Source organism: Caulobacter endophyticus, from assembly GCF_003116815.1.
GTDB lineage: Bacteria > Pseudomonadota > Alphaproteobacteria > Caulobacterales > Caulobacteraceae > Caulobacter > Caulobacter endophyticus.
In genome coordinates this window covers 56,827-167,961 of sequence record NZ_QDKQ01000011.1, presented here as the reverse complement: position 1 = coordinate 167,961, position 111,135 = coordinate 56,827, and the positions used below count along the sequence as shown (strand labels likewise).

110 protein-coding genes (2 of these 110 cut by a window edge) are annotated in these 111,135 nt (G+C 69.2%); 51 read left to right on the top strand and 59 right to left on the bottom strand.

Features of this window, described 5'->3' with window-relative positions:
- From DDF67_RS01815 to DDF67_RS01800, 4 genes are all read left to right on the top strand, one after another.
- Window positions 1-155: the end of a hypothetical protein gene (locus tag DDF67_RS01815; RefSeq protein WP_058347690.1), read on the top strand. Its footprint begins 238 nt before the window's first position; 155 of the gene's 393 nt are visible here — the last part of the coding sequence; the start codon falls outside the window, past its left edge; the stop codon is at window positions 153-155.
- Window positions 155-2,593 (top strand): phenylalanine--tRNA ligase subunit beta, encoded by a 2,439-nt coding sequence (pheT, locus tag DDF67_RS01810; protein ID WP_109099257.1) that lies wholly within the window; start codon window positions 155-157, stop codon window positions 2,591-2,593. The genes DDF67_RS01815 and pheT overlap by 1 nt, the downstream gene beginning before the upstream one ends.
- Before the next feature lie 87 nt (window positions 2,594-2,680).
- Entirely contained in the window at window positions 2,681-2,953 is a 273-nt protein-coding gene (locus tag DDF67_RS01805) for a GNAT family N-acetyltransferase (protein WP_109099256.1), read from the top strand.
- Window positions 2,954-3,126: 173 nt separating this feature from the next.
- Window positions 3,127-4,005: a 3-hydroxybutyryl-CoA dehydrogenase gene (locus tag DDF67_RS01800; protein ID WP_109099255.1), complete on the top strand. Its 879-nt coding sequence runs from the start codon at window positions 3,127-3,129 to the stop codon at window positions 4,003-4,005.
- On the opposite strand, the gene DDF67_RS01795 is transcribed toward DDF67_RS01800, so the two are convergent.
- The 4 genes from DDF67_RS01795 to DDF67_RS01780 are packed head-to-tail and all read right to left on the bottom strand — an operon-like array spanning window position 4,002 to window position 6,891.
- A complete protein-coding gene (locus tag DDF67_RS01795) occupies window positions 4,002-4,394 on the bottom strand; it encodes a type II toxin-antitoxin system VapC family toxin (protein ID WP_109099254.1) in 393 nt (130 codons plus the stop codon). The genes DDF67_RS01800 and DDF67_RS01795 overlap by 4 nt on opposite strands.
- A complete protein-coding gene (locus DDF67_RS01790; RefSeq protein ID WP_109099253.1) occupies window positions 4,391-4,663 on the bottom strand; it encodes a hypothetical protein in 273 nt (90 codons plus the stop codon). Before DDF67_RS01790 ends, DDF67_RS01795 begins: the two co-directional genes overlap by 4 nt.
- Window positions 4,664-4,699: 36 nt before the next feature.
- On the bottom strand, window positions 4,700-6,583 hold the full coding sequence (feoB, locus tag DDF67_RS01785) for a ferrous iron transport protein B (protein WP_199229118.1): 1,884 nt from the start codon (window positions 6,581-6,583) through the stop codon (window positions 4,700-4,702).
- Complete coding sequence (locus tag DDF67_RS01780) at window positions 6,580-6,891, bottom strand: FeoA family protein (protein ID WP_109099251.1); 312 nt, start codon at window positions 6,889-6,891, stop codon at window positions 6,580-6,582. Before DDF67_RS01780 ends, feoB begins: the two co-directional genes overlap by 4 nt.
- A 200-nt stretch (window positions 6,892-7,091) precedes the next feature.
- On the opposite strand from DDF67_RS01780, the gene tipF reads away from it, so the two are divergent.
- The 3 genes from tipF to DDF67_RS01765 all read left to right on the top strand — a co-directional run bounded on the left by tipF (window position 7,092) and on the right by DDF67_RS01765 (window position 9,898).
- Window positions 7,092-8,357: a flagella assembly cyclic-di-GMP phosphodiesterase TipF gene (tipF, locus tag DDF67_RS01775; protein WP_109099250.1), complete on the top strand. Its 1,266-nt coding sequence runs from the start codon at window positions 7,092-7,094 to the stop codon at window positions 8,355-8,357.
- A 135-nt stretch (window positions 8,358-8,492) separates the two neighbouring features.
- The gene (locus DDF67_RS01770) at window positions 8,493-9,215 is read left to right on the top strand and encodes a methylated-DNA--[protein]-cysteine S-methyltransferase (RefSeq protein WP_109099249.1); all 723 of its coding nucleotides are present in this window, start codon (window positions 8,493-8,495) and stop codon (window positions 9,213-9,215) included.
- Window positions 9,212-9,898 (top strand): 2OG-Fe(II) oxygenase, encoded by a 687-nt coding sequence (locus DDF67_RS01765; RefSeq protein WP_109099248.1) that lies wholly within the window; start codon window positions 9,212-9,214, stop codon window positions 9,896-9,898. The genes DDF67_RS01770 and DDF67_RS01765 overlap by 4 nt, the downstream gene beginning before the upstream one ends.
- Window positions 9,899-9,960: 62 nt before the next feature.
- Here DDF67_RS01765 and DDF67_RS01760 read toward each other — a convergent pair whose 3' ends face one another.
- Window positions 9,961-11,040, bottom strand: coding sequence for a YadA-like family protein (locus tag DDF67_RS01760; protein ID WP_109099247.1), 1,080 nt, complete (start codon window positions 11,038-11,040; stop codon window positions 9,961-9,963).
- Window positions 11,041-11,333: 293 nt separating this feature from the next.
- Between DDF67_RS01760 and DDF67_RS01755 the strand changes: the two genes are divergently transcribed.
- From DDF67_RS01755 to DDF67_RS01745, 3 genes are all read left to right on the top strand, one after another.
- Complete coding sequence (locus DDF67_RS01755; protein WP_109099246.1) at window positions 11,334-12,194, top strand: TIGR01459 family HAD-type hydrolase; 861 nt, start codon at window positions 11,334-11,336, stop codon at window positions 12,192-12,194.
- 62 nt (window positions 12,195-12,256) lie between these two features.
- Complete coding sequence (locus tag DDF67_RS01750) at window positions 12,257-12,676, top strand: MaoC family dehydratase (RefSeq protein WP_109099245.1); 420 nt, start codon at window positions 12,257-12,259, stop codon at window positions 12,674-12,676.
- A gap of 14 nt (window positions 12,677-12,690) precedes the next feature.
- Window positions 12,691-13,632 carry a bifunctional riboflavin kinase/FAD synthetase gene (locus tag DDF67_RS01745; RefSeq protein WP_109099276.1) on the top strand — a complete coding sequence of 314 codons (942 nt, stop codon included), beginning with the start codon at window positions 12,691-12,693 and terminating at the stop codon, window positions 13,630-13,632.
- Between the two features lies 1 nt (window position 13,633).
- On the opposite strand, the gene DDF67_RS01740 is transcribed toward DDF67_RS01745, so the two are convergent.
- Both DDF67_RS01740 and DDF67_RS01735 read right to left on the bottom strand, forming a co-directional pair.
- Entirely contained in the window at window positions 13,634-14,827 is a 1,194-nt protein-coding gene (locus tag DDF67_RS01740) for an FG-GAP-like repeat-containing protein (protein ID WP_109099244.1), read from the bottom strand.
- A 105-nt stretch (window positions 14,828-14,932) separates the two neighbouring features.
- Complete coding sequence (locus tag DDF67_RS01735; RefSeq protein WP_109099243.1) at window positions 14,933-16,237, bottom strand: acyl-CoA dehydrogenase family protein; 1,305 nt, start codon at window positions 16,235-16,237, stop codon at window positions 14,933-14,935.
- A 167-nt stretch (window positions 16,238-16,404) separates the two neighbouring features.
- On the opposite strand from DDF67_RS01735, the gene DDF67_RS01730 reads away from it, so the two are divergent.
- From DDF67_RS01730 to DDF67_RS01720, 3 genes are all read left to right on the top strand, one after another.
- Window positions 16,405-16,995 carry a GNAT family N-acetyltransferase gene (locus tag DDF67_RS01730; RefSeq protein ID WP_109099242.1) on the top strand — a complete coding sequence of 197 codons (591 nt, stop codon included), beginning with the start codon at window positions 16,405-16,407 and terminating at the stop codon, window positions 16,993-16,995.
- 156 nt (window positions 16,996-17,151) lie between these two features.
- On the top strand, window positions 17,152-18,417 hold the full coding sequence (locus DDF67_RS01725) for a hypothetical protein (protein ID WP_109099241.1): 1,266 nt from the start codon (window positions 17,152-17,154) through the stop codon (window positions 18,415-18,417).
- 83 nt (window positions 18,418-18,500) lie between these two features.
- Window positions 18,501-19,697: a hypothetical protein gene (locus tag DDF67_RS01720; protein WP_109099240.1), complete on the top strand. Its 1,197-nt coding sequence runs from the start codon at window positions 18,501-18,503 to the stop codon at window positions 19,695-19,697.
- An 11-nt stretch (window positions 19,698-19,708) separates the two neighbouring features.
- On the opposite strand, the gene DDF67_RS01715 is transcribed toward DDF67_RS01720, so the two are convergent.
- Together DDF67_RS01715 and mutL are read right to left on the bottom strand one after the other, a co-directional pair.
- Entirely contained in the window at window positions 19,709-20,110 is a 402-nt protein-coding gene (locus DDF67_RS01715; RefSeq protein WP_109099239.1) for a VOC family protein, read from the bottom strand.
- 249 nt (window positions 20,111-20,359) lie between these two features.
- A complete protein-coding gene (gene mutL / locus DDF67_RS01710) occupies window positions 20,360-22,303 on the bottom strand; it encodes a DNA mismatch repair endonuclease MutL (protein ID WP_109099238.1) in 1,944 nt (647 codons plus the stop codon).
- Between the two features lie 145 nt (window positions 22,304-22,448).
- Here mutL and DDF67_RS01705 point away from each other — a divergent pair, with 145 nt between their 5' ends.
- Window positions 22,449-23,447 carry a TraB/GumN family protein gene (locus DDF67_RS01705; protein WP_233247500.1) on the top strand — a complete coding sequence of 333 codons (999 nt, stop codon included), beginning with the start codon at window positions 22,449-22,451 and terminating at the stop codon, window positions 23,445-23,447.
- 27 nt (window positions 23,448-23,474) lie between these two features.
- A complete protein-coding gene (locus tag DDF67_RS01700) occupies window positions 23,475-24,440 on the top strand; it encodes a TraB/GumN family protein (protein WP_109099237.1) in 966 nt (321 codons plus the stop codon).
- Window positions 24,441-24,452: 12 nt separating this feature from the next.
- Here the strand turns inward: DDF67_RS01700 and DDF67_RS01695 are convergent, their stop codons facing one another.
- Window positions 24,453-25,535 carry a S1C family serine protease gene (locus tag DDF67_RS01695; RefSeq protein WP_109099236.1) on the bottom strand — a complete coding sequence of 361 codons (1,083 nt, stop codon included), beginning with the start codon at window positions 25,533-25,535 and terminating at the stop codon, window positions 24,453-24,455.
- Window positions 25,536-25,614: 79 nt separating this feature from the next.
- Window positions 25,615-26,652, bottom strand: a complete 1,038-nt coding sequence (locus tag DDF67_RS01690; protein ID WP_109099235.1) for a hypothetical protein — start codon at window positions 26,650-26,652, stop codon at window positions 25,615-25,617.
- Between the two features lie 302 nt (window positions 26,653-26,954).
- On the opposite strand from DDF67_RS01690, the gene DDF67_RS01685 reads away from it, so the two are divergent.
- Window positions 26,955-27,482, top strand: coding sequence for a methylated-DNA--[protein]-cysteine S-methyltransferase (locus tag DDF67_RS01685; protein ID WP_199229114.1), 528 nt, complete (start codon window positions 26,955-26,957; stop codon window positions 27,480-27,482).
- Here DDF67_RS01685 and DDF67_RS01680 read toward each other — a convergent pair.
- The 3 genes from DDF67_RS01680 to DDF67_RS01670 form a co-directional block, all read right to left on the bottom strand.
- Entirely contained in the window at window positions 27,450-28,208 is a 759-nt protein-coding gene (locus DDF67_RS01680) for a TlpA disulfide reductase family protein (RefSeq protein WP_146197928.1), read from the bottom strand. The two genes, DDF67_RS01685 and DDF67_RS01680, sit on opposite strands and share 33 nt — an antisense overlap.
- Before the next feature lie 66 nt (window positions 28,209-28,274).
- A complete protein-coding gene (locus tag DDF67_RS01675) occupies window positions 28,275-28,712 on the bottom strand; it encodes a DUF4345 family protein (protein ID WP_109099233.1) in 438 nt (145 codons plus the stop codon).
- A gap of 16 nt (window positions 28,713-28,728) precedes the next feature.
- A complete protein-coding gene (locus DDF67_RS01670) occupies window positions 28,729-29,112 on the bottom strand; it encodes a VOC family protein (protein ID WP_109099232.1) in 384 nt (127 codons plus the stop codon).
- Window positions 29,113-29,314: 202 nt separating this feature from the next.
- Between DDF67_RS01670 and groES the strand changes: the two genes are divergently transcribed.
- The 5 genes from groES to DDF67_RS01645 all read left to right on the top strand — a co-directional run bounded on the left by groES (window position 29,315) and on the right by DDF67_RS01645 (window position 32,990).
- Window positions 29,315-29,605: a co-chaperone GroES gene (gene groES / locus DDF67_RS01665; protein ID WP_058347663.1), complete on the top strand. Its 291-nt coding sequence runs from the start codon at window positions 29,315-29,317 to the stop codon at window positions 29,603-29,605.
- Between the two features lie 63 nt (window positions 29,606-29,668).
- On the top strand, window positions 29,669-31,312 hold the full coding sequence (gene groL / locus DDF67_RS01660; protein ID WP_109099231.1) for a chaperonin GroEL: 1,644 nt from the start codon (window positions 29,669-29,671) through the stop codon (window positions 31,310-31,312).
- A gap of 171 nt (window positions 31,313-31,483) precedes the next feature.
- Window positions 31,484-31,795: a hypothetical protein gene (locus tag DDF67_RS01655; protein WP_109099230.1), complete on the top strand. Its 312-nt coding sequence runs from the start codon at window positions 31,484-31,486 to the stop codon at window positions 31,793-31,795.
- Between the two features lie 229 nt (window positions 31,796-32,024).
- Window positions 32,025-32,708, top strand: coding sequence for a Fe2+-dependent dioxygenase (locus DDF67_RS01650; protein WP_109099229.1), 684 nt, complete (start codon window positions 32,025-32,027; stop codon window positions 32,706-32,708).
- Between the two features lie 84 nt (window positions 32,709-32,792).
- Window positions 32,793-32,990 carry a hypothetical protein gene (locus DDF67_RS01645; RefSeq protein WP_199229113.1) on the top strand — a complete coding sequence of 66 codons (198 nt, stop codon included), beginning with the start codon at window positions 32,793-32,795 and terminating at the stop codon, window positions 32,988-32,990.
- A 9-nt stretch (window positions 32,991-32,999) separates the two neighbouring features.
- Here the strand turns inward: DDF67_RS01645 and DDF67_RS01640 are convergent, their stop codons facing one another.
- From DDF67_RS01640 to DDF67_RS25225, 4 genes are all read right to left on the bottom strand, one after another.
- Window positions 33,000-34,529 carry a tryptophan halogenase family protein gene (locus DDF67_RS01640; RefSeq protein ID WP_109099227.1) on the bottom strand — a complete coding sequence of 510 codons (1,530 nt, stop codon included), beginning with the start codon at window positions 34,527-34,529 and terminating at the stop codon, window positions 33,000-33,002.
- 43 nt (window positions 34,530-34,572) lie between these two features.
- Entirely contained in the window at window positions 34,573-36,111 is a 1,539-nt protein-coding gene (locus DDF67_RS01635; protein ID WP_109099226.1) for a tryptophan halogenase family protein, read from the bottom strand.
- Window positions 36,112-36,239: 128 nt separating this feature from the next.
- Window positions 36,240-39,383, bottom strand: coding sequence for a TonB-dependent receptor (locus DDF67_RS01630; protein ID WP_109099225.1), 3,144 nt, complete (start codon window positions 39,381-39,383; stop codon window positions 36,240-36,242).
- A gap of 252 nt (window positions 39,384-39,635) precedes the next feature.
- Window positions 39,636-40,049 (bottom strand): hypothetical protein, encoded by a 414-nt coding sequence (locus DDF67_RS25225; RefSeq protein ID WP_146197927.1) that lies wholly within the window; start codon window positions 40,047-40,049, stop codon window positions 39,636-39,638.
- A 2-nt stretch (window positions 40,050-40,051) separates the two neighbouring features.
- Here DDF67_RS25225 and DDF67_RS01625 point away from each other — a divergent pair, with 2 nt between their 5' ends.
- The 4 genes from DDF67_RS01625 (at window position 40,052) to DDF67_RS01610 (ending at window position 44,789) form a co-directional block, all read left to right on the top strand.
- Window positions 40,052-41,104 carry a LacI family DNA-binding transcriptional regulator gene (locus DDF67_RS01625; protein WP_109099224.1) on the top strand — a complete coding sequence of 351 codons (1,053 nt, stop codon included), beginning with the start codon at window positions 40,052-40,054 and terminating at the stop codon, window positions 41,102-41,104.
- A gap of 57 nt (window positions 41,105-41,161) precedes the next feature.
- A complete protein-coding gene (locus tag DDF67_RS01620; RefSeq protein WP_109099223.1) occupies window positions 41,162-43,429 on the top strand; it encodes a beta-glucosidase family protein in 2,268 nt (755 codons plus the stop codon).
- 191 nt (window positions 43,430-43,620) lie between these two features.
- Window positions 43,621-44,364 (top strand): hypothetical protein, encoded by a 744-nt coding sequence (locus DDF67_RS01615; RefSeq protein WP_109099222.1) that lies wholly within the window; start codon window positions 43,621-43,623, stop codon window positions 44,362-44,364.
- Between the two features lie 29 nt (window positions 44,365-44,393).
- Complete coding sequence (locus tag DDF67_RS01610) at window positions 44,394-44,789, top strand: OsmC family protein (protein WP_109099221.1); 396 nt, start codon at window positions 44,394-44,396, stop codon at window positions 44,787-44,789.
- 206 nt (window positions 44,790-44,995) lie between these two features.
- Here the strand turns inward: DDF67_RS01610 and DDF67_RS01605 are convergent, their stop codons facing one another.
- The 3 genes from DDF67_RS01605 to petA are packed head-to-tail and all read right to left on the bottom strand — an operon-like array spanning window position 44,996 to window position 47,726.
- Window positions 44,996-45,850 carry a cytochrome c1 gene (locus DDF67_RS01605; protein WP_109099220.1) on the bottom strand — a complete coding sequence of 285 codons (855 nt, stop codon included), beginning with the start codon at window positions 45,848-45,850 and terminating at the stop codon, window positions 44,996-44,998.
- A 5-nt stretch (window positions 45,851-45,855) separates the two neighbouring features.
- A complete protein-coding gene (locus tag DDF67_RS01600; RefSeq protein ID WP_109099219.1) occupies window positions 45,856-47,175 on the bottom strand; it encodes a cytochrome b in 1,320 nt (439 codons plus the stop codon).
- Between the two features lie 5 nt (window positions 47,176-47,180).
- On the bottom strand, window positions 47,181-47,726 hold the full coding sequence (gene petA, locus DDF67_RS01595; protein WP_109099218.1) for a ubiquinol-cytochrome c reductase iron-sulfur subunit: 546 nt from the start codon (window positions 47,724-47,726) through the stop codon (window positions 47,181-47,183).
- Between the two features lie 203 nt (window positions 47,727-47,929).
- Between petA and DDF67_RS01590 the strand changes: the two genes are divergently transcribed.
- Window positions 47,930-48,406: a tRNA (cytidine(34)-2'-O)-methyltransferase gene (locus tag DDF67_RS01590; protein WP_109099217.1), complete on the top strand. Its 477-nt coding sequence runs from the start codon at window positions 47,930-47,932 to the stop codon at window positions 48,404-48,406.
- A 120-nt stretch (window positions 48,407-48,526) separates the two neighbouring features.
- Here DDF67_RS01590 and DDF67_RS01585 read toward each other — a convergent pair whose 3' ends face one another.
- From DDF67_RS01585 to prmC, 8 genes are all read right to left on the bottom strand, one after another.
- Window positions 48,527-49,075, bottom strand: coding sequence for an OmpA family protein (locus DDF67_RS01585; RefSeq protein ID WP_233247499.1), 549 nt, complete (start codon window positions 49,073-49,075; stop codon window positions 48,527-48,529).
- 460 nt (window positions 49,076-49,535) lie between these two features.
- Window positions 49,536-52,121 (bottom strand): ATP-dependent chaperone ClpB, encoded by a 2,586-nt coding sequence (gene clpB, locus DDF67_RS01580; protein WP_109099215.1) that lies wholly within the window; start codon window positions 52,119-52,121, stop codon window positions 49,536-49,538.
- Window positions 52,122-52,307: 186 nt separating this feature from the next.
- Window positions 52,308-53,057 carry a M48 family metallopeptidase gene (locus DDF67_RS01575; protein WP_109099214.1) on the bottom strand — a complete coding sequence of 250 codons (750 nt, stop codon included), beginning with the start codon at window positions 53,055-53,057 and terminating at the stop codon, window positions 52,308-52,310.
- A gap of 202 nt (window positions 53,058-53,259) precedes the next feature.
- Window positions 53,260-53,853, bottom strand: coding sequence for a DUF4893 domain-containing protein (locus DDF67_RS01570; protein WP_109099213.1), 594 nt, complete (start codon window positions 53,851-53,853; stop codon window positions 53,260-53,262).
- A 62-nt stretch (window positions 53,854-53,915) separates the two neighbouring features.
- The gene (locus tag DDF67_RS01565; protein ID WP_109099212.1) at window positions 53,916-54,254 is read right to left on the bottom strand and encodes a response regulator; all 339 of its coding nucleotides are present in this window, start codon (window positions 54,252-54,254) and stop codon (window positions 53,916-53,918) included.
- On the bottom strand, window positions 54,254-55,285 hold the full coding sequence (locus DDF67_RS01560; protein ID WP_109099211.1) for a sensor histidine kinase: 1,032 nt from the start codon (window positions 55,283-55,285) through the stop codon (window positions 54,254-54,256). The genes DDF67_RS01565 and DDF67_RS01560 overlap by 1 nt, the downstream gene beginning before the upstream one ends.
- 74 nt (window positions 55,286-55,359) lie before the next feature.
- Window positions 55,360-56,475, bottom strand: coding sequence for a DUF4167 domain-containing protein (locus DDF67_RS01555; protein ID WP_109099210.1), 1,116 nt, complete (start codon window positions 56,473-56,475; stop codon window positions 55,360-55,362).
- A 252-nt stretch (window positions 56,476-56,727) separates the two neighbouring features.
- Window positions 56,728-57,597 (bottom strand): peptide chain release factor N(5)-glutamine methyltransferase, encoded by an 870-nt coding sequence (gene prmC, locus DDF67_RS01550; protein ID WP_109099209.1) that lies wholly within the window; start codon window positions 57,595-57,597, stop codon window positions 56,728-56,730.
- 100 nt (window positions 57,598-57,697) lie between these two features.
- On the opposite strand from prmC, the gene DDF67_RS01545 reads away from it, so the two are divergent.
- Complete coding sequence (locus tag DDF67_RS01545) at window positions 57,698-57,961, top strand: type II toxin-antitoxin system ParD family antitoxin (protein ID WP_109099208.1); 264 nt, start codon at window positions 57,698-57,700, stop codon at window positions 57,959-57,961.
- Entirely contained in the window at window positions 57,958-58,248 is a 291-nt protein-coding gene (locus DDF67_RS01540; protein ID WP_109099207.1) for a type II toxin-antitoxin system RelE/ParE family toxin, read from the top strand. Before DDF67_RS01545 ends, DDF67_RS01540 begins: the two co-directional genes overlap by 4 nt.
- Before the next feature lie 3 nt (window positions 58,249-58,251).
- On the opposite strand, the gene DDF67_RS01535 is transcribed toward DDF67_RS01540, so the two are convergent.
- On the bottom strand, window positions 58,252-59,016 hold the full coding sequence (locus DDF67_RS01535; RefSeq protein ID WP_109099206.1) for an MOSC domain-containing protein: 765 nt from the start codon (window positions 59,014-59,016) through the stop codon (window positions 58,252-58,254).
- Window positions 59,017-59,102: 86 nt separating this feature from the next.
- On the opposite strand from DDF67_RS01535, the gene DDF67_RS01530 reads away from it, so the two are divergent.
- A complete protein-coding gene (locus DDF67_RS01530) occupies window positions 59,103-60,344 on the top strand; it encodes a YihY/virulence factor BrkB family protein (protein ID WP_109099205.1) in 1,242 nt (413 codons plus the stop codon).
- Between the two features lie 47 nt (window positions 60,345-60,391).
- Window positions 60,392-60,916, top strand: a complete 525-nt coding sequence (locus DDF67_RS01525) for a GNAT family N-acetyltransferase (protein WP_109099204.1) — start codon at window positions 60,392-60,394, stop codon at window positions 60,914-60,916.
- A 145-nt stretch (window positions 60,917-61,061) separates the two neighbouring features.
- Here DDF67_RS01525 and prfA read toward each other — a convergent pair whose 3' ends face one another.
- From prfA to DDF67_RS01505, 4 genes are all read right to left on the bottom strand, one after another.
- On the bottom strand, window positions 61,062-62,123 hold the full coding sequence (prfA, locus tag DDF67_RS01520) for a peptide chain release factor 1 (protein ID WP_109099203.1): 1,062 nt from the start codon (window positions 62,121-62,123) through the stop codon (window positions 61,062-61,064).
- A gap of 112 nt (window positions 62,124-62,235) precedes the next feature.
- A complete protein-coding gene (locus DDF67_RS01515) occupies window positions 62,236-63,078 on the bottom strand; it encodes an alpha/beta hydrolase (RefSeq protein ID WP_109099273.1) in 843 nt (280 codons plus the stop codon).
- A 116-nt stretch (window positions 63,079-63,194) separates the two neighbouring features.
- On the bottom strand, window positions 63,195-63,671 hold the full coding sequence (locus tag DDF67_RS01510; protein ID WP_109099202.1) for a molybdopterin-dependent oxidoreductase: 477 nt from the start codon (window positions 63,669-63,671) through the stop codon (window positions 63,195-63,197).
- 59 nt (window positions 63,672-63,730) lie between these two features.
- Window positions 63,731-64,399 carry a LysE family translocator gene (locus tag DDF67_RS01505; protein ID WP_109099201.1) on the bottom strand — a complete coding sequence of 223 codons (669 nt, stop codon included), beginning with the start codon at window positions 64,397-64,399 and terminating at the stop codon, window positions 63,731-63,733.
- A gap of 96 nt (window positions 64,400-64,495) precedes the next feature.
- Here DDF67_RS01505 and DDF67_RS01500 point away from each other — a divergent pair, with 96 nt between their 5' ends.
- Both DDF67_RS01500 and DDF67_RS01495 read left to right on the top strand, forming a co-directional pair.
- The gene (locus DDF67_RS01500; protein WP_109099200.1) at window positions 64,496-65,878 is read left to right on the top strand and encodes an aminotransferase-like domain-containing protein; all 1,383 of its coding nucleotides are present in this window, start codon (window positions 64,496-64,498) and stop codon (window positions 65,876-65,878) included.
- 119 nt (window positions 65,879-65,997) lie between these two features.
- On the top strand, window positions 65,998-66,480 hold the full coding sequence (locus DDF67_RS01495) for a hypothetical protein (RefSeq protein ID WP_109099199.1): 483 nt from the start codon (window positions 65,998-66,000) through the stop codon (window positions 66,478-66,480).
- Window positions 66,481-66,549: 69 nt separating this feature from the next.
- Here DDF67_RS01495 and DDF67_RS01490 read toward each other — a convergent pair whose 3' ends face one another.
- From DDF67_RS01490 to DDF67_RS01450, 9 genes are all read right to left on the bottom strand, one after another.
- Window positions 66,550-67,119, bottom strand: a complete 570-nt coding sequence (locus DDF67_RS01490) for a YajG family lipoprotein (protein WP_158277970.1) — start codon at window positions 67,117-67,119, stop codon at window positions 66,550-66,552.
- 97 nt (window positions 67,120-67,216) lie between these two features.
- Complete coding sequence (gene ispG / locus DDF67_RS01485; protein WP_109099197.1) at window positions 67,217-68,356, bottom strand: flavodoxin-dependent (E)-4-hydroxy-3-methylbut-2-enyl-diphosphate synthase; 1,140 nt, start codon at window positions 68,354-68,356, stop codon at window positions 67,217-67,219.
- A gap of 72 nt (window positions 68,357-68,428) precedes the next feature.
- A complete protein-coding gene (locus DDF67_RS01480; protein ID WP_109099196.1) occupies window positions 68,429-69,502 on the bottom strand; it encodes a helix-turn-helix domain-containing protein in 1,074 nt (357 codons plus the stop codon).
- A gap of 156 nt (window positions 69,503-69,658) precedes the next feature.
- The gene (gene ptsP / locus DDF67_RS01475) at window positions 69,659-71,923 is read right to left on the bottom strand and encodes a phosphoenolpyruvate--protein phosphotransferase (RefSeq protein WP_109099195.1); all 2,265 of its coding nucleotides are present in this window, start codon (window positions 71,921-71,923) and stop codon (window positions 69,659-69,661) included.
- A 180-nt stretch (window positions 71,924-72,103) separates the two neighbouring features.
- Complete coding sequence (locus DDF67_RS01470) at window positions 72,104-72,499, bottom strand: hypothetical protein (protein WP_109099194.1); 396 nt, start codon at window positions 72,497-72,499, stop codon at window positions 72,104-72,106.
- A gap of 259 nt (window positions 72,500-72,758) precedes the next feature.
- Complete coding sequence (locus DDF67_RS01465) at window positions 72,759-73,703, bottom strand: DMT family transporter (RefSeq protein WP_109099193.1); 945 nt, start codon at window positions 73,701-73,703, stop codon at window positions 72,759-72,761.
- 68 nt (window positions 73,704-73,771) lie between these two features.
- Complete coding sequence (locus tag DDF67_RS01460) at window positions 73,772-74,506, bottom strand: helix-turn-helix domain-containing protein (protein WP_109099192.1); 735 nt, start codon at window positions 74,504-74,506, stop codon at window positions 73,772-73,774.
- 18 nt (window positions 74,507-74,524) lie between these two features.
- Window positions 74,525-74,989, bottom strand: coding sequence for a hypothetical protein (locus DDF67_RS01455; protein ID WP_101718247.1), 465 nt, complete (start codon window positions 74,987-74,989; stop codon window positions 74,525-74,527).
- Between the two features lie 102 nt (window positions 74,990-75,091).
- Window positions 75,092-76,339: an aspartate kinase gene (locus tag DDF67_RS01450; protein WP_109099191.1), complete on the bottom strand. Its 1,248-nt coding sequence runs from the start codon at window positions 76,337-76,339 to the stop codon at window positions 75,092-75,094.
- 172 nt (window positions 76,340-76,511) lie between these two features.
- Between DDF67_RS01450 and ubiG the strand changes: the two genes are divergently transcribed.
- The 7 genes from ubiG (at window position 76,512) to DDF67_RS01415 (ending at window position 80,882) form a co-directional block, all read left to right on the top strand.
- Window positions 76,512-77,288: a bifunctional 2-polyprenyl-6-hydroxyphenol methylase/3-demethylubiquinol 3-O-methyltransferase UbiG gene (gene ubiG / locus DDF67_RS01445; protein WP_109099190.1), complete on the top strand. Its 777-nt coding sequence runs from the start codon at window positions 76,512-76,514 to the stop codon at window positions 77,286-77,288.
- Window positions 77,285-77,590, top strand: a complete 306-nt coding sequence (locus DDF67_RS01440; protein ID WP_146197926.1) for a type II toxin-antitoxin system VapB family antitoxin — start codon at window positions 77,285-77,287, stop codon at window positions 77,588-77,590. Before ubiG ends, DDF67_RS01440 begins: the two co-directional genes overlap by 4 nt.
- A complete protein-coding gene (locus tag DDF67_RS01435; protein WP_199229112.1) occupies window positions 77,587-77,988 on the top strand; it encodes a type II toxin-antitoxin system VapC family toxin in 402 nt (133 codons plus the stop codon). Before DDF67_RS01440 ends, DDF67_RS01435 begins: the two co-directional genes overlap by 4 nt.
- 52 nt (window positions 77,989-78,040) lie before the next feature.
- On the top strand, window positions 78,041-78,418 hold the full coding sequence (locus tag DDF67_RS01430; protein WP_109099188.1) for a hypothetical protein: 378 nt from the start codon (window positions 78,041-78,043) through the stop codon (window positions 78,416-78,418).
- Between the two features lie 122 nt (window positions 78,419-78,540).
- Window positions 78,541-79,599 carry a glycine zipper 2TM domain-containing protein gene (locus DDF67_RS01425; protein ID WP_109099187.1) on the top strand — a complete coding sequence of 353 codons (1,059 nt, stop codon included), beginning with the start codon at window positions 78,541-78,543 and terminating at the stop codon, window positions 79,597-79,599.
- Window positions 79,600-79,705: 106 nt separating this feature from the next.
- On the top strand, window positions 79,706-80,017 hold the full coding sequence (locus tag DDF67_RS01420) for a glycine zipper 2TM domain-containing protein (protein ID WP_109099186.1): 312 nt from the start codon (window positions 79,706-79,708) through the stop codon (window positions 80,015-80,017).
- 166 nt (window positions 80,018-80,183) lie between these two features.
- A complete protein-coding gene (locus DDF67_RS01415; protein ID WP_109099185.1) occupies window positions 80,184-80,882 on the top strand; it encodes a dienelactone hydrolase family protein in 699 nt (232 codons plus the stop codon).
- A gap of 3 nt (window positions 80,883-80,885) precedes the next feature.
- On the opposite strand, the gene DDF67_RS01410 is transcribed toward DDF67_RS01415, so the two are convergent.
- The 5 genes from DDF67_RS01410 to DDF67_RS01390 are packed head-to-tail and all read right to left on the bottom strand — an operon-like array spanning window position 80,886 to window position 83,795.
- Window positions 80,886-81,437 (bottom strand): hypothetical protein, encoded by a 552-nt coding sequence (locus DDF67_RS01410; protein WP_146197925.1) that lies wholly within the window; start codon window positions 81,435-81,437, stop codon window positions 80,886-80,888.
- An 11-nt stretch (window positions 81,438-81,448) separates the two neighbouring features.
- Window positions 81,449-81,883: a DUF1178 family protein gene (locus DDF67_RS01405; RefSeq protein ID WP_109099183.1), complete on the bottom strand. Its 435-nt coding sequence runs from the start codon at window positions 81,881-81,883 to the stop codon at window positions 81,449-81,451.
- A gap of 15 nt (window positions 81,884-81,898) precedes the next feature.
- Complete coding sequence (locus DDF67_RS01400; protein ID WP_109099182.1) at window positions 81,899-82,735, bottom strand: carbon-nitrogen hydrolase family protein; 837 nt, start codon at window positions 82,733-82,735, stop codon at window positions 81,899-81,901.
- Window positions 82,732-82,986, bottom strand: coding sequence for a glutaredoxin 3 (gene grxC, locus DDF67_RS01395; protein ID WP_109099181.1), 255 nt, complete (start codon window positions 82,984-82,986; stop codon window positions 82,732-82,734). The genes DDF67_RS01400 and grxC overlap by 4 nt, the downstream gene beginning before the upstream one ends.
- Window positions 82,987-83,015: 29 nt before the next feature.
- A complete protein-coding gene (locus tag DDF67_RS01390; RefSeq protein ID WP_408608561.1) occupies window positions 83,016-83,795 on the bottom strand; it encodes a ComF family protein in 780 nt (259 codons plus the stop codon).
- Here DDF67_RS01390 and DDF67_RS01385 point away from each other — a divergent pair.
- Together DDF67_RS01385 and DDF67_RS01380 are read left to right on the top strand one after the other, a co-directional pair.
- On the top strand, window positions 83,794-84,708 hold the full coding sequence (locus tag DDF67_RS01385) for a methyltransferase domain-containing protein (RefSeq protein ID WP_109099179.1): 915 nt from the start codon (window positions 83,794-83,796) through the stop codon (window positions 84,706-84,708). The two genes, DDF67_RS01390 and DDF67_RS01385, sit on opposite strands and share 2 nt — an antisense overlap.
- A 74-nt stretch (window positions 84,709-84,782) precedes the next feature.
- Complete coding sequence (locus DDF67_RS01380; protein ID WP_158277969.1) at window positions 84,783-85,856, top strand: winged helix-turn-helix domain-containing protein; 1,074 nt, start codon at window positions 84,783-84,785, stop codon at window positions 85,854-85,856.
- Here DDF67_RS01380 and DDF67_RS01375 read toward each other — a convergent pair.
- Together DDF67_RS01375 and mutT are read right to left on the bottom strand one after the other, a co-directional pair.
- Window positions 85,849-87,252, bottom strand: coding sequence for a family 43 glycosylhydrolase (locus DDF67_RS01375; protein ID WP_233247498.1), 1,404 nt, complete (start codon window positions 87,250-87,252; stop codon window positions 85,849-85,851). The two genes, DDF67_RS01380 and DDF67_RS01375, sit on opposite strands and share 8 nt — an antisense overlap.
- 48 nt (window positions 87,253-87,300) lie before the next feature.
- The gene (mutT, locus tag DDF67_RS01370) at window positions 87,301-87,729 is read right to left on the bottom strand and encodes an 8-oxo-dGTP diphosphatase MutT (RefSeq protein WP_109099177.1); all 429 of its coding nucleotides are present in this window, start codon (window positions 87,727-87,729) and stop codon (window positions 87,301-87,303) included.
- Window positions 87,730-87,830: 101 nt separating this feature from the next.
- Between mutT and DDF67_RS01365 the strand changes: the two genes are divergently transcribed.
- Window positions 87,831-88,166 (top strand): PRC-barrel domain-containing protein, encoded by a 336-nt coding sequence (locus DDF67_RS01365; protein ID WP_109099176.1) that lies wholly within the window; start codon window positions 87,831-87,833, stop codon window positions 88,164-88,166.
- Window positions 88,167-88,292: 126 nt separating this feature from the next.
- Here the strand turns inward: DDF67_RS01365 and DDF67_RS01360 are convergent, their stop codons facing one another.
- The 3 genes from DDF67_RS01360 to DDF67_RS01350 are packed head-to-tail and all read right to left on the bottom strand — an operon-like array spanning window position 88,293 to window position 90,758.
- Window positions 88,293-89,333, bottom strand: a complete 1,041-nt coding sequence (locus DDF67_RS01360) for a beta-eliminating lyase-related protein (protein WP_109099175.1) — start codon at window positions 89,331-89,333, stop codon at window positions 88,293-88,295.
- Window positions 89,334-89,386: 53 nt separating this feature from the next.
- Complete coding sequence (locus tag DDF67_RS01355; protein WP_109099174.1) at window positions 89,387-89,803, bottom strand: OmpA family protein; 417 nt, start codon at window positions 89,801-89,803, stop codon at window positions 89,387-89,389.
- A gap of 58 nt (window positions 89,804-89,861) precedes the next feature.
- Complete coding sequence (locus tag DDF67_RS01350) at window positions 89,862-90,758, bottom strand: EamA family transporter (RefSeq protein ID WP_109099173.1); 897 nt, start codon at window positions 90,756-90,758, stop codon at window positions 89,862-89,864.
- 243 nt (window positions 90,759-91,001) lie between these two features.
- Between DDF67_RS01350 and DDF67_RS01345 the strand changes: the two genes are divergently transcribed.
- From DDF67_RS01345 to DDF67_RS01335, 3 genes are all read left to right on the top strand, one after another.
- On the top strand, window positions 91,002-93,191 hold the full coding sequence (locus DDF67_RS01345; protein ID WP_109099172.1) for a putative bifunctional diguanylate cyclase/phosphodiesterase: 2,190 nt from the start codon (window positions 91,002-91,004) through the stop codon (window positions 93,189-93,191).
- Between the two features lie 418 nt (window positions 93,192-93,609).
- Entirely contained in the window at window positions 93,610-95,079 is a 1,470-nt protein-coding gene (locus DDF67_RS01340; RefSeq protein WP_109099171.1) for a DEAD/DEAH box helicase, read from the top strand.
- Window positions 95,080-95,335: 256 nt separating this feature from the next.
- Window positions 95,336-97,576 (top strand): sensor histidine kinase, encoded by a 2,241-nt coding sequence (locus DDF67_RS01335; RefSeq protein WP_233247497.1) that lies wholly within the window; start codon window positions 95,336-95,338, stop codon window positions 97,574-97,576.
- A gap of 93 nt (window positions 97,577-97,669) precedes the next feature.
- On the opposite strand, the gene DDF67_RS01330 is transcribed toward DDF67_RS01335, so the two are convergent.
- The 4 genes from DDF67_RS01330 to DDF67_RS01315 form a co-directional block, all read right to left on the bottom strand.
- Window positions 97,670-99,226, bottom strand: a complete 1,557-nt coding sequence (locus tag DDF67_RS01330; RefSeq protein ID WP_109099169.1) for a hypothetical protein — start codon at window positions 99,224-99,226, stop codon at window positions 97,670-97,672.
- Window positions 99,223-99,996: an ABC transporter ATP-binding protein gene (locus DDF67_RS01325; RefSeq protein WP_109099168.1), complete on the bottom strand. Its 774-nt coding sequence runs from the start codon at window positions 99,994-99,996 to the stop codon at window positions 99,223-99,225. The genes DDF67_RS01330 and DDF67_RS01325 overlap by 4 nt, the downstream gene beginning before the upstream one ends.
- A gap of 63 nt (window positions 99,997-100,059) precedes the next feature.
- Window positions 100,060-100,473 (bottom strand): OsmC family protein, encoded by a 414-nt coding sequence (locus DDF67_RS01320; protein WP_109099167.1) that lies wholly within the window; start codon window positions 100,471-100,473, stop codon window positions 100,060-100,062.
- Window positions 100,474-100,558: 85 nt separating this feature from the next.
- A complete protein-coding gene (locus DDF67_RS01315; protein ID WP_109099270.1) occupies window positions 100,559-100,753 on the bottom strand; it encodes a hypothetical protein in 195 nt (64 codons plus the stop codon).
- 283 nt (window positions 100,754-101,036) lie between these two features.
- On the opposite strand from DDF67_RS01315, the gene DDF67_RS01310 reads away from it, so the two are divergent.
- The gene (locus DDF67_RS01310) at window positions 101,037-101,999 is read left to right on the top strand and encodes an acetyl-CoA carboxylase carboxyltransferase subunit alpha (protein WP_058350468.1); all 963 of its coding nucleotides are present in this window, start codon (window positions 101,037-101,039) and stop codon (window positions 101,997-101,999) included.
- A gap of 158 nt (window positions 102,000-102,157) precedes the next feature.
- Entirely contained in the window at window positions 102,158-103,186 is a 1,029-nt protein-coding gene (locus DDF67_RS01305) for an RHS repeat domain-containing protein (RefSeq protein WP_158277968.1), read from the top strand.
- 111 nt (window positions 103,187-103,297) lie between these two features.
- On the opposite strand, the gene secA is transcribed toward DDF67_RS01305, so the two are convergent.
- Window positions 103,298-106,063 (bottom strand): preprotein translocase subunit SecA, encoded by a 2,766-nt coding sequence (secA, locus tag DDF67_RS01300; RefSeq protein ID WP_109099165.1) that lies wholly within the window; start codon window positions 106,061-106,063, stop codon window positions 103,298-103,300.
- A gap of 369 nt (window positions 106,064-106,432) precedes the next feature.
- On the opposite strand from secA, the gene DDF67_RS01295 reads away from it, so the two are divergent.
- From DDF67_RS01295 to DDF67_RS01275, 4 genes are all read left to right on the top strand, one after another.
- The gene (locus tag DDF67_RS01295) at window positions 106,433-107,413 is read left to right on the top strand and encodes a peptidylprolyl isomerase (RefSeq protein WP_199229111.1); all 981 of its coding nucleotides are present in this window, start codon (window positions 106,433-106,435) and stop codon (window positions 107,411-107,413) included.
- A complete protein-coding gene (argJ, locus tag DDF67_RS01290) occupies window positions 107,410-108,930 on the top strand; it encodes a bifunctional glutamate N-acetyltransferase/amino-acid acetyltransferase ArgJ (protein ID WP_233247496.1) in 1,521 nt (506 codons plus the stop codon). Before DDF67_RS01295 ends, argJ begins: the two co-directional genes overlap by 4 nt.
- A 332-nt stretch (window positions 108,931-109,262) precedes the next feature.
- On the top strand, window positions 109,263-109,775 hold the full coding sequence (locus DDF67_RS01280) for a hypothetical protein (RefSeq protein ID WP_109099163.1): 513 nt from the start codon (window positions 109,263-109,265) through the stop codon (window positions 109,773-109,775).
- 251 nt (window positions 109,776-110,026) lie between these two features.
- A complete protein-coding gene (locus tag DDF67_RS01275; protein ID WP_109099162.1) occupies window positions 110,027-110,713 on the top strand; it encodes a type 1 glutamine amidotransferase domain-containing protein in 687 nt (228 codons plus the stop codon).
- A 126-nt stretch (window positions 110,714-110,839) separates the two neighbouring features.
- On the opposite strand, the gene DDF67_RS01270 is transcribed toward DDF67_RS01275, so the two are convergent.
- On the bottom strand, window positions 110,840-111,135 hold the 3' portion of the coding sequence (locus tag DDF67_RS01270; protein WP_109099161.1) for a nicotinate phosphoribosyltransferase. The gene runs 1,096 nt beyond the window's last position; the window shows 296 of its 1,392 coding nt (coding positions 1,097-1,392); the start codon falls outside the window, past its right edge — the gene reads right to left on this strand; it ends in the stop codon at window positions 110,840-110,842.

Sequence of the window (111,135 nt, the reverse complement as noted above, 5' to 3'; positions counted from 1 at the left end):
TCGCCTCGCTGGTGCTGCGCCCGGCCTCATCCACCCGCGTCGTCGGCGCCATCCCGTTCGAGGATTGCGCCTTCATCGGGTGCCGCTTCTTCTCGGTCGGGTTCACCGGTCCCGAAGTCTTCCTGCAGCAAGTCCTCGCGCTGGAAACCAGATAATGAAATTCACCCTTTCCTGGCTCAAGGATCACCTCGACACCGAAGCGACCGCCGCCGAGGTGGTGGCCGCCATGACCATGGCCGGTCTCGAGGTCGAGCACGTCACCGACCCGGCCGCCAAGCTGGCCGCCTTCAGCGTCGCCAAGATCGTCGAGGCCGTTCAGCACCCGAACGCCGACCGCCTGCGCGTCTGCCAAGTCGACACGATCGACGGCCGCAAGGAGATCGTCTGCGGCGCCCCGAACGCCCGCGTCGGCCTGACCACCATCTACGCCCCGATCGGCGCCTATGTGCCGGGCCTGGGCGTGACCCTGGTCGAGAAGCCGGTGCGCGGCGTCGTCTCCAACGGCATGCTTTGCTCGGGCTCGGAGCTGGAAGCCGACGACGGCTCCGAAGGCATCCTGGAACTGTCCAGCGACCTGGCGGTCGGCACGCCCGCCGCCGTGGCCCTGGGCCTTGAAGCCGTCATCGACTTCGAGGTCACCCCCAACCGCCCCGACTGGCTGGGCGTCGCCGGCATCGCCCGCGACCTGGCCGCCGCCGGCGTCGGCGAGCTGAAGGACCTGTCGATCGCCCCGGTCCCCGGGACCTTCCCCTGCCCGATCACGGTCGCGGTGGACGGAGAGGCCTGCCCGGTGTTCTCGGGCCGCCTGATCAAGGGCGTGAAGAACGGCCCCTCGCCCAAGTGGCTGCAGGACCGCCTGAAGGCCATCGGCATCAATCCGAAGTCGGCCCTGGTCGACATCACCAACTACGTCTCCTACGACCGCGCCCGGCCGCTGCACGTCTATGACGCGGCCCTGCTGTCGGGGTCGAAGATCGTGGCGCGCTTCGGCCATCACGGCGTCCATGGCGACGAGCACCTGATCGCGCTTGACGGCAAGACCTATGAGCTGACCCCGGCCATGAGCGTCATCGCCGACGCCGACGGCGAGCGCCCGATCGGCATCGGCGGCATCATGGGCGGCGAGAGCACCGGATGCTCGGAAGCTACCGTCGACGTCTTCCTGGAAAGCGCCTGGTTCGAGCCGATCCGCGTAGCCCAGACCGGCCGCGACACCGGCATCAACAGCGACGCCCAGTACCGCTTCGCCCGGACGGTCGACACCGGCTCGGTCGTGCCGGGCCTGGAGCTCGGCACGAAGCTGATCCTGGAACTGTGCGGCGGCGAGGCCTCGGACGTGTTCGTGGCCGGCGAGGCTCCGGCCGCGCCTGGTCCGATCCTGTTCGACCCGGCCTACGTCCAGGGCCTGGCGGGCCTGGACATCGCGCCGGAGAAGAGCCTGTCGATCCTGCAGGCCCTGGGCTTCAGGATCGAGCCGCCCAAGGACGTGCCGGTCGCCGAGTTCGCCACCCATGCCGAGAGCGTGGTCTGCGTGACCCCGCCGACCTTCCGCCGCGACGTGCACGGCAAGGCCGACCTGGTGGAGGAAGTGGCCCGCATCGCCGGCTTCGGCGCCCTGCCCTCGACGCCGCTGCCGGAAATCCCGCGCGCCGTCGGCGGCGTGCTGACCGCCCGCCAGGCCCGCGCCCGCACCGCCCGTCGCGCCCTGGCCGCGGCCGGCTACGCCGAGGCCGTGACCTGGAGCTTCACCAGCCGCGCGACCGCCCAGCTGTTCGGCGGCGGCGCGACGGAGCTGGTGCTGGCCAATCCGATCGCCTCTGAACTGGACTGCATGCGCCCCTCGGTGCTGCCCAACCTGATCGAGGCGGCCGGTCGCAACGCCCGCCACGGCTTCGCCGACGTCGCCCTGTTCGAGGTCGGCCCGGTGTTCCTGAGCGATGGTCCCAAGGACCAGCGCACGGTCGTGGCCGGCATCCTGGCTCCGCGCCCGCCGCGCGCCTGGGACAAGCGTCCCACTGAAGACGTGTTCACGGTGAAAGCTGACCTGCTGAACCTGCTGGAGGAGATCGGCGCGCCGGTGGCCTCGCTGCAGACCGCCCAAGGTTCGGCCTCGCCCTGGTGGCACCCCGGCCGCTCGGCCCGCCTGCAGCTGGGCCCCAAGGCCGTCGTCGCCGAGTTCGGCGAGCTGCACCCGGCGGTGCTGAAGGCGCTGGACGTGGCCGGCCCGGTCTACGGCTTCGAGATCGTCCTTGAGGCGATCCCCGAACCGAAGAAGAAGGCCGTCAAGACCAAGGCGGCGTTCACGCCGTCGGCCCTGATGCCGCTGACCCGCGACTTCGCCTTCGTGGCCGACAAGGCCAAGGCCGCCGGCGACCTGGTGAAGGCCGCGGCCGGCGCCGACAAGGCCCTGATCGCCTCGGCCCGCGTCTTCGACGTCTATGAGGGACCTGGCGTGCCGGAAGGCTCCAAGTCGGTGGCCATCGAGGTGCTGGTCCAGCCGCGCGAGGCCACCCTGACCGATGCCGAGATCGAGGCCCTGTCGGCCAAGGTCGTCGCCGCGGTCGAGAAGGCGGGCGGCAAGCTGCGCGCCTAGGCTTGAAGCCACGGGCCTGAGCGCCATGTGAGGGGCGAAGGTGATGCTGCGCTGCATCCACCTTCGCCCCTTTCGCGTTTCAGGCCCATGAGCGACGACCTCTTCAGCCACAACCCCGCAAAGAGCCGCTACGAACTGGAAGTCGACGGCCTGATCGCCTTCGCCGACTACCAGCGCAGCGGCCATCGCCTGGTCATCCCGCATGTGGAGGCCGATCCCGCCCTGCGCGGCACCGGCGCGGCCGGCCGCCTGATGACCAGGGTCGCCGAAGTGGCCCGGGCAGAGGGCATGCGGATCACTCCGCTATGCTCCTATGCCGCCGCCTGGCTGCGGCGAAACGATCCCGAACTGATCGCCTGACCCTTTCCGACAGGCGGATAATCCGGGAACAGCGGGCCGAACGCCGGTCACCCGGCGTGTGCAACGCAGCAAAGCCCTTGGCGAGCGTGCGGCTACTCGTGCTAGAACTTTCGCGACGGTCCAGCGCGCCCTGCCGGGAGCCTGCGCGACCGTGAGCGAAGGCTTGGATTTTCATGGTTGATATCAAGACGGTCGGCGTGATCGGCGCTGGCCAGATGGGTTCGGGCATCGCCCACGTCTGCGCGCTGGGTGGCTACGACGTGCGCCTGCACGACGTCTCGCGCGAGCGCATCGACGCCGGCATCGCGCTGATCGGCAAGAACCTGGCGCGTCAGGTGAGCCGCAATATCATCGACCAGGCCGCGGCCGACGCCGCCCTGGCCCGCGTCACCGTCGCCGAGGGCGTCGAGGCGATCGGCCAGACGGACCTGGCCATCGAGGCCGCCACCGAAAACGAAGAGGTCAAGAAGGCCATCTTCCGCAGCCTGCAGCCGCACCTGAAGCCCGACACGCTGCTGGCCTCGAACACCTCGTCGATCTCGATCACGCGCCTGGCCTCGACCACCGACCGTCCCGAGCGGTTCATCGGCCTGCACTTCATGAACCCCGTGCCGCTGATGAAGCTCGTCGAGATCATCCGCGGCATCGCCACCGACGTGCCGACCTACGAGACGGCCGTGGCCTTCGCCAAGTCGCTGGGCAAGATCACCAGCAACGCCGAGGATTTCCCCGCCTTCATCGTCAACCGCGTGCTGGTGCCGATGATCAACGAGGCGATCTACACGCTGTACGAAGGCGTCGGCACCGTCGAGGCCATCGACACGGCCATGAAGCTGGGCGCCAACCATCCGATGGGCCCGCTGGAGCTGGGCGACTTCATCGGCCTGGACACCGTGCTGAGCATCATGAATGTGCTCTACGAAGGCCTGGCCGACAGCAAGTACCGCCCCTGCCCGCTGCTGGTGAAGTATGTCGAGGCCGGGTGGCTCGGCAAGAAGACCGGCCGCGGCTTCTACGACTACCGCGGCGAGGTTCCGGTCCCGACGCGCTAAAGGCGCGTCGGTCTACCAGAGGATCGAAACGTCGTAGGCGGCCAGCTTACGGTCGTCACCAACTGCATCCCGTCGAGAATAGCCTGGGCGACAAGGATGCGATCCCACGGATGACGATGATATTGCGGCAAGCGCGCCGCCGCGGCCGCGTGCTCTTGAGTAATAGGCAGCCAAGCCATCCCCTGCAGCGTCACCATTGGGTCGAGTTCGGCTGGCAGGCTACGCAGCAGGACGTCGCGATCCCGTTTGTACTCGATCTCATAGGCGCTCACCGCGCTCACGAAGATTTCGTTCTCAAGATCGTTCAAAGCAGCGATAACCGCCGAAGGCAGCATGTTCACTCGTGTCGCCGACCAGACGAAGGCGTGCGTATCGAGCAGCAGCCTCATGCCTTAGGCCAGATCGGCTCATCCATCAGGTCTTCGAGTTCCGGATCGGAGTCGGTGAACACCTCGGCGGGGATGTCCAGATTGAGATGCTCCCAAAGGCCTAGCCGACGCTGTACCTTGGGCGCATCCAGCCCTTCGGGGTTCCTCTCGACATTCACCGTCGCTATGACCTTGCCGTCACGAACGAGCGTCATGTCCTCGCCTGCATCGATCACGGCCAGGAGTTCGTCGAGGCTATTGAGCTTGGCGATGTCGAACTGGATCGTCATGGGCGAAGCCTAACACGGCCTCGCCCCTTCGACGACTCACCCCGCGCCCAGCGCCACGGCCGTGTGGTAGACGACGAAGGCCGCCAGGTAGGCTAGGCCCACCATGTAGACGAACATCACCGTCGGCCAGACCCAGCTGTTGGTCTCGCGCTTGACCACGCCCAGGGTGGGCAGGCACTGCGGCGCGAACACGTACCAGGCCAGGAAGGCCAGGGCCGTGGCCAGCGACCACTGCTGGGACAGCAGGCTGGTCAGCGCATCGTGGGAGTCCGCGTCGCCGCCGACGGCGTAGACCGTGCCCAGCACGGCCACGGCCACTTCGCGGGCGGCCATGCCGGGGATCAGGGCCACGGTCATCTGCCAATTGAAGCCGATGGGCTCCATCACCGGGGCGATGAACTTACCCAGGCGGCCGGCGATGCTGTAGTCGATGGCCGGCCCCGTCGCGCCTTCCGGCGGATAGGGGAAGGTCGACAGCACCCAGACCAGCACCATCAGGGGCAGGATGATGCGGCCGGCGCGGTTCATGAAGATCTTGGCGCGGGTCCACAGGTTCAGCAGCACGTTGCGCGGCTCGGGCCAGCGATAGGTCGGCAACTCCATCATCAGCGGCTCGGCAGCGCCCCGCCAGAAGATCCGGCGGATCACGAACGACACCAGCAGGCCGAAGATGATGCCCGAGGCGTACAGCCCGAACATCACCAGGCCCTGCAGGGAGAACACCCCCCACACCTTCTGATGGGGAATGAAGGCGCCGATGATCAGGGTGTAGACCGGCACGCGCGCCGAGCAGGTCATCAGCGGCGCGATCAGGATCGTGGTCAGGCGGTCGCGCTTGTTGTCGATCACCCGCGTCGACATGATCCCGGGAATGGCGCAGGCGTGGCTCGACAGCAGCGGAATGAAGGCCCGGCCATGCAGGCCGGCCACGCCCATCAGCTTGTCCAGCAGGAAGGCCGCGCGGGTCATGTAGCCGCTGTCTTCCAGCAGCAGGATGAAGAAGAACAGCACCAGGATCTGGGGCAGGAACACCAGCACGCTGCCCACCCCGGCGATCAGGCCGTCGGCGATGAAGCTGGCCAGCAGGCCCTCGGGCAGATGCTCCGACACCAGTCCGGCCAGGGCCGCGAAGCCGGCGTCGATGGCGTCGGCCGGCACGGTGGCCCAGGTGAACACCGACTGGAACACGGTGAACATCAGGACGGTCAGGATCAGCAGCCCCGCCACCGGGTGCAGCAGAACCGCGTCGATCTTGCCGGTCACCGTGTCGGGCCGCTCGGGCGGACGCACGCAGGCGCGGAAGATCCGCTGGGACTCGGCGTGGGCCGCGCGGATCTCGCCGGCGCTGGGCTCGCGCCAGGTGTTGGTGCCAACGTTGGAATGGGTCAGCGTCAGGGTGTCGACCTGGGTCAGCAACTCGTCGAGGCCGCGCTTGCGGGTCGCCACGGTGGTGACGATCGGCGCGCCGATCTCGCGCCCCAGCTGCTCCACGTCGATGCGCAGGCCCTGGCGCTGGGCGATGTCGAACATGTTTAGGGCCAGCACGAACGGCCGGCCCACCTGCTTCAGTTCCAGCACCAGGCGCAGCACGAGGCGCAGGTTGGTGGCGTCGGCCACGCAGACCAGCACGTCAGGCGCGGTCTCGCCCGAAAGGCGGCCGAGCACGGCGTCACGGGTGACCACCTCGTCGGGGCTGCGGGCGCGCAGGGAATAGGTGCCCGGCAGGTCGATCACGCTGACGGTGCGGCCGCCCGGCGTGACCAGTTGGCCTTCCTTGCGCTCGACGGTGACGCCGGCGTAGTTGGCCACCTTCTGGCGGGCCCCGGTCAGGGCGTTGAACAGCGCGGTCTTGCCGGAATTCGGATTGCCGACCAGCGCGACGCGCGCGGGCCGGATAGCGGTGTCGGTCAAAGCGTCTATCCGTCGAACTGAACGGTCACGGCGCGCGCCTCGCGGCGGCGCAGGGCCACGCGGGTGTCGTCCACCCGCACGGCCAGGGGATCACGGCCAAAGAGGCCTTCCTGCAGGATCTCGATGCGCGCGCCCTCGACGAAGCCCATCTCCAGCAGGCGGCGCTCCAGTTCCTCGGCGGCCACGGCCTCGGGGGCGCCGGTCTGGCCGCGCACGGCGACGATGACACCCGCCTCGCCACGCTTGGCCGTGCTCAGGTCGCGGGTCGCCGCGTCGGAGGCAAGGCTGGCATCGGCGGTGAGGACGGCGTCGGACATTCTTCAAGCCTCGCGGCGAAAACTTGCGAACGATTATCAGCCCCAACCGCCACTGTCGATGAAAGATGCCCCGTTCGAACGCCGGTCGCGGAAAAAATTAACAGGCATGGCGCGGCGTAATGGCCCAGCCGCGTTAATCTATTCGACTCAAGGCCGCTCCGGTTGCATTAATTTTTGCAAGCGATTCGTAGGGACCCGAAATGCGAAGGCTCAAGCTGGCTTTACTGACCGGCGCCTATCTTTGCCTGGCTCTTATCGTCTCCCTGCTGCTGTGGCGCATGGGAGCGACGCCTGCCGTCGGCCTGTCGGCCTTCATCGGGTCGCTGGGCCTGTGCTTCGCGTTCCACGGCATCGTCAGCAACCTGTTCGACAACGCCCAGCTGAAGCTGGACATCGAGACCGTGCGCGAGGCCCACGGCATCCTGGTCGAGCAGATCGAGAAGATCGACGCGCGCATGACCAGCCTGGTCGAAAGCGTCGCCGAGGACGCCGAGAAGCGCTCGGCCGAGCTGACCAGCGAAGTCCACCAGCTTGAAGACCTGATGCAGCGCATGAGCGAGCGCCTGGAAAGCCAGCTGACCCACCAGGTCGCGGCCGCCCGCCACGACGCCCGCGGCCGCGGCGCCGCCCCTGTCAACGCCGTGCTCGAAGCCGTGCAGGACGCGCTGGCCGAAAACCGCGTCGACCTCTATCTGCAGCCGGTCGTCAGCCTGCCCCAACGCCGCACCGTCTTCTACGAAAGCTTCTCGCGCCTGCGCGACGAGACCGGCCGCGTGATGATGCCGGCCGAATACCTGGCCGTGGCCGAGCCCGAGGGCCTGATGACGGCCGTCGACAACCTGCTGCTGTTCCGCTGCGTGCAGATCGTCCGCCGCCTGGCCAAGCAGGACCGCAAGGTCGGGATCTTCTGCAACATCTCGCTGGCCAGCCTGGCCGACGAGACCTTCTTCCCGCAGTTCCTCGAGTTCCTGCAGGGCAACAAGGACTTGGCCGGCTCGCTGATCTTCGAACTGGGCCAGACCGCCTTCAACCAGCGCGGCCCGGTGGAGGCCCGCCACATGGCACGCCTGGCCAGCCTGGGCTTCCAGTTCAGCCTCGACAAGGTCGTGGACCTGGACCTCGACTTCCAGGACCTGGCCCGCGCCGACGTCAAGTACGTCAAGGTCGGCGCCCAGATGATCCTGGAGCAGTTGGAAGAGCTGGACGGCAAGCTGGTGTTGAGCTCCCTGCCCGACCTGAACGCCGCCGACTTCGCCGCCCTGATGCGCCGCTACGGCGTCGAGGTGATCGCCGAGAAGGTCGAGGGTGAACGCCAGATCGCCGAGATCCTCGATCTCGACATCGGCTATGGCCAGGGCCACCTCTTCGGCGAACCGCGCGCGATCCGCGACGCGGTGCTGGCCGAGACCGATCCGCCCGCCGACTTCGTCCAGGCCCCGCTGCGCCGCCGCGCCGCCAACTGGTAGGCTTCTTCGGGTTCTGAGATTTCGACCGCCGCCGGGACTTGGCGTCCGGCGGCGGTTTTCGTTTGACCGCAAGCATCGGAATGACGCGCGGCGACGACGGCGCGATCCTGTCGGCAGATCCGAAAGGAGACCGACATGACCACCAGCTTCCTGAGCGACGATGACCGCTGGGCCGCCGTCGAGCACCGCGACCGCGCCGCCGACGGCGCCTTCTTCTGCGGCGTGCGCACCACGGGCGTCTATTGCCGCCCCAGCTGCGCGGGCCGTCCCCTGCGCCGCAACGTCGCCTTCTACGAAACCCGAGAAGCCGCCCGCGCCGCGGGCCTGCGCGCCTGCCTGCGCTGCCGTCCCGACGAGCCCATCGAGACCCTGGCCTACGGCTTTGGCGACACGCCGTTGGGCCTGGCGCTGGCGGCGATCTCGGAGGCGGGCTTGGCCCTGCTGATCATGGGATCGGACCGCGTCGAAATGCGCGAGGATCTGGCCGCCCGCTTCCCCCGCGCCCGGCTGCAGGAAGACGACGCCGTCGCCGCGCCCGCCCTCGCCGCCCTGGCCGCAGCCATCGACGGCGGCCACCCCGCGGCGCTGCCGCTGGACGAGCGCGGCACCGACCTGCAGCGCGCGGTCTGGAAGGCCCTGCGCGAGATTCCCGCCGGATCCACCGCCTCCTACGCCAAGGTCGCCCAGGCCATCGGCCGGCCCCAGGCCGTGCGCGCCGTGGCCCGGGCCTGCGGCGCCAATCCCGTCGCCGTGCTGACGCCCTGCCACCGCGTGGTGCGTTCGGACGGCGGCCTCTCCGGCTATCGCTGGGGCGTGGAGCGCAAGCGCGCCCTGCTGGCCCGGGAGCGCGCCGCTTGAACCTGGACTGGACCCGCATCGCCGCCGAACTCGACGCCCGGGGCTGGGCCCTGACTGGTCCCGTGCTGACGCCGGAGACCTGCGCCAGGGCGACGGATCTCTATGCCGAGGAGGCGCCGTTCCGAAGCCGGGTGGTCATGGCCCGCCACGGCTTCGGGCGCGGCGAATACAAGTATTTCGCCTATCCCTTGCCCGAGACGGTGCAGAGGCTGCGGGCCGGGCTCTATCCGCCGCTGGCCGCCATCGCCAACGGGTGGATGGCGCGACTGGGCGAAGAGCGGCGCTTTCCGCAGGCGCTGGATGGCATGCTGGAGCGCTGCCACGCGGCGGGCCAGACGCGGCCGACGCCGCTGCTGCTGACCTACGGCCCCGGCGACTACAACTGCCTGCACCAGGATCTCTACGGCGAGCACGTGTTCCCGTTGCAGGCGGCCTTCCTGCTGGACCAGCCCGGCCGTGACTTTACGGGCGGCGAGTTCGTCATCGTCGAGCAACGGCCTCGCCAGCAGTCGGCCGCCCAGGTCGTCCCCCTGGCCCAGGGCGAGGGCGTGATCTTCGCCGTGCGCGAACGGCCGGCCGAGGGAACGCGCGGTGTCCACCGCCGTATCCTGCGCCACGGCGTCAGCGAGGTGCGCGGCGGAACCCGCCGGACGCTGGGCGTGATCTTCCACGACGCGGCTTGAGATACGAGAACGGCCCCGGAGTCGCCTCCGGGGCCGTCTTGCCTGTCAGGTCTGTTCGACGCTTACCAGGCGAAGCCGAAGCTGCCGCCGCTCATCACGTCGCGGCCCGTGGCCGAGAAACCGACGTTGAAGCTGGCCGCACGGCTGCTGTGGGTGTAGCCCGCCGCGATCGCGGCCTGGCCGCGATAGCCGCCGACGGCCAGCGACAGGCGGTTGGTCAGGCCGGCGTTGGCGCCCGCGTTGTTGCCCGCCATCATCGCCATGGCCGAGCTCATCGCGCCGACGCCGTCGAGGCGCGCCGAGACGTTCTTCAGGCGGTTGTCGAACTGGCTGGTGAAGGTGTCCACGCGCCAGTCGGTATAGGCGTTGGCCGAGGCCAGGGTCTGGGCCGCCTTGGTGTCGGTGTAGCTGTTGGCGGCGGCCAGGGTCTGGGTCGAACGCGTGTCGGTATAGGCGTTGGCGGTCGTAACGGCCTGGACGCCGACGGCGTCGGCGTAGACGCTCGCCTGGCCCAGGGTCTGGGCGGCCACGGTGTCGGTGTAGCTGTTGGCGGCGGTCAGGGTCTGGGTCGAACGCGTGTCGGCGTAGGTGTTGGCCGTCGACAGCAGACCAGAGGTCGCCGACTGCAGCTGGCCGACCGTGGCCGCGTCGGTGGCGTTCACGCCGTCCGCGAGGTTGGTGATGCGGCGGGTCTGGGAGGCCGAGCCGACCGAGACCACATTGGCTTCGCTGGCGGTCGAACCGTAACCGATGGCGACGCTGTTGGTCCCCGAGGCCAAGGTGTTGGCGCCGATCACGGTGCTGCGCGAGCCCGTGGCCGAAGAGCTGTTGCCCACCACGGTGGAGTAATCGCCGCTGGCCGTGCCGTGCGAGCCGATCTGGGTCGCGTACTGGCCGCTGGCGAGCGCGTCGTGGCCGATCGCCAGGGCGTGCGAACCGCTAGCCGTGGCGCCTTCGCCGAAGGCGTTCGAATAGGAGCCGCTGGCGTCGGCGTTGTTGCCAACCGCGGTGGCCAGGCCGCCGTTGGCGGTGGCCGTGCCGTTGCTGCTGACGGCGGTTTGAGCAAAGGCGCCTTGAGCGGCGAAGAACGAAACGACGATAGCCGAACAGAACAGAGCCGACTTCTTGGAGATGATACGCACTATACTAGACTCACTTACATACACAGGCTCGGAATTCTTCCGCCGCCCCCTGCCTTTATGAAGTAGTGCGTATGTATTATCGTACAGTTAAGCTGCAAATTACTAAAAAATGCCAAATAATATAACGACGTTACAAGCAATCGCACGATGTCGGGAAGTCGACAATTGATAGGTCGGCAATTCCCGTTGCTCCCGCGCGGCAGCGTCACCATATGATCAGTCGCGCCGCGCCCGCGGGAAGGGCGGCGCGACGCCATTGACGCCCCCGCACATGCCCGGTACCCGCCCAGCCCATGATCGACTTTCCCGCCGGCCTTTCCGCCCTGACCGACCGCTACGACGTGGTGCTTTGCGACGTCTGGGGCGTCATCCACAACGGCGTGCGCAATTTCCCCGAGGCCTGCGAGGCGCTGGAGCGCTTCAACGCCGGGCACGGCCAGGTGGTGCTGATCTCCAACGCCCCCCGCCCGTCGAACGACGTGCTGGCGCAGCTGGACGGCCTGAATGTGCAGCGCTCGGCCTGGAGCGCCTTCGTCACCAGCGGCGACGCCACCCGCTCGCTGCTGGCCGCCCGCGCGCCGGGCAAGGTCTGGAAGATCGGTCCGGAGCGCGACGAGCCGCTGTACGCGGGCCTTGGCCTGGAAGCCGCCGGCTGCGAAGACGCCGACTTCATCTGCTGCACCGGCCTGTTCGACGATGAGACCGAAAGGGCCGAGGACTACCGCGACCGCCTGAAGGTGGCCGCCGATCGCGGCCTGGTCTTCATCTGCGCCAATCCCGACCGGGTGGTGCAGCGCGGCGACAGGCTGATCTTCTGCGCCGGCGCCCTGGCCGACCTCTATGAAGAGCTCGGCGGCCAGGTGGTGATGGCCGGCAAGCCCTATGCCGCGATCTACGACCTGGCGCTGGCCGAGGCCGAGCGCCTGCGCGGCCGCCCGGTGGATCGCGATCGCGTGCTGTGCATCGGCGACGGGATCATCACCGACGTGCTGGGCGCCGAGAACCAGAAGCTGGCCTGCCTGTTCGTCGCCAAGGGCATCCATGGCGACAAGGCTTTGGGCCCGGACGGCCTGCTGGCCCCGGAGGCGGTGGCCAAGCTGCTGGCCGCCGAAAGCGTCGGCGCTGCGCACGCCATCGCCGATCTGGTCTGGTGAAGACCGGCCGAACGGCTACAAAGCCTGTCCAAGATCAATAAGAACGCAGGATCGGGGATCGCATGGGTCTCTTTCTCGAGGACTTGAGCGTCGGCCAGGCGGCCGAGTTCAGCCGCACGGTCGGTGAAGCCGACATCCAGGCCTTCGCCGACGTCACCGGCGACACCAACCCCGTGCACCTCGACGCCGACTACGCCGCGACCACCAGCTTCGGCGAGCGCATCGCCCACGGCATGCTGTCGGCCGGCTACATCTCGGCGGCGCTGGGCACCACCCTGCCCGGTCCCGGCGCGGTCTATCTTTCGCAGTCGTTGAACTTCAAGCGGCCGGTGCGCATCGGCGACACCGTGGTGGTCAAGGTGGCGGTCACGGCCATCGACGAGGCCAAGGGCCGCGTGACCCTGTCAACCACCTGCATCGTCGGCAGGAAGGCCGTGGTCGACGGCGAGGCCGTGGTCCTCGTGCCCAGGAAGGGCGCGTGAGCATGGATTCGCGCGTGCGCCTGAAGATCGTCCACGGCTGGAAGGACGTCGCGCCCGACGAGAAGGGCGCGGCCGTGGCGCTGGGCAATTTCGACGGCGTCCATCGGGGCCACCAGCAAGTGATCGCCGAGGCCGCCAAGGCCGCGCGCGAGCTGAAGGTTCCCCTGGGCGTGGTCACCTTCGACCCGCACCCGCGCCGCCTGTTCCGCCCCACCGAGCCGGCCTTCCGGCTGATGACCATCGAGCAGCAGGCCCGCCTGCTGAGCGGACTGGGCGTGGATTTTCTCTACCTGCTGCCGTTCGACTTCGAGATGGCCACCCTGGACGACCGCGCTTTTGCAGAGCGCGTCCTGCACCAGGGCCTGGGGATCAGGCACGTAGCCGTCGGCTTCGACATCTCGTTCGGCAAGGGCCGCACCGGCAGCCCGCAGGCGATGAAGGCCTATGGCGAGGAGCTGGGCTTCTCGGTGTCGGTGGCCGAGCCGGTGGCCAACCGCGACGGCGAGAAGTTCTCGTCCACCGGCGTGCGCGAGGCCCTGCGGGCCGGCAAGCCGGAAGAAGCCGCCCGGATCCTGGGCCGCCCCTTCGCCATCGAGGGCGTGGTGCGCCGGGGCCAGCAACTGGGCCGCCAACTGGGCTTCCCCACCGCCAATGTCGAGATCGTCGACTACGTGGTGCCCAAGCTGGGCGTCTACGCCACCCGCACCCGCCTGCCCGATGGCCGGGTGATCCCGGGCGTCGCCAACCTGGGCAACAACCCGACCACGGGCGAGGTCGAGACCCGGCTGGAGACCTGGCTGTTCGACTTCGATGAAGACCTCTACGGCCAGGTCATCGAGACCCAGCTGATCGCCTTCCTGCGCCCCGAACTGAAGTTCGAGAGCATCGAACTGATGATCGAGCAGATCCGTTGCGACGAGACCCAGGCCCGGGCCATCGTCGCGCCAGGGTTCTGACCTAGAACGGCGAAGGCTGGCGGTAGACGCCGTCGGCGCCGACAGCCAGCAGATCGGCCCGGCCGTCGCCATTGGTGTCGCCGACCAGGCGCGGGCGCGCGGCCTGGCCGCCCCAGGCCTCAATGAACGACGACGTGTGCGAGGTCATGGCGCCGAACGTGCCGTTGGCTTGGCCCAGCGCGATATAGACGGCTGCGATCCCGAAGCCGACGACGTCGGCGCGACCGTCGCCGTTCACGTCTGCGACGAAGCGCGGATAGGCTTCCTGGCTGGTCCAGCTACCGGCATGGACCCCGAACGCGACGGTCGCCCAGACGCCCGGCGCGAATGTGCCGCCCGGCTGGGCCAGAGCCACGATGACCCCGTCCGACGCGAAGCCGACGATGTCGGCGCGGCCATCGCCGTTCACGTCGGCCAGCACGCGCGGAACGACATTCATGCTGCCCCAGGTGGCGGCATAGACGAATTCCTGCGTCGCCTCGAAGGGCGCGGCGAAGGTCCCGTTCGCCTGCCCAAGCGCGACCTGAACAGAGCCGTAGGCGAAGCCGACGATGTCGGCGCGGCCATCGCCATTGACGTCGCCGACCAACCGGGGAACCGCGTCCTGGTTCGTCCAGCCTCCGACGGTGACGCCGTAGCCGTCGATCGCCTTGAAGACGGCGCCGAACGTGCCATTGGCCTGACCCAGGGCTACATAGACCGCGTCGGAGGCAAAGCCGATCATGTCGGCGCGGCCGTCACCGTTGACGTCGGCGACAGCGCGCGGCGTGAGGTTGTTGTTCGCCCAGCTCTGCCCCGCGGTGAACTGGATAGCGCCGACGATGGTCGTCGCGAAGGTCCCGTCGGCATTGGCCAGGGCGACATAGACGGCCTCGTTGCCGACCGCGACCATGTCTTTGCGGCCGTCGCCGTTGACGTCGGCCAGAAAGCGCGGATGGACGTTCTGGTCGCCATAGCCACGCGTGGCGGCGAAATCGGCGGTCGCCAGCGACGAAGCGCCAGTCTCGCGGGTCATGGAGGTGCGATTGCCGGCCGCATCGTAGGCGTAGGACGAGCGGATTCCGTCAGAGCCGACGACTTCGACCAGACGACCATGCACATCGTAGCGGTAGGTCTTCGTCTCGGCGAAAGCCGAACTCGCCACGCCGGCGCACAGCAGCACCACCGCAGCCAAACCCCTGACCGAACGCCCCATGACACCCTCGACTGACGCAACTTTCCCCGCATCGCCGATAAGCTGCAACGGCAAAGCTCGTCAACCCTTGGGGAAGGAGCCCCGGCCCCTTCCCCAAGAAGAAGGTCAGCGGATTCCGGGAACGTGCAGGGCCGCCTCGCGCTCGGCCTTCTGGGCGTAGGCCAGGTCGCCGTACTTGGCGTACTCCATGCGGGCGATGGTGCGGCAGTGCACCTCGTCGGGGCCGTCGGCCAGGCGCAGGGTGCGGATGCCGGCATAGAGCTTGGCCAGGCCGAAGTCGGTAGTGACGCCGCCGCCGCCGTGAGCCTGGATAGCGTCGTCGATCACCTTCAGGGCGATGCGCGGAGCGGCGACCTTGATCATCGCGATCTCGAGACGGGCGGCCTTGTTGCCGGCCTTGTCCATCATGTCGGCGGCCTTCAGGCACAAGAGGCGGCACATCTCGATGTCGATGCGGGCCTCGGCGATGCGCTGCTCCCACACCGAGTGCTCGGAGATGTACTTGCCGAAGGCTTTTCGGGTCATCAGGCGCTTGACCATCTTCTCCAGTGCCACTTCCGCAGCCCCGATCGTGCGCATGCAGTGGTGGATGCGGCCGGGGCCAAGGCGGCCTTGCGCGATTTCGAAGCCGCGGCCTTCGCCGAGGATCAGCCCGTCCTCGACCGGCACGCGCACGTCCTTGAGGATCACCTCGGCGTGGCCGTGCGGGGCGTCGTCGTAGCCGAACACCGGCAGCATGCGCACCACCTCTATGCCCGGCGCGTCCAGCGGCACCAGCACCTGGCTCTGCTGCTGGTGGGTCGAGGCGGACGGATCGGTCTTGCCCATGACGATGGCGACCTTGCAGCGCGGATCGCCCACGCCCGAGGACCACCACTTGCGGCCATTGATGACGTAATCGTCGCCGTCGCGCTCGATGCGGGTCTCGATGTTGGTGGCGTCGGAGCTGGCCACCGCCGGCTCGGTCATCAGGAAGGCCGAGCGAATCTGGCCGTTCATCAGCGGCCGCAGCCAGCGCTCCTTCTGCGCAAGCGTGCCGTAGCGCATCAGCACTTCCATGTTGCCGGTGTCGGGCGCCGAGCAGTTGAAGACCTCGGACGCGAAACCGATCTTGCCCAGTTGTTCGGCGATCAGGCTGTATTCGAGGTTTGTCAGCTGCACGCCCTCGAACTGGAACGTGTCGTCGACGTGAACCTGGCCGCTGTGGGGCGGCATGAAGAAATTCCACAGCCCCTGCGCCTTGGCCTTGGCCTTCAGCTCCTCCAGCACCTGGACCACCTTCCAGCGCTGGTCGGCGGGAACATCCATCTCGGCTTCGTAGACGGGGATCGCCGGACGCACGTGCGCCTCGATGAAGGCGTTCACCCGGTCGAGGAATTCCCGCTGGCGGGGCGATATGTCGAAGTCCATGACGTTCCCGATCCCTGGTTCAAACACTTGTTTGAAGCATGTGTAGCACCGAGTTGACGGGCGCGGCAAGCGGGCGTTGCGGGCGGTTTGAACGTTCGCGTCGTCGCGAGCCCGACTGACCGCCTGACGGCTTGCCAGCCGCCCGGTCCTGGCGGAAAACACCGGTCATGAACCTGACCATCAAGCCCCTCGAAGGCCGCTACGTCCGGCTGGAACCGATCACCCCCGACCTGCGTGACGAGCTGCGCGGCGCCATCGACTGCGATCCCGAAAGCTGGGAGATCATGTCGGTCAACGGATGCGGCGAGGGCTTCGAGGACTGGTGGGGCGCGCTGCTGGGCGAGAGCGACCGCGGCGAGCGCGTCGGCTTCGCCATCCGCCGCAAGTCGGACGGCAAGATCGTCGGCACCTCCAGCTACCTGAACATCCGCCGCCTGCACAAAGGCCTGGAGATCGGTTCGACCTTCCTGCACCCCGACGCCCGCTCGGGCCCGGTGAACCCTGAATCCAAGCGCCTGCTGCTGGGCCACGCCTTCGACGCCGGCGTCATCCGGGTCGAGTTCATGATCGACGTGCGCAACGCCCGCAGCCAGGCCGCGGTCGAGAAGCTGGGCGCCAGCAAGGAAGGCGTTCTGCGCAGCCACAAGATCACCTGGACCGGCCACGTGCGCGACACCGCCGTGTTCTCGATCACCGATTTCGACTGGCCGGGCGTCAAGCAGCGCCTGGAGTTCCGCCTCAGCGAAGACTTCGTTTAAAGCTCACGCTGGACGGCAAAGGCGGGTGTCGCGCGCGCCATAGGCGAAAGCGATTGCGACACCCTGCCGCACCTATACCTGGGCAATACATAAAAAACCGCCGTTATCCTTCTCTCGTAAGGATTTCGCCAAGCATTGGCGGTCAGATTGCCGACCATGACGGCCATTGCCTGCCTGCGTATCCTGCTTACCGCCGCGGAGGCGGCGAACGCCAGCGTTCCCCCCGCCCATGTCGAGGCGGCGGCCGACCTCTATCTCAAGCATCGCTGGAAGCATCCGCGCCGCTACGGCGTGGTCGCGCCCCTGGCCTTCGTGCTGGCCGACACCAAGGCCGAGACGCTGAATCCCGAGGAGATGCAGGCCCTGGCGATCGAGCTGGAGACCTCGCTGTTCCCGGGCCGCAAGAGCGGTCAGGTGTGCCTGATGACCTTCGAGGGCGACGAGAACGCGGTGCTGCAGTTCGCCAGCCTGTCGCAGGCCGAGCTGGCCGGGCTGATGGCCGGCCGCGGCTATTCCGGGGCCCCGGGCCACGTGCAGGTGATCACCGCCGAAGAGATTCGCGCCGTCCCCAGCGCGCCACCCGAGACCGCGCCAGCCCCGCAAGCCAGGCCCGCGGCGACCACCGCCCCGATCGAGACCACGCCCAAGGCCAAGCCCGCCCCGTCCAAACCCGCAGCGCCGGTCCGTCCGATCACGACCGCCGCGCCGCCAAAGCCAGCCGCGCCGCTGACAACCGGCTGGCGCGCCGTCTATCACCTGCCCACCGAGTGCGTCGTCGGCGCCGTCCTGGGCCACAGGGCCGACCTTTCCGCGCCACGCCCGGAAGAGGACGCCGAGCTGCTGGCCCGCGACCTCACCGGCCTCAACGACGCCCAGTTCGGCTTCCCGACCGTCAAGACCGGCGAAGGCGCCCTGTTCCTGCCGCTCAGCTTCTGGAACCTGACGACGCCGGCCTCGCAGGAGGCCTACAAGCGCCGCCTGTCGCGCTATCCGCTCGACTTGCAGCCGCGCCTGGGAGCCACCGTCTACGACACCCCGCGCGAGCCCTCGATGGGCCTGTTGCAGCAGATCCGCGCCTTCCTGCACGGCTCCTTCGCCTATATCGACCTCTGCATCTCCGACCCGAATTTCCCGGTGAACACCCTGCCGGGCGACATCGCCTCCAGCATCTCGCTGGAACTGCGCGACGAGCCGGACGCCGAGCGGATCAAGGCCATCGCCCTGTTCGCCTCGCGCCAGTCGGTCTATCGCGCCAAAGGCGTCCACCAGGGCGTGCTGGGCGTGCGCTCGGCCAAGGAGCTGGACGCCTGCCGCGCCGCGGGCCTGCCCTATGTCAGCGGCCCGGCTGTCAGCGCCCTGCTCGACAAGCCGCCGGCCCTGGGCGCCAATCCGGCCGACGCGCTGCCTCTCGAAGCAGCGTGACAAGCTCGGAAACCAGCGTTTGCGACGCTGGGTCGCACCCGACCTATAACGCGCGCTAACCACCCGCGCGCAACCTGGGCGGCATGACCGCCATCGCCTGCCTGAAAGTCTTCGTCGGCGAAGACCCCGCCGAGACCGAGCGTAACGCAGCCCTGATCGCCAAGATCGCCGGCGACTACCTCAAGGCCGCCTGGCTTGCGCCGCGCCGCCATGGCCTCGTCGCGCCGTTCTCGTTCGTGCTGGCCGATCCGCGCGCCACCCGGCTGGACGCCCGTGAGCTGCAGGCCCTGGCCCGGGCGCTGCAGCACAGGCTGTTCGGCGACGACGACGACGGCGAGATCGTCATGCTGATGTTCGAGGGCGACCAGCACGAGGTCATGCGCTTCGCCGGCCTGCCGCCCCGCCAGCTCTCCTTGCTGCTGGCCGGGGAGGAGGACGCCTCCCTGGCCGGGCGGGTCTGCCGCATCACCCCGCGCGACGTGCGCTCGGTCATGCCCACGGGCGGCCCGATCACCGGCGTACCCACCATGGAGGCCCTGGCCCGCCTGTGCCCGCGCCCGCCGCCGGCCCGGGTGTCGTGGCGCGGCGTCTATCATGCCGGCCGCGAACTGTTCGTCGGCAATGTCGGCGTCTGGCGCGAGGCCGGCCAGGCCGGCCGCCCCTACGAGTTCTATGTCGACGGCCAGCGCCAGCAGCACGACCTGGCGATCCTGAAAGCGGCGATCGCGGCCATCGGTCCCAACTGCGGCGTCACCTACCTGCCGATCGGTTTCTCCTCGGCCTTGAAACCCTCGCTACGCGCCGAGCTGGAGACCTGCCTGCGCACCCTGCCCCGCGACCTGCGCGGCCGGCTGGCGGCGGGCGTCTACGGCGTGCCGCGCGCCCCCTCCTTCGTGGCGCTGGGTCAGATGAAAGCCTTCCTGGATCCCTATTTCAGCCGCGTGGACCTGCGCATCAGCGACCCGGCCTTCAAGGTCGACGACCTGGCGCCCGGCCTGGCCGCCAGCGTCACCTTCACCCCCGATGGCGACGCCGAGGCCAGCCGCATAGCCGCCATCGGCCGCTTCCTGAAAGACGCCCCGGCCTATCGCCGCCGCCAGGTCTGGCAGGGGGTCAGCGACCTGCGCAGTCCGCGCGAACTGCTGGCCGCCCTCGACCAGGGCGCCCCGTTCGTCAGCGGCCCGATGGTCACCGACCTGCTGGAGACGCCGGTCAGCGTCAGCCCCTACGCCAAGGGCCAGCTTCCGCTCTACGGCTGGACGGCGGCCGACGCGGCCTAGAACCGTAGGTCCTATTCGTCCCAGGTCAGAACCACGCTGTCGGCCGAACGCTCATGCGGGCCGTGGAACACCGCCTCGATGTTGTTGCCGTCGGGATCCAGCAGGAAGGCGGCGTAATAGTCGGGATGATATTCCCGCTCGCCCGGCCCGCCGTTGTCGCGGCCGCCAGCGGCCAGGCCCGCGTCGTAGAAACGCTGGACCATCTCCCGATCCTTGGCCTGGAAGGCCAGGTGGATATGCGTCGCCGGCTCGCCCGCATCGATCCACAGTTCGTCGGCCGACAGGTGGTCGGGCTGGTCGTCGTAGTCGACGCCGATCACCTCAAGCACCGCCTTGTAGAAGCGCTTGGTAGCGTCCAGATCCCTGGCCCGCAGTTGGATGTGGTCGATCATTCGGCCGCGGTGCAATTGCATGGGAGATCTCCTGTGATCGGGCGACAGAACGCCCGGGCGGAAAGCCGGTTCGGCTCCGCTTGGCTACAGGAGGCCTCGCCACGGCCTGTCAGCAGGCCCATGCGCGCGAGATCCTCCCCCGGAAGGGGGAGGTGGCCCGAAGGGCCGGAGGGGGAAGTATCTCCTGAACTCAGCGTGGCCACAGACGGGAGCAATCACGTCCCCCTCCGTCGGCTTCGCCGACACCTCCCCCTTCAGGGGGAGGATCTGCTAGCGACGGCCGAACAGCTTCTCGATGTCCGACAGCTTCAGCTCCACATAGGTGGGACGGCCGTGGTTGCACTGGCCCGAATGGGGCGTGGCCTCCATCTCGCGCAGCAGGGCGTTCATCTCGGCGGCGGCCAGGCGGCGGCCGGCGCGGACGCTGCCGTGACAGGCCATGGTCGAGCAGACCTCCTCCAGCCGCTCCTTCAGGGCCAGGGCCTGGCCGTTCTCGGCCAGATCGTCGGCGATGTCGCGCACCAAGCCCGCCGCGTCGGTCTTGCCCAGCAGGGCCGGCGTCTCGCGCACCAGCACCGCGCCGGGACCGAAGCCCTCCAGCACCAGACCCAGGGCCGACAGCTCCTCGGCGCGGGCCACGACCCGCTCGGCCTCGGCCGGGTCCAGCTCGACCACCTCGGGCAGCAGCAGGGCCTGGCGGGCCACGCCGCCGGCTTCCATCTCGTGCTTCATGCGCTCGTAGACGAGGCGCTCGTGGGCGGCGTGCTGGTCGACGATGACGACGCCGTCGCGGGTCTGGGAGACGATGTAGGTCTCGTGCACCTGGGCCCGGGCCGCGCCCAGCGGAAAGTCGATCGGGTCGAACGGCTGGGTCGGCTGGGCGTCGTGACCGGGATAGGCCACGTTGGGCGCTGCGTCGTAGCCGCCATAGGCCGCCTCGCGCACCGCCTCGGCGACGCCCAGACCGCCCGCCAGGCCTCCAAGCGTCTGATAGGCCTCTTCCGGCCGCGCCTCGTGGCGGGCCGAGACGTCCGACAGGCCCGGCAGGTCCATCGGACGCTGGGTCGGCGGCGTCCAGCCGCCCTCGCGCCAGGCCGAGAAGCCGGTGGGAGACGGCCCCGGCTGATAACCGGGGAACACGCTCTGCGGCCGGATGCTGTCCAGCGCCTGGGCTGCCGTGGTGGTCGAGGCGCGGTGACCGGCGCCGGCCAGGGCGTGGCGCAGGGCCCCGACGATCAGGCCGCGCACCAGCGACGGGTCGCGGAAGCGCACCTCGGCTTTCGCCGGGTGGACGTTGATGTCGACCTCGGTCGGATCCAGCGTGACGTAGAGCGCCGCGCTGGGGTGGCGGTCGCGGGCCAGGAAGTCGGCATAGGCCGCGCGCAGGGCGCCCTGCAGCAGGCGGTCGCGCACCGGACGGTCGTTGACGAACAGGTACTGGTGGGCGGCGTTGCCGCGATTGTAGGTCGGAAGCCCCGCGAACCCGGACAGCCGCACGCCGTCGCGAAGCTGATCGATCTCCAGGGCGTTGTCCTGGAAGTCGCGGCCCAGCACGGCGGCCAGGCGCGCCAGGCGCCCTTGCGGACCCGGATGCTCGGGCGGCAGGCGCAGGATGCGGCGGCCGTCGATGTCGAGCGAGAAGCCCACCGACTCGTGGGCCATGGCCTGGCGCTTCAGCTCCTCGGTGATCGCCTGGGCCTCGGCGCGCTCGGACTTCATGAACTTCAGGCGAGCGGGCGTGGCGTAGAACAGGTCGCGCACCTCGATCCGCGTGCCGTTGTCCCCGGCGAAGGCGGCGGGCGAGACCTCGCCGACCGCGCCGCCCTCGACCAGGATCGACCAGGCCTCGCGCTGGCCCTTGGCGCGCGAGCTGATCGACAGCCGCGCCACCGAACCGATCGACGGCAGGGCCTCGCCCCGGAAACCCATGGTGTGGATGCGCAGGAGATCCCAGAGGCCCTCCTCGTCGGGCGCCAGCTTCGAGGTCGCGTGACGCTCGATGGCCACCGGCAGCTCCTCGGCGCTCATGCCGCAGCCGTCGTCGGCGACCATGATCCGCGTCAGGCCGCCGCCGTGGGCCTCGACCTCGATGCGGGTGGCGCCGGCGTCGATGGCGTTGTCGACCAGCTCCTTGATGGCGCTGGCGGGCCGCTCGACCACCTCGCCGGCGGCGATGCGGTTGACGGTCTCGGGCGGCAGGCGGCGGATCGGCATGGACGACGGACTTTCAGCGCGGACAGGCAGCGCAGGCGAGCCCTGCATTGCGGCGACTTAATTTGACCGCCTCGGTTGAGAACGGTTCAGCTTGCGGCGACCCGTCATCCTAGAACGATTCCGAACCCGCCGAGGACGAGAGATAGTGATCAGCCGCCCGACCGCCGCCCCCGCCGTCGCGGGCTTTCTGCTTGCCCTCTGCGCCGGCCCCGCCCTCGCCCAGCAGGCGGTGGACGCCTCCGGGCCGATCGACCTGCAGCGCGTCGACCCCAACGAGAACCTGGTCGAGGAGCTGGTGGTCAACGCCCGCCTGCCGGGGCCTGCCTGGTGGAAGGTCAGCGACGCCGACACCACCGTCTATGTGCTGGGCGTGCCGGCCATGGTCCCCTCGGACACCAGGGCCGAAGAGTCGGTGCTGCGCCGCCGGCTCGACGGCGCCAACGTGCTTGTCATGGGCCAGGAGGCCGACGTCAGCGTCGTGCGCCTGATCGCCCTGGCCGTGGGCGGCCGCAAGCTGTTCGTGTCCGACACGCCGATGCGCCAGACCCTGTCGCCGGAGCTGCGCGCGCGGTTGGAGGCCCGCCTCAAGGCCATGAAGCAGAAGCCGGATTCGATGGACGACACCAAGCCCGCCTTCGCCGGCTTCATGGTCGCCAGCAGCCAGGACGGCAACGTGTCGATCAGCCTGGGCGGCGTCACCGACCGCATCCGCGACATCGCCAGGAGCAAGGACCTGGCCAAGCGCCCGCGCATCCAGAACCTGCCCGGCTACAGCCTGGTCGATTCCATCAAGGCGCTGGCGACCGCGCCCCAGCCCCTTCAGACGCTGTGCCTGGACGCCGGCCTGCGTCAGGCCGAAAGCGGCCAGGGCGGGATCAAGGACACCGCCCGCCGTTGGGCCGAGGGTCAGGTGCGCGACGTGGTGGCGGCCGATCGGGGCTTCCAGCGCTGCCTGGACTCCACACCCTCCATCGCCCGCGAGCTGCGCGAGGGTCGCGACGACGCCGTCCGGGCGATCGAGGCGGCCCTGAAAAAGCCGGGAAAGGCCGTCGCCGTCATCGAACTGCGTTCGCTGCTGGCGCAGGACGGCGTCCTCGACCAACTGCGGGCCAAGGGGCTGAAAGTCTCGACCCCGGACGAATGATCCGGCGCCGACCAGGGGGACATCATCATGCGTAGACGCCTGGCGGCCTTTGCCGCGCTGACGGCCTTGGCCGCCGCCTCCTTGTCCCACGCCCAGGCGCCGCCCGAAGTCCTGGTGATCGACGACCCCGAGGCCAACGTGGTCGAGGAACTGGTGGTCAACGCCAGGCTGCCTGGCCCGGCCTGGTGGAAGGTCAGCGACGCCGACACCACGATCTACATCCTGGGCGTACCCGGGGCGACGCCCAAGGGCATGACCTGGGACACCTCGGTGCTGGAGCGGCGACTGGACGGGGCCTTCGCCGTGATCACGCCGCCCGTCGCCAAGGCCGGGCTCACCGACCTGCCCGCCCTGCTTTCGATGCGCAGCAAGCTCAAGGCCGACCGTCCGCTAGACCAGGTCGCCCCGGATCTTGCCCCGCGCCTGGCCAGGGCCTGGGCGGCGACGGGCCGCAAGGACGACGGCTGGAAGGACTGGAAGCCGCTGGGCGCGGGCCTGATGCTGGCCGGCCACGCCGTCAGGCGCAGCGGCCTGACCAGCGAGGAGCCCGAAAAGACGATCGGCAGGCTGGCCCGCAAGCACAAGGTCAAGTCTCGCCCGGTCGCCGTCTACAAGGCCGTGCCGATGATCAAGGCCGTGGTGAAGCGGCATTCCGAGGAAGCGGGGCTGATCTGCCTGGAGGGCGTGATCGACGAGGTCGAGGCCGGGCCCGGACCGGTTCGCGCCGCCGCCCGCGCCTGGGCGCAAGGCGACGTCCGCGCCGCCGTCCACGCCCCGCGCCAGAGCCAGCGCTGCATCATGGCCCTGCCCGGCATGTCCGAGGAATTCCGCCGCATGTCGGCCGCCCAGGTCGACGCGGTGAGCGAGGCGATGAAGACGCCCGGCAAGGCCGTGGCGGTGCTTTCGCTGCGCGGCCTGGTGGCCGAGGATGGGGTGCTGGCCACGCTGCGAGCGCGCGGCTTCAAGGTGACCACGCCCGACAGCGCCAACTGACCGCCGCCCCCCCTACCCGCCCCTGCGCCGCAGCCTTGGCGTGATCGTCGCCGTCATCAGCCGGCCCTCGCGGATCAGGACGAAGGGGGTGGCCACGTCGATGCAGGCGTGGTCGAGCGCCCGCAGCAGGTCGTCCAGGCCGGTCAGCGGCCGCTCGCCGGCCTTCACCAGGAGGTCGCCCGCCCTCACCCCGGCCCTGGCGGCCGGGCCGCCTGGATCGGCCTGGGCGACGAACACCGCATAGCCCTGGGTGACGCCGGTGGAGCGGGCCAGCAGCGGCGGCAGCGGGGCCTGCTGGGCGACGACGCCGATCGAGGCGCGGCGCACCTGGCCATGGGCCAGAAGCTCGCCGGTCACGAAGCGGGCGGTGTTGGCCGCCACCGCGAAGCACAGGCCCGGATAGCCGGCGATGACGGCGGTGGCCACGCCGATCACCTCGCCGCTGGAGGCGACCAGCGGCCCGCCGCTGTTGCCGGGATTGAGGGCGGCGTCGGTCTGGATCAGGTCCTCGATCAGCCGGCCGCGCTCGCCGCGTAAGGACCGGCCCAGCGCCGAGACCACCCCGGTGGTCACCGTGGCCTCGAAGCCCAGGGGCGCGCCGATGGCGATGACCAGCTGGCCGCGCCGCAGCGCCTTGGAATCGCCCAGCCGCACGACGGGCAGGTCGACCGCCTGGTCGATCTTCAGCAAGGCGAGATCGGTGTCGGGGTCATCGCCGATGCAACGGGCCGTCAGGCTGCGGCCCTCGGCGGTGACCAGGACGAAACGGCGCGCGCCCTGCACCACGTGGCTGTTGGTCAGCACGACGCCGCCCTCGGCCACCACAAAGCCCGAGCCGACGCCCTGCACATTGGCGTCGTCCAGCATGGGATGGATGCGCAGGACGCTCGGCCCCACCGTCTCGACGGCGCGGACCACGGCGTTGGAATAGGCGTCCAGCAGGTCGCCGTCGTCGATGCGCGACGGCGCGGCCGGCGGGCCGCTTCCCGCGTCGAACACGAACTGGGCCTCGGCGGGCCAGGCCAAGATCTCGCGCGCCCGCAGCGGACGCGGGCGCCTGGCCCTGGCGAACAGCTCGTACTTGCGCCCCTTCATCCCCGCCCCCCGACGGTAACTGGCGGCAACCGCCGGGGGTGAAGGTTAACGACGGCGGCGCGCGCCGATCAAGCCCGGCTCATTGCGGGGCTTGAGCCAAGGTCGTCGGGGCGATGGCGCTGGGCGCGGCGCTGGCCACCGGGATCACGAAGCCTGCCGGCCGGGGCGGCGGCGAAGGCGGCGCGACCGCCGGCGAGGACAGGTTGGTCCCCGCCGCGTCGTTGACGCACTGGGCCGTGTCGATCATCGCGTGCTGGCCCAGGCAGAAGACGTCCTCATAGTGCGGACCGGCGACGGCCAGACACTGGTAGAGGTTCAGCTTGGCGATCTTCATGCAGAAGTTCGTCTTCTTCTCGCCCAGCACCGGGGCCAGGCGGGGCACGTCAGCGTCGCCGGCGGCGTCCAGCACGGCCAGGGCCGCCAGGGCCGCCGAGCGCACCGTCACCGGCGTGAACACCCGGCCGCCCTCGGCGAAGCCGCCGCCCGCGCCCGTGGCCGCCTGGATCAGGCGTCCGGCGTCGTCCTGGCCCGGCGCGAACGCCGTGGCCGACAGCTGCTTGACCCGCGCCAGGCGCCCGACGTTGTCGGCCACGGCGGCCTTCGACCAGGTCTCGCGCTGGATATCGTAGGCCGACTGCTTGACGGCCCGGCCGGCGACGGCCAGCGGCGCGCCACGGCCCTGCAGGGCCAGTTGGGCCCGGGCGGCGGCCAGGCCGACGCCCTCGATCTCGACCACGCTCTCGGGCGAAGCCAGCAGCCGCTCGACCAGCGCCTCTCGCGAGGTCTGGCGGGCCGCCTGGCGCACGCCGTCGATGAAGGCCGGCTCCTGCAGCGCCGCGATGGCGCCGTAGGCGATCATGCCGGCCTCAAGCTGTTCGGCCTTGTAGGCCGCGCCGGCGACCAGCGCCCTGGCCACGCCCTCGCCGTTGGTGAAAACGGCCGGCGAGATCGAGCCCGCCCCGCGGGTGTAGGTCTCGAAGGCGCTGGCCGCGGCCACGACCTCTCCGGCCAGGCTTACGCCCGGCGCTTCACGTTCCTGGCGCGCGCTCGCCAGTCCGCCCATGGCCAGGACGGCTACCGCCGCGCCCGCCACCATCCAATGCTTGTTCCACGCCATGCCCAAAGGCCTCCCGACTGCGGGCCTATTGGTCGGCGAACGCGGTTGCTGAGATCATAATCGCCATGGCGAATCGGTCGTTAACCGGCATGTATTCGCCCAGTTTTCGTGCGCATAATGTCGCACCTTGTACGGCCAAGTTCACTTAAGTCATAGACACGACAAATCCTTCAAACGATATGTCGACATTACAACTCTTTCGAAAGCGGTCATATTCACATCCAAAAGGCGAATTGGACAGTAATCACCACGCCCGCAAGAAACGGGCGGACAACGAAAGACGCCCAACGCATAGTGTCGCCATGCCGACCATCGCCCCCGCCCGCCTGATCCTAGACCGTGCGCCCAGCCCGATCGGCGAGCTGCTGCTGGTCGTCGACGCCGAGGGCCGGCTGCGGGCGGCGGACTTCCACGACTACGAGGCGAGAATGCTGCGCCTGCTGCGGCTGCACTACGGCGAGGCGACGCTGGAGGCCGGCGCGGCGCCCGCGGCCACCCGCGCCGCGCTCGTCGCCTATTTCGAGGGCGACCTCGCCGCGATCGCGACGATCCCCTGGACCACCGGCGGCACAGCCTTCCAGCAGGCGGTGTGGCGCGCCCTGGGCGGGGTCGCGCCAGGAACTACCCAGACCTACGCGGCCCTGGCGGCGCGCATCGGCAAGCCGGCGGCGGTGCGGGCCGTCGGCGCGGCCAACGGCGCCAACCCGCTCAGCATCGTCGTGCCCTGCCACCGGCTGGTCGGGACGGACGGCGCCCTGACCGGCTACGGCGGCGGGATCGAGCGCAAGGCCTGGCTGCTAGCTCACGAGGGCGCGCGGCCGCGCGGGTGAACCGCCAGCGATCTCGCCCTTCGCCAGGGCGTTCATCAGCGCCTCGCCGTCGGAGGTGGCCCACAGGGTGCCGATCTTGGCGACGTCGGCGGGCGTCACCTTGCCGCCCTCGCCCGTGCCCTGGACCCTGCCGGCCATCGGCGCGCCGAACTGGCGGGCCAGCACGGCCCCGTCGGCGGAGACCAGCAGGTTGCACGGCAGGCCCGGCCGCGCCGGACCGTTGGGCGTGTCGCGCACGCTCAGCGCCAGGAACAGGCCCTTGGAGTCGGCGCCGCGGTCGATCACCGGCGAGAACACGCCCGCCTTGTGCTTCTTGAGCAGGAAGCCGGTCTCGGCCGCCGTGATGGGCTCGCGCGGGGCGGTCAGGATCGGCAGGATGCGCAAGCGCGGGCCGCCGAACTTCTCCTGCAGCCTGGCCAGGTCGCCCAGCTCATGCAGGCACGGCGCGCACCAGGGCGCCCACAGCGAGACCAGGGTGAGGCCCGGCTGCAGCTTCAGGGGCGCAACGCCTTCGCGGCGCTCGACCTGCACCGCCGGGATCTTCAGCCCTGCCGGCGGCTCGCGGAACGCCCGGGCCATGCGGTTGCCGCGCAGGGCCGGCGTGTCGAGCGCCTTGGCCGGTTCGCCCAGCACCGGAACCCGCGTCTGCGCCGCGGCCGCGCCGGCCGACAGGCTCGTCATCGCCGCTGCGCCGGCTATCGCCCCACGCCTCGTCCACGTCGCCATCCCGCTCTCCGCTTCTGCCCCATGACGCAATCTCAGGTGGAATGGCGGCGCTTTTGCGGCGAAGCTTCAGACCAGCATGCTGCCGCCGATGCGGTGCAGCGGCAGGGCGCCCTGGTTGAAGAACGGCAGGGCCAGGGTGATCCCCATCAGCAGGTTCAGCACCACGCTGCCGTAGTTGAAGCGCCCGCCGGCCTTCTGCAGCATCATCGAGACCAGCCGTCCGAACGCCGCCCCGAACCAGGCGACGGACAGCACCAGCGCCATGGCCGCCCCTGCGCTGGACTGCCACCCCAGGAACAGGGCCGCGGCGCCGTGCGAGGCGATCAGCAGGCCGCCGAAGGCGCGCCCCTCGGTCAGGGCGGCGTTGCTGCCGCCCTCCTGCTCGCTCTTCAGCCCCGCCAGGCCCAGCATCGCGTCCGGCCGCGCCAGCACCAGCCCGCCCAATACCCCGCCGATGACGCAAGCGATCACGGCCAGGATCAGCGACAGGGCGTAGCTCGACATTCGGCTCTCCGGGGTCTCAGGCGGGGGCGTGGTGGACGGCCTCGACGTTGAACCTGTCCGGGTCCAGCACGAAACCGCCATAGTAGTGTTCGTGGTAATGAGGGCGAAGTCCGGGCGGACCGTTGTCGCGGCCGCCGGCCTTCAGGGCCGCCTCGTAGAACGCGTCGACCTGCGCCCGGCTCTCGGCGGCGAAGCAGACATGCAGCTTGCCGCTGGTTCCGCCGCCGCCCGAGATCCAGAACTGCGGCCGCTGCGCGCCGTAGCCGACCACGTCGACGCCGCCGGTATATTCCTTTGGCACGGCGTAGAGGCGCTTGATCCCGAGCGGCGCCAGGGCCGCGTCGTAAAAAGCCGCCGACCGCTCGAAATCGGCGACGTCGAACCCTATGTGGTCGAACATCGAGAACTCCTCCCTGCAACGCCCGCCGTTCACCCTGCCATTCACCTTGATCGCAAAAACTTCGCGGTCGCCGTCCTTGACTCCCCAGGGGGCGGCGCCTAACTCGTGACCGGCGTTGGCACTCGGTGGGAGCGACTGCTAACAGCGACGCTCCCACGGCCTACGAAGCCTTTTACAGAAACCGTTCCGACGGAGAAGACACATGAAGTTTCGTCCCCTGGGCGACCGCGTCCTCGTGAAGCGCGTCGAAGAAGAAACCAAGACCAAGGGCGGGATCATCATCCCCGACACCGCCAAGGAAAAGCCCCAGGAAGGTGAAGTCGTCGCCGTGGGCCCGGGCGCTCGCAACGACAAGGGCGACATCGTCGCTCTCGACCTGAAGGCCGGCGATCGCATCCTGTTCGGCAAGTGGTCGGGCACCGAAGTGAAGGTCGACGGTCAGGACCTCCTGATCATGAAGGAAAGCGACGTCCTGGGCGTGGTCGAAGCCTAATCGGCTTCCCCCTCCCGACCGCTTTCTTCCTCCGAAATTCCCAAGATTAGAAAGGCGCCCAACATGGCCGCTAAAGACGTTTATTTCGGCTCCGACGCGCGCGACAAGATGCTGCGCGGCGTCAACGTTCTCGCCAACGCCGTGAAGGTGACCCTCGGTCCGAAGGGCCGCAACGTGGTCATCGAAAAGTCGTTCGGCGCTCCGCGCACCACCAAGGACGGCGTCTCGGTCGCCAAGGAAATCGAACTGTCGGACAAGTTCGAGAACCTCGGCGCGCAGATGATCCGCGAAGTGGCGTCGAAGACCAACGACAAGGCCGGCGACGGCACCACCACCGCCACCGTGCTGGCTCAAGCCATCGTCCAGGAAGGCCTCAAGTCGGTCGCCGCCGGCATGAACCCGATGGACCTGAAGCGCGGCATCGACAAGGCCGTCCTGATCGCCGTCGAAGACATCAAGTCGTCGTCGAAGAAGGTCACGACCAACGCTGAAATCGCCCAGGTCGGCACCATCTCGGCCAACGGCGACAAGGAAGTTGGCGAGATGATCGCCAAGGCCATGGACAAGGTCGGCAACGAAGGCGTCATCACCGTCGAAGAAGCCAAGACCGCCGAGACCGAACTCGACGTCGTCGAAGGCATGCAGTTCGACCGCGGCTACCTGTCGCCGTACTTCATCACCAACGCCGACAAGATGGAAGTTCAGCTCGAAGAGCCGCTGATCCTCCTGTTCGAAAAGAAGCTGTCGTCGCTGCAGCCGCTGCTGCCGGTGCTGGAAGCCGTCGTCCAGTCGGGCCGCCCGCTGGTCATCATCGCTGAAGACGTCGAAGGCGAGGCCCTGGCCACGCTGGTCGTCAACAAGCTGCGTGGCGGCCTGCGCGTCGCCGCCGTCAAGGCTCCGGGCTTCGGCGACCGCCGCAAGGCCATGCTGGAAGACATCGCGATCCTGACCGGCGCCCAAGTCGTCAGCGAAGACCTCGGCATCAAGCTCGAGAACGTCTCGCTCGACATGCTGGGCCGCGCCAAGAAGATCCAGATCACCAAGGACGACACCACCATCGTGGACGGCGTCGGTGAGAAGGAATCGATCGAAGCCCGCATCGCCCAGATCAAGCGCCAGATCGAGGACACCACCTCGGACTACGACAAGGAAAAGCTGCAAGAGCGTCTGGCCAAGCTGGCCGGCGGCGTCGCGGTCATCCGCGTCGGCGGCTCGACCGAAGTCGAAGTGAAGGAAAAGAAGGACCGCGTCGACGACGCCCTCAACGCGACCCGCGCGGCCGCCGATGAAGGCATCGTTCCCGGCGGCGGCACCGCCCTGCTGAAGGCGTCGAAGGCCCTGGCCGGCGTGACCGGCGACAACGACGACCAGACCGCTGGCATCGCCATCGTCCGTCGCGCCCTGCAGGCTCCGATCCGTCAGATCGCCGAGAACGCCGGCGTCGAAGGTTCGATCGTGGTCGGCAAGATCCTGGAAAACGACACCAGCTCGTTCGGCTTCAACGCCCAGAGCGAACAGTATGTCGACCTGGTGGTGGACGGCGTCATCGACCCGGCCAAGGTGGTTCGCACCGCCCTGCAGAACGCCGCTTCGGTGGCCGGCCTGCTGATCACCACGGAAGCCGCCATCGTCGAAGCCCCCAAGAAGGGCGGCGGCGTCGCCGCTCCGGGCGGCATGCCGGGCGGCATGGGCGACATGGATTTCTAAGAGAAATCCATAAAGTCGCCCATCCTCGAAAGAGATCGGGATCGGCACGCCGATCCCGAGCGGCGACATGGACTTCTAATTTAGAAGTCCGGTCATCCAGACTGAATGAGAAGGGCGGGGCCGCGAGGCTCCGCCCTTTTTCTTTGCGCCCTTCCCGGCTACATCCGGCCCATGTTCCGCCAACGCCCCGACGCCGACATGATCCCCCAGGGCTGGGTGATCGCCGTGATGGTCGAGGTTCCCGGCGAGCGCACGCCCGTCGCGCACTACTTCGCCGTCGGCAAGGCCGACCGGGCCCTGGCCGAGTGGGCGGCCGTCGACCTGGCCCAGCAGGCCGGCACGATCGCCTCCAGTCCCGTCGACGGCCGCGAACCGGTCGACGCCATGCATCCGCTGCTGGCCTACCGCATGCGCGAGCTTGGCCTTAAGACCGGCGAGGCTCGGGCGCTAGGCGACAAGTATCCCCGCAGGTGGCTGTTCTGAGATCCTCCCCCTGAAGGGGGAGGTGGCCCGAAGGGCCGGAGGGGGAAGGGTCCGATGAGGTCAGTTCACCCGCCAACGCAGCAGCTACTTCCCCCTCAGTCGCTCCGCGACAGCTCCCCCTTCAGGGGGAGCATCTCTTTCCTTACGCAATCTTCTGCGAGGCGTTCGCATTGCCGCGCGCGGCCGCAGGGCCTAAAGCCGAGGTACACGATACCGAAGGCGCCCCGCCATGATGCTGCAGATCCCCGACGTGCTGAGCCCCGACGAAGTCGCCCACTGCCGGGCGGTCATCGACGCGGCCCCCTGGGTCGACGGCAACGCCACCTCGGGCTTCCAGGCGGCCATGGCCAAGAACAACCAGCAGCTGCCGCAGGACGGTCCGGCCGCCCGCGAGGTGGGGGCGATCATCGTCCAGGCGCTGCAGGCCAATCCGCTGTTCGTGTCGGCCGCCCTGCCCCACACCATCCTGCCGCCGCTGTTCAACCGCTACGGCGAGGGCATGGGCTTTGGCGACCACGTCGACAACTCGATCCGCCGGAACCCCGCCACAGGCGCCCAGATCCGCACGGATCTCTCGGCCACCCTGTTCCTGAGCGATCCCGACGACTACGACGGCGGCGAGCTGGTGGTCGACGACACCTATGGCAGCCACATGGTGAAACTGCCGGCCGGCTCGCTGATCCTCTATCCCGCCTCGAGCCTGCACCACGTGACCCCCGTCACGCGCGGAACCCGCACGGCCAGCTTCTTCTGGATCCAGAGCCTGGTGCGCGACGACGCCAAGCGGGCCCTGATGCTCGACATGGACGTCTCGATCCAGCGGCTGGCCGGCCAGGTCGGCCAAGCCGACCCGTCGGTGCTGTCGCTGACCGGCACCTACCACAACCTGCTGCGGATGTGGGCCGAGGTCTGAACTTCTTCGGTCGATCGCCCGGCGCTCACGCGGGGGCCCTTAGACTGATGGCCTGTCGAAACTGAGGGGACCCGAATGGGCTCGATGTCGATCTTTCACTGGATCATTCTGCTGCCGCTGCTGGGCGTCTTCATCGTGCCCGTGGCGAAGATCTTCCAGCGCGCCGGCTGGTCGCCGTGGCTTTGCCTGCTGACCCTGGTCCCCGGCGTGTCCCTGGTGATGCTGTGGATCTTCGCATTCGCGCGCTGGCCGGCGGTGGACGACAAGACGCCCGCCGCCTGAACCAGACGGCTATCCGGCCCGCTTGAGCAGCGCCTCGGGCACCGGCGCAGGGCAGTGCTGGCGCAAGAAGTCGCCGTGGCTGGGCAGGGTGTCCACCAGCTCGCTGAGCATCGGGGCCGACTTGTCCAGCAGGCCCTTCACCACGCCCGCCGGCAGGGTGTCGACCAGCTGCTGGTAGCGCTTTGGCCGGATGCCCATGCCCTCCATCACCGATTGCCAGCTGGGCGCGCGGAACATGTCGTCGACGCCGTCGCGCAGCACGCCGCTGGCCTTGAACAGCTCGATCCGCTCGCGCAGGCTCTCGGGCGGCGTCACCTGCTGGTAGGCGCGCCAGAACGGCGTGTCGTCGCGCCTGGTCGTAAAGTAGTGCAGCACGATGAAGTCGCGGATCTCCTCGTAGTCGACCTGCATGCGCCTGTTGTATTCGGCCGCCAGCACCGGATCGCAGTCACGGTCGGGGAAGAACCGCAGCAGGTAGTCGACGCCGCGATAGATCAGGTGCAGGGCCGTCGACTCCAGCGGCTCGATGAAGCCGCCGGCCAGGCCGATGGCCACGCAGTTCTTGTTGAACAGCTGCTTTCGCATCCCCGTCTTGAACGGCACCAGCCAGGGATCGCGAACGGCCTCGCCCTCGACCTGGCTCATCAGCGTGGCCAGGGCCTCGTCGTCGCTGCAGTACTGGCTGCAATAGACGTAGCCGTTGCCGGCCCGGTGCTGCAGCGGGATGCGCCAGCGCCAGCCGGCGTCCTGCGCCTGGGCCAGGGTGTAGGGATGGGGGTCCTGGATGTTGGCGGTCTGCACCGCGATCGCCCGGTCGTTCAACAGCACGTCCGACCAGTCGAGGAACTCGGTGCCCAGGGTCTTGCCGTTCAGCAGCGAGCGGAAGCCCGAGCAGTCGATGAAGAGATCGCCCGAGGCCTCGCGGCCGTCCTGCAGGATCACCTTCTCGATGAAGCCGTCGGGGCGCGTGGCCACGTCCTTGACGATGCCCTCGGTGCGCTTGACGCCGCGGGCCTCGGCGAACTTGCGCAGGAACTTGGCCAGCAGGGCCGCGTCGATGTGGACGGCGTAGTTGGCGTTGGCCAGCATGGTGCGCGGGGCCATGGCCGGCGACATGAACTTCCAGCGGTCGGCCATCACCGAGGCCGGCGCGAAGTCCTGCAGGCTGGAGGGATGGCCCTCGGCCTTGCCGCGCAGCCAGACCTGATAGAACTCGTGTACGTCGACGAGGCCGCCGATCAGGCCGAACGGGTGGTAGTAGACCTCGCCCTTCTGTCGCCAGTTCTCGAACCGGATGGCCAGCTTGAAGGCCGCCTGGGTCTCCTGCATGAACTCCTTCTCGTCGATCCCCAAGCTGCGGATCAGCTGCAGGAACGGCGGGATGGTGCTTTCGCCGACGCCGATGATGCCGATCTGCTCGGACTCGATCAGCTCGATCTCGCAGGGGCTGTCCTTGAGATAATGGCTGATCATCGCCGCCGTGATCCAACCGGCAGAACCGCCGCCGACGATCACGATCTTCCGCAGATTGTTGGCCATGGGGCCTCTCCCGTAAGCTTTTGTCTTTATCGTTCTTGGTCGTCTATTCGGCCGCCGCCGGCGCGGCGCCGACATAGCGGCGCAGGAACTCGCCGTGGGTGGGCGCCCCGGCCACCGCCCGGGCCACGCCGGCGCGCATCTGGTTGAGGCTGGCGGCCAGGGCCGCTCCGTCGATCCCGTCCAGCGCCGGGTCCCAGCCTTCGGGCAGGATGTCGAAGCCGGCGAAGATCGCCAGCCAGCTGGGCGGCTGGAACATCTCCCAGCGATAGCGGGCGATGTGGCCGCGCGAGCGGAACAGCTCGACCTTGCGGGCCAGGGTCTCGGGGATCTCGGCGTCTCGGGTGGTGCGCCAGAACGGCGTGTCGGCCCGCTGGGCGGCCTTGTAGTGCAGCACCACGAAGTCGCGCACCCGCTCCATCTCGCGCCGCGACCAGTCGTTGAACTCGTCGATCACGGCCGGGTCGAAGCTGCGATCGGGGAACAGCGCCTTGAGCTTTTCGATCCCTGTCTCGATCAGGGCGATGGAGGTGCTTTCCAGCGGCTCCAGGAAGCCCGACGCCAGGCCCAGCGCCACGACGTTGCGGTTCCACACCTTCTTGCGGCGACCAGGCGTGAAGCGGATCAGCCGCGGCTCGTGCAGCAGGCGGTCGGGGACGGCGGCGACCAGCTCGGCCTTGGCCGCCTCGTCGTCGATGTGGCGGCTCGAATAGACGTAGCCGTTGCCGTAGCGGTGCTGCAGCGGGATGCGCCAGCGCCAGCCGGCGCTGTGGGCGGTGACGTCGGTATAGGGCGGCGGCTCGGCCCCCTCAGGCGGCTGGCTCTGCCCCGCCAGGGCCCGGTCGCAGAACAGCCATTGCGACCAGTCCTCGTAGCCGGTCTGCAGGGCCTCCTCGATCAGCAGGCCACGGAAGCCTGAGCAGTCGATGAAGAGGTCGCCCTCAACGGTCGCGCCGGTATGCAGGTCCAGCGAGGCGACGAAGCCGTCCTCGGGACGCAGGTTGACCTTCACGACCTTGGCGTCGATGCGGCGCACGCCATTGGCCTCGGCCACCCGGCGCATCAGTTGGGCGAACAGGGCGGCGTCGAAATGCAGGGCCCAGTCGAACACCGACAGGCTGGACGGCGGATTGGCGGCCGGCACGGTGAACCTGCCCGCCGCCGCCAGGCTGGCGCCCAGCGAATACTCGCCCACCTCCCCGATGTCGGCGACGCTGCGCGCCTTCAGCCAATAGTGCTGGAAGGGCACGCCGTTCAGGTCCTGGCCGTACAGGCTGAACGGATGGATGAAGGCCGAGCCCGGGGCCATCCAGTCCTTGAAGCGGATGCCCAGCTTGCAGGTGCCCTGCGTGGCGCGCAGCACCTCCAGGTCGTCCAGGCCCAGGTTCTGGTAGAAGCCGCGGATGGTGGGGATGGTCGCCTCGCCCACCCCGATCGTGCCGATCTCGGAACTCTCGACCAGGGTGATGTCGATCGGCGCCTTGCCGAAGTGGCGGCGCAAGGATGCGGCGGCCATCCAGCCGGCGGTCCCGCCGCCGACGATGACGATGCTGCGGATGCGCCCGCTGCGGACGTCTTGGCTCATGGCCGGTCCTCCCGACCGGAAAACTGGCGCCCGTAGGCGTCGATGGAAAGCACCCTCCCCAAACAAAAAGAGCCGCCGCGGCGACCCCGAAGGGCCGCCACGACGGGCGCAGGGAGGAAGGCTTCAGATCACCACTTGGCGCGGATGCCGAGGGTGTAGCGGGGCTCGAACTCGTTCTGCGACGAGTACTGTTCCTTGCCCTTGGCGAAACGCAGGTAGTAGTCCTCGATCTCGCCGGTGACGTTCGATCCGTTGAAGTAGACCGTCACGTCCTTGCGGACGTCGTAGCTGACGTTGACGTCCACATAGCCGGTCGCATCCTGGTAGATCGGGATCACGGCCTGGCCGCCGCCGCCCATGGTCGAAGACAGGCGATCGGTGCGGTAGTTGTAGGCCACCCGCGCCTGCAGCTTGTCGTCCTGGTACCAGCCGATCAGGTTAAACTGGTGCTTGGAGTTGTCGTAGAACGGCAGACGATTGCCCGACAGATCCAGCCGGTCTTCCTTGCTGGGCGAGTAGGTGTAGTTGGTGTCGACGCCGAAGTTCTTCAGGATCGGCACGTCGGGGATGATGTCGGTGAAGGCGATCTTGGCGCCCACTTCCACACCCTTGACCTCGCCGCCCTTGCCTTGCAGCGGCAGCGACACGTCGACCTCGCGGCGGATCACGCCGTCCTGGTCGGGGAAGCTGCCCTTGATGGTGCCGCCGGTGACGAAGCTGTCGATCTTTAGCTTGAAGGCCGACAGGTTCAGCATCGAGGCCCGGCCGAAGTAGTATTCGATCGCGCCGTCGAAGTTCTGTGAGCGCCAAGGGTCGAGGTTCGGGTTGCCCGAGGCGCTGGCCCCGGTCACGCAGCGAACGTTCGGCATGGTCGCGCCGCAGTCGGCGGTGAAGATCGACAGGCCGCCGCCGTAGCTGCCCAGGTCCAGCGGCTGCATCGTCTTCGAATAGGCGAAGCGCAGCTTGATGTTGTCGGTCAGGTCGTAGGTGGCGTTGAACGACGGCAGCCAGTCCGTGTACTTGCGGCGGGTGACCGTGTCGCCGGCGTCGGCGTTGGTGTCGCCGTAGTTCATCACGTCGCCGGTCAGGTTTTGCTTCACCAGCAGTTCCGTCTGGATGACGCGCAGGCCGAAGTCGCCCGACAGCTGGCCAATCTCGAAGGCGCCGGCGCCGTAGGCGCTCTGCTCCTTCAGGTCGACGTCATAGGTCTGGCCGGGCACCTGCACCCGCACCGCGTCGCCGAACACCTTCTTCTGGAAGGACAATACGTCGTCGAAGTCGCGCGGGTCGATGGCCCAGAAGCCGGGCATGCCCTTGGTGACGCCGCCCAGGTTGTTGACCCAGATGGCGTTGTTGTAGGTCGTCAGCTTGGTCGGACGGTTGACCGTGTAGCCCTGGAACTCCGGCACGCCGGTGATCGGGTTCGGCACGAACTCGCCGGCCTGGCACTGGTTCTGGTTCATGACGACGTCGATGGCCTTCCACTGGGCCATGCAGCCGCCGGCCGGCACGGGCGTGCCGTTGGCCTGCACCGCGCCGGGAACCCCGCCGTAGAAGCCCGAGAACAGGTGGAACTGCTCGACGCTGACCGAACGGTCGCTCTGGCGAACGCCGGCGTCGACCTTGGTGATGAAGCCCAGGAACTTGTCTTCGAACTTGTAGTGGCCGTCGGCGCGGAACACGTTCATGTCCGACGAGACCTCGTTGTTGCCTTCCGACGAGAAGGCCCCGATCGCGTAGCTGTCCTTGTTGGCCATATAGTCGCGCAGGGTCTTGCCCGCGCCCAGGCCGCCGGAGATCGGCGTGTCGAAGCCGCTCCACACCGGGCTCTTGCCGCTGATGTCATAGTGCAGCTGCGGGTTCTGGCCGTAGCCCAGCGGGTTCGGGTTCAGGTAGCAGCCGCCGGCCGAGCCGGTGACGGCGTTGCTGCGCTGGCTGGCCGGATACTGGTCGCAGATGGCCTTCGGATAGAATGTGCCGCGCGTGCGGTCCTGGGCGTTGCGGAACAGCGTGAAGCGATCAGGCGCATACTGCCAGTTGGACAGGTCGCCCTGGGCCTGGCCGTTCATGCTCAGGCGGTCGCCGTCGGCGCGGATGGCCCGCGCCTCGAAGCTGAAGGGGCCGTTGTTGTCGTACTTCAGTTCGAGATTGTAATTCTTGCTCTCGGACTTGTTGACGCGGTTGACGGTGAACGAGTTCACCCACCAGGCGTCGATGTCGTACTCGCTGACCGCCAGCCACGGACGGCCGTTGCCGCCGATCGGGGCCGGGCCGGGCGGCGGCGCGCTGACGCCGGTCTGCTCGAAGTCGGTCGGACGGGTCCAGTTGCCGAAGGCGCCGCCGTCCCAGCGGTTGGAGATGTTGATGCCGGCGGCGCGGTTGTATTCGTCGAGCTTGGCGTAGAAGCCTTCGGCGATCAGGGTGAAGCCCTCGCCCAGGTCGGCCTCGAACGAGACGTTGACGCCGGTGCGCTTGCGCTCGACGACGCGGTTGAAGCTTTCGAAGCCGTGCGGCGACAGGAAGTTGTTCGGGTTGGAGCCGCCCCAGTCGTTGTTGCCCGACAGCGAGACCGCGCCCGAAAAGTTGTTGCCCAGGTTCGACTTGCTCTGCGCGGCCGAGACCAGCAGGCCGACGCGGTCGTTGCGCCAGCTGGCCAGGATGTTGGCCAGGTAATCGTCTTCCTTGGTGCGCTCGCCGCGCTGGGCCTCGGCGGCGCCGGCGAAGGTGAAGCCTTCCTGCATCTGGAACGGCCGGCGGGTGCGCAGGTCGATGGTGCCCGAGATGCCCGACAGGGCGTTGTTCGGGTCGGTCGACTTGTAGACCAGCACCTGGTTCATCAGCTGCGAGGGCACATCCAGCAGGTTGGGCTGGGCCGCGCCCATGTTGCCCGCGCTGAGATACTGCTCGCCGTTCAGCAGGGTGATGACCTGGGCCAGGCCCCGGATGTTGACCGTGGCCCCTTCGCCGGCGTTGCGCTGGATCTGGATGCCCGGAATGCGCTGCAGCGAGTCGGCGATGGTGACGTCGGGCAGCTTGCCGATGTCCTCGGCCGAGATGGCGTCGACGATCGAGGCCTCGCGGCGCTTGACGTCGACCGACTTCAGCTGCGAGCCGCGCACGCCGGTGACGACGATCTCGTCGACGGCGGTCTCTTCGGCCTGGCCGGCGGTCTGCGCCAGGGCGGATGTGGTGATGACGGCCTGCGACGCGCCGGCCAGAAGGGCCAGGGTCAAGCCGCGAGTCCAGACGGACTTCTTACGTGGTGTGGTCAAATCGATCGCTCCCCAATGTCTTGTTCTTGCGTTCGGGCCGCGAAGCCTTTTGGCGCCGCGGTGGGTCTCGAGCCGGGCCTCGACCTTCACGCCAACCTGCTTTCGGCGGCCGTGACCCGGTGATTGTCCTGTCGGCGACCCCCGGCGCCGGAACGGTGTTGCGATCCGGCCCTCAGACGCCGGTCACGGTGGCAACATTCCTAAATGTCCCAAGCAAGTCAACAAGAATGTCAACGTTGTCATTTCTGATAATCACCGGGTTTCGAAGCGCTGCAATATCGACGTGCGGCCACGACGCGGCCCGAGGCAGAGACACATAACCGTTGTTTTTACTGATATTTTCCAAGCCATGAAACGTCCTCGCGACGCGAAGACAGCGCTAGCAAGCGAGATAACGCCGATCGCCAGCCGTCCGCGATGAACGTGTGCGATGGGCGACAATTCCACCCGAAAGTGAATCGGAAGCGGTTCCAGTCGGATCGAAATGACCCGCATGACAGCAAAGACGACCACATCAATGTCCACGAAGAGGACATTTTTTGACCCGTCTTTGTCCACGCGACATGACAAGCCCGCGAGGCTGCGGTATGGCTGCGTCTCGGGAGCCGCCGAGCCACCCCAGCCGGGGAGGCGCGCCGCGCGGCCAAGTCGGGTGCGGGTCTTCACGAATGACGACGATTCACGATGTGGCCAAGCGGGCTGGCGTCTCGGCCAAGACCGTCTCGCGCGTGATGAACGACCACGCCAGCGTCACCACCAAGACCCGCGACAAGGTCCGCGAAGCCATGGCCGCCCTCGGCTACCAGCCCAGCGCCGTGGCCCGTCACTTCCGCGCGCAAGGCGCCTCGGCCGTCGGCGTGCTGATGGGCGATCCCAGCGGCGGCTATCACACCCGCACCCACCACGCCCTGCTGCTGGCCTGCCTGGAGACCGGCCGCCACCTGACCGTGGAGCTGTTCGACGGCCCGGTGGTCGGCTGGCACGAGCGCATCCGCGCCTTCATCGAGGACGGCGGCATCCGCGAAGTGATTCTGCTGCCGCCCGAATGCGACTTCGGCCCGCTGAAGGCCCTGATGCGCGAGCTCGACGTGCGCTGCGTGCTGATCTCGCCGACCACGCCCGACCCGAACTTCCCAGCCATCGCCATGGACGACCGCGCCGCCGCCCGCGAGGTGGTCGAGCACCTGTTCAGCCTGGGCCACACCCGCATCGGCCACATCGCCGGCCACCCCGACCATGCCGCCAGCACCCATCGCCGTAACGGCTTCTTCGAGGCCTACGCCGCCGCCGGCCTGCCGCGCCCGGCTCCGGAGCTGATCGTCGGGGGCGAGTTCACCTTCAAGACCGGCCTGGACGCGGCCAAGCTGCTGCTCGACATCGACGAGCCGCCGACCGCCATCTTCGCCGCCAACGACGACATGGCCGCCGCCACTTGCATGGAGGCCCAGCGCCGGGGCCTGCGCATTCCCGACGACCTGTCGGTGGTCGGTTTCGACGACGCGCCGATCGCCGGCGTCATCTGGCCGACCCTGACCACCATCCGCCAGCCGTTCGAGCCGATGGCCCTGCGCGCCCTGCAGACCTTCGCGGCCTGGAACAGCAGCGACTCCGGTGTCCGCCCCAGTCCGTTCCTGGCCCAGCACACCCTGGTGGTCCGCGAATCCACCGGCCCGGCCCGCAAGCGGCCGCCCGGCCAGTCCGCGACGGGCAAGCCCGGCTGACGGTCCCGAAAACATACCGCCGCACCGCCGGCCAAGATCATACGAGTGGGAGGTAGAATGAATTCGCGTCTCTGGCGCGCCAGCGCCCTGGCCCTGACCATCGCCACAATGGGCGCTCCCGCCCTGGCCCAAGGCCATGCCGGCCATGCGGGTCATGGCGCGCCCGCCGCCGCCCCGGCCGGCCAGCCGTGGCTGGACCCCAAGCTCGACGCCGACGCCCGCGCCGACCTGGCGGTCAAGGCCATGACCCAGGACGAGAAGCTGACCCTGGTCTACGGCTACTTCGGCGCCGACATGAAGCCCAGGTACACGCGCATCGAAGGCTCGCTGCCCGGTTCGGCCGGCTACGTGCCGGGCCTGCCGCGCCTGGGCATCCCCGCCCAGTTCGAGACCGACGCCGGCATCGGCGTGGCGACGCAAGGCAGCGCCGCGCAATTCCGCGAGCGCACCGCCCTCCCCTCCGGCATGGCCACCACGGCCACCTGGAACCCGGCGCTGGCGCAGAAGGGCGGGGCGATGATCGGCAAGGAGGCGCGCGACTCGGGCTTCAACGTCATGCTGGCCGGCGGCGTGAACCTGGTCCGCGAGCCGCGCAACGGCCGCAACTTCGAATATGGCGGCGAGGATCCGCTGCTGGCCGGCGTGATGGTCGGGGCCCAGATCAAGGGCATCCAGTCCAACAACATCGTCTCGACGATCAAGCACTACGCCCTGAACGCCCAGGAGACCGGGCGCTTCGTGGTCGACAGCAGGATCGGCGACGCCGACGCCCGCACCTCCGACCTCCTGGCCTTCCAGATCGCCATGGAGGCGTCGGACCCGCACTCGGTGATGTGCGCCTACAACCGCGTCAACGGCCACTATGCCTGCGAGAACGACTGGCTGCTGAACAAGGTGCTCAAGCAGGACTGGGGCTACAAGGGCTATGTGATGTCCGACTGGGGTGCCGTGCACTCGGGCGCCAAGTCGGTCAACGCCGGCCTCGACCAGGAGTCGGCCGGCGACGCCTTCGACAAGCAGCCCTTCCTGGCCGGCGTGCTGAAGGCCGATCTCGCCAGCGGCGCGGTCAGCCAGGCGCGCCTGGACGACATGGCCCGCCGCATCGTCCGCTCGCTGTTCGCCAGCGGCGCGGTCGACCATCCGGTGAAAATCGCGCCCATCGACCTCGTGGCCAACGGCAAGGTCAGCCAGGCCGACGCCGAGGAAGGCATGGTCCTGCTGAAGAACGACAAGGGCCTGCTGCCCCTGGCGCTGAAGGCCCAGAAGGTCGCCGTAATCGGCGCCTATGCCGATGTCGGCGTGCTGTCGGGCGGCGGCTCCTCGCAGGTCTATCCGGCCGGCGGTCGCGCCGTGCAGGGCCTGGAGCCCAAGACCTGGCCCGGTCCGGTGATCTACTATCCGTCCTCGCCGCTGAAGGCGCTGCAGGCCCGCGCGCCCCAGGCGACCTTCACCTACAACGACGGCAAGGATCCGGCCGCGGTCGCCAGGCTGGCCGCCCAGAGCGACCTCGTGATCGTCTTCGCCGACCAGTGGACCACCGAGTCGGAAGACGTTGCATCCCTGGCCCTGCCCAAGAACCAGGACGCCATGATCGCCGCGGCCGCCAAGGCCGGAAAGCCCACCGTCGTCGTGCTCGAGACGGGCGGCCCGGTGACCATGCCGTGGCTGAACGACGTGGGCGCGGTGCTGCAGGCCTGGTTCCCCGGCACCAGCGGCGGCGAGGCCATCGCCCGCGTTCTGACCGGCGAGGTGGACGCGACCGGTCGCCTGCCCGTGACCTTCCCGGCCAGCGAGGCCCAACTGCCCCGGCCCAAGCTCGACGGCGACCCGAAGACGCCCGACGCGCTGTTCGCCGTCGACTATTCGATCGAAGGTGCGGCCGTCGGCTACAAGTGGTTCGACAAGAAGGGCCTCAAGCCGCTGTTCCCGTTCGGCCACGGCCTGTCCTACACCCGCTTCGCCTATTCCGACCTCAAGACCTCGACGACCGATGGCCAACTGACGGTCGCCTTCAAGGTGACCAACACCGGCAAGCGGGCCGGCAAGGACGTGCCGCAGGTCTATGTATCGCCCAAGGCCGGCGGCTGGGAGGCCCCGCGCCGTCTGGCTGGCTTCCAGAAGGTCGACCTCGCTCCCGGCGCCAGCCAGACCGTCACCCTGACCGTCGACCCGCGCCTGCTGGCGACCTGGGACGAGAAGGCCCACGGCTGGAAGGTCGCGGCCGGCGACTACGAGGTGCAGCTGGGGGCGTCGTCCGCGGCGATCTCGGCGCGCGCCACCACGGCCGTCGCGGCTCAGAGCGTGCCGGTGGGGCTGCGGAAGTAGGCCGGCAAGTTTCCACACCAGGAACCTCCCCCTCTGGGGGAGGCGGCCGAAGGCCGGTGGGGGGAAGTTTTCAGCTTCCATCACGCCGGCCTTCTTCGCGTCCGCCCCCTTTCCGTTCAAGCCATGCGCGATCGGCGCGGCTATGGAGCAGCGGCTTCCCAGCCCAGCCCCACACGCCCTAGTCTGCCTTCATGCGCGCACCGCTTCTCGCCCTGGTCTTCAGCCTCGCAACCGCCGCCTCGGCGCGGGCCGGCGAGACCGCGTGCTGGTTCGAGAACGGCGCGGTCGTCGCCCCCGCCGCGGTCGGCGACATGACCGGCGACTTCGTCATCGACCTGTCGGCGCCGCGCACCCTGCTGCACGACACCAAGGCCCAGGCTGGCGGCTTCGAGGCGACCGACCTTTCCCTGCCCGTCCGCGTGGCCGGCGAGGCCCTGCCCGCCCTGCCCGTGGCCGTGACCGATCTGGACTATCGCGGCGTCGGGTTCGTCGCTCCCATCGCCGGCGTCATCGGGGCCGACGTGCTGGCCCGCTACACCTTGGTCATCGACTTCGCCCCCTGCCGCCTGCGGCTGGAGCCCGCCGACGGCCTTTACAGGCCCTCAGGACACCCGCTGCACGTCGAGATGGTCGGCGGGGTGCCGACGGTGCGCGCCAGCGCCTCGGACGGCTTCTCCAGCGTCCAGGGCCCCTTCGCCATCGACACCGCCTCGGGCGCAGCCCTGCGCGCCCGCGGACCGGCCGACGGACCGCGCCAGAAGCCGGCCGGCACGGTGGCGGCGCTGGCCTTCGACGGCCGGCTCTATCCCCGCGCCCGCGCCGTGCAGGCCGGCGACCTGCCGCCCGGCGTGGTCGGCGCCCTGGGAGTCGAGGTGCTGGCCCGGGGCCGCCTGCGGCTGGACCCCGTCGCCCACGCCCTCTGGCTCACGCCTTAGATCAGATCATCCCCATACGGAGTTTGCCCATGGCCTCGCGCGTTCACGCCGTCACCGCCAACCCGCGCCACACTATCCAGCTCGACGTCAACGGCCACAAGCTGGTCGGCGACGAGCCCCCCGCCCTCGGCGGCCAGGACGCCGGCCCGCCGCCCTTCGGCTTCGTGCTCGCAGGCCTGGCGGCCTGCACGGCCACCACCCTGCGCATGTACGCCGACCGCAAGGGCTGGGGCGAGGTGACCATCGAGACGACGCTGACGCTCGACAACAGCGGCGACAAGCCCCGCATCGACCGCAAGGTCTCCGCCACGGGCGACCTCGACGAAGCCGCCATCGCCCGCCTGCGCGACGTGGTCGAACGCACGCCCGTGACCCTGGCCCTGAAGGGCGGATTCGGGATCGACACGGTGTTGGATCGGGGGTGATCGACAAGATGCTCCCCCTGAAGGGGGAGCTGTCGCGAAGCGACTGAGGGGGAAGTGACTGGTGAGCCAGTAACCACTCCAACCTCAGCACATACTTCCCCCTCCGGCCCCCGGGCCACCTCCCCCTTCGGGGGGAGAATCTTGGAAAACAAAAGGGCCCGGCGTCGCCGCCGGGCCCTTCTTCATTCCAGGATCGAACCGGCCGCTCAGTGCGACTCGTTCTTCCAGACCTTGCGGTAGCTCGCATAGAGCAGGCCGGCGAAGAGGATCAGGTAGATCATCACCGCAAAACCCGTCTGCTTGCGCTCTTCCAGCTTGGGCTCGGCGGCCCACATCAGGAAGGCCGAGACGTCGCGGGCCTGCTGGTCGACCGTGGCCTTCGTGCCGTCGTCGAAGGTGACGCCGCCTTCCGTCAGCGGCTGGGCCATCGCGATGAAGCCGCCGGGCGGAACGTGGGCGTGGTCGCCGCTCCAGTAGGCCGCCAGGTCGCCCGGCATGTACGGGTTGTAGTGCTGGCCCGGACCGACCTTCAGGCCGGCCGGCGGGTTCTTGTAGCCCGTGACGATGGCGTGGATGTAGTCGGGACCGCCAGTGCGGGCCTTGGCCAGCAGCGACATGTCCGGCGGGAACGCGCCGCCGTTGCTGGCGCGGGCCGCGGCCTCGTTCGGGAACGGCGAGGGGAAGCGGTCGGCGCTGGTGGCCGGACGCTTGATGGCGTCGCCGGTCTCGGAGTCGATGTCGCCGACCTCGAACTCCTTGGCGATCGCCTTGACCCACGGGTTGTCGTTCGAGTTCGGGTACTTCTCGTTATAGAACGGGCCGCCCTTGTCGCCGAGGTTCCGGAAGCTGACCAGCTTCATGGAGTGGCACGACGAGCAGACCTCGCGATAGACCTTGTAGCCGCGTTGCAGCTGAGCCTGGTCGAACTTGCCGAACGGGCCGTTGAACGACCAGTGGATCTTTTCCGGTTCCAGCGGGTGACCGGCGGCCAGGGCCGGGGCGGCGGCGAAAGCCGCCATCAGACCCGCGACCGCTGCGATGACGGAGAGTTTGCGCAGCATCGGGATCAGCCCTTCATTTCAGGCGCGGCGGTCGCTTCGGCCGGCGCGGCGGCCGGGTGCGACAGGGCGGGCGAGGCGATGGAGTCCGGCACCGGCAGGGTCTTCTCGACCAGGCCCAGCACCGGCAGGATCACCAGGAAGAACGCGAAGTAGTAGAGCGAGGCGAAGCGGCTCAGCCACACGAAGCTGTTCAGGTCGGCGTCGCCCAGGGTGAAGGTCTTGAAGTGACCCAGCACCGGATCGTCCGGCAGCTTGGCGCCGCAGAGGCCCAGGATGCAGCACGCCACCACGAAGATGATGAAATAGAGCTTCGCGGTCGGGCGGTAGCGCATCGAGCGCACCTTGGAGGTGTCCAGCCACGGCAGGGCGAACAGGCAGGCGATGGCGCCGAACATGGCCAGGACGCCCATCAGCTTGTCCGGCACGGCGCGCAGGATCGCGTAGAACGGCAGGAAGTACCATTCGGGCACGATGTGGGCCGGCGTCACCAGCGGGTTGGCCTCGACGTAGTTGTCGGCGTGGCCAAGCGCGTTGGGCAGGTAGAAGACGAAGGTCGCAAAGAGGATCAGGAAGACGCTCATCGCAAAGCCGTCCTTCACCGTCGCGTACGGCGTGAAGGGCAGGGTGTCGGCCTTCGACTTGGGCTCGACGCCGGTGGGGTTGTTCTGGCCGACCACGTGCAGCGCCCAGATGTGCAGGATCACGACGCCCGCGATCATGAACGGCAGCAGGTAGTGCAGCGAGAAGAAGCGGTTCAGCGTGGCGTTGTCGACGGCGAAACCGCCCCACAGCCAGGTGGTGATCGACGGGCCGACGATCGGCAGGGCGCCGAACAGGTTGGTGATCACGACGGCGCCGTGGAAGCTCATCTGACCCCAGGGCAGCACGTAGCCCATGAAGGCCGTGGCCATCATCAGCAGGTAGATCACGCAGCCCAGGATCCACAGCACCTCGCGCGGCGCCTTGTACGAGCCGTAGTAGAGGCCGCGCAGCATGTGGACGTAGACGGCGATGAAGAACATCGACGCGCCGTTGGCGTGCATGTAGCGGATCAGCCAGCCGTAGTTCACGTCGCGCATGATGTGCTCGACGCTGGCGAAGGCGTGGTCGGCGCTGGGCGTGTAGTGCATCACCAGGATGATGCCGGTGATCAGCTGGCTGGCCAGGCACAGCGACAGGATGCCGCCGAAGGTCCACCAGTAGTTCAGGTTACGCGGAGTGGGGTAGTCGACGAAGCTGTCGTAGCCCAGGCGCACGATCGGGAGACGGGCGTCGAGCCAGCGCTCGAAACCGGTCTTCGGCTGGTAGGTCGAATGTCCGCTCATCTGGCTTACCCGATCTTGACCTTGGTGTCGGACAGGAACTCGTACTCCGGAACCGCGAGGTTCAGCGGGGCCGGACCCTTACGGATGCGACCCGACGTGTCGTAGTGCGAGCCGTGGCACGGGCAGAACCAGCCGCCGTAATCGCCGCCGCCGAAGGTGGGCACGCAGCCCAGGTGAGTGCACGAACCGATCAGCACGAGCCATTGGGCCTTGCCCGGCTTCACGCGGTCGGCGTCCTTCTGGGGATCCTTCATCGACGCGCCGTCGTCGGCGACCGCCTTCTGGATTTCGGCCGGGGTGCGGTTGCGCACGAAGAGCGGCTTGCCCCGCCACTTCAGCGTCACCTGCTGGCCGTCGGCGACCTTGGTCAGGTCGAACTCGGTCGAGGCCAGGGCCAGCGTGTCGGCAGAGGGATTCATCTGGTCGATGAACGGCCAGGCAAGCGCCGCTGCGCCGCCGGCGGCGGCGGTGATCGCGGCAATGTAAATGAAATCGCGTCGGCTGGGATCGGACCCAGACTCGGTCTTTGCGCCCACGGCGGTGTCGGCCACCTTGTTCCACCCTTCGAAATCCGTCCAACCGCGCGAACGGCCAGACCAGGAAATGCGCCATTCGGCGCGATATCTTTACCTCGACCCGCGAGCGGATCTTCGCCACAAGGGGCACGCTCCCTATCGGATGGGCGAACAGAGTTCGCAAGCCCTATTCGATGTGCAGCAATGCCCCTACTAGCCCCATGGTTGGTTTCGTTAGAATGCGTCTCGCGCTTTTTCAACCCGGCATTCCCCAGAACGTGGGCGCGGCGATTCGGCTTTCCGCCTGCCTGGACGTGGGCCTGGACGTCATCGAGCCCTGCAGTTTTCCCTTGGACGACAAGAGCTTGAAGCGCGCGGCGCTCGATTACGGCCCGCTGGCGCACCTCACCCGCCACGATTCCTGGGAAACCTTCCTGCAGGCGCCGCAGCGCGCTCACGGGCGCCTGGTGCTGTTCACCACCCGCGGCGACCAGACCTTCCACGACTTCGCCTTCCAGCCCGGCGACACCCTGCTTTTCGGCAACGAGAGTCGCGGCGCGCCCGAGGAAGTCCACGCCGCGGTCGACGCCCGGGTGGTGATCCCGCTTCGGCCGCAGGCCCGCTCGCTGAACGTGTCGGTGACCGCCGGCATGGCCCTGGCCGAAGCCCTTCGCCAGACGGGCGGCTTCCCGTCGCTGGCAGCCCTGCAGACGTAAAAAAGGCGGCCCCGTTTCCGGGACCGCCCAAGTTGAACCATCGGCGCTGGTCCGCCAGCGGCGGGCGAGGTGTGGAGTCTTCGCCCGCGCTCGGCGTCCCGGCGGCTTAACCCTTGGGGATCAGGCCAGCACCATGATCACGACCCGGCGGTTCTGCGCCCGGCCTTCCTTGGTCTCGTTCGGGGCCACGGGATCTTCCGCGCCGTACGAGATGGTCGCCATGCGGTTCAGGGCGACGCCCTGACGCGAGAGGAACTTGCGGACAGCGTCGGCGCGGCGTTGGCCGAGCTTTTCGTTGTAGCCTTCCTCGCCGGTGGCGTCGGTGTAGCCCTGGATCTCCAGGTACACGTTCTTGTTCTCTTCCTTCAGCTTGGCCGCGAAATCCGCGAGGCGCTGTTCAGCCTCGGGGGACAGGGCGTCCTGGTCGGTCGGGAACTTCACGGAATCGTCCGACAGGACCATCGAATACATGAACTTGCCTTCGGCGAGCTTGCCGGCGGCAGTCGCGCGATCGAGGGCTTCGCGGGACGTCTTGTCGAGTTCGGAGATCTGGGTGTCGTGACCGTCCACCCGCGTGTTCACCGCTCCGACCTGAGTGTTGACGTACTTCTTCGTCGCGCAGCCGCTGACCGCCAGGCCCCCAGCCACCAGCGCGACAACGGTCGCCATCTTCAAGCTGCCTTTGACTTGGCCGATCATTGTTCGCTTCTTCTCCTCATTGATCCAAGAAAGCTTGACCTTGGACCTACCAACTCATCCGGGTCGTTCAGCTTTCGCATTACGAAACCGTCAGGTGACAGAGGCGAAAAATAGGCGTGTTCTTGTCTTGATTGGCGCCGCTTGAATTCAATGTTCACGGTCACTCTATTGACCGCGCGCGATCGCTCGAACCCGGTTTTGGTTCCACGAATTATTTTCAGTCCGAAGAGGATTTTTTGGTGGGCGCGAAGGCCTCGAAGGCCCTCGGTTCGGCCCGGCCGGCGCGCGGCGATGGAATCGCAGGCGGCAGCGGCGTCCGAACGCGCGCGTCCGGCTCACCCTGCAGATGTAGGGAGCTTTCGCGCCACCGCAAACGAAAAACGCGCCCCAGGCGACCGGAGCGCGTTTCTCGTCGGTTCGGACGCGAGCCCTACTGCAGGGTCGCCCGGCCAAAGGACAGGCCGCCATCGTCGGCCCCGACGGCGATCACCCCGCCGTCTTCCAGTTCCCCGGCCAGCAGCCTGCGGGCGATCGGATCGACCAGCTCCTTCTGGATCACGCGCTTGAGGGGGCGCGCGCCATAGACCGGGTCGTAGCCCTTGTCGGCCAGCCACTGCAGGGCCTCGGGCGCCAGCGCCAGGGTCATGCGGCGGTCGGCCAGCAGCTTCTCCACCCGGCCCAGCTGGATGCGGACGATGTCGCTCATGTTCGAGCGGTCGAGCCGCTTGAACAGGATGATCTCGTCGATCCGGTTCAGGAACTCCGGACGGAAGTGGCCGCGCACCGTGGCCATGACCAGCGGACGCACCTCTTCCACGTCGGCTCCGTCCTCCTGATTGGCCAGGAACTCGGCGCCGAGGTTGGAGGTCATGATGATCAGGGTGTTGCGGAAATCGACCGTCCGCCCCTGCCCGTCCGTCAGACGACCGTCATCCAGCACCTGCAGCAGCACGTTGAAGACGTCCGGGTGGGCCTTCTCGATCTCGTCGAACAGCACCACCTGGTACGGACGGCGACGGACAGCCTCCGTCAGCGCCCCGCCCTCGTCGTAGCCGACATAGCCGGGAGGCGCCCCGATCAGGCGGCTGACCGAGTGCTTTTCCATGTATTCCGACATGTCCATGCGGGTGATCGCATGCTCGTCGGCGAACATGAACTCGGCCAGGGCCTTGGTCAGCTCGGTCTTGCCCACGCCCGTCGGGCCCAGGAACAGGAACGAGCCGATCGGCCGCGTGGGATCGTGCAGACCGGCGCGGGCGCGGCGGACGGCGTCGGACACGGCTTCCAGGGCCTCGTCCTGGCCGACCACGCGCGAGCGCAGGGCGACCTCCATCTGCAACAGCTTCTCGCGCTCGCCTTCCAGCATCTTCTCGACCGGCACGCCGGTCCAGCGGCTGACGACGGCGGCGATCTGCTCGGCGTCGACGACTTCCGGCGTCAGGGCCTTGTCGCCGTTCTCGCCGGCCTCGGCGTCGGCCAGGCGCTTTTCGAGCGCCGGGATCTCGCCGTACTGGATCTGGCCGGCGCGGGCGAAGTCGCCGGCGCGCTGGGCGTTGGCCAGATCGGCGCGCAGGCGGTCCAGCGCCTCGCGGGCCTGGGCCGCGCCGCCGACCTTGTCCTTCTCGGCCTTCCAGCGGGCGGTCATCTCGTCGGAACGGAACTGCAGGTCGTCGATCTCGACCTCCAGGTTCTCCAGGCGCTGTTTGGAGGCGGCGTCGGTTTCCTTCGAGAGCGCCTCGCGCTCGATCTTCAGCTGCACCAGGCGGCGGTCGATCTCGTCGAGCTCTTCGGGCTTGCTGTCGATGGCCATCCGCACGCGGCTGGCCGCCTCGTCGACCAGGTCGATGGCCTTGTCGGGCAGGAAGCGGTCGGCGATGTAGCGGTTGGACAGCGTCGCGGCGGCCACGATGGCGCTGTCGCTGATCCGCACCCCGTGGTGGACCTCGTACTTCTCCTTCAGGCCGCGCAGGATCGAGACGGTGTCCTCCACCGTCGGCTCCTGCACGAACACCGGCTGGAAGCGACGCGCCAGGGCGGCGTCCTTCTCGACGTGCTTGCGATACTCGTCCAGCGTCGTGGCGCCCACGCAGTGCAGCTCGCCCCGCGCCAGGGCGGGCTTCAGCAGGTTGGAGGCGTCCATCGCCCCGTCGCTCTTGCCTGCGCCCACCAGCGTATGCATCTCGTCGATGAACAGGATGATCGAGCCTTCGGCCGCGGTCACCTCGGCCAGCACGGCCTTCAGGCGCTCCTCGAACTCGCCGCGATACTTCGCGCCGGCTATCAGGCTGCCCATGTCCAGCGACAGGAGCTTCTTGTCCTTCAGGCTTTCGGGCACGTCGCCGTTGACGATGCGTTGCGCGAGACCTTCGACGATGGCGGTCTTGCCCACGCCCGGCTCGCCGATCAGCACCGGGTTGTTCTTGGTGCGGCGGGAAAGGACCTGGATGGTGCGGCGGATCTCCTCGTCGCGGCCGATCACCGGGTCGATCTTGCCGTCCCTCGCCGCAGCCGTCAGGTCGCGGGCGTAGCGCTTGAGCGCGTCATAGCCTTCCTCGGCGTTGGCGCTGTCGGCGGTGCGGCCCTTGCGCAGGGCGGCGGCGGCGGTCTCCAGGCTCTGGGCCGAGACGCCGGCGTCCTTCAGCGCCTTGGCGCTTTCGGCGCCGTCCTTGGCGATGGCGACGAGCAGGCGCTCGGTGGTGACGAAGGCGTCGCCGGCCTCCTTGGCGCCGTCCTCGGCGGCCGCGAAGACACGGGCGGTGTCGGGCTTCATGTAGAGCTGGCCGCCGGCGCCGTCGACGCGCGGGTTCTTGGCCAGGATCGCGTCCACGGCCGCATCGGCCGCGTCGGGGCGGCCGCCGGCATTGGCGATGATGGTGCGCGAAAGCCCGTCCTTTTCTTCCAGCAGCACCTTCAGAAGGTGCTCGGGCCCAAGCTGCTGGTGACCGCGAGCCAGGGCCAGGCTCTGCGCGGACTGCACGGCCTGCTTGGCGCGGTCGGAATAGATGTCGATCTTCAAGTCAGCGTCCCCTTCACTAGGCGGATCAGGCCTAGAGCCTGCCAAGCAGGCTCCAGCTTCCAAGTCTAGGAGCGCGCCGGACGGGTTAGCCGCAAAGCACCTAACCCTGGCGCGCTCCGGGCCGCCTCTGATGAGCACGACCCGACCTGTCAGGGGATGTAGTGTGGCCCTAGAGCCACACAAGGCTCACCAGCCCTGGCTTGCCAGATAGTTTTCCAGGGCCTGGATGCGCGTAGCGTCCGAGGGGTGGGTCGAGGCGAACTCGGGCCGCCCCGAGCCCCCTTGGGCCTGCATCTTGCGCCACAGCGATACAGCCTCGCGCGGGCGGTAGCCGGCGCGCTGCATGATGTCGACGCCGATGCGATCGGCCTCCAGTTCGTGCCTGCGCGAGAACGGCAGCAGGAAGCCCATCTGCGCCCCCGCCCCGCCCAGCGAGGCCACGGCCCGGCCGCTGTCGCTGCCGCCGCCGCCGGCGGCGGCTTGGGCGATCGCCAGGACGAGCTGGGTGCTCATCTGCTGCGAGTAGCGCTCGGCGGCGTGGCGGCCTAGCACGTGGGCGGCCTCGTGGCCCAGCACGGCGGCCAGCTGGTCGTCGTTGTCGACAAGGCGCACCAGCCCCGAATTGACGCCGATATGGCCGCCCGGCAGCACGAAGGCGTTGGGGGTGTCGTTGTCGAAGACCACGTAGTCCCAGGGCCGGTTGGCCAGGCCGGCGGCCTCAATGATCCGCTGGCCCACCGTGGTGACGCGGGCGTTCATCCGCGCGTCCTTCGAGATCTTGCTGGTCCTCAGGGTCTGTTGCCAGGCCTGCTCGCCCGATCGCGCTAAGCTGGCCTCGTCGACCATGGCGAACTGGTCGCGGCCAAGCTCGGCGTTGTAGGCGCAGCCCGAAAGGATCAGGCCGGCGATCAGGACCAGCGACGGACGAAGGCGCATGGGCGGCTCGCGTTATTGTTGTCGACGGCCCGACTTAAGGCGCGTGGACGCGGACTGGCAACAAGATCCTCCCCTGCCGGGGAGGTGGCCCAAAGGGCCGGAGGGGAGCCGTTTCCAGCTTTCTGAGCGCTTGAAGGTCATCAGCCCCTCCCCTCTCCGTCCGCTTCGCGGACACCTCTCCCAGAGGGAGAGGGTCTTGGCGTCAACGCTTCAACTCGAGGATGTCGAGCTTGGACTCCTGCTGCGGCCAGGGCATGACCAGGCGGTAGCGGTTGGGGCCGATGCGCTCGAACACTCCGGCCTGGTCGCGCTGCGGATCGCGGCGGTAGGTCGCCCGGCCCTCGCGGTCGCCCCACGCCACCGCACCCAGGAACACCAGGCGCCGGTCGCTGTCGGGGTAGAGGTTGCCGGCCTGACGTTGCGAGCCGCTGGTCTTCTCCAGCAAGAGGTCGCCGCCAGGCGTCAGCTGCACCCGGCAGCGAAACCAGCCGTAGGCGACGTAGGGCAGGCCACGGCCGTCCTGGCTGCCCAGCTTGATCGTGCGGCACTGGTAATTGCCGGGCGTCGGCTGCGGTCGAGGCAGGGCGGCGCGCGGCTCCACCAAGACGCCCAGGGCGCGCAGCTCGCGGGCGTGGCCGCTGCGCCGCGCCTCGGACAGCGCGCCTTCCCAGGCCGAATTCAGCCGCTCGATCCGGTTGATGTCCTCGCGGGTCGCGTCGCGCCGCCAGTCGCCGGAGGCGGCCAGGACGGGCGTGGCGACCACGAGGGACAGGGCGATAGCGGCGGCGGCGCGCATGGGCGGCTCCAGGGAACGTCGAAGGAGCCGAGATAACTCGCCAGGCGCCGGAGGGTTCGCCTTCAGCGGGCGGCGGCGATGGTCCGCGCCAGCTGCCGGGGATCGACCGGCTTGCCCAGGATCGGCACGTCGCGCAGGTCCGGCCGCACGCCCTGGTCGCCGTAGCCGGTGACGAAGGCGAAGGGCACGCCGCGCTCGCGCAGCACGTCGGCGGCGGCGAACGAGGTGCCGCCGTCCAGGTTCACGTCCAGCAGGGCGAAGTCGACGACCTCGCGCCGCGCGGCCTCCACCGCCGTCTCGGCCGAGACCGCCGGGCCGGTGACGTCGCAGCCCAGGTCGGTCAGCAGGTCCTCGACCAGCATGGCGACCATGATCTCGTCCTCGACGATCAGCACCCGCATCAGGCGGCTCCCCGGGCAGGCGCCGGCTGGGCCGCCGGGCGGCGGCGGATACGGGCGACGATGGTGCAGACCACGCCCTCGGGCGGATAGTCGAGCGCCGCCTCGCCGTCGAGCTCCAGCGCCAGCCCGCGCGTGATCAGGCGGCTGCCGAAGCCCTTGCGTTCCGGCGGCGACACCGGAGGGCCGCCGGCCTCCTGCCAGCGCAGTCGCAGCCGCTCGTCGTCGCCCTCGCCTTCCCGGCTCCAGCTGATCCGCACCTGGCCGGTCGATTGCGACAGGGCGCCGTACTTGGCCGCGTTGGTGGTCAGCTCGTGCAGGGCCAGAGACAGCGACAGCGCGGTCTTGGGCGACAGCCTTACCGGCGGCCCGGCCAGTTCAAAGCGAGAGGCGTCTCCATAGGAGTCCACCAGGCCCGCCACGATGTCGTGCAGGTCCGCGCCGTCCCACGCCTCACGGGTGAGAATGTCGTGGGTCCGGGCCAAGGCCAGCAGGCGCGTGGTCAGCGACTCGCGGGCGTCGCCCAGGTCGGCGGCGTTGCGCAGGGTCTGGCCGGCCACCGACTGCACGGTGGCCAGGGTGTTCTTGACCCGGTGATTGAGCTCGTTGACCAGCAGCCGCTGCAGTTCCTCGGCCCGCTTGCGCTCGGTGACGTCGCGCATGACGCCGGTGAAGAAGCGCCGGTCGCCCGAGCGCCACTCGGCGATGGACAGTTCGAGGGGAAAGGTCGTGCCGTCCTGGCGCCGCCCGAACACCTCGCGGCCGATGCCGATGATCCGGCGCTCGCCGGTGCGGCGGTAAGTGTCGAGATAGCCGTCGTGGGCGCCGTGATGCGGCTCGGGCATCAGGGTGTTGACGTTGCCGCCGATCATGTCGGCCGCGGCATAGCCGAACAGTCGCTCGGCGGCCGGATTGAAGGCTTCGATGCGGCCGTACTCGTCGATGACGACGATGGCGTCCACCGCCGTGTCGACGATGGCGCGATAGCGGGCTTCGTCGCCCGCTCCGCCGGACTGTGTTCCACGCCCGCCCATGGCTGGCTCTCCTGTGGTCCAGGAGAGCCTAGCCTATGGGTTGATCCGCCGCCAAGTCCTCGCGGCGGATGACCTCAGGCGTCTTCCGGCTCTGAAGCCGGGGCGTCGCCGCCTTCGAAGCTGCGCGGGGCGCGGCGACGACGGGGCTTCTTGACCTCTTCGCCGGCGGCCTCGGGGGCCGGGGCGGCGGGGGTCTCGGCCGCCGGAGCGGTTTCGGTCTTCGGCTCGGGGGCCGGCTTGGGTTCGGACTTGCGGCCCAGGAACGCCGGAGCGTGGCTGACGGCGCCGTCCTGGCCGCGCAGCACCGGCGAGCTTTCGGTCGCCTGCGCTTCGCCGCCCAGCGGACCGGCTTCCGGCTCGATCACGGCCAGCGGATCGCGCTCGCTGCGGTCGCGATCGCGGTTGCGGTCACGATCCCGGTCGCGGCGCGAGCGGCGGCCTTCGCGGGCCTCGCCCTGGAACTCGCCGCCTTCGGCCGCCGGGCGGTCCTCGCGCGGCTGACGCTCTTCCCGGGGACGGTCGTCGCGCGGGCGATCATCACGGGGACGGTCGTCACGGTCGCGGAAGCGCTCTTCGCGCGGCCGGTCGTCACGGGGACGATCATCGCGGGGACGATCGTCACGAGGGCGGTCATCACGGTTGCGGTCGCGATCGTCGCGGTCGCGCCAGCGGTCGCGGCGGCCTTCGCCCTGCTGACCGTCACGGTCGCGATCGCGGTTGCGGTCACGGTCGCGGTTCTCGAAGCGGTCGCGGTTGCGGTCACGGCGTTGCTCGCCCTGGCCTTCGCCGCCCTCGCCGCCTTCAGCGCCCTCGGCGGGCGTCTCGGCGGCCGGCGGGGCCTCGGGGGCCTCTTCCGGCTCGGCTTCGAAGTCGATCTCGTAGGCCGAGTAGGCGTCCTTGCCGATGATGTCGCTGACCGGACGATTCGGCTGGATGGCGCGCAGGACGCGGAAGTAGTGCTCTGCGTGCTGCAAGTAGTTCTCGGCCAGCACCCGGTCGCCGGACGACGAGGCGTCGCGGGCCAGCTGCTGGTACTTTTCATAGACGCTCTGGGCCGCGCCGCGGACCTTCACGCCATCCGGACCGTTCGAATCGAAGGCCCGGTTGGCGTTGTGCTGCTGCGGCTTGCCACCACCGCCCCCGCGGTTGTTGCGGCCACGCTGGCGCTTCATGCCCTTGAAATCTCTCATCTTCTTCTGAACCTGTCCGATCGGGACACTTTAGCCCGATCGGTATTCGGTCTCTTGAGACTGGGTGCGCCCGTCTCGGGCTCGCCTTCGATGTTCTTGAGACCTGGGTTTCCGTAGAGTCTCCGTCCGGATCGGGCGCGGCTTTCGGCCTCGTCGGCCGTTCGCGCCTGCCGGATGCGTCTGGCGATCGTCGAAACGACCGCTCTTCCCGTCACCCGGCGATTTGGAAGGAGACCCTTTTCGTCTACCGCCTCACGCCGACGTTTCCAAGGGGTTTTTGAAGCCCGTGACAACGCGGTCGTGGGTAGACAGGTCCTTGACCGTCCGGACGTTCTGGGCACCGGCCGCCTTGAACAGGATCTCGACGTCCGCCGACTGATCGAAACCGATCTCGACGCAGAACAGGCCGCCAGGCTTGAGCACCCGCAGGATCTCGGGCGCCAGGGCGCGATAGGCGGTCAGGCCGTCGGCGCCGCCGTCCAGGGCCAGGCGCGGCTCGTGGTCGCGCACTTCCGGCTCCAGGGTGTCGATGTCGGCGGTGGGAATGTAGGGCGGGTTGGAGACCACGACGTCGAACGAGGCGTCGCCCAGGCCCGTCGTCCAGTCGCCGCGCATCAGCGCGACGCGGCCGTCGAGGTCGAGGTTGGCGGCGTTCTCGCGCGCCACGGCCAGGGCCTCTTCGGAGATATCGATGCCCAGGCCCTTGGCGGCCGGGCGCTCGGCCAGGATGGCCATCAGCATCGAGCCCGAGCCGACGCCCAGGTCCAGCAGGTTGAAGGCCATGGTCTCGGGGAAGGCCTTGAGCACCTCGTCGACGATGACCTCGGTCTCCGGACGCGGGGTCAGGACGTCCTTGGTCACCGACAGCAGGATCTTCCAGAAGCCCTTGCGGCCGATGATGTGGCTGACCGGCTCGCGGCGGGCGCGGCGCTCCAGGTACTCGTCCAGCGTGGCGACCTGCTCGGCGGTCAGCTCGCGATAGGGGTCGGTGATGATGTCCGTGCGGCTGACGCCGGCGGCGACTTCAAGCATCAGGCGCGCGTCGATGGCGGGCTGGTCGATGCCGGCTTCCTTCAGGCGCTCCTTGGCGCCGTTCCAGGCTTTGACGAGGGTGAGGGTCATGGCGGCTCCAATAGCGCGTCGCGGCGACGAGTGCGAGGTCGAGGGCGAGATTGCGGATGGATACCAATAATTGGTATGCTGTGGCTTGTAGGAGCCTGCTATGAGCAAGAACACCTCGGTCAGCCTCGGGCCTCACTTCCAGGAATTCATCGAAGCCCAGGTGGCGCAAGGCCGCTACGGCTCGGCCAGCGACGTCATCCGCGCCGGCCTGCGAATGCTGGAAGAGCACGAGACCAAGCTCGACGCGCTGCGCAACGCCCTGGCCGAAGGCGAGGCGAGCGGGTTCGCCGAGGACTTCGACTTCGAGGAATTCATCGCCGAGATGCACGACGAACAAGCCTCGCGCGGGTCCGCCAAGCCGTGAGCCGCCTCGCCTTCCGACCACTGGCCAGGAAGGATCTCCGCGACATCTGGAACTATTCGCACGACCGCTGGGGCGCCAAGCGCGCCGACGATTACGCCAGCGGCCTGAACAAGCTCCTGAAACGCCTCGCCGCCGGCCCCTCGCTCGGCGAAGCCTGCGGCCACGTTCGGGATGGCTATCGCCGCCATCCGAGCGGCTCCCACATGATCTACTATCGCCTCGCCGACCGGGGCATCGAGGTCGTCCGCATACTGCACCAGCAGATGGACCCCGGGTCCCGTCTCTAGGACCTACTCCACCACCACCACCGCGTCGCCCTGCCCCACCGCGCCGCCTTCGGTGACGTCGAGATAGATGCCGCAGAACATGTGGCCGTAGTTGTCGAACAGGGCCTTCACCACCTCGATGTCGCGCTCGGCGGTGACCGGGTCGACGTGGGTGGCGGCGCAGCGGACGATCGGCTTCAGCACCTGCGCGGTGGCCCCGCCCACCCGCACCGTCCGGCCGGTCCAGCCGTTCTCGGCCCAGGCCGGCCAGCCCTCGACATAGAGGTTGGCGCGGAAGCGCAGGGGATCGATGGGGCGGCCGATCTTTTCGGCGAGGTCGCGCACGCTGGCCAGGTTCACGATCGAGACGAAGCCGGACTTGCTGTCCATGAACCGGTGCGCGCCCGGTCCTTCCAGCACCCGCAGCGGGCCCTTGATATCGTCGCCCAGCAGGGCCGCCAGCCAGGCCTCGAAGCCGCGCCGGCCTTCGTCGCCCGAGAGATCGCCCACGAAGGGCGCCAGCCCCTCGGCCGAGGCGGTCAGCACGCCGGTCGCCTCGTCATAGGCGGTGCGCGCCCTGGCGACGGCCGGGATCTTGGCCAGCACCGTGAACTTCATTTTCGACAGGTGCCCCGGCGCGGCGGCGTCGAAGCCGCTGGGGCCGTCCTCGACCGCATAGAGCCGGTCGCAGGGAAAGCAGGCGCCGGCCTGCAGCGTCGCCGTCTCCAGGCGCTCGGGCGTGAACCCCTTGACGGGATGGCGATAGAGCGAGGCGACCTGGGCTTGCATGGCGGCAAGGTGATCACGGCGGTGCAGCTTTGCAAGACGGGAACACCGGACGGCCTGACGGATTTGACCAGCAGGGAGGCCCGCTCATGACCGACACCACGCCGCGACGCCCCGTAAGGTCGTGGCTGGCCTCGCGGCCCTATCACCTGGCGCCGTGGATCCTGCTGCTGGCGGTCGCGCCCTTCGCCTTCCCCAAGCGCCTGGAGCCCCAGGTCGAACCGCATGCGCCGCCGCCGGGCCTGTCGGAAGACCGGACCATGCCGCCGCACGAATTCGACCAGGCCGAGCCCCGCCGCGGCCGCGCCGCCCGCCATCCGCACGGCATCCCCCTGCTGGGCTGGCGCGACATCCTATGGCGCACAGCCCGCGAGATCAGCGTCGACAAGCTGCCCTCGGTGGCCGGAGGCGTCACCTTCTACACCCTGCTGGCTCTGTTCCCCGCCATCGGCGCCTTCGTCTCGCTGTACGGCCTGTTCGCCGACGTGGCGGCGGTGGAGAAGCAACTGCAGGAGATGGCCACGGTGTTTCCGGCCAGCGTCGTCCAGATCGTCGGCGAGCAGATGCTGCGCCTGGCCGGCCAGGAGGGCGGCAAGCTGGGCGTGGCCTTCGTGGTCAGCCTGCTGCTGTCGATCTGGAGCGCCAACGCCAGCATGAAGGCGCTCTTCGACGGGCTGAACGTGGCCTATGACGAAGACGAGAAGCGCAACTTCGTCTCCAAGACCGCCCTCACCTACGGCTTCACCCTGTGCGCCCTGCTCTATGCGGTGTTCATCGCCGCGGTGCTGATCGCCATGCCGATCGTGCTGGAGCAGGTAGGCCTGGGCGCGATCTCGGCCTTCTGGATCCCGCTGCGCTGGCTGGCCGTCTGGCTGGTCACGGCCCTGGCCTTCGCCATGCTCTACCGGTTCGCCCCCTGCCGGACGCGGCCGCGCTGGCGCTGGGTGGTGCTGGGAGCGCTGTTCGGCGCGGCCGCCTGGCTGGTGGGCTCGCTGGGCTTTTCGATCTACGTCAACCGCATCGCCCACTACGACGCCACCTACGGGCCGCTGGGGGCGGTGATCGCCTTCATGGTCTGGGTATGGTTCTCGATCATGACCGTGCTGGTCGGCGCCGAGCTCAACGCCGAGATCGAGCACCAGACCGCCCACGACTCCACCACCGGCCCCGAAAAGCCGATGGGCGCGCGCGGCGCGGCCATGGCCGACACGGTGGGGCTGGCCTTCCACCCCTGGGAGATGATCAAGCGCGAGGCGGGCACGGTGAAGCGGATCGGCGGCCGCTACTGGGGCCAGGCCACGCGCCTGGGCAAGAAGACGCCGCCGCCTTAAGCCTGATCGCTTGGCGCCGCGCGCGACGCATGGCTTAGCTTGCCGCCATGATCTTCGCCCCCGCCGCTCCGTCCGAACACGAAGCCCTCGTCGCCCTGGTCAACTCCGCCTATCGCGGGCAGGGGGCCCAGGCCGGCTGGACCACCGAGGCGGGCTATATCGACGGCCAGCGCATCGACCTTGAAAGCCTGCAAGCCGACCTGGCGGCGTCGCCCGACGCCCTGATCCTAACCGCCCGCGACGAAGCAGAGGGGCCCATTCTGGGCTGCGTGTGGCTTGAACCGGCGCAGGCCGGCGTCTGGTACCTGGGCATGCTGACGATCCGTCCAGACCTTCAAGACCGGCAGATGGGCCGCACCCTGCTGGCCGCCGGCGAGGCCTACGCCAAGGAACGCGGCGCGGACCGCATGCAGATGACCGTGGTCCACATCCGCGACACCCTGATCGCCTGGTACCAGCGCCGCGGCTACGCCCTCACCGGCGAGACCCGCCCCTTCCCCCACGGCGACGACCGTTTCGGCAAGCCGCTGCGGGATGACCTGAGCTTCGTGGTGATGGAGAAATCCATCTGACGAGACCCTCTCCCTGAAGGGAGAGGTGTCGTCAAAGGCGACGGAGAGGCAAGTCGCCACGAAGGGGGCTGCTTCAGCGGAAGCTGAAAACGTCCCCCCTCCGGCCCTCCGGGCCACCTCCCCCAGTGGGGGAGGATCTTCGACCTTAATCTTCCAGGCTCGCGAGCCTTGCCGCCTGGTCCTCGGCGATCAGCGGGTTGATGACGTCGTCCAAGGCCTCGCCCTCGATCACCTTGGTCAGGTTGTACAGGGTCAGGTTGATCCGGTGATCCGTCACCCGGCCTTGCGGGAAGTTGTAGGTGCGGATGCGCTCGGACCGGTCGCCGCTGCCGACCTGGCTCTTGCGGGCGTCCGAGCGGGCGGTGTCCAGGGCCTCGCGCTGCATGTCGTAGAGCCGGGCCTTCAGGTTCTTCATGGCCCGGGCGCGGTTCTGGTGCTGGCTCTTTTCCGAAGAGGTCACCACCACGCCGGTGGGCAGGTGGGTGATGCGCACGGCCGAGTCGGTCTTGTTGACGTGCTGGCCGCCGGCGCCGGACGAGCGGTAGGTGTCGATCCGCAGATCGCTTTCCTTGATCTCGATCTCGACGTCCTCGGCCTCGGGCAGCACCGCCACGGTGGCGGCCGAAGTGTGGATGCGCCCTTGCGCCTCGGTTTCGGGCACGCGCTGCACGCGGTGCACGCCGCTCTCGAACTTCAGCCGGCCGAACACGCCGTCGCCGGTGATCGAGGCGATGATTTCCTTGAAGCCGCCCATCTCGCCCTCGGAGATGCTGTCGACCTCGACGCGCCAGCCCTGGTTCTGGGCGTAGCGCTGGTACATGCGAAAGAGGTCGCCGGCGAACAGGGCGGCCTCGTCGCCGCCGGTGCCGGCGCGCACTTCCAGGATGGCCGAGGCGTTCTCGTCCTTGTCCTTGGGCGCCAGCATCAGGGCCAGCTCCCGCTCCATGACCGGCAGCTTCTCGTCCAGGGCGACGATCTCGTCGCGCACCATGGCGGCCATCTCGGGATCGGCGGCCATCTCGTCCAGCTCGGCGCGCTCGGCGCTCAGCTTGGCCAGGCGCTCGACGGCCTCGGCCACGGGACGCAGCTCGGCGTGCTCCTTGGAGAGCTTGACGATCTCGCCGCCATCGGTGGCCGCGCCCATGCGGGCCTCCACTTCGCGGAAACGGTCGAGAACCTGGTCGAGGCGGGCCTGGGGCAGTCGCAAGGGAAGAGATCGCACGGCTGAGGGATGGGGCCGGTCTCTCTAGGCCTTTTCGGGGGGGAATGGAATGGAGGCGGATGCTCGCCCGTATCCGGGAAAGCATCCGCTTTCGACGCTAGCGCGCCTTCCAGTCCGCCAGCGGGGTCGAGCCCTGCGCGGCCAGCACCGCCTCGGCGGCCTTGTCGCCCAGCACCTTGGCCTTCAGGAAGGCCACGCTGAGGGCCGAGGCCTCGTTAAAGCCCGGCGCCTCGGGGTGATAGGCCAGGCCATGGCCGATCCCCTTGCCGACCCACAGATACTTCTCGCCCGGCGCACTGGTCTCGAACGGATAGAGGTGCTCATGCCAGTCGGCGATCATGCCGGGCAGCACGTCCTGGTCGCCGGTGATCATCAGCACCGGCTTCTTGACGCTGGCGTAAGAGGTCGGCCCCACCAGCCCCTTGATGACGCCGGGGCTGGAAAAGCACAGGGCGGCCTTGGTCCGGGGATCCTGGGCCGGGATCATCCCCTCCATGGCCCCGGCGCGGATCAGCGACATCAGCGAACCATAGGAGTGGCCGGCCGAGGCCATCGGCAGGCCGGGCGCGGCCTTTTCGGCGTAATCGGTGGCGGCCGCCAGGTCGGCCAGGCGCAGCGGGAAGGCCGCGCGCAGGTCGTAGTCGGCGCGCTTGGGGTGCTTCTGGGAGTCGACATGCAGCGGCGCGACGATCATGAAGCCGGCTCCCGTCCACAGGTCGAGCAGCGCCTGATAGTGCGCCGGCCAGCCGCCCGCCCCGTGCGAGAAGATGATGATCCCCTTGGGCGCGTCGGGACGCAGGATGGTCAGCTCGACGTCGCGGCCGCCGACCTTGAGGGTGGTGTTCGAGGTCGCCGTCGCGGCGCGCGCCAGCAAAGGCGTCGCGGCGAAGGCCAGGGTCGCGGCCAGCAGGCCGCGGCGGTTGAGGATAAGCTTGGTCACGAAAAGCCCCACATGATCGTCTAGCGGGTACGCTTCGTCGGTTCGCGTCGATTGTCCAGGCTCAGAAGGCCGGCTTGACCTCGATCGTCGTCACCTGCCTCGCCGATTGTCCAGGCTCAGAAGGCCGGCTTGACCTCGATCGTCGTCACCTGCCTCGCCGAGCGCGACGGCTTGAGGTCGCCGTCCACCACGACGCGGTAGGGCCCCTCGCGGGCGTCCAGCGGCGCGCCGTTCTTGCGGTCGGCGATGACCACGGGATTGGTCCGGTAGAACGGGTCCGTCTCGGCCAGCGACAGGATCGAGACGTAGCCGTCGGCGGCCTTCACCAGCACCACTTGGTTCAGATAGCGCCCCATCAGCCGGTCGCCATGCACGACGCCGGCCTGGACGAGCGCCGCGTTCAGCAGCGCGCCCTCGTAGACCGCGCTCTTGCCGCCCTCGACCATGGTCGCCCTGGCGCGCGGCAGGGCGGCGAGGTCGGCGGGGGTCAGGACGATGCTGTCGCGCCCCTGCACCGTGACCTTGAGGTCCTGAGCGAAGGCGGCGGGGGCGAGCGCCAGGATGGTTGCGGCGATGGCGGCGGCGAGACGCATGGAAGAGGCTCCGTGAACGGCCGCGCGATCTGACTCCCCCGCCCCCATCGGCGCAAGTCTCAACCCCGCCAGCCGAACACTAGCGGCTTGGAAGCCTGGGCCAGGTCGCTCGGCGGGGTCTTGGGCGAGTGGCCGCCGAACAGGGTGGGATAGAGCGAGGCGACCAGCAGCACGGCCATGGTCACGTTGAACGTGCGCAGGATCGCCGGCCGGTCGAGGAAGCGCCGCAGGGCCATGCCGAAGCCCGCCCAGGCGGCGCTGCACGGCGCGCCGACCAGCATGAACAGGCCCGCCAGCAGCGGCACCACCATGACCCCGCCCCCCTCCGGCGCGTAGGTGGTCACCGCGCCCAGCGCCATGGCCCAGGCCTTGGGGTTGACCCACTGGAAGGCCGCCGCGGCCCAGAAGCCCATCGGCCTGCCGCCCGCCTCGCGGTCGGAAATCCCCCTGGCCGTGCCGATCTTCCAGGCCAGCCACAGCATGTAGGCCGCGCCCGCCCAGCGCAGGATCTCGTGCAGCACCGGCCAGGCCTTGAACACGCCGCCGAGGCCAAAGCCCATGGCCAGCACCATGACGCCGAGACCCAGGCTGATCCCCAGGATGTGCAGGATCGTACGGCGGAAGCCGAAGTTCGCCCCCGAGGCCAGCAGCATCATGTTGTTGGGACCCGGCGTGCCGGCCGTGGCGAAGGCGAACAGCATGAAGGCGAGGATCAGTTGCGGCGTCATCGGGACCTCCCTGGCGGAATGTCACGGTGATGATTTCGATTGATACATGAGTCAAAACTTATATTGATACAGTGACAATGTAGCCGGACCGCGCCGATGACCGCTCCCTGGACCCCCGCCCTGCCCGACGGCGGCGCCCCGATCTATGAGCGGCTGGTAGAGGCCCTGCGCGCCGACGTCGAATCCGGCGCCCTGCCAGCGGGAACCCGCCTGCCGCCGCAGCGCGACCTGGCCCATCGCCTGGGCCTGGGCCTGGGCACCGTCACCCGCGCCTATGTCGAGGCCGAGAAGGCGGGGCTGGTCAGCGCCCATGTGGGGCGCGGCAGCTTCGTCAACGCCCCGGGCGCCATCGCCGGCCCCCGTCGGCGGGAAGGTCCGATCAACCTGGCCCAGAACGTCGCCCTGAACTGGCCGGCCGCCCGGGTGATCGGCGACACCCTGCAGCGCCTGCGCCGCCGTCCCGACCTCGCCGACCATCTAGACTACGCTCCCGCCGCCGGGCTGGAGCGACATCGCCGCGCGGCCGCCGCGTGGCTGGCCCGCAGCGCCGGCTTCGAGAGCGCCGACTGGACGCGCCTGGTCTGCTGCGCCGGCGCCCAGCAGGGCCTGGCCCTGGCCTTCGGCGCGGCCGTCCGCCCCGGCGAGACGGTGCTGTGCGAGGCCTCGACCTTCCACGGCGTAAAGGCGCTCGCGACCCACGCCGGCTACCGCCTGCAGGGCGTGGCCATGGACGACGAGGGCTTGATTCCCGAGGCGCTGGAAGAAGCCGCCCGCCGCACCGGCGCCCAGGTCGTCGCCCTGCTGCCCACCCTGCAAAATCCCACCGGCCGGATCATGTCGCTGTCCCGGCGCGAGGCGATCATCGCCCTCGCCCGCCGCCTGGACCTGATCCTGATCGAGGACGATATCTACGGCGCCTACGCCCCCGGCGCGCCGCCGCCCCTGGCCGTGCTGGCGCCCGAGCGCACCTTCCACGTCTCGGGCGTGTCCAAGACCCTGGCCCCGGGCCTGCGCGCGGGCTTCGTGCTGGCGCCCAGCGAGGCGGCCCTGGAGCGGATCCTCGACACAATGCGCGCCATCGCCTATGCCCCGCCGGGCTTTGGCATGCTGATCGCCGGCCAGTGGATCGAGGACGGCACGGCCGACGCCATCCTGGCCGAGATTCGCGAGGAGACCGCCGCCCGCGTCGCCCTGGCCCGGTCGATCCTGGACGACGCCCTTTCCCCTCCCGCCTCGCCCACCGTTCCGCACCTGTGGCTGCCGATGAGCGAACTGGAGGCCGAGCGCCTGGCCGGGCGGGCCCTGCGCGGCGGGGCCGAGGTCACCCCGCCAGCCGCCCCGATCGTCGAGCCGGGCCTCGTCACCGGCGTGCGCCTGGCCCTGGGCGCGGCCGGTGACCGCGCCGAACTGGAGGCCGGCCTGCGCATCGTCGCCGCCGCCCTGACCGACGTGGACGAGCGCTCCCGCCCGGTGATCTGAGACGGTGTCGTGAACTCAACCCTTTCGCGGAACAAAGCTCTGCCATTCAACCGATGGCTTTGCTATGGCTCCGCACGTGGGGGCTGAGTTCCAGCCGGTTCACATCCTATGGAGCCGAAATGCGTCGTATCTTCCTGGTGGCCGCCATGGCCTCGCTCACGACCGCCTGCGTCAGCACGAGCGGCGGCGACACCGTTACTCAGATCCCGTCCGACATCTCCAAGACCGCCTTCGTCAAGGACATCACGGTCAACACCCCGACCGGCGCCAGCGAACAGTTCGAGACGGTCTTCAAGACCAGGGTCGGCGAGAAGCTGGCCAAGTGCGCCAAGGGCGAAAAGCCCCTGCTGCTGAAGGTCGAGATCACCAACCTGAAGAAGGCCAACGCGGCCATGACCGTGCTGGTCGGCTCGTCGAACAACATGGTCGGCGTGGCCAAGCTGGTCGACCCGGAAAGCGACAAGGTCGTCGCCGACTACGAGATCACCCGCTCGACGGGCGGCGGCGGCCTGATCGCCGCGGCGGCCATGTCGCAGGCCGAGGAGCAGCTGTCGTCGGGCTTCGGCGACGAGATCTGCAAGCGCGCCTTCATCAAGCGCTGAGCCTGAGCCGGAACGTCGAAGGGCGGATCCTGCCGGGCCCGCCCTTCTTCTTTGCCTGGACGCCGGACCTTACCTGGCGGCCAGGGCCTTGGTGAACGCCTCGTCGGCGAACAGGGTCTTGAAGTCGTCGGCCAGCGCCGCGCTCAGGGTCGCGGCGGCGTTCTTGCCCCCGGCGATCTGCACGGCCTTGTTGGCCTTGCCCTTCAGCTCGCGGGTGTAGAGCGTCTCGCCGCCGGCCAAGGTGACGGTGACCGTCAGGTCGACATTGGCGTCCGACTTGCCGGCCAGGATGCCGACGCCGAACTTGCTGTAGAAGGTCACGACCTTGGCTTCGACCTTCGGCCCGCCCGAGCCCAGACCGTAGCCGCGCTTCTTCAGCTCGGCCGACAGGGCGTCGCGCACGACGTCGGCGACCTCTTCCTTCGAGCGGATCGGCGCCATCTCCATGCCGTAACCATTGATCTTGGTCGAGATACGCTGGCGGTTGGTGGTGCGGGCGTCGACGGCGACGACGGTGACCTGGATCGATTCGGCGCCCGGCACGGCGGCGACCTCGGCCGGCGCGTACGGGATCGGCACGATCTCCTCGGTCGTGGCGCACGCCGTCAGGGTCGCGGCCAGCGCGACGATCGCAAGCATTCTCATATGGTAGAGCCCCCAGAACACGTAACGGCGCTATCGCCGGTTCGCGACCTTTCCGAGGGACGCGCGCATAAGTCAAGCTTGCGGCGAGAAACTACTCCGCCGCGATAGCCTTGGCGTCCTTGGCGGCCTGCAGCTCGGCCGCCTTCTTCTCCACCAGCTCGACGATATGGTCGATCATGCCGTCGTTGGACTGCTTGTGATCGGGCTTGCCGGCCATGTAGATCATGCCCGCCCCGGCCCCGCCGCCGGTGAAGCCGATATCGGTCATCAGGGCCTCGCCCGGGCCGTTGACCACGCAGCCGATGATCGACAGCGACATGGGCGTGGAGATGTGCGCCAGGCGCTCTTCCAGCTGCTCCACCGTCTTGATGACGTTGAAGCCCTGACGCGCGCAGGACGGACAGGCGATGATGTTGACGCCACGGTGGCGCAGGCCCAGCGACTTCAGGATGTCGAAGCCGACCTTGATCTCTTCCACCGGATCGGCGGCCAGCGAGACGCGGATGGTGTCGCCGATGCCGGCCCACAGCATCGAGCCCATGCCGATGGCGCTCTTGACGGTGCCGGTGCGCAGGGCCCCGGCCTCGGTGACGCCAAGGTGCAGCGGGCAGTCGATGGCCTCGGCCAGCTGCTGGTAGGCCGCCACGGTTAGGAACGGGTCGGACGCCTTCACCGAGATCTTGAACTCGTGGAAATCGTGATCCTGCAGAATCCTGGCGTGGTTCAGCGCGCTCTCGACCATGGCCTCGGGGCACGGCTCGCCGTAGCGCTCCAGCAATTCGCGTTCGAGCGAACCGGCGTTGACGCCGATGCGGATCGAGCAGCCGTGATCCTTGGCGGCGTTGACCACGTCTCGCACGCGGTCGGGGCTGCCGATGTTGCCCGGATTGATCCGCAGGCAGGCCGCGCCCGCCTTGGCCGCCTCGATGCCGCGCTTGTAGTGGAAGTGGATGTCAGCCACGAGCGGGACCTTCGCCTCGCGGGCGATGATCTTGAAGGCCTCGGTGCTTTCCACGTCGGGGCACGACACGCGCACGATATCGGCGCCCGCCTCCTCCAGCTGGCGGATCTGGGTCAGCGTCGCGGCGGCGTCGCTGGTCAGGGTGTTGGTCATCGACTGCACCGAGATCGGCGCATCGCCGCCGACCTCCACGCTGCCGACGCGAATCTTCCGCGACTTGCGACGCTCGATCATGCGCCAGGGACGGACGTGGGTGTGGTCTGCGGCCATGGCGCCAATCTAAGGGGTTTGGCGAAGGAACCCAAGGGCGTCACGGAAGCTTCGTGACGCCTTTGGGCCCGATCAGCGTCGGGGCGTCGTCGCGGTTGCGGGCGCGGCGACCGGCTTGGCCGGCGCGGGCGCCGGAACCAGCTTGGCCAGCGTGGTCTGCGGGGCCGACAGGCGGCCGGTCAGCACGCCGCCGGTGAAAACGTCGATCGAGGTCGGCTCGGAGACGTCGGCCACCAAGCCGGGGGTGCGCGGGATGCGGAAGGCGTCGCCGGCCGACAGCCAGCGGGTGAAATGGACCGCGCCGTCGGCGCCGCGCACCGTCAGAGAGGTCGACTTCCGGGCCTGCAGGATCACGCCCGTCGAATCGGCCGGAGCCGCGCCGTACATCGCGCCCTTGCCCTTGAACGGCGCGCCCAGGTTGGCGATCGCCTCGGGGGCGGCCTGGGCCTCGGCTTCCTTGCGGGCCTTGGCGGCGGCGGCCACGGCGTCGGCCGAACCGCCGGCGGCGGCGGCGGCTTCCAGGCCGGGGGTCACATAGGGCGCGGGCGTGGTCGATTCGGCCGGCGCCGGCAGCGGCGCGCCCAGCGACACCGCGCCGCCGGCCTGGGCCGCGACCGCCGTCGTCGCCGGAGCGGCGGGCGGGGCTTGCGAGGCCACCTGGGCCTTGGGCTCGGCGTCGTGGGTCATGGCGCGCTGGGCGACATTCCACAGCACGATGGCGCCGCCGACCAGCAGGCCGCCGGCCAGCAGCAGCCCAAGGCGCGGATCGCGCTGGCGATGCACGCCGATCGGCGCGCGCAGCGGCTCGGCGTCGTCGTGGGCTTCCAGCTTGAAGCGGGCCACGGCCGCCTCGGGATCCAGGCGCAGCAGGCCGGCCACCGCTTTGATGTAGCCGATGGTGAACGGACGCGACGGCAGCTCGTCCAGCCGCATGTCCTCCAGGGCCTCGATATAGGCCTGGCGGATGCGCGTGGCGTCGGCCACGTCCTGCAGGGTCATGCCATGGAACAGGCGGGCGGCGCGCAGGGCCTCGCCCAGATCGACGCCATGGTCGACCGACGGCTGCGCCGGCGGCGCGGCCGTGTCGTCACGATCGCCTTCGGCGACCAGACTCAGATGGCTCACCGTGCCCGTGTCGAGCGGCATGACGAACAGATCACCCCAGAAAATTCGCGTCGCACGAGAGTCCGACCGATATGCGCCGACCCTAGTCGGCATTCGTTAACATTGAATTGTGGATATCAAAGTAAGTGGCCGGATTCAATGAGCTAAACTTGGCCGCAAGGTTAACCGGCCGTCAGTCTAGATGGCGACATAAAGCTTCCTGGCCAAGGTTTCGATCTCGCCCCTGAGGGAACCGCCCGACCCCTTCAGCAGGGCCTCGACATTGCGCCTGGCCGCCTCGCGATCGCACGACAGCACCATCTGCTTGACCGGACCGATGCCGGCGGGCGGCATGGACAGGCGATCGAAACCCAAGGCCACCAGGGCGAAGGCCTCCAGCGGGCGCCCCGCCATCTCGCCGCACACCGACACCGGCGTGCCGGTATCCTCGCAGGCCTGCTGGATGGTCTTCAGCGCCCGCAGGGCCGCCGGCGACAGCGGATCGTAGCGGTCCGACACCCGTGGATTGCCCCGGTCGGCGGCGAACAGGTACTGCATCAGGTCGTTGGTGCCCACCGACACGAAGTCGGTCATCGGCAGCAGCGCGTCCAAATGCCACAGAAGCGACGGGGCCTCGACCATCGCGCCGACGTCCAGGCGGGCGGGCGCGGGCCGGCCGCGTTTCAGGGCCCAGGCCACTTCCTGGTCGACGAAGGCGCGGGCGGCGCGGAACTCGTCCACATTGGCCACCAGCGGGAACATGATCCGCAGCTCGCGGCCGTTGGCGGCCTTGATCAGGGCGCGGATCTGCAGGCGCAGCAGGGCCGGACGGTCCAGGCCCATGCGCACGGCGCGCCAGCCCAGGGCCGGATTGTCCTCGCGCTCCAGCTCCATGTACGGCAGCAGCTTGTCGCCGCCGAGGTCGAGCGTGCGGAAGGTCACCGGCATGCCGTCGGCCGCCTCCAGCACCTTCTCGTAGAGCGAAGTCTGAGCCTCCAGCCGGGGCATTTCCTCGGCGACCATGAACTGGAACTCGGTGCGGAACAGGCCGATGCCCTCCGCCCCCGTCTCGCCCAGGATGTCGAGGTCGACGGCCAGGCCAGCGTTCATCAGCAGGGTGATCTTCGAGCCGTCGCGGGTGAAGGCCGGCGTGTCGCGCAGGCGGGCGAACTCGGCCTTGCGCTGGGCGCGGACCTCCATCCGGGCCTTCAGCGCCTTGACCACGTCGGGGCGCGGCCGCAGCCAGGCCTCGGCCGTCTCGGCGTCGACGACCACGGGGTCGCCCTCGCTGACCCGGTCGCGCAGGCCGGCCAGGCGGCCCACGCACGGGATATCCAGCGCCCGGGCCACGATGCCGGCATGGCTGGCGGCGCTGCCCTCTTCGAGCAATATGCCCTTCAGCTTGGTGCGGTCGTATTCCAGCAGGTCGGCGGGACCCAGGTTCCGGGCGATCAGGATCGCGTCCTCGGGCAGCTGGCGCACGGCGTGGACGTCGCCCGACAGGTGGCGCAGCAGCCGGTCGTTCAGGTCTTCCAGGTCGTGCAGCCGCTCGCGCAGATAGGGGTCGCGGGCCTGGCCCAGGCGCGCGCGGTGCTCCGAGCGCACGCGCTCGACGGCGGCCTCGGCGGTCAGACCCGAGCGCACGGCCTCTTCCAGACTGCGGTTCCAGCCCCGGTCGTGGGCGAACATGCGGTAGGTCTCGAGCACCTCGTACGAAGCGCCGACCAGGCCATGCTGGCCCTCCAGCATCTCGTCGATCTGGGTCTGCAGGGCCTCGACGGCGTATTTGAGCCGCGCCTCCTCGGCCAGGGCGTCGTCCGACAGCAACTGCTCGGGGGCCACGGGCTGCTCGTGCAGCACGGCCACGCCATAAGCCAGACCTTCCGCGAAGCGCGAGCCCTTCAGGCGCTCTGGCTTGTGCGGGGCCAGCTCGACGTCCTTGAGTTCGTCGGCGCCCAGCAGCTCGCTAGAACTGACCATTTCGGCCAGCACCATGGCGATGATCTGCAGGTCCTCGACCTCCTCGTCCTCATAGACCCGCTCGGTGCGGTTCTGGACGACGAGCACGCCGATCGCCCGGCCGCCGCGCAGCAGCGGCACGGCCAGGAAGGCGTGATAGGGATCCTCGCCCGTTTCCGGACGGTACGAGAACTGCGGGTGGCTGGCGGCGTCCGACAGGTTCAGCGGGCGACCCAGGCGCATGGTCTCGCCGACTAGGCCCTCGCCCGGCTTCATCCGCGTCACGTGGACGGCGTCGCGCGACAGGCCTTCGGTGGCGAACAGCTCCAGATCCCCGGAAGCGCGGCGCAGATAGATCGAGCAGACTTCGGCCACCATCGAGATGGCGATGGTGCGCACCACCATGTCGAGCTTGGCCTGGGCGGGTCCGCCGCCGGCCATGGCCTCGCGAATCTGGCGAAGCAGGCTTCTGGGTCCTCGAACGGCGATGCCGGGGCCTGCCATGTCGCCTGTCGTGCGCTCCCTTGGTTCCGACGCGGGCAAGCGCGTCGTCCTGTCATGGGCGCTATAGCAGATTTCGCGCCCCGCACAGTGCGCCGGCACGGTTTTCCTTTACCTAAGGGCGTAAAAAACGCCGCCCCTCCGGGAAGGGGCGGCGCATTGCCTAGCTTGGCGGCGATCCGCTTAGCGGCGCTGACCGTAGTAGTCGTAGCCGGTGTTGTAGCGATCGCCCTGGTAGCGGCGGTTGTCGCGACGGTCGTAGCGGTCATAGCCGTAGCGGTTGTCGCTGTAGTACGGACGACGGTTGTCGTAGCGGCTGCTGTAGCGGTGATGACGCTTGTCCTTGGCGGTGGCCGCGCCGATGGCGCCGCCGGCCAGGGCGCCGACCGCGATCGCGCCGCCGTCGCCGTCGCCCAGCATGGCGCCGGCCGCGCCGCCCAGGACAGCGCCCAGGATCGCCCGCTCGGTCTTGTTGCTCTTGCCGCGATCGCCGGCGAAGGCGGCCGAGGCGGGCATGACCAGAGCGCCGGCGATGGCGGTGCTGATGGCGATCTTGCTGAACTTACCGAAGGTCTTCATGGCATTTGCTCCTTGTTCCAGAAGCGTCGCCAATCCCGAGGGCGGCGCTGTTGAGGACCTTTATGAGCCTTGCCGTTTGAACCCAGCCTGAACGCGGTCGTTCATCTTCGCGTCAGGTTTTTTCGGGCGCCTTTCGACACCTATCCACCCGCAAAATCCCCGCGAAAGCGGGGACCCAGGTGTTTTATCGTCGAGCGCCGTGGGTGGCAGAAAAGGCCTGGGTCCCCGCTTTCGCGGGGATTTTACGGAGGAAAGACTGTCACTCCCCTGCGTGAACCGCCGACGGGCGATGCAGCCGCACCGACCAGATCACGCCGGCCAGCATCAGGACGATCGCAGCTCCCTCCAGCAGGTGGGGCCAGCGGCCCTCGTGCAGGAAGCCGTAGAGCAGGGCGAACAGGGTCTCGAACACGATCAGCTGGCCCGAAAGCGACAGCGGCAGCACGCGGCTGGCGGCGTTCCACAGGCCGTTGCCGATCACCGAAGCCCCGATGGCGACGGCGAAACTGACCATCCAGAACCAGGTCCAGGCCGCCGGCGGATGGCTCTTGCCGCCCAGCATGAAGGCCGGAACCACCAGCGCCAGCGACAGCAGGCCCGTGGCCAGGCCCGTCAGCAGCGACCACTCGTGGCTGCTGAACTTGGGCGTGGCGGCCAGGCGGCGGGCGTTCCAGACGGCGTAGGCGGTCCACACCGCCAGGGCCAGGGTCGCGCCCAGCACGCCCAGGACCAGCTTGCCGGCCGGCGCGCCCGAAGGCGCGGTGAACACCGCCACGTTGATGCAGACGCCGCCGGCGATGATCAGGGCCAGCGGCGCGGCCAGGGACTTAAGGGGCGTGCCCTCCCCCCTGCGCGCGCCGGCCAGGGTGATGGTCACCGGCAGAAGGCCGATGATCAGCGAGGCCAGGGCCACGCCCGCCGTCTGCACCGCGACCGACAGGCCCACATAGTAGACGAGGTTGCCCAGCAGGCTCAGCAGGGCCAGATCGCGCCAGTCGCGCGCGTCCATCCGCGCCATCACCGACTTCCAGGTCGGCGCCAGCAGCACGGCGGCGGCCAGGCCGTAGGCGATGTAGCGTCCGGCGGTCATCTGCAGCGGCGTGAAGGCGTCCAGCAGCTTGGGGGCCAGGAACACACCGCCCCACAGGGCGCCGGCGAAGAGGCCGTACAGAAGGCCGAGCAGGAGGTTCCGGGGACTGATCATGGCCCGGACCTAGCAGGCGCGCGCGGCCATGGCTTTGGCGAAAGCTCCTGAAGATCGGGCGAAGGCTCCTAGCGCCGCCCCTTGCGCCAGGCCGCCGGCGTCACGCCCAGGACCGCCTTCATCCGCCGGGTCAGCGTACTCTGGTCGCCGTGGCCCGTACGGGCGGCGATCTGCGCGATCGAGAGGGTCGGATCGTCCAGCAACTGCTGAGCGGCCCGCAGCCGCGCGTCGCTCAGGGCCGTGTGCGGGGTCGCGCCATAGGCGGCGGCGAAGCGGTCGAAGAACCGGCTCTGGCTCATGCCCGCCTCAGCGGCCAGGTCGCGGACAGTGAGCGGCTGGTGATAGCGGGTCTCGATCATCGCCGCGGCGCGAGCCAGGCGCGGATCGACGGCGGCCGGGCCGCTCGACAGGCCGCGCAGCAGCAGCGGCGTCCAAAGGCCCGCGACGCCGTCGTCAATGCCGCCCGGCGCTTCGCCCGAAAGGAACGACAGCAGGCCGCGCACCGGGCTGGTGACGCAGGCGAACGGCTTGTCCCGCAGGCGCTCGAACGGCGCCATCAGGCAGGCGCCGATGTCGGCCACCACGAACAGGTTCTCGCCGTCGGCGGCGCAGACGTGGCGCGTGCCCGGCGGGATCACCGCGGCGCTGCCCGGATCGACCCGGCCGCCCTTGCCGTCGATCTCGATCTCCAGCACGCCCCGGCGCGGCAGCACGATCTGGTCGAAGTCGTGGGCGTGCGAGATCGCCTCGACGCTGTAGCGCCGGAAGGAGAGCTCTGCGGGGGCGGTCAGGTCGTGGCCCATGACCCGACTATAGCGAACTCAGCCGTGGCCCGGCAGGGCCAGGGGCTCCTCGGCGTCCATGACCAGGCGGCGAGCCTGCTGCAGGGCCGCATCGATGTCGCTCTCGATGAACTCGACCTGCAGGTCGGTCAGAGGGTGCGGAGCGGCGATGACATTGCGCAGGTAATCGCGCTTTTCCGGCTCGGTCATGGTCCACCAGCCGACGGTGTGGCCTTCCTCGATCACGGCGTCGCCCATGGCCAGAAGGTCGTCGGTGTCGAAGATCGGCTGGCCGGGCTTTTCCGGGAACCACTGGCCGTCGTCGGGCAGGGCCTGGTCCAGCTGGCGCAGCAGGGCCGCCAGCCACGGGCTGACCAGCAGCGGCTTCTCATAGCCGTCGCCGAACTTGGCGCGCAGCAGCAGGTCGTAGAGCAGCTCGAGGCCGGCGTCGCCGTGGAAGGTGACGGTCTTTGCGGCGGGATCGAACTTGAAGACGTCGGGCATGGGACTCTCGAAGGCTGGTGCGCCTTCCATAACGTCAGAGCACGACGTTTAGGCAACGATCGGCTCCCTCGAACCCGTACGGGTGCGAGGGAGCCGGGATCCTTACAGCTGGTCCAGGCCGTACACGGCGTGCAGGGCGCGGACGGCCAGTTCGGTGTAGGCCGCGTCGATCAGGACCGAGATCTTGATCTCCGAGGTCGAGATGACCTGGATGTTGATGTTCTTCTCGGCCAGGGCCGCGAACATCGACTGGGCGACGCCCGCGTGGCTGCGCATGCCGACGCCGATCACCGACACCTTGGCCACGTCCTCGTTGACGGCCACGTCCTCGAAGCCGATCTCGGCCTGGGCCGAGCGGACGATCTCGACGGCGCGCGTGGCGTCACGCTTGCCGACGGTGAACTCCATGTTGGCGGTGTCGGCGCTGCGGGCGCGCGACTGCACGATCATGTCGACGTTCACATTGGCGTCGGCCAGGCGGCCGAAGATGGCCGAGGACACGCCCGGATGGTCGGGCAGGCCCAGCAGGGTGATCTTGGCTTCGTCGCGGCTGTAGGCGACGCCCGAGACGATGCGCTTTTCCATGATTTCTTCCTCGTCGCAGACGATCGTACCTTGGCCCGGGGCTTCGCCCGGCTCGACGAAACTCGACAGCACCCGCACCGGCACGCGATGGGCCATGGCCATCTCGACCGAGCGGGTCTGCAGCACCTTGGCCCCCAGCGAGGCCATTTCCAGCATCTCTTCGTAGCTGATCTTGGCCAGGCGCTTGGCCTTGCTCTCGATCCGCGGGTCGGTGGTGTAGACCCCGTCCACGTCGGTGTAGATGTCGCAGGCGCCCTTCACCGCGGCGGCGATGGCCACGGCGCTGGTGTCCGAACCGCCACGGCCCAGCGTGGTGATGCGGCGCTTGGGCGTCACGCCCTGGAAGCCGGCGATGACGGCGATCTCGCCGGCCTCGAAGCACTCTTCCAGGTTCTCGGGCGGAATCTCTTCGATCCGGGCGCGGCCATGGGCCTCGTCGGTGATGATCGGCACCTGCCAGCCCAGGAACGAGCGGGCCTTGTGGCCCATGTTGCGCAGGGTCATGGCCAGCAGGCCGGCGGTCACCTGCTCGCCCGACGCCACGACGGCGTCGTACTCGTCGTCAGACTCCGGCAGGCCAGCGGCGGCGCGGCCGGCTCCGTCCGTCCAGGCGACCAGTTCGTTGGTCTTGCCCGACATGGCGGAAACGACGACGGCGACCTGCTTGCCCGTGGCGACTTCCGCGGCGACCAGGCGCGCCACCCGGCGGATGCGCTCCAGGTCGGCCACCGAGGTGCCGCCGAACTTCATCACCAGACGTGACACGTCTCTAAATCCTCGAACCAAAGCGGTTTTTTCTTGCGCCTGCGCGGCTGGAACCCGTCCCTCCGCGCAAGCCCGCGCCTTCTAGCGGGGCCTCGGCGCAACGGCAATGTCGCGCCGGTGTCTTTTTTCTCGCAGCATGGCGCGAAAAATTGGCCGTGCTAGATACCGGACCATGACCAGCGCCGCCCCCGACACCGCAGGAAGCACGCCCAACTGGAGCATCGACCCCGCCGACGTGGCGCGGTTCTCGGCCATCGCGGCCGAGTGGTGGGACCCCAAGGGCAAGTTCGCGCCGCTGCACGTGTTCAATCCCTGCCGCCTGGCTTTCATAAGGGAGCAGGCGCTGGAGCGGTTCGGCCGCGACGGAAACGAACGCGCGCCGTTCGAGGGCCTGACCCTGATCGACATCGGCTGCGGCGGCGGCCTGCTGTCCGAGCCGATGGCCCGCCTGGGCTTTTCCGTCACCGCCATCGACGCCTCGGAAAACAACATCAAGACCGCCGCAGCCCATGCGAGCGAACAGGGCCTTTCCATCGGCTACCGCCCGGCCACCGCCGAGCAGCTGCTAGCCGAGGGCGCTGGCCCCTTCGACGTGGTGCTGACCATGGAGGTCATCGAGCACGTGGCCGATCCGGGCGCCTTCCTGCGCACCTGCTCGCAGCTGCTCAAGCCCGGCGGCCTGATGATCGTCGCCACCCTGAACCGCACGCTGAAAGCCCTGGCCCTCGCCAAGATCGGCGCCGAGTACGTGCTGCGCTGGGTGCCCCCCGGCACCCACGAGTGGAAGCAGTTCCTCAAGCCCGAGGAGCTGCGCGCCTTCCTGGCCGGCGAGCCGGTTCAGATGCACGGCCCGTTCGGCGTGGCCTACAACCCGCTGACCGGCCGCTGGAGCCGCTCCACCGACGTCGACATCAACTACATGATGACGGTCACCAAGCCGGCGGCGTGACGGCGAACAAGGTTCGCGGTATGTTTCCTGCCGCGATGACCAAGTTCGAGACCATCGAGATCGAAAGCCGGGTCGTGGACAATGTCCGCGAGCTCGCCCGTCAACGTGGCGCGAGCTTTTCCGAGGCCATCGACGTCGCCGTCCGCGAAACGCTGGAGCGCGATCGGGCGAAGACAGACGACGACGCCGAAATCGACCTCGACGAAGTCGCCGCCATCGCCGCTCGCTTCCAGGCCCTTCCGGAACGCGCGCCCATGCCATCGGACGCCGACTTCTACGACGCCGACGGCCTGCCCCGTTGATCGTCGTCGACGCCTCCGCCATCGTCGCCATCCTGCTCGGAGAACCCGAGGCCGTCGACTTCACCGCGAGGCTGCGGGACGAACCCGGCGACCGCCTGATGTCGAGCGTGAACTACTGGGAGACCCTTGCACGTGCCGAAGTCGCCAAGGGCGAGATCGGCCGTCTCGAAGCCGAGAGCCTTCTCAAAGCCCTACGGATCAAGATCATGCCGGTCGACGCCGCCGATACCCGGCTGGCCATCGACGCTTTCATACGCTTTGGCCGACGCACGCCGGCCGGGTTGAACCTCGGCGACTGCTTCGCCTACGCCCTGGCCGCGACGCACGGCGGCGCCCTGCTCTACAAGGGCGACGACTTCTCGCGCACAGACCTGCGATCGGCCCTGAATGAGGCTTGACGGCGGATCGCCGAAGGCCAACCTCGGGCTGTAACCCTCGGAGCCTCCCGTCATGTCCGTCCTGCTGCTCGCCCTCGCCGCCGCCCTGCCCGTGCTGGCCGGGGATTTCGACGGGGACGGCAAGGCCGACCAGGCGCGGCTGGAACCGCGCGGCGGGGCCCATGTGCTGGTGGTCGAGCGCGGCGCGGCGCCCGGCAAGCCGCAGACCGTGACCATGGTGGCCGACGCCGCCGGCTTCTTCATCGCCGCCCAGCCGCCCGGGACCTATCCCACCACCTGCGCCAAGGACGTGGGCGCGCCGTGCGCCGCCGGCGAGCCGCGACAGGTCGAGCTGAAGGCCCCCGCCCTGTCGTTCGGGACTAAGGAAGCCTCCCTGGCGGTCGCGGTGTGGACGGGCGATCGCTTCGCCGTCACCTGGCTGAACGACTGATACGCGCCTTTCCGGGAACCTTGGCCTTCGCCGCGACTTATTCCGCCGCAGGGACTTTGAACCCGGACCGGACGTCTTGTGGGGCGGGACGTCGGTTCGGTCGTCGGAACGGAGACTTCCCCATGACTTCCCGCCGCATGGCTTGGCTGATGGCCGGCGCCGTCGCCATCAGCACGGCCGCGCCCGCTCTGGCGCAGGACGCCGGCTACCAGCAGCAGCTGCGCACCTACGAAGAGCAGCGCTCGTCCTACGAGGCCCGCCGGGCCGACTACGACAGCCGCCAGGCCCAGTACGACGCCGACCGCACCGCCTACGAGCGCGCCCGCAGCGACTATGACCGCCGCTATGGCTCGGGCGCCTACGACCGGCGCTATCCGGACGAGGCCCGCCGCTGGCGCACGCCCGCCTACCCGACCAGCAACGACTATTACGGCGAGCAGCGCCAGTTCGAGGCCGATCGCGCCGCCTACGAGCGCGCCCGCGACCGCTACGATGCCCGCAACGGCCGAGGCGCCTACGATCGCCGCTATCCCGACGAGGCCCGGCGCTTCGACACCACCGGCTACGACAACCGCTACGCCGACGACTACGACGCCCAGCGCCGCCAGTGGGAATCCGACCGCGCCGAGTACCAGCGCGCCCGCGACGACTACGACCGCCGCTACGGCCGCGGGGCCTATGATCGCCGCTATCCGAACGAGGCGGGCCGCTGGGACGATGGTCCCCCGACGCCGCCGCCTGCCTATGCCGCCGGTTCGGGCCTGTCGGGCGGCTATGCCGATCCCTGCCGTGACGACGCCAAGCGCAACGCCACCGCCGGCGGCGTGATCGGCGCCCTGGCCGGGGCGGTGATCGGCTCCAACGTCGCCGCTCGCAACGCCCGCACCGAAGGCGCGGTGCTGGGCGCCCTGGCCGGCGCCGGCGTCGGCGCGGCCATCGGCAACTCGGCGGCCAAGGCCCGGTGCGACAGCCGCGGCCAATACTGGTCCTACGAGGACACCGTGCCCTATCGCGAAAGCGCCGAGTATCGCGACCGGGCCGGCGGCTATTCGGAATGGAATCGCTACAGCGAGCGCAAGTGCCGCCTCGCCCCGGCCCAGACCGAATACCAGGGTCGCAACGAGACCCGCTATGTCCGCGTCTGTCCCGACAGCGACAACCGCTATCGCCTCGAAGGCTGACGGTGCGCTGAAGCTTCTCGTCGGGCGCCCGACATAGAACCGACACGGAGCTTCGGCGTTATTCCCCGCAAGGGACACGAACACACGCTCTCAAACGGAGGTCGCCATGCGCGCCCAAATGAAAACTCTCGTCGTCGCGGTCGGCCTTGCCTTCGCCGCGTCCACCGTCGCCGTCACCGCCGCCGAGGCCCAGCAGCGCCGTGAGCGCGTCCTGGTCTGCAAGAGCACCAAGAAGGCGCGCAACAAGGGCACGGTGATCGGCGGCCTCAGCGGCGGCGCGCTCGGCGCGGCCGTGGCCGGCAACGGCGCCAAGACCGAGGGCGCGATTCTCGGCGGCGTGGTCGGCGCGGTCGCCGGCAACCAGATCGCCAAGAAGAATTCCAAGAAGAACTGCCACTACGAGTACCGCTACCGCTAAGCGAAGTATGCTGCTCGGTCGGATCGCCCGCCCCTCACGGGGCGGGCTTTTTCGTGGGCGCTTGAACCGATCGGTCGATCGGCGGCCGATGCGAAGCCGCATCGTTCAAGCCGCCCGTCTCGCCACGCGCCATGGTCGCCCGACACAGCCCGCGAGGAAGACGACCATGGCCGAGAGCCTGACCATCCAGACTGACGACGGCAGCTTCCAGGCCCTCGTGGTCCGCCCCGACACCAGCGGACCCGCGCCGGTGGTCGTGGTCGTGCAGGAGATCTTCGGCGTCAACGCCGGCATCCGCCTGATCGCCGCCGAGTACGCCGTGCAGGGCTTCATCGCCGTCTGCCCCGACCTCTTCTGGCGCACCGAGCCTGGCCTCTCGATGTCGGAGAACAGCGAAGAGAACTGGAAGAAGGCCCTCGACATCTACGGCGCCTACGATTTCGACCAGGGCGCGGCCGACGTGCTCAAGACGGTCGAGGCCGCGCGGACCATAGCCGGCGGCAACGGCAAGGTCGGCCTGACGGGCTATTGCCTGGGCGGGCTGATGACCTTCCTGGGGGCCGCCCGCGGCGCGCCCGACGCGGCCGTGGCCTACTACGGCGGCGGCACCGAGCGCTATGTCGGCGAGGCCGACGGCGTGAAGGCGCCGCTGCTGATGCACTTGGCCGGCGACGACGAGTTCATCGGCCCCGAGGCCCGTGCGACCATCGTCGAGGCCCTGGCCGGCCGCCCGAACGTCGAAGTTCACGTCTACCCCGGCCGCAGCCACGCCTTCGCGCGCCCCGGCGGCAACCACTACGACAAGGCTGACGCCGAGACCGCCAACGGCCGCACCCTGGCGTTCTTCAAGGAAAAGCTGGGCTAGCGATCAGCGGTCGGGGCAGAACGACGTCTCCGAGGCGTCCTCCTGCGGCAGGAAACGCCAACCGAGGCCGAAGCGTCCATGGGGCGGGTTCAAGCCGTTGGCCCAATCGAAGCGTCCCAGGAAGCTGACGCCCTCCCGCCCGAAGGCGGCGCAGGGCGGACGCTTGCTGCAGCGCCCAGCGGTGATCGCGACCGGATCGAACGCGACGCACTCGATCGCCCCGATCAGGAAGAACCTGTCGCCATCACCGTAGAGGCTGAGCGTGCTGAGCTCGCTCGGGCCGCCGTTGGCCAGCGCCACAGAGGTCGTCTTGCCGCTCGCGCCGCGCAGCACGAAGGTGCGGCGTGAGACCGGCCATTTCGTCGCGCGATAGTCTTCGCGCACCGTCACCAGAGCGCCGCTGAAGCCAAGTTGGTGCGACGCCGCGAACACCTTGGGACGCGCAGCCGAGGTTGATGGCCCGGCCGCTCCGAGCGCCCCGGCGACCGCCAAGGGAATCAACCACAGCCTGAAATTCTGCATCCACTCAAACTGATCGACGATTGCGGCGCGCACAACGGCGAGGTCTAGTTGACGTCCGTCTTCTTCGGCGGGGCCGGCGGCAGGGCGGCGATCCTGACGCCATCCTCCAGCAGGGCCTTGACCTCCTTGGGCGAGGCCTCGCCGTAGATGCCGCGCTCCTCGGACTTGCCATCGTGGATGTCGCGGGCCTCCCTGGCGAAGCGGTCGCCCACATAGTCGAAGTTCTCCTCGACCTCGCGGCGCACCTCGCTCATGGCGGTCATCATCATCTCGCGCATGCGGGCGTCGGGCTCCGGCGTCGAGCGCTGCGCCTTCGTACCCGCAACGGCGGGGGCCATGATCTGCTTGCGCACGCCCGTCGAGCCGCAGACGGGGCACTCGACGAGGCCGCGGGCGGCCTGGTCGTCATAGTCGCTCGACGAGCCGAACCAGCCTTCGAACTCGTGCGCATGGTCACAGGCGAGCGCGTACTTGATCATGGTCTGGATATGAGGTCAGGGACCCGTGAATTCACGGGCGTTGGCCAGGACCGGGATGGCTGCGCGAGCCTTGTCGGCGGCAGGAAGATCGAGGTCGGCGATCAGCACGCCCGGCTCGTCGTGATCGAGCTTGCCGAGCACCTCGCCCCACGGACCGATGGCGATCGAACGGCCCCAGGTGCCGCGTCCGTCCTCGTGGAAGCCGCCCTGGGCGGCGGCGATGACGAAGGAGCCGGTCTCGATGGCCCGGGCGCGCAGCAGCACCTCCCAGTGGGCCTCGCCGGTGGGACGGGTGAAGGCGGCCGGCGCCGTGATCACCTTGGCCCCGGCCAGCGCCAGGGCGCGGTGCAGGGCCGGAAAGCGCATGTCGTAGCAGATGGTCAGGCCGAAGGCGGCCAGGGGCGTGTCGACCACCACCGCCCGTTCGCCGGGGGTGTAGGTCGCCGATTCTTTCGCCGTCTCACCATTGGGAAGCTGCACGTCGAACATGTGCAGCTTGTCGTAGGTCGCGACGACGGCGCCGGTCGGGTCGATCACGGCCTGACGATTGGCGGCCTTTCCATCCTCGCGCAGGACCAGGGCCGAGCCGACGTCGATCCAGGTTCCGGTCTCGGCGGCGATGGCCCGCAGGCCGTTCACCACCGGATCGTCCTCCAGCGCCGTCAGCGTCGGAAGCAGCCTGGCGCGGTCCTTCTGCAGGACGTTGGTGCACTCAGGCGTCAGCACGAAGCGGGCGCCCTGCGCGATCGCCTCGCGGACCAGCGGGGCCACATGGGCCAGCGCCGCCGCGTGAGTCGCGGGCGTGCGGGTCTGGATCAGACCGACGCGCAGAGCTCCCCCCGGGCCGCTCATGCGGCCAGCAACGGGTCCAGCTTGCCCTCGCGCTCCAGCGCCATCATGTCGTCGCAGCCGCCGATGTGCTGCTCGCCCACGAAGATCTGCGGGAAGGTGTTGCGGCCGGAGCGGTCCATCATCTCCTGGCGCAGCTTGGGGTCCATGCCGGCTTCGATCTCGGTGAAGTCGGCGCCCTTGTCGTTGAGCAGCTTCAGGGCGCGGGCGCAGTAGCCGCAGAAGGGACGGGTGTAGATGGTGACCTTGGCCATTTCGGTTCCAAAGGGTTGGATTCCCGCCCTCATATAGGACGGCTTCTCATTTCTGTAACGCGCGCGACGACGGTCAGATCGACAGCCGAGGCTCCGGCCGCCAGCAAGGCCCTCGCGCAGCCTTCGGCGGTGGCCCCCGTGGTCAGCACGTCGTCGACCAGAAGCACACGCTTTCCCTCGATCTGACGCCGTTTCGACTCAGGCACGACGAAGGCGGCGGCGACGTTGCGGCGGCGGCCGTCGGCCGACTTGCCGCCCTGGCTGGCGGTGTCGCGCTTTCTCACCAGCGCGTCGGCCAGATAGGGCCGCCCGGCCGCGCGGGCCAGCGGCCGGGCGATCTCGGCGGCCTGGTTGTAGCGGCGGCGCAGCAGGCGGGCCGGGTGCATCGGCACGGGGACCACCGCCTGCGCCGTCTCCAGCAGGTCAGGCGCGGCGCGCGAGATCCAGCGGGCGAACAGGCCCGAGAGATCCGTGCGGTCGGCGTGCTTGAGCTTCAGGACGAGATCGCGGGAATGCTCGTCGTAGAGGCAGGCGGCCCTGGCCCGCGCGAAGGCCCTGGGCCGCGCCAGGCAAAGCGCGCACAGCGGCTCGCCCTGGTCGAATGGGAACGGCGCGCCGCAGCCGTCGCAGACCGGTCCGTCGAGGAAGACGATGCGGCTCCAGGCTCCGGCCGACAGCCCCGGCGTCAGGGCCGGCTCGCCGTCGAAGGCGCGCGGCGGCAGGATCAGGTCCAGCAGACCTCTTCCAAGGCCCATGAGACGCGGCCCGGGTTTCCATCGGGAGAAGGAATCGCCATGTTCCACCCGCATGACCAGTTCGCCCCTCCTCTTCGACCGCGACCTTCTCCGGGCCCGCCTCGACCGCGCCGCGCCCAACTTCGGCCAGGCCGGTTTCCTCAAGGCGCGCGCCGCCGGTGACGCCGTCATGCGGCTGGAGGCGATCCTGCGGGAGTTTCCGGTCGCCGTCGATCTCGGAAGCCGAGACGGCGCTTTCCGCGCGGCGCTGTCGAAAAGCGACGCCGCCGGCAAGATCGGCCTCTTGATCGACACCGACCTGTCGGCCCGGATGCTGGCCAGTCGCGGCGGCGCCAGCGTGGTCGCCGACGAGGAGCGCCTGCCGTTCGGCGACGAGACGCTGGACCTCGTGGTCTCGACCCTGGCCCTGCACTGGACCAACGACCTGGTGGGCGCGCTGATCCAGATCCGCCGCGCCCTGAGGCCCGACGGCCTCTTCATCGGCGCCCTGTTCGGCGGGGCCACCCTGACCGAGTTGCGCCAGTCGCTGATGGCGGCCGAGGACGAGATCGCCGGCGGCGTCTCGATGCGCGTCTCGCCCTTCGCCGACACGGTCGACGCGGCGGGCCTGCTGCAGCGCGCCGGCTTCACCCTGCCGGTGGCCGACGTCGACCGGGTCAAGGTGCGTTACGCCCACCCGCTCGGCCTGCTGCAGGACCTGCGCCGCATGGGCGAGACCAGCGTGCTGCTCGACCGCTCGCGCAAGCCCCTGACCCGCCAGCTGCTGTTTCGGGCGCTGGAGATCTATCAGGAGCGCTTCGCCGAAGCCGACGGCCGCGTGCCCGCGACCTTCGAGATCGTCACCGCCACGGGGTGGGCGCCGCACGACAGCCAGCAGAAGCCGCTGCGGCCAGGCTCGGCCAAGATGCGGCTGGCCGATGCTCTTGGCGTCAAGGAGCAGCCGGTGGGGGACAAGGCGGGGTCCTAGGAGGGCCGGAGGGGACCTCGTCCTTCCCTCCGTCCCGTGCATACTCGCCACAACACGCCATCCAGGATTCCGCCTTGTCCGGCCGCTACCGCTTCGAGCGCTTCATCCTCGACCTTGGCGAACGCCGGCTGACCCGTGACGGCGAGCCCGTGACGATCAACGCCCGCTATCTGGACGCCCTGGCCCTGCTGGTCCGCGAGGACGGGCGGCTGGTCAGCAAGGAGCGGTTCCTCGACGAGGTCTGGGCCGGCGTGCCGGTCACCGACGAAGCCCTGACCCAGTGCGTGCGCAGCCTGCGCCGCCTGCTGGACGACCCGGCCGCCAACCCGCGCTTCATCGCCACCGTGCCCAAGCACGGCTACCGCTTCGTCGCGCCGGTGGAGCGGCTGGAGACCCAGGCGTCAGTCCCCGCCTCGCCGCCAGAACCCCAACCCCGCCCCGCCTGGTCGGCCACCCTGCTGCTCGGCGCGGCCGGAACCGCCGGCGGCGGCGCGGCAGGCGCGATCGGCGGGATCGCCTACGGCTTCGTCGGCGCGGCCCAGGCCTCGCAGGCCGGCGGCAGTTCGGTGCTGCTGGTGATGCTGGCGCTGTGCGTGCTGGTCGGCCTGACCGGCGGCCTGGGCGTCGGCTTCGGCATCGCCCTTTCGAGCCGCGCGCCCGGCCCCTGGTGGCGAAGCGCCGTCGGCGGCGCGCTGGGCGGGCTGGTCATCGGGGCGGCGTTCAAGCTCTTGGGACTGGACGCCTTCAACCTGCTGTTCGGCCGCGCGCCGGGCGGCATAGCCGGCGCCTTCGAGGGTCTGCTGGTCGGCGCGGCGGTCGGCCTCGGCGCGGGCCTGGCCCGCACCCGGTCGCTTCGGCGCGGCATGGCCCTGGCCGGCCTTTACGGCGCGGCGATGGGGGCCGCCGTCCCGCTGCTCGGCGGTCGCCTGATGGCCGGCAGCCTGGACCTGCTGGCGCGAAGCTTTCCCGGCTCGCGCCTGCGCCTGGACGCCATCGGCGCGCTGCTTGGCGAGCAGGGCCTGGGCCTGGCCAGCCTGGTGCTGACCGGCGCGGTCGAGGGCCTGCTGTTCGGAGCCTGCGTCGTGGGCGCGATGCGGTGGGCTGAGAGCCGGCGCCTGGGCCAGCCCCCTGCCCGTCACATCAGCTGACCAGGAAGGTCGCCGCCGCGCGGGCCCTGGCGTCGCGCGCCGGCCCGACCACCACCGCGCCGTTGCGGTGCATCAGATAGCCCCCGTCCGGGGCCTGGAACGACACGCCCTTGCCGCCCGCCAGGCCCTTGACGCGCTTGAAGCGCGCAGCCCCGTCGCCCGGCCCGACCGTCACCTTGCCGCCCTCGACCCGCAGCGCCTGGCCAGGCTGCAGGATCGGCTCCAGCCACACCCCGCCGGCGCCCGCCTTCTGGCGCAGCTGGGTGGCGGCCAGCGGCCCCTCCCCGACGCTCACCGCCCCGCCGTCCACGCGCAGGAACGCGCCAGGCTGGTCAGCCGGCGAAAACCGGTCGGGGATCTCGCCAGCCCCGGCCGGCACGCCGAAGTCCGGCGTCCCGTCGGGCTTGTAGTAGAGGCGCTGCACGCGCGTATGGCGGTTGGGATCGAACAGGGGGTCGCCCTTGATCGCCTTGTAGTCGCGGCCGTGGAACACCAGGACGTCGCGGCCCTGCTCGTCCACCGTGAACGAGTTGTGGCCAGGGCCCCAGACGCGGGTCTCTTCGGACGAGACCAACACCGGGACGGGCGACTTCGTCCACGAGCCCTGCGCCATCAGGTCGGCGTCCGCATCGGCGGTCAGAAGGCCAAGGCAGTAGCGGTCGTCGGTGGCGCTGGCCGAATAGGCGATGAACACGCGGCCGTTGCGGATCAGCACCGCCGGCGCCTCGGCCACCTTGAAGCCGCGGATCTCCCAGTCGAGGGTCGGCACGGTCAGGCGGGTCGGCGCCTCGCCCAGCGTCAGCGGCGTGGCCAGCGGCGCGAGGTAGAGATTGCTGTTGGTGTCGATCCCCGGCTCCTTCTGCGCCCAGCAGAAATAGCGCACGCCCTTGTGGTGAAACACCGTGGAGTCGAGGGTGAAGGTGTCCCAGGGGGTCTCGACCTTGCCCAGCAGCTCCCACTGGCCGGCCATGGCGTCGGGACTCTTGCAGCGTATGGCGTAGGTGCGGATGCGGAACGGCTGATCCTTGTCGCCGGCCGCGAAATACATGTGCCAGGCGCCGTCGAACCAGTGCAGTTCGGGCGCCCAGATGTAGCCGCCCAGCTTGCCTTCCGTCGGCCGACGCCAGACGACGACTTCCTCGGCGTCGGTGAAGCCGGCCAGGGTGCGCGAGCGGCGGATGATCAGCCGGTCGTACTCGGGGACCGAGCCGGTCAGGTAGTAGTAGCCGTCAATATGCTTGAAGACCTGGGCGTCGGCGCGCTGGCGCACGACCGGATTGATCAGCGGCCCGGGCTCGGCGGCGGCGTGGGCCGCGCCGGCGATCCCGCCGAAGGCCAGGGCCCCGGCGCCGGCCAGCAGGACGCGGCGCGAGGGCTGCAAATCCAAGGTCTCCACGGTCGTCTCCTTCCCAGCCACGTCGCGTCGTTGCGCGATTTGTCTGAGTTAAAGCACATCCCGAAGCCAAGCGACCAGAGGAATATCCGCCGGCGGCATTTCGTAATCGCACAATTTGTCAGGCTTTACCCAAGCCATGGCCTTGTGTTCGCGCGCCGTCACGATCCCCTCCCAGCGCCGCAGCAGGTAGAGGGGCATCAGAAGGTGGAACGTCTCGTAGGTGTGCGAGGCGAAGACGAAGGGCGCGAGACAGGCCTGGGCGACGGTGATGCCCAGCTCCTCGTGCAGCTCGCGGATCAGGCATTCCTCGGGCGTCTCGCCCTTTTCGACCTTGCCGCCCGGGAACTCCCACAGGCCGGCCAGCGACTTGCCTTCGGGGCGCTGGCAGATCAGCACCCGTCCGTCGACATCGATCAGGGCGGCGGCGGCCACCAGGACGATGGGGCGGTCGGTCGGAGGGGCGGCTGGCGTGCTCATGCCCGATCCATCGCGGGCTTTGCCGGGCTTGGCAACGTCTTTGGGGCAACTCCCCGGGTGCGACGAACGTTGCCGAAGGAGCAATCGCAAGGAGGAACGCCATGTCGCTGGACGATCGGCTGGTGAAGAGCGGCGACCTGATCGGGGTCGCGGTCACCGACCCCAAGGGCCACAAGCTGGGCGTCATCCGCGAGGTCTTCGTCGACCGCGACGCCGGCATCGGCCGCTATGTCGCCGTCGAGCCGGCGGGCCTGTTCACCGGCGGCAAATACCACCCCCTGCCCTGGCGCATCCTGACCTTCGACGACAAGGCCGAGGCCTATGCGACCGACCTATCGAAGGACCGCTTCAAGGACAGCCCGGCCTACGACCGCGACCAGTTGGCCAAGACCTCCTACGGCTGGGCCGAGCAGGTGGAGCGGTATTTCGAGGGGTAAGGAAGATGCTCCCCCTGAAGGGGGAGCTGTCGCGGAGCGACTGAGGGGGAAGTTGTTGCGGCATGTCAGCAGCCGCTTCCCCCTCCGGCCCTTCGGGCCACCTCCCCCTTCAGGGGGAGGATCGGATCAAGCCGCCTCCACCGCCGCCACGCGCCGCAAAGCCGCACCCAGTTCCTCGACCATCTCCGGCGTCGTCGCCCACGAGCACATGAAGCGGGCCGAGCCGTCGAGGAAGCGATAGACGAACCAGCCCTCGCCGCGCAGCAGATCCAGCGCCGCGTCGCTCATGGTCACGAAGATCCCATTGGCCTCCACCGGATGGGCGATCGGATAGGGCATCAGCGCGGCCAGCTTCTGCGCCATGGCGTTGGCGTGGGCGGCGCGCGCCGCCCAGGGGCCCGTTCCGCCGTTCTCGTCCAGCAGGCCCAGCCAGGGGGCGGCCAGGAAACGGCCCTTGGAGATCAGTTGGCCGGCATGCTTGATCCGCGCGTCCAGGCGGCGGCGGTGCTCGGGATTGAGGAACACCACCGCCTCGGTCGGGGTCGAGCCGGCCTTGGTGCCGCCCATCACGAGAATGTCGACGCCCAGGCGCCCCACGGCCTTGAGGTCGAAGCCCGCCGCCACGGCGTTGGCCAGCCGCGCGCCGTCCAGGTGCACGCCGTAGCCCTTGGCCTTGGCCGGATCGATCAGCGCCTTCAGCGCGGCTTCGGAATAGACAGTGCCGTACTCGGTGGCCGTGGTCACCGACAGGGCCGCCGCCGGCTGGCGGTAGGAGACGTCGGGCTGAGCCAGGGCCGCCTCCAGCGCCGCCTGTTCGATCTTGCCCGAGGCGCCCGACAGGCCGATCAGCCCCACGCCCTGGCCGAAGAAGCCGGGCGCGCCGGTCTCGTCGGTGCAGATGTGGGCGTGTTCATGGGCCAGCACCGCCTCGTGCGGCGAAGCCAGCAGGGTCAGGGCGAAAGCGTTGGCGGCCGTGCCAGACGGCATGAACCTGACCTCGGCGTCGACGTCCAGGGCGGCGCGGATCCGCTCGCCCGCCGCCAGGCTGACGTGGTCGGTCCCATAGCCCGAAGCCGTACCGGCGTTGGCCGCCAACAAGGCCTCCATCACCTCGGGCATGGCGCCGGCCACATTGTCGGAGGCGAAGTCGTAGCGGGCGATGGTCATGGGCGATCACTCGGAAAGGAACGCCGCCTCGATGCCGGGGCGGCGTCGCCTTTTCAAGAGGCGACCCGCCAGGACAGCAGGACCACGCGATTGTCGGCCGAGGGACCGGCGACGTCGACGAGACGGTCGAGACTGCGCCGGGCCCGCGCCCGTCCGCGCTGCATGCCCAGGTCGGCAAGGGCCTCTACGACTGCGTCGGCCCGCTGCTGGGGCAGGTCTCGCAGGTTCTGCCGCCGCTCGGCCTCGTCCATGTGGCCGGTGACCCGTATCGAGTCGCCGTTGCGCGGATTGGCGCGCGCCTCGAACGCGGCCTTGAAGCCTTCGAGCTGCCCCACCGCGTGGCGATCGATCTCCGCCGAGCCCGGCGCGAACCGGATGATGAGCGGCGGGCTCCAACCGGCCTCGGCGCTTGCCAGGGCCGGGATCGCGCTCAGCGCCGCCGTCCCGATGATGAATGTCCGTCGCTGCATGCGCCCTCCCCTTCATGGCGAAGGTCGAGCGGACGCAACCTGACGTCAAGCTGCATGATCAGGCGGCCGGCGCCGCCCGCAGCGCGCGGATCTTCGGCCACAGCATGTTGACCGCCAGGCCGGCCAGCACGAGGCCCGCCGCCAGCAGCTTCCAGGCCGGCAGGCCCTCGCCCAGCAGCAGGGCCGAGGCGCTCATGCCGAACACCGGCACCAGCAGGGCCATCGGGGTGATGGTGGCGGCCGGGTGGCGGGCCAGCAGCCAGCCCCAGGCGCCGTAGCCGAACATGGTGTTGCCCACCGCTTGCCAGACCACCGCCAGCCAGGTGCCGAGGTCGGCGCCGGCCACGCCCTTGACCATGGCCGGCCAGCCTTCCAGCCACAGGGCCATGCCCAGCAGCGGCGGGATCGAGAACAGGCTGGCCCAGACCACGTAGCCCAGCATGTTCACCGGGCCGGCCTGGCGCGCGACGATGTTGCCGCAGCCCCAGCTCAGCGCCGCCAGCAGCCCTAGCGTAACGCCCAGCGGGGTGGCCGAGCCGCCGCCGTGCAGGGCGATGATCGCGATGCCGGCGATGGCCAGCAGCAGGGCGACGACCTGGAAGCCGCGCACCCGCTCGCGATTGATCTGCATGGCCAGAGCGATGGTGAAGAACACCTGGGTCTGCAGGATCAGCGAGGCCAGGCCCGGCGAGATGTGGCCCTTCATGGCCACGAACAGCAGGCCAAACTGCCCCGCCCCGATCAGCAGGCCGTAGCCCGCCAGATTGAGCCACGACACCGCCGGCTTCCTGACGAAGAACACCAGCGGCAGCAGCACGAAGGTGAAGCGCAGGGTGGCGAAGGTCAGCGGCGGCAGGTGGTTCAGCGCCTGGCGGATGACCACGAAGTTGGTCCCCCACACCGCCACCACCGCGAGAGCCAGCAGGAAATGGCGAAGCGGCAGGGAACTGGGCATGGGACGCACTCCTCGAACGGCCCCTAACTAGGCCCAACGGCCCGGCTTTGCCATGCCGCGGGACGTGCAAATCGCGATCGTCCGATGACTGAGTATTCGCGCAGCGCCGTCACAGTAAATGCGCCGGAAATCACTGTGACGCGGCTATGAAGTTTTCGCGAAACCCGTAGTCCCAACGGTCAAGTTTAGCACCTCGTTAGGTGTGAAACCGCCATTCACCCTCGCGAGTGGAGGCGTATTCCCATGTTCACCCTGCGCGACACCGTTTCTTCCCTGACCCCGGCGCGGGCGGAAGATCTCGGCAAGACGCTGTACGAGCGGTTCCGCGAGGAGCCCGACACCCTGATCATTCCGGTGCTCGACGCCGACGACCGCCCCGTGGGCCTGGTCGAGCGCAACGCGTTCTTCCTGCGCATGGCCGCCGAGTACGGCCGCGCCCTCTACGCCAACCGTCCCATCGAAGTGCTGATGGACCGCGAGCCGCTGGTGGTCGAGGCCGACGTCGAGCTGGCCGCCTTCACCAATGACAGCCTGTCCTACCGGGCCAGCGACCTGCTGCGCGGCTTCATCGTCACCGACGGCGGGCGCTATCTGGGCGTGGGCACCGTCATCGGCCTGCTGCAGGCCGCCAGCGAGACCAACCGCCGCAACCTCGACGCCCTGGCCGACGCCAAGGCCGACGAGGAACGCGCCCGCACCTTCATGACCGCCGTGGTCGAGTCCATCCCGTCGATGGTGTTCGTCAAGCGCGCGTCGGACCAGAGCTACGTGCTGCTCAACCGCGCCGGCGAGAAGATCCTAGGCTATTCGCGCGAAGAGATGATCGGCCGCACCGACGAGGCCTTCTTCGATCCGGTGCAGGCGGCGATCTATCACGCCCGCGACGCCGAGGTCGTACGCTCGGGCGAGGTCAAGGTCATCGAGGAGGACCTGATCCCCCGCAAGGACGGCACGACCGCCATCCTGCGCACCAAGAAGATCGCCATCCTCGACGCCGAGGGCCGCCCCGAATACCTGCTGGGCGTTTCGGAAGACATCGCCGAGCGCAAGCGGGCCGAGGCCCAGATCGCGCGCCTGGCCCACTACGACCCACTGACCGAGCTGCCCAACCGCCTGCTGTTCCACAAGGACCTGTCCGACGCCCTGGCCCGCGCCGCGCGGCGCGAGGACCTGGTGGCCGTGCACTGCGTCGATCTGGACCGCTTCAAGGTGGTCAACGACACGCTTGGCCACCCGGTCGGCGACGCCCTGCTGAAGGCCGCCGCCGAGCGCCTGCGGGCCTGCGTCCGCGACGGCGACACCGTGGCCCGCCTGGGCGGCGACGAATTCGCCGTGGTGCAGATGGGCCTGTCGGACCTGTCGGGCGCCACGCGCCTGGCCGCCCGCATCGTCGAGGCCCTGGAGGCCCCTTTCGACCTCCTGGGCCACCAGGTGGTGATCGGCGGCAGCGTCGGGGTGACCGTCTCGCCCGACGACGGGCACGACTGCGACGAGCTGCTGAAGAAGGCCGACATGGCCCTCTACCGCGCCAAGGCCGACGGCAAGGGCACCTTCCACTTCTTCGAGCGGGCCATGGACGAGCAGCTGCAGGCCCGCCGGGCCCTGGAGCTGGACCTGCGCAAGGCGCTCGCCGAAGGCCAGTTCGAGCTGTTCTACCAGCCGCTGTTCGACCTGGAGGCCGATCGCGTCACCGGCTGCGAGGCGCTGCTGCGCTGGTTCCACCCCGAGCGGGGCATGGTCTCGCCCGGCGAGTTCATCCCGCTGGCCGAGGAGATCGGCCTGATCGGCGCCCTGGGCGACTGGGTGCTGCGCGCCGCCTGCGACGAGGCCGCCCGCTGGCCCCAGCACGTGCGCCTGGCGGTGAACCTCTCGCCCGCCCAGTTCCGCGACCGGCGCCTCGCCGCCACCGTGGTCCAGGCCCTCGCGGCCTCGGGCCTGCCGGCCGAGCGGCTGGAACTGGAGATCACCGAGAGCGTCCTGCTGCAGGACAGCGCCTCCAACATGGCCATCCTTCACGACCTGAAGGCCCTGGGCGTGCGCATCTCGATGGACGACTTCGGCACGGGCTACAGCTCGCTGAGCTACCTGCGCAGCTTCCCGTTCGACAAGATCAAGATCGACCAGACCTTCGTGCGCGACATCCTCGACGACGCCGACGCCCTGGCGATCATCAAGGCCGTCCTCGACCTGGGCGCCAGCCTGGGCATCACCACCACGGCCGAGGGCGTGGAGTCCGAGGAACAATTGCACGAACTGCGCCGCCAGGGCTGCGGCGAGATCCAGGGCTACTTCATCAGCCGCCCCAAGCCGGCGGTCGAGATCGCGGCGCTCCTGGGGGTGGCCACGCCCCCGCGCGGCCTGTCGGAGGTGGTGGCGTTCTCGGCGGTAAAGCCCCTCGAACCGGCCAGCGAGGCCCAGAGAGCGACGGCGTGACCACAAAGGAACCTCCCCCTGTGGGGGAGGTGATCGCGGAGCGATCGGTGGGGGGAGTGATTGGGAAATCGGCCGACGCCTGCGGCGGCTGATAACGTCCCCCCACCGGCCTTCGGCCGCCTCCCCCACAGGGGGAGGTTCCTTGCGCTTCGACCACCCCAGCCCCCGCAAACCCTTGCGCCCCAAGCCTCTCCCTTGACTTCGCACCTGCAATATCCGATATGAGCCCCGCGCCTGTAGGCGCTATCGGTGCTCCAGCCGCGTGACGGACCCCTCTGGGTTCAGCCTGTCGAGCGCCCTGAAAGCTTCTCATAGACCGCCCGTATCACGCGGGGCGCTCCCCAACCGACCCGCCGCCAGGCGAGCCGTGCGAGGACCGCGCGCGCCGTCTCGCGACCGTACGAAAGATACGTCCGCAGTGACTCAATTCACCGACCTTGGCCTGGCCAAGCCGATCCTGAAGGCCCTGGCCGACAAGGGCTACACCCAGCCCACCCCGATCCAGGCCCAGGCCATCCCGATCGTCATGAAGGGTCGCGACCTTCTGGGCATCGCCCAGACCGGCACCGGCAAGACCGCCGCCTTCGCCCTGCCGATCCTGCATCGCCTGGCCGAGGACCGCCGTCCGGCCCCGCGCCGCGGCTTCCGCTGCCTGGTCCTTTCCCCGACCCGCGAACTCGCGACGCAAATCGCCGACAACTTCAAGGCCTACGCCGCCCACCTGGGCCTGTCGGTCGCCACCATCTTCGGCGGCGTGAAGTACGGCCCGCAGATGCGCGCCCTGGCCGCCGGCGTCGACGTCGTCGTCGCCACCCCGGGCCGCCTGATGGACCACCTGGGCGAAAAGAGCGCCACCCTGGGCGGCGTCGAGATCTTCGTGCTCGACGAAGCCGACCAGATGCTCGACCTGGGCTTCGTGGTGCCGATCCGCAAGATCGCCAGCCAGCTGCCCAAGGACCGCCAGAACCTGTTCTTCTCGGCCACCATGCCGGGCGAGATCGGCAAGCTGGCCGGCGAGCTGCTGAAGAACCCGGCCTCGGTCTCGATCACCCCGCAGGCCACGACGGTCGAGCGTATCGACCAGTCGCTGATCTACATCGAGGCCCAGCGCAAGCGTCCCCTGCTGGCCGAGCTGCTGTCGGACAAGGCCGTCGAGCGCTCGATCGTCTTCACCCGCACCAAGCGCGGCGCCGACCGCGTGGCCAAGTACCTGACCGCCGCCGGCATCGAGGCCGCCTCGATCCACGGCGACAAGACGCAGGGCCAGCGCGAGCGCGCGCTCGCCGCCTTCAAGGCGGGTGAGGTCAAGGCCCTGGTCGCGACCGACATCGCCGCCCGCGGCATCGACGTCAACGACATCAGCCACGTCTTCAACTACGAGCTGCCCAACGTGCCGGAGGCCTATGTCCACCGGATCGGCCGAACCGCCCGCAAGGGCAAGGATGGCGTGGCCATCAGCTTCTGCTCGGACGACGAGCGCAGCCTGCTGAAGGACATCGAGAAGGCCACCCGCCAGAAGATCCCGTCCTTCGACCGCCGCAACGACAAGGCCCTGGCGGCTGCTGCGGCCGTCGCCGACAAGCTGGCGCCGGCCGAGAAGTACGTCGATCCGCGCAAGGCCGACCCGCGCAACAACGTCCCCTCGGAACTGCGCCGCAAGCGCAACCGTAACGGCGGCGGCCAGGGCAAGAGCGCCCCGGGCAAGGGCGGCCAGGGCGGCGGCCAGCAGGCCCAGGGCCGCGGCGAGGGCCGTAACGGCGGTCGCGGCAAGGGCGGCGGTCAGGGTCAAGGTCAGGGCCAAGGCAAGGCGGCCGCCGGCGGCGGCGACTTCCGCGGTCCCAAGCGCGGCGTCCAGCAGGTCGAGACCCGCTGGAGCCCGATCGACTAAAGCCGATCTCCGAAAGGCCGCTTCCTCCGGGAGGCGGCCTTTTTGCTGCGCGCGCCTCCTCCCCCTCCGGTCGAGCCGCCTCGCCTCCCCGGCGAAATCCGCAGCCTTGAGCCGAGCCTGCTGCGACGCTTGCGCGCAGGGCCGTGCTTGCGCCCTTGCAACCCCTACAGCCCTCGGATCATTGTTCGCCCGGACCCGGCTTTAGGGGAGCCGGTGGGAGGGACAAAACGCCATGCCGCAGGGCGAAGGGCGGAGCTTGCCTGCGTTCACGCGGCTGGCCGGTGGGGAAATGGCCGAGCGCGTGAAGGCCTTCGACTGGTCGCTGACGCCGCTTGGCGCGCGCGAGGCCTGGTCGGCCAGCTTGCGGCTGGCCGTCGACATGCTGATGGCCACCAACTTCCCCATGGCCCTGCGCTGGGGTCCCGAACTGATCCTGATCTACAACGACGCCTACGCGCCCGCCCTGCGCGAGCGTCATTCCGACGCCCTGGGCCGGCCGTTCACCCAGCATTCCGACGCCTTCCGCGCCACCCTGCTGGGCATCCACCAGGACATCCTTACCGGCGAGAGCGGCGGCTACGCCCTGGAACGCATGCCCCTGCAGGTGCAGCGCGAGGCCGGCGAGGCGCGCCTGGCCCACTTCGCCGTCAGCTACAGCCCGGTGCCCGACGAGACCGCCCCCACGGGCGTGGGCGGCGTGCTGATCTCGGCCGTCGAGATCACCGGCGCGATCGAGACCGAGAAGGAGCTGCGCGCCACCCGCGCCCGCTACGACATGGCCCTGGACGCCGCCGGCGGCGTCGGCGCCTGGGAATGGGACATCAAGGCCAACAGGGTCTATTGCGACGCCCGCTACGCCAGCCTGCACCAGGTGGATCCGGCCTTCGCCTCGCAGGGCCTGCCCGCCCAGAGCTTCACCCCCGCCGTCCATGACGAGGACCGCGAACGGGTGCGCCAGATCGCCCTGGCCGCCATGCAGACCGGCGGCGCGTTCGCCGACGAGTATCGGCTGGTCCAGGCCGACGGCTCGGTGCGCTGGGTGGCGGCCAGCGGCCATTGCTATCTCGACGCCGACGGCCAGGCCGACCGTAACGCCGGCGTCGTCTTCGACATCACCGAGCGCAAGCGGATGGAGAGCGAGCTGCTGGAAGCCCGCCTCGACCGCGACATCGCCATGGAGGCGGCCGGCATGGGCCGCTGGGACCACAACCCCAGCACCGGCCAGCGCTATTGGGACAGGCGCTCGTGCGAGATGTTCGGCGTGGCCGAGCCCGGCCCGCGGGACTTCGACAGCTTCGTGGCCCTGCTGCATCCCGACGACGTGGAACTGGTCAAGGCGGCGGTGGCCGCCGCCACCGATCCGGCGGGCGACGGGCTGATCAATGTCGAGTACCGGATCGTGCGCCCCTCCGATGGGGCCCTGCGCTGGATCGAGGTGTTCGGCCGGGCCTATTTCGAGCGCGGCGTCTGCACCCGCTTCGTCGGCGTCGGCTCTGACGTCACCGACCGCAAGGAGGCCGCCCGCAAGCTGGTCTCGCAGGAGGAGACCCTGCGCCTGGCCATCGAGGCCGCCGACGTCGGCACCTGGGACCTGGACATTCGCAACGACGTGCTGACCTGGTCGGACCGCTGCTACGCCATGTTCGGCGTCGCGCCCGGCACGCCGGTGGTGCGCGAGGACTTCTACGCCAACCTGCACCGCGCCGATCGCGACGAGGTGCGAGAGGCCCTGCGCCGCACGCTGGATGGCCGTATCTGCGCCGACTACGACGTCGAGTTCAGGTTCATCGGCCGCGAGGACGGGGTCGAGCGCTGGCTGTCGGCCAAGGGCAAGGCCTTCTTCGACAACGAGGGCAAGCCGATCCGGATGATCGGCACCACCGTCAACATCACCGACCGCAAGCGTGCCGAGCTGCATCTGCGGCTGCTGGTCAACGAGCTGAACCATCGCGTGAAGAACTCGCTGGCCACCATCCAGGCCATCGCCGGCCAGACCTTCCACGCCGCGCGCTCGCTGCCGGCCGCCCAGGAGGCCTTCACCGCCCGGATCATCGCCCTGTCCGAAGCGCACGACGTGCTGACCCGCGAGAACTGGGAGGGCGCGGACCTGCTGGACGTGGTCGACCGCCTGGTGGCGCTGCACGGCGGCGAGGGGCGCTTCGTGCTGGACGGCCCGTCGGTGCGCCTGTCGCCGCGCCCGGCCCTGTCGCTGTCGATGGCCCTGCACGAGCTGGCCACCAACGCGGTGAAATACGGCGCCCTGTCGCGCCAGGGCGGCCAGGTGACGATCAGCTGGAGCGTCGACTACAGCGGCGTGCCGCGCCTGTCGCTTCGCTGGACCGAACGCGGCGGCCCGGCCGTGGTCGCCCCCACCCGCCGCGGCTTCGGCTCGCGCCTGATCGAGCGCGGCCTGGCCCAGGAGCTCTCCGGCGAGGCCCGGATCGACTTCAGGCCCGAAGGCGTCGAGTGCCAGATCACGGCGTTGCTGGACTGCTGACAGAAGGCCCTCTCCCCATGGGAGGATCTATCGGCGCGGATGCTCCCCTTCTGGGGGAGCTGTCGGTAAAGCCGACTGAGGGGGTCTCTCCCCTCACGCCATCCGCAACACCTTGGCGATCTGCTCGTCGCTGCGTCGCAGGGCGAGCATCGCCAGGCCCGCAAAGGCCAGGGGGATCAGCGCCCAGGACGCCAGGCCCGCCACGGCCAGGCCCGCCCCGCCGGCCAGCAGGGCCGAGACCACCACCTCGGCAAGGGTCGCGAACCAGGACGCCCCGCGCCGGCGCTTGAAGTCGGCCCGCTTGCCCGGCTTCTGGTGCCAGACGTTGATCAGGCCGCATGACCAGGCCGACAGGCCAGCCCCCAGGGCCGTCCAGAGGGCGGCGACCGGCGCCAGCCACAGCAGCATCGCCAGCGGCACAGCCAGCAGCAGGGCCACCGGCAGAAGGGCGGCCGCCAGCTTGGCGCGGCGCAGGCTGCGCGTGGCGGCCGGCGACACGGCCAGCAGATCGGGGCTCTCCTCCGCCGACAGGGTGATCCAGGACAGGCTGCCGGCGACCTGGCCGGCCAGGAACACCACCACGCCCGCGCCGCCGGCCAGGGCCGCCCCGCCGTCGCCATGGCCCGCCGTGCGGCTAAGGATCAGCGCGGTCGGCACCAGGTACAGCACGCGCAGCAGCACCTGCGACAGCAGCGCCGCGTCGCGCAGGATCAGCCTGACTTCCTTGGCCAGGGTGGCGGCGAAGACGCCGCGCGCGAAGGCCCGGTCTCGTCCCTTGACCGGCTTCGCGGCCGAGGCCTCGGCGCCCTGCGTGGCGGCCGCGGCCGCGGCGTCGGCGAAGCGCTTGCCCAGCGACAGGGCCGACAGCACGAAGGCCCCCGCACCGATCGCCACCATGGCCAGCAGGGGCAAGGGCTCGCCCAGCATCGCCTTCAGCGGCCAATAGCCGATCGGCGGGATCGTGACCCGCCCCTCGGCCGCGTCCCGCGCCAGCGACTGGAACAGGCTCTCGCTGGCCTTCTCGCCCATGATCGTGCGGATCTGGCTGGCCAGGAAGAAGGCCGCGCCGGTCAGGGCCGCCAGCACCTGGGCGACGGTGCGCGTGCGGCGCGGACCGATCAGCTTGAAAAGCGCCATGGCCAGGGTCAGGCCTGTCGCCGTCGCCAGCAGGGCAAGGGCCGCCAGCACGCCGAACAGGCCCAGCCATTCGGGATGGCCCAGGAACACCGCGGGGCCCAGAAGGGGCGTGACGAAGATCAGGAACACCGTCAGCACGCCGGCCGCCACGCCCAGGGCGCGGACAAACAGCACCGTGCGCGGCGGGATCGGCGAGGAGAACAGCAGGTCGAGATCGCCGCGCTCGTACAGCGCCTCGCTGGCCGCGGCCAGGGTCTGGGACAGCATCAGGGTGAAGGCCGTTGCGCAGCAGGCCAGGGCGACAGCGGCCGACAGCGGGATCACCGGCACGTCGAACCGGCGCGCGGCCAGGCCGATGATCACCCCGCCGGTCAGCATCAGCAGCGCCAGGATCGCAAGGCCGATCATCGCCCCGACCCCGCCCATCGCCCGCTTGCCGGTCAGGGCCCGGAAGCCCAGCCGCATCTCGTGGGCCAGCAGCCAGGGGATAGAACCGGAGCGCAGCAGGCTCACGCGGGCGCCCCGTCGGCGGTCAGTTGCAGGAAGACGTCCTCGAGGGTGTCGCCGCCGCCCTGCCCCGCCTGCGATCTCAGGGCGTCCAGCGTGCCCTCGGCCAGCAGGCGGCCGCCGGCGATGATGCCGATGCGGTCGGCCATGCGCTCGGCGACCTCCAGAATGTGGGTGGTCAGGATCACCGTGCCGCCGGCGTCGACCCGGGCCTGCAGCATGTCCTTCACCAGGCGCGCCGAGGCCGCGTCGAGGCCCGTCAGCGGCTCGTCGAGGATCAGCAGCCTGGGATCGTGGATCAGGGCCCCGGCCAGGGCCACCTTCTGCTTCATGCCGCGCGAGAAGCCCTCGCACCGCCGCCGCGCTTCGGACGCCAGGCCCAGGGTCTCCAGCAGCTCCAGCGCCCGGGCCTTGGCGTGACGGGGCTCGACGTTCCAGAGGCCGGCGACGAACTCCAGATACTCCAGCGGCGTCAGGCGGTCATAGATCATCGCCTCGTCGGGCGCCCAGGCGGTGATCGCCTTGGCGCCGGCCGGGTCAGCCAGGGCGTCGACCCCGAAGATGCTGATGCTGCCCCTGTCGGGCTTGGTCAGCCCCGCGACCATCCGCAGGGTCGTGGTCTTGCCCGCCCCATTGGGGCCCAGCAGGGCATAGAGCTCGCCCGGATGCACCGTCAGGTCCAGCTCGCGCACGGCGGGCTTGGAGAAGGTCTTGTCCAGCCCCCGGACGATCAAGGCTTCGGTCACGCCAGACCCCCATGCAATCGCAGCGGGCATGTGATCGCGATTGGGCGAGGCGCGCAAGCGGCGGGCGATCAGCCCCGGCGATGCAAGGCGGCCCTAAGCCACCCGGGTCTCGACCCTCACGCCGGCGGTCAGCATCTTGTGCACAGGGCAGGCCTCGGCGATCTCCAGCAGGCGCTGGCGCTGCTCGGCGTCGAGATCGCCGGAAAGGCTGATCACGCGATCAAACACGTCGGCCGGGACCTGACCGGGCAGCCGCCGCCAGTTGGTCTCCACCCGCACCGCGCCAAGAGCCCAGCCCTTGCGCCTGGCATAGAGCCGCAACGTCTGGGTCGTGCAGGCCGCCAGGCCCGCTGCGACCAGGTCGTGGGGATTGGGGCCGGTGTCGAGGCCGCCCTCGGCGGGCTTCAGATCGCCGGCGAAACGCGACGGACCGGCAGTGACCAGGATCTGCACGCCGCCATGGCCGCTGTCCTCGGCGATGGCGGAAGGGCGGGCGGTGTCGGTCATGGCGAGAATCCTGCGTCTGTCGAGACCGCCAATGTGGCGCCTTGCCCGATCACGCGCTTGGTCGAATCCGCGCGAACGTGAAGGTTCAGGCGGCCGCGCCGGCCCCGACCTTGAACAGGTGCGTGGCGCCGCGCCAGACCTCGACCTCGTTGCAGCCGCGGTGCATGTCGAACAACTCGCCCGCGCGCAGGCGCGCGGCATGGTCGTCGGCGCAGGCCGTGACGTCAAAACGGGGAACCGAGCCGTCGCGCTCGACGCAGAAGAAGGTGAACACCTGCATGGGAACCATCGTCCTCATCAGGCGGGCCGTGTCCATGTTCGATGGGCGGGGCCGCAGCGCCAGCTGACTTCCGCAGCCGGCTCTTGAGAACCCAATATAATGATCGGCGTTCGATTCACCATAGGGGTTCGGCTTCTTGGCGGGACTTCGTTGGGGACGAGGCCCGTGATCAGGGAATCCGTCGCCGAGACGGTGGTTCCAATTCCGCGTGAATGCGCTTTCCCTGGGCGTCATCACGCACTAGGTTCGCCAACCTTTCGCAAACGGCGACGTTAAGAGACTCATGGCCGCGCACTATCTCGATTTCGAGCGACCCATCGCCGACCTGGAAGCCAAGATCGAAGAGCTTTCAAAGCTTTCCGAGACGGCTGGTCCTGGCGCGTTCGACAGCGAGATCGGCGCCCTGCGCGAGCGCGTGCAGGTGCTTCGCAAGGAAGCCTATGCCGGCCTCGACGCCTGGCAGAAGACGATGGTCGCCCGCCACCCTCAGCGTCCGCACCTGCGTGATTATGTCGCGGGCCTGATCGACGAGTTCGTCGAGCTGCGCGGCGACCGCAAGTTCGCCGACGACCAGGCCATCGTGGGCGGCCTTGGCCGCTTCCGCGGCATGCCGGTGGTCGTGATGGGCCACGAGAAGGGCTACGACACCACCACCCGCCTGAAGCACAACTTCGGCATGGCCCGTCCCGAAGGCTACCGCAAGGCCGTGCGCCTGATGGACATGGCCGAGCGCTTCAACCTGCCGGTCGTCACCTTCGTCGACACCGCCGGCGCCTATCCGGGCCTGGGCGCCGAGGAGCGCGGCCAGGCCGAGGCCATCGCCCGCTCGACCGAGCGCTGCCTGACCCTGGGCACCCCGATGGTCGCCACGGTCACCGGCGAAGGCGGCTCGGGCGGCGCCATAGCGCTGGCCGGCGCCAACCGCGTGCTGATCCTCGAGCACTCGATCTATTCGGTGATCTCGCCGGAAGGCGCAGCCTCGATCCTGTGGCGCGACGGCGCCCGGGCCAAGGACGCGGCGACCAACATGAAGATCACGGCGCAAGACCTGATCAAGCTGCGCATCGTCGACCGCATCGTCGAGGAACCGGCCGGCGGCGCCCATTCGGATCCGGAAGCGGCCATCAAGGCCGTCGGCGACGCGGTCGAGGACGAGCTGAAGAAGCTGTCGCTGCTGACCCCGGCCGAGCTGAAGCGCCAGCGCGCCGAGCGCTTCTACGCCATCGGCCGCGAAGGGCTGCAGTAAGGTCGCCCTCCGGCGAGCCGCGAAGAAATCCACACCGTTTTTCGCGCGGAAACCTCCCATCGCCTCCGCACAATCTTGACGTGCAGCTCGCGAACGACGCTTAAATGCCCCGCCTTATAGTCACGCTTGCTGCATGGCGTGCAGGTTGGGGGATTGAGATGAGAGTTTTCGCGCGGCTCGCCCTGGCGACGCTGCTTACCGGCGCGCTGACCACGGCGGGCCATGCCCAGACGCGCAACGTATACGGCTATGACGCGCAGGGGCGCCTCGTCGAGGCCGGCGCAGGATCCAGGATCACGCGCTACGAGTACGACCCCGCCGGCAATCGCACCAGAAGCGCCAGCTGCGACGTCGCCCAGCCGCAGCGCAAATGGGAAGCCGAAGCCCTCCCCCACACCCAGGGCGCGGCGACACCCGGCGGCTGGCAGATGACGCCCGCCAATTCCGGCATCGTCATCTACGGTCCCTACGCCACCGACATCGCGCCGGGATCCTATGTGGGGCTCTGGCGCGCCAAGAGCAGCCAGGTCGCGCCGGGCGACGGTACGCAGTCTCTGTATATCGACGTGTGGGACGCCACGGCCGGAGTCACCCTGGCGGCCCGCAGCATCCCCCGGTCGGCCTGGACGGCCGCCGACGAGTACCAGGTCCTCTCGCTGGCGTTCCAGGTCCCGGCCTCGGCCGCGGGCCACATGATCGAGCTGCGGACCTCCTACGCCTCCTGGGCGACCGTCACCCAGGACTGGGTCGCGATTTCGTCGCCCACCACCAACGCCAACTACGGGGGCGAGGTCGGCGCCTGCGCCTCGGCGTGGGAAGGCCGCAACCTGCCGCACGCGGGCGGCGCGGCCGTCGGTGACAGCTGGTCCAGTTCGGGCGCCGCCAACCACATCGTGTTCGGCCCGTACAGCACCGCCGTGCCCGCCGGTCGCCGCACGGCCTTCTGGCAAGTGATGATCGACGGCTCGACTACCGGGTCGCAGGATCTGGCCGAACTGGACGTCTTCGACTCCACAACTGGCGCCCAGATCGCGCGCCGCACGATCGCGCCCTCCTCGTTCTCCGGCCCGGGCGCCTGGCATTGGTTCTCGCTCGACTACAATCAGGTCGCGGGTCACTCGATCGAGTTTCGCATCCGCACCCTCACCTCGGGCCAGCTCATCGTGAACCGGGTCGGCGCCTTCTAGGCTGAGTAAGCCGGCTCGGCCCATCGCCGAGCCCGGGACCCAAAGAAAAAGCCCGCCCCGGTCTCCCGGGGCGGGCTTCGTCGTTTCAGGCTCTCGCGAACCCGCCGATCGTCAGATCAGCGAGCCGTGGCACTGCTTGAACTTCTTGCCCGAACCGCAGGGGCAGGCGCCGTTGCGGTTGGTGCGTTCCCAGCCTTCCGGCAGGGCCGAGACCGGCAGGGCCTCGCGCTGCTCTGGCGACAGGCCTTCGGGCAGGATGCCGGCCTGGGCGGCGTTCTCGCCGGTCAGTGGATCCAGGTGCACAGGGATCAGGTTTTCCGGCGTGTGCAGCGGCTCGGGCTCTGCATAGGCGATCTCGACCGTCATCAGCCAGCGGGTGGTGTTGGTGCGGAGGTCCCCCAGCAGCTTCTCGAACAGGCTGAAGGCTTCGGTCTTGTACTCGTTCAGCGGATCACGCTGGCCGTAGCCGCGCAGGCCGATGACGTTGCGCAGATGGTCCAGGTGCATCAGGTGCTCGCGCCACTGCAGATCGATCATCTGCAGCAGGAAGCTCTTTTCCACCGAACGCATCTGCTCGGGCGTGATGATCACTTCACGCTGGGCGGCGTACTCATCGGCGGCCTTGGTGATGCGCTCGCGGAAGGCTTCGTCGTCGACGCCTTCCTCCGCGGCCCATTCCTTCAGCGGCAGGTCCATGCCCAGCACGGCCTGGACGCGCTCATGCAGGCCGTCGATGTCCCACTGCTCGGCATAGGCCTTGGGCGGCACGTGGCGGGCGACCAGGTCGTCGATCACGTCGTGGCGCATCTCGTGGATGACTTCCGACAGATCGCTGCTTTCCATGAACTCCTGGCGCTGCTCGAACACGGCCTTGCGCTGGTCGTTGACGACGTCGTCGTACTTCAGGAGGTTCTTGCGGATCTCGTAGTTGCGCTGCTCGACGCGGGTCTGGGCCTTGGCGATGGCCGCGTTCAGCCAGCGGTGGGTGATGGCCTCGCCGTCCTGGACGCCGAAGGTGCGCATGATCGCGTCCAGGCGCTCGCCGGCGAAGATGCGCAGCAGGTCGTCTTCGCACGACAGGAAGAACTTCGAACGGCCCGGGTCGCCCTGACGGCCGGTCCGGCCGCGCAGCTGGTTGTCGATGCGGCGGCTTTCGTGGCGCTCGGTGCCAAGAACGAACAGGCCGCCGGCGGCCAGGGCCGCCTTCTTGGCGTCGGCGATCTCGGCCTCGATCTCGGCGCGGTGCTCGGCCTCGGCTTCCGGCGAGACCTCGATGCCCAGGCCGCGCTGCTCGATCTTCCACTTGGACAGGCGCATGTCGACGCTGCCGCCCAGCTGGATGTCGGTGCCGCGACCGGCCATGTTGGTGGCGATGGTCACCGCGCCCGGCACGCCGGCGTCGGCGACGATGCCGGCTTCCTGCTCGTGGAAGCGGGCGTTCAGCACCTGGTGGGGGATGCCCTTGCGCTTCTTGCCGTCGACTTCCCACTCGTAGGCGTCGAGCAGCTTGGACAGCTCTTCGGACTTCTCGATCGACACGGTGCCGACCAGGATGGGTTGGCCGCGCACGTGGCAGTCGGCGATCTGAACCAGGATGGCGCGGTTCTTCTCTTCCTCGGTGCGGTAGACCTCGTCGTCGTCGTCGATGCGCTGGATGACGCGGTTGGTCGGGATCTCGGAGACGCCCATCTTGTAGATGTCGTCGAATTCCTGGGCCTCAGTGGACGCAGTGCCGGTCATGCCCGACAGCTTGGTGTAGAGGCGGAAGTAGTTCTGGATGGTCACCGAGGCCAGGGTCTGGTTCTCGGGCTGGATGTCGGCGCCTTCCTTGGCCTCGATGGCCTGGTGCAGGCCTTCCGACAGCCGGCGGCCGGTCATCATGCGGCCGGTGAACTCGTCGATCAGGACGACTTCGCCGCCCTTGACGATGTAGTCCTTGTCGCGCGTGTAGAGCACGTTGGCGCGCAGGGCCTGGTTGACGTGGTGGACCACCGAGATGTTGGCCGCGTCGTAGAGGCCGGCGGTGTCCTCGGCCAGGTGGTTCCCAGCGATCAGGATCTCTTCGATCTTCTCCTGGCCGTCCTCGGTCAGGATGACCTGCTTCTGCTTCTCGTCGTGGTCGTAGGTGGTCTTGTCCTTGATCAGCTCCTTAACGAGCAGATCGATGGTCTTGTAGAATTCGCTGCGGTCCTCGGTCGGGCCCGAGATGATCAGCGGGGTGCGGGCTTCGTCGATCAGGATCGAGTCGACTTCGTCGACGATCACGTAGTGGTGGCCGCGCTGGACCATCTCGTTCACGTCATAGACGAGATTGTCGCGCAGGTAGTCGAAGCCGAACTCGTTGTTGGTGCCGTAGGTGATGTCGGCGCGGTAGGCGCGCTGGCGATCGCCCTGCGACAGGCCGTTGACGATGATGCCGTAGGACAGGCCCAGGAAGTTGTAGAGCTGCCCCATCCACTCGGCGTCGCGGGTGGCCAGGTAGTCGTTGACGGTGATGACGTGGACGCCCTTGCCGGCCAGGGCGTTCAGGTAGGTCGGCAGGGTGGCGACCAGCGTCTTGCCTTCACCGGTGCGCATTTCGGAGATGCCGCCGAAGTGCAGCACCATGCCGCCGATCATCTGCACGTCGAAGTGGCGCATGCCCAGAGCGCGCTTGGAGCCCTCGCGGACCACCGCGAAGGCTTCGTTCAGGATGTCGTCGAGGGTTTCGCCCTTTTCCAGGCGGTCCTTGAACTCCTGGGTCTTGGCCTTCAGCGCCTCGTCCGACAGCGCGGCCATCTGGGGCTCGAGCGCGTTGATCTTGGCGACGCGACCGTGAAGCGACTTCACCTTGCGTTCGTTGGAGGAACCGAAGAGCTTTTTGGCGAAGCCGAGCATGCAGAAAGGATCCGGAGCGAGAACTTAGTGGGCCGGCGCTAAGGCTTTATCGGCCTTCACTACGGTAATGACGATGCGCCGAGATCGCAGAACCCCTGAAAACGGCGCGCGCGCGAGACTTAAGCACCGCCCCCCCCAGTGTCAACGCGAGGCCTGGCCCGCCAGGGCCTCGAAAAGCCCGTTCGGCCAAGCTTTCACCCGCTGCGCGAAACCGGCTCGGCGGCGATCAGAACCGTCGCGAACGGCATAGGTTCCGAGAACCTTATCCTCGCGCGCGAAGTTTAGCGGGCCAAGTCGCCGAAACGGCTTCCCCTTTGCCCTGACGCGCTCTAGAGCGCATTTCATAAGACCAGCGGAGATCCGCGCCCGATGAACCCCGTCCGCAATTCCCGCTCGTTCATGACCGCCGCCGTCCTCGGCCTGGCGCTGCTGGTCGCCGCCTGCGGCCGCGGCGGCGTCGACGAGCGCCCGCCCGAACCGGGCGACACGGCCGTGGCCCGGGTCGACGGCCACGCCGTCTGGGCCTCCGACGTCAAGCGCGAGGCGGTGGCGCAAGGGCTGATCGGCGAGGGCGAGCCGCTGGACGTGTCGTCCGATCTGTTCCGCCGCGTCCTCGACGAGGTGATCGACCAGAAGCTGCTGGCCGCCGAGGCCATCGAGCGCAAGCTCGACAAGGATCCGGTGGCCCAGCGCCGTCTGGCGGCCGCCCGCGAGCGCATCCTGGGCGACATGCTGGTCGAGGGCATGGTCGAAAAGGCCGTCACCGAGGACAACATCCGCGGCCTCTACGGCGAGCAGCAGAAGCTGACCAAGCAGTCCGAAGAGATCCGCGCCCGCCAGATCCTGGTGCCGACGCAAGCGGAGGCGGAAAGCGTCAAGAAGCTCCTGGCGACCGGCGCCTCGTTCGACGCCCTCGCCATGGAGCGTTCCAAGGACGAAGCCACGCGCTTCAAGGGCGGCGACCTCGACTACTTTACCGTCGACATCATGCCCGAACCCTATGCCGTGGCCCTCAAGGACGCCAAGAAGGGCGACCTCGTGGGCCCGTTCGCCATCACCGGCGGCTGGGTGGTGATGCGTGTCGAGGACAAGCGCCAGGAAGCGCCGATGAGCCTGGAGGAAGCCCGTCCCCAGATCGTGCGTTTCCTTACCTACGACCAGGTCCGCGACCTGCTGGAGAAGCTGCGCGGCGGCGCCAAGGTGGAGATGCTGGTCGGCAAGGCCCAGGACATCCCCGGCGCCCCGCAGGAGCCGGCCTCCGCGCCCCAGGGCGACGCCGCCCCCAGCTCCGACCTCGACAACGCCCCGCCCGCCTCGGCTCCGGCCCAGAACTCGGCCCAGAAGAAATGACCCGCAAGCCCACCACGCCCTCGACCGACAAGGCTGCTTCCAAGGCCAAGGCCGCTCCGAAAGCCGCCGAGAAGGCGCCTGCCGCCAACACGCCCGCCGAGATCGTCGGCCAGGTCGGCGCCACCGTCGGCCATGCGCTGGACCGCGCCCTCGACCCGCTGGCCTCGGCCCTGAAGCGCGCCGGCCTGCGCCGCGCCCAGAAGTCGGCCGGCGAAACCGCGCCCGCCCCGACGCCGGCTGCGGCCGCCCCCGTGACGCCCGCGGCCGCCCCGGGCAAGCCGGGCCTGGCCGTCTCGCCGCTGGTCGTGCCGTTCCCGACCATCCCGCCCATCGCGGGCGTCGAGATCGCCACCGGCCGCGCCGGCTTCTACAAGCACGAGCGCCCCGACCTGCTGCTGATGCGCTTTGCCGAGGGCACCTCGGGGGCCGGCGTCTTCACCCGCCACGGCGTGGGCTCGGCCCCCGTCGACTGGTGCAAGCGCCAGCTGGCCGCCACCGGCGGCGCCGACGTGCGCGCCCTGGTGGTCAACGCCGGCTGCGCCAACAGCTTCACCGGCAAGCCTGGCGCCGACGCCGTGCGCCGCGTGGCCACGGCCGTGGGCAAGCGCTTCGACTGCCGCCAGCGCGACGTGATGATGGCCTCGACCGGCGTCATCGGCGTCATCCTCGACGACAGCAAGATCACCTCCAACCTGCGCGAGGTCGAAACCCGCCTCACCGCCGACGGCTGGGCGGCGGCGGCCTCGGCGATCATGACCACCGACACCTTCCCCAAGGGCGCCTACGCGACAGCCCTGATCGACGGCGTCGAGGTCAAGATCGCCGGCATCGCCAAGGGCTCGGGCATGATCGCGCCCGACATGGCCACCATGCTGGCCTTCGTCGCCACCGACGCGGCCATCGCGCCCGCCGCCCTGCAGACCCTGGTCTCACTCTATACCCGCACCACCTTCAATTGCGTGACGGTGGACGGCGACCGCTCGACCAACGACACCCTGCTGCTGTTCGCCACCGGCCAGTCGGGCGCGCCCAAGATCAGCCGCGCAGGCGACAAGCGCCTGGCCGACTTCCGCGAAAAGCTGGAAGGCGTGCTGCTGGACCTGGCCATGCAGCTGGTCCGCGACGGCGAAGGCGCCACCAAGTTCGTCAAGATCACCGTCAACGGCGCCGAGAGCCCGCTGTCGGCCCGCAAGATCGCCCGCACCATCGCCGAGAGCCCGCTGGTCAAGACCGCCTTCGCCGGCGAGGACGCCAACTGGGGCCGCATCGTCATGGCCGTCGGCCGCGCCGACGAGCCGGTGAACCGCGAGAAGATCAGCGTCCGCTTCGGCGAACTCTACGCCGCCCGCGACGGCCTGGTCTCGGCCGAATACGACGAGGCGGCCATGAGCGCCTACATGAAGAACCAGGAGCTGGAGGTCACCGTCGAGGTTGGCGTCGGCAAGGGCACGTCCACCGTCTGGACCTGCGACCTGACCAAGCAATACGTGGCCATCAACGGCGACTACCGCTCGTAGGGGTCGCGAGGCGGGGCAGCCCCCCCGCCTCGAGCGCAGGACCGCCCCATCATGAGCACCCTGATCCAGCTCCTGCCGGCGAAGGTCGCACGCAACGCCTCGCGCCTGGGCTTCGCCACAACGGGCGGCGACCATTGGAAGGTCTGGGATCGCTTCCTGACGGTCGACGGCAAGCCCGCCTTCCACCTGGGCAACATCTGCAATACCTGCGCCTTCTTCTTCGAGCGCAGGGACGGCGCGAGTTCGCCGCTCGGCGTCCAGGCGTTGGCGCGAGTGCTGGAAGCCGGCGTCCAGGCCCTGGCCTCGCGCTGGTCGACCACCTGGCCACGGCGATGCCCCTGGGATCGTACGACGCCCTGCTGCTGCGCTCCGAGCTCGAGGCCACGATCCACGGCGCTCCCGGCGACTACTTTTCCGGCGAACAACTGGAAGCCTGGGGTCCCGACGGTTCATGGAATCCTGAGGTCGAGGCCTCGACCGCATACTATCGGGCAGGCGTCCATGCCGTTGCGCCTGACACGCGCCTGTTCGAGTTCGTCATGCCGATGCTTCAGGCTCAAGACCTGGATCCGGCCCGCATCGACCACTACTGCGCCCTGATCGCGGACGGCCACGAGCCGACGGCTCTGGCCATATCCGTCCTCGACGCCAAGACCGCTGAGGAACAAGCCCATTGGTGCCTGGCGCACTACCTGCTCGACGGTCACCACAAGGTCGAGGCGGCCGTCCGCATGGGCCGGCCGATCACGCTCATCTCGTTCCTGGCCCATGAAAAGGGCGTGTCCTCCAGCGACCAGATCGCCAAGGCGCGCGCCGTCCTGGGCGGCCGTCGCCCGCGGCGCTAGACGGCCTCGCAGGCGGCGTCGCGGACGACGAAACTGTTGGAAAGCCGATCGCAGGCGGTCAGGCCGCAAAGCGCCAGCAGAACGATCTGCTTCATGGGATCGAGCCGCTCCAGCAGACCCTTTCGCCTCGCTATCGCCAACCCTTCTCGCCCGGTCCCCGATGGCGGCCGCGCCCAGCCACCCCATATGCCGGAGAGATCGACGCCCCCCGCCACCTTCGCCCGCCCGATCTTCACAGCAAAGAGCCCGCCATGAAAATCCTCATCGTCCTGACATCGCACGACACGCTCGGCGACACCGGCAAGAAGACCGGCTTCTGGCTTGAGGAGCTGGCCGCCCCCTACTACGTGTTCAAGGACGCCGGCGCTGACCTCGTCCTGGCCTCGCCCAAGGGCGGCCAGCCGCCGCTCGATCCCAAGAGCGACCTGCCCGACTTCCAGACCGACATGACCCGCCGCTTCCAGGCCGACAAGGCCGCGCTGGCGGCCCTGGCCCAGACCACGCCGCTGGCCGACGTGAACGCCGCCGACTTCGACGCGGTGTTCTATCCCGGCGGCCACGGTCCGCTGTGGGATCTTGCGGAATCGCCCGTCTCCGTCGCCCTGATCGAGGCCTTCGACCGCGCCGGCAAGCCCCATGCCCTGGTCTGCCACGCCCCCGGCGCCCTGCGCCACGTCAAGGCCGCCGACGGCCGTCCGCTGGTGGCCGGCCGCAAGGTCACCGGCTTCACCAATGGCGAGGAAGACGCCGTCGAGCTGACGAACATCGTGCCGTTCCTGGTCGAAGACATGCTGAAGGAAAGCGGCGGCCTCTACGAGAAGGGCCCCGACTGGGCGCCCTACGTCGTCGAGGACGGCGACCTGATCACCGGCCAGAACCCCGCCAGCAGCGACGCCGTCGCCCACGCCCTGGTCAAGCGCCTGACGGCCCGGGCCTGAGGTCATCCCTAGTCCGTAAAACCCCCGCGAAAGCGGGGGCCCAGGCTTTTTGTCGTAAAGCGCTGCGCTGTTCGGAAAACACCTGGGTCCCCGCTTTCGCGGGGATTTTACGGAAGGCTATAGCCCTCAACCCTGCTCGCTGCGCGCCCGCACCTCGGCCAGCGTGTGATCCACGAGCAGCGCGCCGTCTTCCCACACCGTGACCATGGCGTCGGTCCAGCCTTGCGGCGCGGCCTCGCCCTCGGTCACGGCGACCGTGCGATATTCGCCCGCCGCGTTCCGCTGCAGCATCAGCCGCCCGGCCTTGGAGCGCTTGCCCGGATCGGTGACCGGGTTCTTGCTGACGTCGATCCAGGCGCCGTCGACCTTGGCGGCCGAGCACTTCAACGCAAAGCGCTGGGTGTCGCGGTCGAGCTGCTGCA

Bases quoted from the DNA above. Each gene is read 5' to 3' on its own strand.
- DDF67_RS01600 (WP_109099219.1), bottom strand. From the start codon at position 47,175: ATGAGCGGACATTCGACCTACCAGCCGAAGACCGGTTTCGAGCGCTGG.
- ispG (WP_109099197.1), bottom strand. From the start codon at position 68,356: ATGGCCGCAGACCACACCCACGTCCGTCCCTGGCGCATGATCGAGCGT.
- DDF67_RS01790 (WP_109099253.1), bottom strand. From the start codon at position 4,663: ATGACGATCCAGTTCGACATCGCCAAGCTCAATAGCCTCGACGAACTC.
- DDF67_RS01780 (WP_109099251.1), bottom strand. From the start codon at position 6,891: ATGTCCGACGCCGTCCTCACCGCCGATGCCAGCCTTGCCTCCGACGCG.
- DDF67_RS01350 (WP_109099173.1), bottom strand. From the start codon at position 90,758: ATGCCCAGTTCCCTGCCGCTTCGCCATTTCCTGCTGGCTCTCGCGGTG.
- DDF67_RS01690 (WP_109099235.1), bottom strand. From the start codon at position 26,652: ATGGCGTGGAACAAGCATTGGATGGTGGCGGGCGCGGCGGTAGCCGTC.
- DDF67_RS01295 (WP_199229111.1), top strand. From the start codon at position 106,433: ATGAACCCCGTCCGCAATTCCCGCTCGTTCATGACCGCCGCCGTCCTC.
- DDF67_RS01770 (WP_109099249.1), top strand. From the start codon at position 8,493: ATGACCACCAGCTTCCTGAGCGACGATGACCGCTGGGCCGCCGTCGAG.
- DDF67_RS01715 (WP_109099239.1), bottom strand. From the start codon at position 20,110: ATGCAATTGCACCGCGGCCGAATGATCGACCACATCCAACTGCGGGCC.
- DDF67_RS01795 (WP_109099254.1), bottom strand. From the start codon at position 4,394: ATGAGGCTGCTGCTCGATACGCACGCCTTCGTCTGGTCGGCGACACGA.
- secA (WP_109099165.1), bottom strand. From the start codon at position 106,063: ATGCTCGGCTTCGCCAAAAAGCTCTTCGGTTCCTCCAACGAACGCAAG.
- DDF67_RS01720 (WP_109099240.1), top strand. From the start codon at position 18,501: ATGACCGCCATCGCCTGCCTGAAAGTCTTCGTCGGCGAAGACCCCGCC.
- DDF67_RS01750 (WP_109099245.1), top strand. From the start codon at position 12,257: ATGGGTCTCTTTCTCGAGGACTTGAGCGTCGGCCAGGCGGCCGAGTTC.
- DDF67_RS01480 (WP_109099196.1), bottom strand. From the start codon at position 69,502: ATGCCGCTCGACACGGGCACGGTGAGCCATCTGAGTCTGGTCGCCGAA.
- DDF67_RS01725 (WP_109099241.1), top strand. From the start codon at position 17,152: ATGACGGCCATTGCCTGCCTGCGTATCCTGCTTACCGCCGCGGAGGCG.
- groES (WP_058347663.1), top strand. From the start codon at position 29,315: ATGAAGTTTCGTCCCCTGGGCGACCGCGTCCTCGTGAAGCGCGTCGAA.
- DDF67_RS01740 (WP_109099244.1), bottom strand. From the start codon at position 14,827: ATGGGGCGTTCGGTCAGGGGTTTGGCTGCGGTGGTGCTGCTGTGCGCC.
- DDF67_RS01490 (WP_158277970.1), bottom strand. From the start codon at position 67,119: ATGCTTGCGATCGTCGCGCTGGCCGCGACCCTGACGGCGTGCGCCACG.
- DDF67_RS01310 (WP_058350468.1), top strand. From the start codon at position 101,037: ATGGCCGCGCACTATCTCGATTTCGAGCGACCCATCGCCGACCTGGAA.
- DDF67_RS01420 (WP_109099186.1), top strand. From the start codon at position 79,706: ATGCGCGCCCAAATGAAAACTCTCGTCGTCGCGGTCGGCCTTGCCTTC.
- groL (WP_109099231.1), top strand. From the start codon at position 29,669: ATGGCCGCTAAAGACGTTTATTTCGGCTCCGACGCGCGCGACAAGATG.
- DDF67_RS01525 (WP_109099204.1), top strand. From the start codon at position 60,392: ATGATCTTCGCCCCCGCCGCTCCGTCCGAACACGAAGCCCTCGTCGCC.
- DDF67_RS01735 (WP_109099243.1), bottom strand. From the start codon at position 16,237: ATGGACTTCGACATATCGCCCCGCCAGCGGGAATTCCTCGACCGGGTG.
- DDF67_RS01650 (WP_109099229.1), top strand. From the start codon at position 32,025: ATGATGCTGCAGATCCCCGACGTGCTGAGCCCCGACGAAGTCGCCCAC.
- DDF67_RS01610 (WP_109099221.1), top strand. From the start codon at position 44,394: ATGGCCTCGCGCGTTCACGCCGTCACCGCCAACCCGCGCCACACTATC.
- DDF67_RS01670 (WP_109099232.1), bottom strand. From the start codon at position 29,112: ATGTTCGACCACATAGGGTTCGACGTCGCCGATTTCGAGCGGTCGGCG.
- DDF67_RS01565 (WP_109099212.1), bottom strand. From the start codon at position 54,254: ATGCGGGTGCTGATCGTCGAGGACGAGATCATGGTCGCCATGCTGGTC.
- DDF67_RS01345 (WP_109099172.1), top strand. From the start codon at position 91,002: ATGTTCACCCTGCGCGACACCGTTTCTTCCCTGACCCCGGCGCGGGCG.
- DDF67_RS01645 (WP_199229113.1), top strand. From the start codon at position 32,793: ATGTCGATCTTTCACTGGATCATTCTGCTGCCGCTGCTGGGCGTCTTC.
- DDF67_RS01685 (WP_199229114.1), top strand. From the start codon at position 26,955: ATGCCGACCATCGCCCCCGCCCGCCTGATCCTAGACCGTGCGCCCAGC.
- DDF67_RS01510 (WP_109099202.1), bottom strand. From the start codon at position 63,671: ATGCGTCTCGCCGCCGCCATCGCCGCAACCATCCTGGCGCTCGCCCCC.
- DDF67_RS01460 (WP_109099192.1), bottom strand. From the start codon at position 74,506: ATGGGCCACGACCTGACCGCCCCCGCAGAGCTCTCCTTCCGGCGCTAC.
- mutT (WP_109099177.1), bottom strand. From the start codon at position 87,729: ATGAGCACGCCAGCCGCCCCTCCGACCGACCGCCCCATCGTCCTGGTG.
- DDF67_RS01615 (WP_109099222.1), top strand. From the start codon at position 43,621: ATGCGCGCACCGCTTCTCGCCCTGGTCTTCAGCCTCGCAACCGCCGCC.
- pheT (WP_109099257.1), top strand. From the start codon at position 155: ATGAAATTCACCCTTTCCTGGCTCAAGGATCACCTCGACACCGAAGCG.
- DDF67_RS01620 (WP_109099223.1), top strand. From the start codon at position 41,162: ATGAATTCGCGTCTCTGGCGCGCCAGCGCCCTGGCCCTGACCATCGCC.
- DDF67_RS01625 (WP_109099224.1), top strand. From the start codon at position 40,052: ATGACGACGATTCACGATGTGGCCAAGCGGGCTGGCGTCTCGGCCAAG.
- DDF67_RS01425 (WP_109099187.1), top strand. From the start codon at position 78,541: ATGACTTCCCGCCGCATGGCTTGGCTGATGGCCGGCGCCGTCGCCATC.
- DDF67_RS01405 (WP_109099183.1), bottom strand. From the start codon at position 81,883: ATGATCAAGTACGCGCTCGCCTGTGACCATGCGCACGAGTTCGAAGGC.
- DDF67_RS01800 (WP_109099255.1), top strand. From the start codon at position 3,127: ATGGTTGATATCAAGACGGTCGGCGTGATCGGCGCTGGCCAGATGGGT.
- prmC (WP_109099209.1), bottom strand. From the start codon at position 57,597: ATGACCCTCACCCTCGTCAAAGCCTGGAACGGCGCCAAGGAGCGCCTG.
- DDF67_RS01535 (WP_109099206.1), bottom strand. From the start codon at position 59,016: ATGCAAGCCCAGGTCGCCTCGCTCTATCGCCATCCCGTCAAGGGGTTC.
- DDF67_RS01555 (WP_109099210.1), bottom strand. From the start codon at position 56,475: ATGAGAGATTTCAAGGGCATGAAGCGCCAGCGTGGCCGCAACAACCGC.
- DDF67_RS01575 (WP_109099214.1), bottom strand. From the start codon at position 53,057: ATGCGCCTTCGTCCGTCGCTGGTCCTGATCGCCGGCCTGATCCTTTCG.
- DDF67_RS01365 (WP_109099176.1), top strand. From the start codon at position 87,831: ATGTCGCTGGACGATCGGCTGGTGAAGAGCGGCGACCTGATCGGGGTC.
- DDF67_RS01655 (WP_109099230.1), top strand. From the start codon at position 31,484: ATGTTCCGCCAACGCCCCGACGCCGACATGATCCCCCAGGGCTGGGTG.
- DDF67_RS01505 (WP_109099201.1), bottom strand. From the start codon at position 64,399: ATGACGCCGCAACTGATCCTCGCCTTCATGCTGTTCGCCTTCGCCACG.
- DDF67_RS01360 (WP_109099175.1), bottom strand. From the start codon at position 89,333: ATGACCATCGCCCGCTACGACTTCGCCTCCGACAATGTGGCCGGCGCC.
- argJ (WP_233247496.1), top strand. From the start codon at position 107,410: ATGACCCGCAAGCCCACCACGCCCTCGACCGACAAGGCTGCTTCCAAG.
- DDF67_RS01730 (WP_109099242.1), top strand. From the start codon at position 16,405: ATGAACCTGACCATCAAGCCCCTCGAAGGCCGCTACGTCCGGCTGGAA.
- DDF67_RS01390 (WP_408608561.1), bottom strand. From the start codon at position 83,795: ATGCGGGTGGAACATGGCGATTCCTTCTCCCGATGGAAACCCGGGCCG.
- DDF67_RS01385 (WP_109099179.1), top strand. From the start codon at position 83,794: ATGACCAGTTCGCCCCTCCTCTTCGACCGCGACCTTCTCCGGGCCCGC.
- DDF67_RS01590 (WP_109099217.1), top strand. From the start codon at position 47,930: ATGCGTCTCGCGCTTTTTCAACCCGGCATTCCCCAGAACGTGGGCGCG.
- DDF67_RS01700 (WP_109099237.1), top strand. From the start codon at position 23,475: ATGCGTAGACGCCTGGCGGCCTTTGCCGCGCTGACGGCCTTGGCCGCC.
- DDF67_RS01430 (WP_109099188.1), top strand. From the start codon at position 78,041: ATGTCCGTCCTGCTGCTCGCCCTCGCCGCCGCCCTGCCCGTGCTGGCC.
- DDF67_RS01355 (WP_109099174.1), bottom strand. From the start codon at position 89,803: ATGCAGCGACGGACATTCATCATCGGGACGGCGGCGCTGAGCGCGATC.
- ptsP (WP_109099195.1), bottom strand. From the start codon at position 71,923: ATGGCAGGCCCCGGCATCGCCGTTCGAGGACCCAGAAGCCTGCTTCGC.
- DDF67_RS01755 (WP_109099246.1), top strand. From the start codon at position 11,334: ATGATCGACTTTCCCGCCGGCCTTTCCGCCCTGACCGACCGCTACGAC.
- DDF67_RS01560 (WP_109099211.1), bottom strand. From the start codon at position 55,285: ATGGGCGGGCGTGGAACACAGTCCGGCGGAGCGGGCGACGAAGCCCGC.
- DDF67_RS01320 (WP_109099167.1), bottom strand. From the start codon at position 100,473: ATGACCGACACCGCCCGCCCTTCCGCCATCGCCGAGGACAGCGGCCAT.
- tipF (WP_109099250.1), top strand. From the start codon at position 7,092: ATGCGAAGGCTCAAGCTGGCTTTACTGACCGGCGCCTATCTTTGCCTG.
- mutL (WP_109099238.1), bottom strand. From the start codon at position 22,303: ATGCCGATCCGCCGCCTGCCGCCCGAGACCGTCAACCGCATCGCCGCC.
- DDF67_RS01530 (WP_109099205.1), top strand. From the start codon at position 59,103: ATGACCGACACCACGCCGCGACGCCCCGTAAGGTCGTGGCTGGCCTCG.
- DDF67_RS01415 (WP_109099185.1), top strand. From the start codon at position 80,184: ATGGCCGAGAGCCTGACCATCCAGACTGACGACGGCAGCTTCCAGGCC.
- DDF67_RS01805 (WP_109099256.1), top strand. From the start codon at position 2,681: ATGAGCGACGACCTCTTCAGCCACAACCCCGCAAAGAGCCGCTACGAA.
- DDF67_RS01400 (WP_109099182.1), bottom strand. From the start codon at position 82,735: ATGAGCGGCCCGGGGGGAGCTCTGCGCGTCGGTCTGATCCAGACCCGC.
- DDF67_RS01635 (WP_109099226.1), bottom strand. From the start codon at position 36,111: ATGAGCCAAGACGTCCGCAGCGGGCGCATCCGCAGCATCGTCATCGTC.
- DDF67_RS01470 (WP_109099194.1), bottom strand. From the start codon at position 72,499: ATGAAGACCTTCGGTAAGTTCAGCAAGATCGCCATCAGCACCGCCATC.
- DDF67_RS01675 (WP_109099233.1), bottom strand. From the start codon at position 28,712: ATGTCGAGCTACGCCCTGTCGCTGATCCTGGCCGTGATCGCTTGCGTC.
- DDF67_RS01315 (WP_109099270.1), bottom strand. From the start codon at position 100,753: ATGCAGGTGTTCACCTTCTTCTGCGTCGAGCGCGACGGCTCGGTTCCC.
- DDF67_RS01680 (WP_146197928.1), bottom strand. From the start codon at position 28,208: ATGGCGACGTGGACGAGGCGTGGGGCGATAGCCGGCGCAGCGGCGATG.
- DDF67_RS01545 (WP_109099208.1), top strand. From the start codon at position 57,698: ATGAGCAAGAACACCTCGGTCAGCCTCGGGCCTCACTTCCAGGAATTC.
- DDF67_RS01325 (WP_109099168.1), bottom strand. From the start codon at position 99,996: ATGCCCGCTGCGATTGCATGGGGGTCTGGCGTGACCGAAGCCTTGATC.
- DDF67_RS01280 (WP_109099163.1), top strand. From the start codon at position 109,263: ATGCCCCTGGGATCGTACGACGCCCTGCTGCTGCGCTCCGAGCTCGAG.
- DDF67_RS01455 (WP_101718247.1), bottom strand. From the start codon at position 74,989: ATGCCCGACGTCTTCAAGTTCGATCCCGCCGCAAAGACCGTCACCTTC.
- DDF67_RS01640 (WP_109099227.1), bottom strand. From the start codon at position 34,529: ATGGCCAACAATCTGCGGAAGATCGTGATCGTCGGCGGCGGTTCTGCC.
- DDF67_RS01500 (WP_109099200.1), top strand. From the start codon at position 64,496: ATGACCGCTCCCTGGACCCCCGCCCTGCCCGACGGCGGCGCCCCGATC.
- ubiG (WP_109099190.1), top strand. From the start codon at position 76,512: ATGACCAGCGCCGCCCCCGACACCGCAGGAAGCACGCCCAACTGGAGC.
- DDF67_RS01605 (WP_109099220.1), bottom strand. From the start codon at position 45,850: ATGCTGCGCAAACTCTCCGTCATCGCAGCGGTCGCGGGTCTGATGGCG.
- DDF67_RS01275 (WP_109099162.1), top strand. From the start codon at position 110,027: ATGAAAATCCTCATCGTCCTGACATCGCACGACACGCTCGGCGACACC.
- grxC (WP_109099181.1), bottom strand. From the start codon at position 82,986: ATGGCCAAGGTCACCATCTACACCCGTCCCTTCTGCGGCTACTGCGCC.
- DDF67_RS01465 (WP_109099193.1), bottom strand. From the start codon at position 73,703: ATGATCAGTCCCCGGAACCTCCTGCTCGGCCTTCTGTACGGCCTCTTC.
- DDF67_RS01695 (WP_109099236.1), bottom strand. From the start codon at position 25,535: ATGAAGGGGCGCAAGTACGAGCTGTTCGCCAGGGCCAGGCGCCCGCGT.
- DDF67_RS01495 (WP_109099199.1), top strand. From the start codon at position 65,998: ATGCGTCGTATCTTCCTGGTGGCCGCCATGGCCTCGCTCACGACCGCC.
- DDF67_RS01570 (WP_109099213.1), bottom strand. From the start codon at position 53,853: ATGCGCGCCGCCGCCGCTATCGCCCTGTCCCTCGTGGTCGCCACGCCC.
- DDF67_RS01305 (WP_158277968.1), top strand. From the start codon at position 102,158: ATGAGAGTTTTCGCGCGGCTCGCCCTGGCGACGCTGCTTACCGGCGCG.
- DDF67_RS01585 (WP_233247499.1), bottom strand. From the start codon at position 49,075: ATGGCGACCGTTGTCGCGCTGGTGGCTGGGGGCCTGGCGGTCAGCGGC.